The sequence below is a fragment of the Lysobacter helvus genome, assembly GCF_018406645.1.
Lineage (GTDB): Bacteria > Pseudomonadota > Gammaproteobacteria > Xanthomonadales > Xanthomonadaceae > Noviluteimonas > Noviluteimonas caseinilytica.
In genome coordinates this window covers 3,017,863-3,128,271 of record NZ_AP024546.1, presented here as the reverse complement: position 1 = coordinate 3,128,271, position 110,409 = coordinate 3,017,863, and the positions used below count along the sequence as shown (strand labels likewise).

108 protein-coding genes (2 of these 108 cut by a window edge) are annotated in these 110,409 nt (G+C 68.0%); 55 read left to right on the top strand and 53 right to left on the bottom strand.

Going from position 1 to position 110,409, the window contains the following annotated elements:
* From LYSHEL_RS15280 to LYSHEL_RS15265, 4 genes are all read left to right on the top strand, one after another.
* Positions 1 to 1,147 carry the 3' portion of a UDP-glucose dehydrogenase family protein gene (locus tag LYSHEL_RS15280; protein ID WP_213434901.1) on the top strand. 194 nt of this gene lie to the left of the window's left edge, so the window shows 1,147 of its 1,341 coding nt (coding positions 195-1,341); the start codon falls outside the window, past its left edge; it ends in the stop codon at positions 1,145 to 1,147.
* A gap of 20 nt (positions 1,148 to 1,167) precedes the next feature.
* Positions 1,168 to 1,386, top strand: coding sequence for a SlyX family protein (locus tag LYSHEL_RS15275; protein ID WP_213437869.1), 219 nt, complete (start codon positions 1,168 to 1,170; stop codon positions 1,384 to 1,386).
* Positions 1,387 to 1,475: 89 nt separating this feature from the next.
* Positions 1,476 to 2,171 (top strand): DUF2058 domain-containing protein, encoded by a 696-nt coding sequence (locus LYSHEL_RS15270; protein ID WP_213434900.1) that lies wholly within the window; start codon positions 1,476 to 1,478, stop codon positions 2,169 to 2,171.
* Between the two features lie 45 nt (positions 2,172 to 2,216).
* Positions 2,217 to 3,908, top strand: a complete 1,692-nt coding sequence (locus tag LYSHEL_RS15265; protein ID WP_213434899.1) for a hypothetical protein — start codon at positions 2,217 to 2,219, stop codon at positions 3,906 to 3,908.
* A 79-nt stretch (positions 3,909 to 3,987) separates the two neighbouring features.
* Here LYSHEL_RS15265 and metH read toward each other — a convergent pair whose 3' ends face one another.
* The 3 genes from metH to LYSHEL_RS15250 are packed head-to-tail and all read right to left on the bottom strand — an operon-like array spanning position 3,988 to position 8,701.
* Positions 3,988 to 6,669 (bottom strand): methionine synthase, encoded by a 2,682-nt coding sequence (metH, locus tag LYSHEL_RS15260; protein ID WP_213434898.1) that lies wholly within the window; start codon positions 6,667 to 6,669, stop codon positions 3,988 to 3,990.
* Positions 6,666 to 7,775, bottom strand: a complete 1,110-nt coding sequence (locus LYSHEL_RS15255; protein ID WP_244858575.1) for a homocysteine S-methyltransferase family protein — start codon at positions 7,773 to 7,775, stop codon at positions 6,666 to 6,668. The genes metH and LYSHEL_RS15255 overlap by 4 nt, the downstream gene beginning before the upstream one ends.
* Positions 7,772 to 8,701, bottom strand: a complete 930-nt coding sequence (locus tag LYSHEL_RS15250; protein ID WP_213434897.1) for an ArsR/SmtB family transcription factor — start codon at positions 8,699 to 8,701, stop codon at positions 7,772 to 7,774. Before LYSHEL_RS15250 ends, LYSHEL_RS15255 begins: the two co-directional genes overlap by 4 nt.
* Positions 8,702 to 8,838: 137 nt before the next feature.
* On the opposite strand from LYSHEL_RS15250, the gene LYSHEL_RS15245 reads away from it, so the two are divergent.
* The 8 genes from LYSHEL_RS15245 (at position 8,839) to LYSHEL_RS15210 (ending at position 22,194) form a co-directional block, all read left to right on the top strand.
* On the top strand, positions 8,839 to 9,987 hold the full coding sequence (locus tag LYSHEL_RS15245; protein ID WP_213434896.1) for an acyl-CoA dehydrogenase family protein: 1,149 nt from the start codon (positions 8,839 to 8,841) through the stop codon (positions 9,985 to 9,987).
* A 34-nt stretch (positions 9,988 to 10,021) separates the two neighbouring features.
* The gene (locus LYSHEL_RS15240) at positions 10,022 to 15,034 is read left to right on the top strand and encodes an NAD-glutamate dehydrogenase (protein WP_213434895.1); all 5,013 of its coding nucleotides are present in this window, start codon (positions 10,022 to 10,024) and stop codon (positions 15,032 to 15,034) included.
* A 186-nt stretch (positions 15,035 to 15,220) separates the two neighbouring features.
* On the top strand, positions 15,221 to 16,093 hold the full coding sequence (locus tag LYSHEL_RS15235; protein WP_213434894.1) for an EamA family transporter: 873 nt from the start codon (positions 15,221 to 15,223) through the stop codon (positions 16,091 to 16,093).
* A 32-nt stretch (positions 16,094 to 16,125) separates the two neighbouring features.
* The gene (locus LYSHEL_RS15230; RefSeq protein ID WP_213434893.1) at positions 16,126 to 16,908 is read left to right on the top strand and encodes an NAD kinase; all 783 of its coding nucleotides are present in this window, start codon (positions 16,126 to 16,128) and stop codon (positions 16,906 to 16,908) included.
* 1 nt (position 16,909) lies between these two features.
* Positions 16,910 to 17,821, top strand: a complete 912-nt coding sequence (locus LYSHEL_RS15225; protein WP_213434892.1) for a 5'-nucleotidase — start codon at positions 16,910 to 16,912, stop codon at positions 17,819 to 17,821.
* A 123-nt stretch (positions 17,822 to 17,944) separates the two neighbouring features.
* Entirely contained in the window at positions 17,945 to 18,595 is a 651-nt protein-coding gene (locus tag LYSHEL_RS15220) for a carboxypeptidase regulatory-like domain-containing protein (protein WP_213434891.1), read from the top strand.
* Between the two features lie 3 nt (positions 18,596 to 18,598).
* Positions 18,599 to 20,980 (top strand): putative bifunctional diguanylate cyclase/phosphodiesterase, encoded by a 2,382-nt coding sequence (locus tag LYSHEL_RS15215; protein ID WP_213434890.1) that lies wholly within the window; start codon positions 18,599 to 18,601, stop codon positions 20,978 to 20,980.
* A complete protein-coding gene (locus LYSHEL_RS15210; protein ID WP_213434889.1) occupies positions 20,980 to 22,194 on the top strand; it encodes a hypothetical protein in 1,215 nt (404 codons plus the stop codon). Before LYSHEL_RS15215 ends, LYSHEL_RS15210 begins: the two co-directional genes overlap by 1 nt.
* Here LYSHEL_RS15210 and LYSHEL_RS15205 read toward each other — a convergent pair.
* From LYSHEL_RS15205 to LYSHEL_RS15180, 6 genes are read right to left on the bottom strand one after another with little or no spacing between them, the layout of a single operon-like run.
* Positions 22,191 to 22,751 carry a DUF2939 domain-containing protein gene (locus tag LYSHEL_RS15205; RefSeq protein ID WP_213434888.1) on the bottom strand — a complete coding sequence of 187 codons (561 nt, stop codon included), beginning with the start codon at positions 22,749 to 22,751 and terminating at the stop codon, positions 22,191 to 22,193. The two genes, LYSHEL_RS15210 and LYSHEL_RS15205, sit on opposite strands and share 4 nt — an antisense overlap.
* Positions 22,752 to 22,753: 2 nt before the next feature.
* Positions 22,754 to 23,440, bottom strand: coding sequence for a DUF2461 domain-containing protein (locus LYSHEL_RS15200; protein WP_213434887.1), 687 nt, complete (start codon positions 23,438 to 23,440; stop codon positions 22,754 to 22,756).
* Positions 23,437 to 24,879: an exodeoxyribonuclease I gene (gene sbcB, locus LYSHEL_RS15195; RefSeq protein ID WP_213434886.1), complete on the bottom strand. Its 1,443-nt coding sequence runs from the start codon at positions 24,877 to 24,879 to the stop codon at positions 23,437 to 23,439. The genes LYSHEL_RS15200 and sbcB overlap by 4 nt, the downstream gene beginning before the upstream one ends.
* A gap of 14 nt (positions 24,880 to 24,893) precedes the next feature.
* Complete coding sequence (locus LYSHEL_RS15190) at positions 24,894 to 26,252, bottom strand: FAD-dependent oxidoreductase (protein ID WP_213434885.1); 1,359 nt, start codon at positions 26,250 to 26,252, stop codon at positions 24,894 to 24,896.
* A complete protein-coding gene (gene kynU / locus LYSHEL_RS15185; protein WP_213434884.1) occupies positions 26,249 to 27,541 on the bottom strand; it encodes a kynureninase in 1,293 nt (430 codons plus the stop codon). Before kynU ends, LYSHEL_RS15190 begins: the two co-directional genes overlap by 4 nt.
* 8 nt (positions 27,542 to 27,549) lie before the next feature.
* Positions 27,550 to 28,560 (bottom strand): amidohydrolase family protein, encoded by a 1,011-nt coding sequence (locus LYSHEL_RS15180; protein ID WP_213434883.1) that lies wholly within the window; start codon positions 28,558 to 28,560, stop codon positions 27,550 to 27,552.
* 90 nt (positions 28,561 to 28,650) lie between these two features.
* Here LYSHEL_RS15180 and LYSHEL_RS15175 point away from each other — a divergent pair, with 90 nt between their 5' ends.
* Positions 28,651 to 28,899 (top strand): FitA-like ribbon-helix-helix domain-containing protein, encoded by a 249-nt coding sequence (locus tag LYSHEL_RS15175; protein ID WP_244858574.1) that lies wholly within the window; start codon positions 28,651 to 28,653, stop codon positions 28,897 to 28,899.
* Positions 28,896 to 29,306, top strand: a complete 411-nt coding sequence (locus LYSHEL_RS15170) for a type II toxin-antitoxin system VapC family toxin (RefSeq protein ID WP_213434882.1) — start codon at positions 28,896 to 28,898, stop codon at positions 29,304 to 29,306. Before LYSHEL_RS15175 ends, LYSHEL_RS15170 begins: the two co-directional genes overlap by 4 nt.
* A gap of 12 nt (positions 29,307 to 29,318) precedes the next feature.
* Here LYSHEL_RS15170 and LYSHEL_RS15165 read toward each other — a convergent pair whose 3' ends face one another.
* Both LYSHEL_RS15165 and LYSHEL_RS15160 read right to left on the bottom strand, forming a co-directional pair.
* The gene (locus LYSHEL_RS15165; RefSeq protein WP_213434881.1) at positions 29,319 to 29,675 is read right to left on the bottom strand and encodes a hypothetical protein; all 357 of its coding nucleotides are present in this window, start codon (positions 29,673 to 29,675) and stop codon (positions 29,319 to 29,321) included.
* Positions 29,672 to 29,965: a hypothetical protein gene (locus LYSHEL_RS15160; RefSeq protein WP_213434880.1), complete on the bottom strand. Its 294-nt coding sequence runs from the start codon at positions 29,963 to 29,965 to the stop codon at positions 29,672 to 29,674. The genes LYSHEL_RS15165 and LYSHEL_RS15160 overlap by 4 nt, the downstream gene beginning before the upstream one ends.
* An 86-nt stretch (positions 29,966 to 30,051) precedes the next feature.
* Between LYSHEL_RS15160 and LYSHEL_RS15155 the strand changes: the two genes are divergently transcribed.
* Entirely contained in the window at positions 30,052 to 30,567 is a 516-nt protein-coding gene (locus LYSHEL_RS15155) for a DUF4760 domain-containing protein (RefSeq protein ID WP_213434879.1), read from the top strand.
* Between the two features lie 82 nt (positions 30,568 to 30,649).
* On the top strand, positions 30,650 to 31,543 hold the full coding sequence (locus LYSHEL_RS15150; protein WP_213434878.1) for a hypothetical protein: 894 nt from the start codon (positions 30,650 to 30,652) through the stop codon (positions 31,541 to 31,543).
* Between the two features lie 19 nt (positions 31,544 to 31,562).
* Here LYSHEL_RS15150 and LYSHEL_RS15145 read toward each other — a convergent pair whose 3' ends face one another.
* The 9 genes from LYSHEL_RS15145 to asnS are packed head-to-tail and all read right to left on the bottom strand — an operon-like array spanning position 31,563 to position 38,152.
* On the bottom strand, positions 31,563 to 32,108 hold the full coding sequence (locus LYSHEL_RS15145; protein WP_213437863.1) for a 3-hydroxyanthranilate 3,4-dioxygenase: 546 nt from the start codon (positions 32,106 to 32,108) through the stop codon (positions 31,563 to 31,565).
* 2 nt (positions 32,109 to 32,110) lie between these two features.
* Positions 32,111 to 32,545 (bottom strand): RidA family protein, encoded by a 435-nt coding sequence (locus tag LYSHEL_RS15140; RefSeq protein ID WP_213434877.1) that lies wholly within the window; start codon positions 32,543 to 32,545, stop codon positions 32,111 to 32,113.
* 11 nt (positions 32,546 to 32,556) lie between these two features.
* Complete coding sequence (gene can / locus LYSHEL_RS15135) at positions 32,557 to 33,222, bottom strand: carbonate dehydratase (RefSeq protein ID WP_213434876.1); 666 nt, start codon at positions 33,220 to 33,222, stop codon at positions 32,557 to 32,559.
* On the bottom strand, positions 33,219 to 34,670 hold the full coding sequence (locus tag LYSHEL_RS15130) for an aldehyde dehydrogenase (protein WP_213434875.1): 1,452 nt from the start codon (positions 34,668 to 34,670) through the stop codon (positions 33,219 to 33,221). Before LYSHEL_RS15130 ends, can begins: the two co-directional genes overlap by 4 nt.
* Before the next feature lie 10 nt (positions 34,671 to 34,680).
* The gene (locus tag LYSHEL_RS15125; RefSeq protein WP_213434874.1) at positions 34,681 to 35,466 is read right to left on the bottom strand and encodes an SDR family oxidoreductase; all 786 of its coding nucleotides are present in this window, start codon (positions 35,464 to 35,466) and stop codon (positions 34,681 to 34,683) included.
* A gap of 1 nt (position 35,467) precedes the next feature.
* Positions 35,468 to 36,112, bottom strand: a complete 645-nt coding sequence (locus tag LYSHEL_RS15120; protein ID WP_213434873.1) for an FMN-binding negative transcriptional regulator — start codon at positions 36,110 to 36,112, stop codon at positions 35,468 to 35,470.
* A gap of 25 nt (positions 36,113 to 36,137) precedes the next feature.
* Positions 36,138 to 36,437, bottom strand: coding sequence for a hypothetical protein (locus LYSHEL_RS15115; protein ID WP_244858573.1), 300 nt, complete (start codon positions 36,435 to 36,437; stop codon positions 36,138 to 36,140).
* A gap of 4 nt (positions 36,438 to 36,441) precedes the next feature.
* Positions 36,442 to 36,747 carry a hypothetical protein gene (locus LYSHEL_RS15110; RefSeq protein ID WP_213434871.1) on the bottom strand — a complete coding sequence of 102 codons (306 nt, stop codon included), beginning with the start codon at positions 36,745 to 36,747 and terminating at the stop codon, positions 36,442 to 36,444.
* A gap of 4 nt (positions 36,748 to 36,751) precedes the next feature.
* Entirely contained in the window at positions 36,752 to 38,152 is a 1,401-nt protein-coding gene (asnS, locus tag LYSHEL_RS15105; RefSeq protein WP_213434870.1) for an asparagine--tRNA ligase, read from the bottom strand.
* A 109-nt stretch (positions 38,153 to 38,261) separates the two neighbouring features.
* Between asnS and LYSHEL_RS15100 the strand changes: the two genes are divergently transcribed.
* The 10 genes from LYSHEL_RS15100 (at position 38,262) to LYSHEL_RS15055 (ending at position 46,086) form a co-directional block, all read left to right on the top strand.
* A complete protein-coding gene (locus LYSHEL_RS15100) occupies positions 38,262 to 38,600 on the top strand; it encodes a HesB/IscA family protein (RefSeq protein ID WP_213434869.1) in 339 nt (112 codons plus the stop codon).
* Between the two features lie 167 nt (positions 38,601 to 38,767).
* Positions 38,768 to 39,187: a 30S ribosomal protein S6 gene (gene rpsF, locus LYSHEL_RS15095; protein WP_213434868.1), complete on the top strand. Its 420-nt coding sequence runs from the start codon at positions 38,768 to 38,770 to the stop codon at positions 39,185 to 39,187.
* A 12-nt stretch (positions 39,188 to 39,199) separates the two neighbouring features.
* Complete coding sequence (gene rpsR, locus LYSHEL_RS15090) at positions 39,200 to 39,430, top strand: 30S ribosomal protein S18 (protein ID WP_213434867.1); 231 nt, start codon at positions 39,200 to 39,202, stop codon at positions 39,428 to 39,430.
* An 84-nt stretch (positions 39,431 to 39,514) separates the two neighbouring features.
* On the top strand, positions 39,515 to 39,967 hold the full coding sequence (gene rplI, locus LYSHEL_RS15085; RefSeq protein ID WP_213434866.1) for a 50S ribosomal protein L9: 453 nt from the start codon (positions 39,515 to 39,517) through the stop codon (positions 39,965 to 39,967).
* A 250-nt stretch (positions 39,968 to 40,217) separates the two neighbouring features.
* The gene (locus LYSHEL_RS15080; protein WP_213434865.1) at positions 40,218 to 41,630 is read left to right on the top strand and encodes a replicative DNA helicase; all 1,413 of its coding nucleotides are present in this window, start codon (positions 40,218 to 40,220) and stop codon (positions 41,628 to 41,630) included.
* A 31-nt stretch (positions 41,631 to 41,661) separates the two neighbouring features.
* Entirely contained in the window at positions 41,662 to 41,862 is a 201-nt protein-coding gene (locus LYSHEL_RS15075; RefSeq protein ID WP_213434864.1) for a hypothetical protein, read from the top strand.
* Between the two features lie 43 nt (positions 41,863 to 41,905).
* Complete coding sequence (gene alr / locus LYSHEL_RS15070; RefSeq protein WP_213434863.1) at positions 41,906 to 42,997, top strand: alanine racemase; 1,092 nt, start codon at positions 41,906 to 41,908, stop codon at positions 42,995 to 42,997.
* A 63-nt stretch (positions 42,998 to 43,060) separates the two neighbouring features.
* Positions 43,061 to 43,768: a hypothetical protein gene (locus tag LYSHEL_RS15065; RefSeq protein WP_213434862.1), complete on the top strand. Its 708-nt coding sequence runs from the start codon at positions 43,061 to 43,063 to the stop codon at positions 43,766 to 43,768.
* Between the two features lie 49 nt (positions 43,769 to 43,817).
* Positions 43,818 to 45,263: a WS/DGAT/MGAT family O-acyltransferase gene (locus LYSHEL_RS15060; protein WP_213434861.1), complete on the top strand. Its 1,446-nt coding sequence runs from the start codon at positions 43,818 to 43,820 to the stop codon at positions 45,261 to 45,263.
* A 130-nt stretch (positions 45,264 to 45,393) separates the two neighbouring features.
* Positions 45,394 to 46,086, top strand: a complete 693-nt coding sequence (locus tag LYSHEL_RS15055) for a YiaD family glycine zipper/OmpA-like lipoprotein (RefSeq protein ID WP_213434860.1) — start codon at positions 45,394 to 45,396, stop codon at positions 46,084 to 46,086.
* A 63-nt stretch (positions 46,087 to 46,149) separates the two neighbouring features.
* Here LYSHEL_RS15055 and LYSHEL_RS15050 read toward each other — a convergent pair whose 3' ends face one another.
* The 4 genes from LYSHEL_RS15050 to LYSHEL_RS15035 form a co-directional block, all read right to left on the bottom strand.
* Positions 46,150 to 48,747: an EAL domain-containing protein gene (locus LYSHEL_RS15050; protein WP_213434859.1), complete on the bottom strand. Its 2,598-nt coding sequence runs from the start codon at positions 48,745 to 48,747 to the stop codon at positions 46,150 to 46,152.
* Positions 48,747 to 49,184 carry a response regulator gene (locus LYSHEL_RS15045; protein ID WP_213434858.1) on the bottom strand — a complete coding sequence of 146 codons (438 nt, stop codon included), beginning with the start codon at positions 49,182 to 49,184 and terminating at the stop codon, positions 48,747 to 48,749. Before LYSHEL_RS15045 ends, LYSHEL_RS15050 begins: the two co-directional genes overlap by 1 nt.
* Complete coding sequence (locus LYSHEL_RS15040) at positions 49,181 to 51,013, bottom strand: sensor histidine kinase (protein ID WP_213434857.1); 1,833 nt, start codon at positions 51,011 to 51,013, stop codon at positions 49,181 to 49,183. Before LYSHEL_RS15040 ends, LYSHEL_RS15045 begins: the two co-directional genes overlap by 4 nt.
* A gap of 167 nt (positions 51,014 to 51,180) precedes the next feature.
* Positions 51,181 to 53,292: a M13 family metallopeptidase gene (locus tag LYSHEL_RS15035; protein ID WP_213434856.1), complete on the bottom strand. Its 2,112-nt coding sequence runs from the start codon at positions 53,290 to 53,292 to the stop codon at positions 51,181 to 51,183.
* Positions 53,293 to 53,481: 189 nt separating this feature from the next.
* On the opposite strand from LYSHEL_RS15035, the gene LYSHEL_RS15030 reads away from it, so the two are divergent.
* The 5 genes from LYSHEL_RS15030 to LYSHEL_RS15010 all read left to right on the top strand — a co-directional run bounded on the left by LYSHEL_RS15030 (position 53,482) and on the right by LYSHEL_RS15010 (position 58,221).
* Positions 53,482 to 54,525 (top strand): diguanylate cyclase domain-containing protein, encoded by a 1,044-nt coding sequence (locus tag LYSHEL_RS15030; protein WP_213434855.1) that lies wholly within the window; start codon positions 53,482 to 53,484, stop codon positions 54,523 to 54,525.
* Between the two features lie 41 nt (positions 54,526 to 54,566).
* A complete protein-coding gene (locus tag LYSHEL_RS15025) occupies positions 54,567 to 54,965 on the top strand; it encodes a DUF2946 family protein (protein ID WP_213434854.1) in 399 nt (132 codons plus the stop codon).
* Positions 54,966 to 55,033: 68 nt separating this feature from the next.
* Positions 55,034 to 57,145, top strand: a complete 2,112-nt coding sequence (locus tag LYSHEL_RS15020; RefSeq protein WP_213434853.1) for a TonB-dependent receptor family protein — start codon at positions 55,034 to 55,036, stop codon at positions 57,143 to 57,145.
* Between the two features lie 84 nt (positions 57,146 to 57,229).
* On the top strand, positions 57,230 to 57,700 hold the full coding sequence (locus LYSHEL_RS15015) for a 2,4'-dihydroxyacetophenone dioxygenase family protein (RefSeq protein WP_213434852.1): 471 nt from the start codon (positions 57,230 to 57,232) through the stop codon (positions 57,698 to 57,700).
* Between the two features lie 92 nt (positions 57,701 to 57,792).
* Positions 57,793 to 58,221, top strand: a complete 429-nt coding sequence (locus LYSHEL_RS15010) for a hypothetical protein (RefSeq protein WP_213434851.1) — start codon at positions 57,793 to 57,795, stop codon at positions 58,219 to 58,221.
* On the opposite strand, the gene LYSHEL_RS15005 is transcribed toward LYSHEL_RS15010, so the two are convergent.
* Positions 58,178 to 58,714 carry a hypothetical protein gene (locus tag LYSHEL_RS15005; protein ID WP_213434850.1) on the bottom strand — a complete coding sequence of 179 codons (537 nt, stop codon included), beginning with the start codon at positions 58,712 to 58,714 and terminating at the stop codon, positions 58,178 to 58,180. The two genes, LYSHEL_RS15010 and LYSHEL_RS15005, sit on opposite strands and share 44 nt — an antisense overlap.
* A gap of 165 nt (positions 58,715 to 58,879) precedes the next feature.
* On the opposite strand from LYSHEL_RS15005, the gene LYSHEL_RS15000 reads away from it, so the two are divergent.
* Positions 58,880 to 59,455: a hypothetical protein gene (locus LYSHEL_RS15000; RefSeq protein ID WP_213434849.1), complete on the top strand. Its 576-nt coding sequence runs from the start codon at positions 58,880 to 58,882 to the stop codon at positions 59,453 to 59,455.
* A gap of 21 nt (positions 59,456 to 59,476) precedes the next feature.
* Here the strand turns inward: LYSHEL_RS15000 and LYSHEL_RS14995 are convergent, their stop codons facing one another.
* Positions 59,477 to 59,929 (bottom strand): PaaI family thioesterase, encoded by a 453-nt coding sequence (locus LYSHEL_RS14995; protein WP_213434848.1) that lies wholly within the window; start codon positions 59,927 to 59,929, stop codon positions 59,477 to 59,479.
* A gap of 92 nt (positions 59,930 to 60,021) precedes the next feature.
* On the opposite strand from LYSHEL_RS14995, the gene LYSHEL_RS14990 reads away from it, so the two are divergent.
* The 4 genes from LYSHEL_RS14990 (at position 60,022) to LYSHEL_RS14975 (ending at position 62,273) form a co-directional block, all read left to right on the top strand.
* Positions 60,022 to 60,519 (top strand): hypothetical protein, encoded by a 498-nt coding sequence (locus LYSHEL_RS14990; protein WP_213434847.1) that lies wholly within the window; start codon positions 60,022 to 60,024, stop codon positions 60,517 to 60,519.
* A gap of 76 nt (positions 60,520 to 60,595) precedes the next feature.
* On the top strand, positions 60,596 to 60,931 hold the full coding sequence (locus tag LYSHEL_RS14985) for a PadR family transcriptional regulator (protein WP_213434846.1): 336 nt from the start codon (positions 60,596 to 60,598) through the stop codon (positions 60,929 to 60,931).
* Between the two features lie 3 nt (positions 60,932 to 60,934).
* Positions 60,935 to 61,888 (top strand): hypothetical protein, encoded by a 954-nt coding sequence (locus tag LYSHEL_RS14980; RefSeq protein ID WP_213434845.1) that lies wholly within the window; start codon positions 60,935 to 60,937, stop codon positions 61,886 to 61,888.
* Positions 61,875 to 62,273, top strand: a complete 399-nt coding sequence (locus LYSHEL_RS14975) for a hypothetical protein (RefSeq protein WP_213434844.1) — start codon at positions 61,875 to 61,877, stop codon at positions 62,271 to 62,273. Before LYSHEL_RS14980 ends, LYSHEL_RS14975 begins: the two co-directional genes overlap by 14 nt.
* Positions 62,274 to 62,283: 10 nt before the next feature.
* Here the strand turns inward: LYSHEL_RS14975 and LYSHEL_RS14970 are convergent, their stop codons facing one another.
* The 4 genes from LYSHEL_RS14970 to LYSHEL_RS14955 all read right to left on the bottom strand — a co-directional run bounded on the left by LYSHEL_RS14970 (position 62,284) and on the right by LYSHEL_RS14955 (position 65,059).
* Positions 62,284 to 62,721: a hypothetical protein gene (locus tag LYSHEL_RS14970; RefSeq protein ID WP_213434843.1), complete on the bottom strand. Its 438-nt coding sequence runs from the start codon at positions 62,719 to 62,721 to the stop codon at positions 62,284 to 62,286.
* A 19-nt stretch (positions 62,722 to 62,740) separates the two neighbouring features.
* The gene (locus LYSHEL_RS14965; RefSeq protein ID WP_213434842.1) at positions 62,741 to 63,007 is read right to left on the bottom strand and encodes a hypothetical protein; all 267 of its coding nucleotides are present in this window, start codon (positions 63,005 to 63,007) and stop codon (positions 62,741 to 62,743) included.
* A 10-nt stretch (positions 63,008 to 63,017) separates the two neighbouring features.
* A complete protein-coding gene (locus LYSHEL_RS14960; protein WP_213434841.1) occupies positions 63,018 to 63,554 on the bottom strand; it encodes a DUF4136 domain-containing protein in 537 nt (178 codons plus the stop codon).
* Between the two features lie 167 nt (positions 63,555 to 63,721).
* Positions 63,722 to 65,059: an OprD family outer membrane porin gene (locus LYSHEL_RS14955; protein ID WP_213434840.1), complete on the bottom strand. Its 1,338-nt coding sequence runs from the start codon at positions 65,057 to 65,059 to the stop codon at positions 63,722 to 63,724.
* 96 nt (positions 65,060 to 65,155) lie between these two features.
* Between LYSHEL_RS14955 and speC the strand changes: the two genes are divergently transcribed.
* The 4 genes from speC to LYSHEL_RS14935 all read left to right on the top strand — a co-directional run bounded on the left by speC (position 65,156) and on the right by LYSHEL_RS14935 (position 70,497).
* Positions 65,156 to 67,420 (top strand): ornithine decarboxylase, encoded by a 2,265-nt coding sequence (gene speC / locus LYSHEL_RS14950; protein ID WP_213434839.1) that lies wholly within the window; start codon positions 65,156 to 65,158, stop codon positions 67,418 to 67,420.
* A 4-nt stretch (positions 67,421 to 67,424) separates the two neighbouring features.
* Positions 67,425 to 68,087, top strand: coding sequence for a VIT1/CCC1 transporter family protein (locus LYSHEL_RS14945; RefSeq protein WP_213434838.1), 663 nt, complete (start codon positions 67,425 to 67,427; stop codon positions 68,085 to 68,087).
* An 86-nt stretch (positions 68,088 to 68,173) separates the two neighbouring features.
* Complete coding sequence (gene potE / locus LYSHEL_RS14940; protein WP_213434837.1) at positions 68,174 to 69,547, top strand: putrescine-ornithine antiporter; 1,374 nt, start codon at positions 68,174 to 68,176, stop codon at positions 69,545 to 69,547.
* A 35-nt stretch (positions 69,548 to 69,582) separates the two neighbouring features.
* Positions 69,583 to 70,497, top strand: a complete 915-nt coding sequence (locus tag LYSHEL_RS14935; RefSeq protein ID WP_213434836.1) for an amino acid ABC transporter substrate-binding protein — start codon at positions 69,583 to 69,585, stop codon at positions 70,495 to 70,497.
* A 57-nt stretch (positions 70,498 to 70,554) separates the two neighbouring features.
* Here LYSHEL_RS14935 and LYSHEL_RS14930 read toward each other — a convergent pair whose 3' ends face one another.
* The 10 genes from LYSHEL_RS14930 to LYSHEL_RS14885 form a co-directional block, all read right to left on the bottom strand.
* Positions 70,555 to 71,871: an amino acid permease gene (locus LYSHEL_RS14930; RefSeq protein WP_213434835.1), complete on the bottom strand. Its 1,317-nt coding sequence runs from the start codon at positions 71,869 to 71,871 to the stop codon at positions 70,555 to 70,557.
* 4 nt (positions 71,872 to 71,875) lie between these two features.
* On the bottom strand, positions 71,876 to 74,176 hold the full coding sequence (locus LYSHEL_RS14925) for an Orn/Lys/Arg family decarboxylase (protein WP_213434834.1): 2,301 nt from the start codon (positions 74,174 to 74,176) through the stop codon (positions 71,876 to 71,878).
* Positions 74,177 to 74,187: 11 nt separating this feature from the next.
* A complete protein-coding gene (locus LYSHEL_RS14920) occupies positions 74,188 to 76,500 on the bottom strand; it encodes an Orn/Lys/Arg family decarboxylase (RefSeq protein WP_213434833.1) in 2,313 nt (770 codons plus the stop codon).
* A gap of 11 nt (positions 76,501 to 76,511) precedes the next feature.
* Positions 76,512 to 77,963, bottom strand: coding sequence for a DcaP family trimeric outer membrane transporter (locus tag LYSHEL_RS14915; protein ID WP_213434832.1), 1,452 nt, complete (start codon positions 77,961 to 77,963; stop codon positions 76,512 to 76,514).
* Positions 77,964 to 78,068: 105 nt separating this feature from the next.
* On the bottom strand, positions 78,069 to 78,971 hold the full coding sequence (locus tag LYSHEL_RS14910) for a cation diffusion facilitator family transporter (protein ID WP_213434831.1): 903 nt from the start codon (positions 78,969 to 78,971) through the stop codon (positions 78,069 to 78,071).
* Positions 78,972 to 79,156: 185 nt separating this feature from the next.
* Positions 79,157 to 80,062, bottom strand: a complete 906-nt coding sequence (locus LYSHEL_RS14905) for a DUF2950 domain-containing protein (protein ID WP_213434830.1) — start codon at positions 80,060 to 80,062, stop codon at positions 79,157 to 79,159.
* On the bottom strand, positions 80,059 to 81,528 hold the full coding sequence (locus LYSHEL_RS14900; protein ID WP_244858572.1) for a DUF3300 domain-containing protein: 1,470 nt from the start codon (positions 81,526 to 81,528) through the stop codon (positions 80,059 to 80,061). Before LYSHEL_RS14900 ends, LYSHEL_RS14905 begins: the two co-directional genes overlap by 4 nt.
* Positions 81,529 to 81,605: 77 nt before the next feature.
* A complete protein-coding gene (locus LYSHEL_RS14895) occupies positions 81,606 to 81,983 on the bottom strand; it encodes a response regulator transcription factor (RefSeq protein ID WP_213434829.1) in 378 nt (125 codons plus the stop codon).
* A gap of 32 nt (positions 81,984 to 82,015) precedes the next feature.
* Positions 82,016 to 82,657 (bottom strand): response regulator transcription factor, encoded by a 642-nt coding sequence (locus tag LYSHEL_RS14890; protein ID WP_213434828.1) that lies wholly within the window; start codon positions 82,655 to 82,657, stop codon positions 82,016 to 82,018.
* The gene (locus tag LYSHEL_RS14885; RefSeq protein ID WP_213434827.1) at positions 82,654 to 83,751 is read right to left on the bottom strand and encodes a PAS domain-containing sensor histidine kinase; all 1,098 of its coding nucleotides are present in this window, start codon (positions 83,749 to 83,751) and stop codon (positions 82,654 to 82,656) included. Before LYSHEL_RS14885 ends, LYSHEL_RS14890 begins: the two co-directional genes overlap by 4 nt.
* A gap of 305 nt (positions 83,752 to 84,056) precedes the next feature.
* On the opposite strand from LYSHEL_RS14885, the gene LYSHEL_RS14880 reads away from it, so the two are divergent.
* The 3 genes from LYSHEL_RS14880 to LYSHEL_RS14870 are packed head-to-tail and all read left to right on the top strand — an operon-like array spanning position 84,057 to position 85,703.
* The gene (locus tag LYSHEL_RS14880) at positions 84,057 to 84,881 is read left to right on the top strand and encodes a hypothetical protein (protein WP_213434826.1); all 825 of its coding nucleotides are present in this window, start codon (positions 84,057 to 84,059) and stop codon (positions 84,879 to 84,881) included.
* A gap of 21 nt (positions 84,882 to 84,902) precedes the next feature.
* Positions 84,903 to 85,361, top strand: coding sequence for a hypothetical protein (locus LYSHEL_RS14875; RefSeq protein ID WP_213434825.1), 459 nt, complete (start codon positions 84,903 to 84,905; stop codon positions 85,359 to 85,361).
* 48 nt (positions 85,362 to 85,409) lie between these two features.
* Entirely contained in the window at positions 85,410 to 85,703 is a 294-nt protein-coding gene (locus tag LYSHEL_RS14870) for a carboxypeptidase-like regulatory domain-containing protein (RefSeq protein ID WP_213434824.1), read from the top strand.
* A 10-nt stretch (positions 85,704 to 85,713) separates the two neighbouring features.
* Here LYSHEL_RS14870 and LYSHEL_RS14865 read toward each other — a convergent pair whose 3' ends face one another.
* Positions 85,714 to 87,414, bottom strand: a complete 1,701-nt coding sequence (locus LYSHEL_RS14865; protein ID WP_213434823.1) for a SulP family inorganic anion transporter — start codon at positions 87,412 to 87,414, stop codon at positions 85,714 to 85,716.
* 112 nt (positions 87,415 to 87,526) lie between these two features.
* Between LYSHEL_RS14865 and LYSHEL_RS14860 the strand changes: the two genes are divergently transcribed.
* On the top strand, positions 87,527 to 87,802 hold the full coding sequence (locus tag LYSHEL_RS14860) for a hypothetical protein (RefSeq protein ID WP_213434822.1): 276 nt from the start codon (positions 87,527 to 87,529) through the stop codon (positions 87,800 to 87,802).
* A complete protein-coding gene (gene ppk2, locus LYSHEL_RS14855) occupies positions 87,799 to 88,614 on the top strand; it encodes a polyphosphate kinase 2 (protein WP_213434821.1) in 816 nt (271 codons plus the stop codon). The genes LYSHEL_RS14860 and ppk2 overlap by 4 nt, the downstream gene beginning before the upstream one ends.
* Here the strand turns inward: ppk2 and LYSHEL_RS14850 are convergent.
* Together LYSHEL_RS14850 and LYSHEL_RS14845 are read right to left on the bottom strand one after the other, a co-directional pair.
* Positions 88,598 to 89,401 carry a CHAD domain-containing protein gene (locus LYSHEL_RS14850; RefSeq protein ID WP_213434820.1) on the bottom strand — a complete coding sequence of 268 codons (804 nt, stop codon included), beginning with the start codon at positions 89,399 to 89,401 and terminating at the stop codon, positions 88,598 to 88,600. The two genes, ppk2 and LYSHEL_RS14850, sit on opposite strands and share 17 nt — an antisense overlap.
* 8 nt (positions 89,402 to 89,409) lie before the next feature.
* A complete protein-coding gene (locus LYSHEL_RS14845; RefSeq protein ID WP_213434819.1) occupies positions 89,410 to 89,994 on the bottom strand; it encodes an HD-GYP domain-containing protein in 585 nt (194 codons plus the stop codon).
* Between the two features lie 126 nt (positions 89,995 to 90,120).
* On the opposite strand from LYSHEL_RS14845, the gene LYSHEL_RS14840 reads away from it, so the two are divergent.
* Complete coding sequence (locus LYSHEL_RS14840; protein WP_213434818.1) at positions 90,121 to 91,245, top strand: sensor histidine kinase; 1,125 nt, start codon at positions 90,121 to 90,123, stop codon at positions 91,243 to 91,245.
* A 3-nt stretch (positions 91,246 to 91,248) separates the two neighbouring features.
* On the opposite strand, the gene LYSHEL_RS14835 is transcribed toward LYSHEL_RS14840, so the two are convergent.
* The gene (locus tag LYSHEL_RS14835; RefSeq protein ID WP_213434817.1) at positions 91,249 to 92,268 is read right to left on the bottom strand and encodes an NAD(P)H-dependent flavin oxidoreductase; all 1,020 of its coding nucleotides are present in this window, start codon (positions 92,266 to 92,268) and stop codon (positions 91,249 to 91,251) included.
* 164 nt (positions 92,269 to 92,432) lie between these two features.
* Between LYSHEL_RS14835 and LYSHEL_RS14830 the strand changes: the two genes are divergently transcribed.
* The 3 genes from LYSHEL_RS14830 (at position 92,433) to LYSHEL_RS14820 (ending at position 96,947) form a co-directional block, all read left to right on the top strand.
* Positions 92,433 to 93,224 carry an OmpA family protein gene (locus tag LYSHEL_RS14830; protein ID WP_213434816.1) on the top strand — a complete coding sequence of 264 codons (792 nt, stop codon included), beginning with the start codon at positions 92,433 to 92,435 and terminating at the stop codon, positions 93,222 to 93,224.
* Between the two features lie 90 nt (positions 93,225 to 93,314).
* Positions 93,315 to 93,845, top strand: coding sequence for a DUF1453 domain-containing protein (locus LYSHEL_RS14825; protein ID WP_213434815.1), 531 nt, complete (start codon positions 93,315 to 93,317; stop codon positions 93,843 to 93,845).
* Positions 93,846 to 93,932: 87 nt separating this feature from the next.
* Positions 93,933 to 96,947, top strand: a complete 3,015-nt coding sequence (locus LYSHEL_RS14820) for a tyrosinase family protein (RefSeq protein ID WP_213434814.1) — start codon at positions 93,933 to 93,935, stop codon at positions 96,945 to 96,947.
* Between the two features lie 197 nt (positions 96,948 to 97,144).
* On the opposite strand, the gene LYSHEL_RS14815 is transcribed toward LYSHEL_RS14820, so the two are convergent.
* On the bottom strand, positions 97,145 to 98,245 hold the full coding sequence (locus LYSHEL_RS14815) for a hypothetical protein (RefSeq protein WP_213434813.1): 1,101 nt from the start codon (positions 98,243 to 98,245) through the stop codon (positions 97,145 to 97,147).
* A 288-nt stretch (positions 98,246 to 98,533) separates the two neighbouring features.
* Between LYSHEL_RS14815 and LYSHEL_RS14810 the strand changes: the two genes are divergently transcribed.
* The 6 genes from LYSHEL_RS14810 (at position 98,534) to LYSHEL_RS14785 (ending at position 105,690) form a co-directional block, all read left to right on the top strand.
* A complete protein-coding gene (locus LYSHEL_RS14810; RefSeq protein WP_213434812.1) occupies positions 98,534 to 98,863 on the top strand; it encodes a hypothetical protein in 330 nt (109 codons plus the stop codon).
* 96 nt (positions 98,864 to 98,959) lie between these two features.
* The gene (locus LYSHEL_RS14805; protein ID WP_213498461.1) at positions 98,960 to 100,189 is read left to right on the top strand and encodes a TolC family protein; all 1,230 of its coding nucleotides are present in this window, start codon (positions 98,960 to 98,962) and stop codon (positions 100,187 to 100,189) included.
* Between the two features lie 11 nt (positions 100,190 to 100,200).
* Entirely contained in the window at positions 100,201 to 101,313 is a 1,113-nt protein-coding gene (locus LYSHEL_RS14800; RefSeq protein ID WP_213434810.1) for an efflux RND transporter periplasmic adaptor subunit, read from the top strand.
* A 30-nt stretch (positions 101,314 to 101,343) separates the two neighbouring features.
* On the top strand, positions 101,344 to 104,469 hold the full coding sequence (locus LYSHEL_RS14795; RefSeq protein WP_213434809.1) for an efflux RND transporter permease subunit: 3,126 nt from the start codon (positions 101,344 to 101,346) through the stop codon (positions 104,467 to 104,469).
* Positions 104,466 to 104,792 (top strand): P-II family nitrogen regulator, encoded by a 327-nt coding sequence (locus LYSHEL_RS14790; protein WP_213434808.1) that lies wholly within the window; start codon positions 104,466 to 104,468, stop codon positions 104,790 to 104,792. The genes LYSHEL_RS14795 and LYSHEL_RS14790 overlap by 4 nt, the downstream gene beginning before the upstream one ends.
* Before the next feature lies 1 nt (position 104,793).
* Positions 104,794 to 105,690, top strand: a complete 897-nt coding sequence (locus LYSHEL_RS14785; protein WP_213434807.1) for a cation diffusion facilitator family transporter — start codon at positions 104,794 to 104,796, stop codon at positions 105,688 to 105,690.
* Here LYSHEL_RS14785 and LYSHEL_RS14780 read toward each other — a convergent pair.
* The 8 genes from LYSHEL_RS14780 to LYSHEL_RS14745 all read right to left on the bottom strand — a co-directional run.
* On the bottom strand, positions 105,687 to 106,355 hold the full coding sequence (locus tag LYSHEL_RS14780; protein ID WP_213434806.1) for an aquaporin: 669 nt from the start codon (positions 106,353 to 106,355) through the stop codon (positions 105,687 to 105,689). The genes LYSHEL_RS14785 and LYSHEL_RS14780 overlap by 4 nt on opposite strands.
* A complete protein-coding gene (locus LYSHEL_RS14775) occupies positions 106,352 to 106,735 on the bottom strand; it encodes an arsenate reductase ArsC (protein ID WP_213434805.1) in 384 nt (127 codons plus the stop codon). The genes LYSHEL_RS14780 and LYSHEL_RS14775 overlap by 4 nt, the downstream gene beginning before the upstream one ends.
* A complete protein-coding gene (locus LYSHEL_RS14770; RefSeq protein WP_213434804.1) occupies positions 106,732 to 107,220 on the bottom strand; it encodes an arsenate reductase ArsC in 489 nt (162 codons plus the stop codon). The genes LYSHEL_RS14775 and LYSHEL_RS14770 overlap by 4 nt, the downstream gene beginning before the upstream one ends.
* Before the next feature lie 10 nt (positions 107,221 to 107,230).
* Positions 107,231 to 107,719, bottom strand: coding sequence for an ArsI/CadI family heavy metal resistance metalloenzyme (locus LYSHEL_RS14765; RefSeq protein WP_213434803.1), 489 nt, complete (start codon positions 107,717 to 107,719; stop codon positions 107,231 to 107,233).
* The gene (locus LYSHEL_RS14760) at positions 107,716 to 108,054 is read right to left on the bottom strand and encodes an ArsR/SmtB family transcription factor (RefSeq protein ID WP_341868563.1); all 339 of its coding nucleotides are present in this window, start codon (positions 108,052 to 108,054) and stop codon (positions 107,716 to 107,718) included. Before LYSHEL_RS14760 ends, LYSHEL_RS14765 begins: the two co-directional genes overlap by 4 nt.
* 62 nt (positions 108,055 to 108,116) lie before the next feature.
* Positions 108,117 to 108,701, bottom strand: coding sequence for a cation efflux transmembrane domain-containing protein (locus tag LYSHEL_RS14755; RefSeq protein ID WP_244858571.1), 585 nt, complete (start codon positions 108,699 to 108,701; stop codon positions 108,117 to 108,119).
* A gap of 220 nt (positions 108,702 to 108,921) precedes the next feature.
* Positions 108,922 to 109,362 carry a Cu(I)-responsive transcriptional regulator gene (cueR, locus tag LYSHEL_RS14750; RefSeq protein WP_213434800.1) on the bottom strand — a complete coding sequence of 147 codons (441 nt, stop codon included), beginning with the start codon at positions 109,360 to 109,362 and terminating at the stop codon, positions 108,922 to 108,924.
* Positions 109,363 to 109,373: 11 nt separating this feature from the next.
* Positions 109,374 to 110,409, bottom strand: the end of a protein-coding gene (locus LYSHEL_RS14745; RefSeq protein WP_244858570.1) for a heavy metal translocating P-type ATPase. It continues 1,169 nt past the right edge of the window; only the last 1,036 of its 2,205 coding nucleotides appear in the window; its start codon lies beyond the right edge, outside the window; it ends in the stop codon at positions 109,374 to 109,376.

Below are 110,409 nucleotides of genomic sequence, written 5' to 3'. Positions count from 1 at the left end.
CTTCACCACCGACGCCGCCAGCGCGATCGAACACGGCGACGTGGTGTTCATCGCCGTGGGCACGCCGCCCGACGAAGACGGCAGCGCCGACCTCAAGTACGTCCTCGCCGTGGCCCGCACCATCGGCCAGCACCTGCAGCGCGCGGCCGTGGTGGTCAACAAGTCCACCGTGCCCGTCGGCACCGCCGACAAGGTGCGCGCCGCCATCGCCGGCGAACTGCAGAACCGCCGCACGACGCTCGTGTTCGACGTCGTCAGCAACCCCGAATTCCTCAAGGAAGGCGACGCGGTCAACGACTGCATGCGTCCCGACCGCATCGTGATCGGCACCGACAGCCCGGCCGCGCTGGAAAAACTCAAGCGCCTGTACGCGCCGTTCAACCGCAACCACGAACGCATCGTGTCGATGGACGTGCGTTCGGCCGAACTCACCAAGTACGCCGCCAACGCGATGCTCGCGACGAAGATCTCCTTCATGAACGAGATCGCCAACATCGCCGAGCAAGTGGGCGCCGACATCGAAGCCGTGCGCCAGGGCATCGGTTCGGATCCGCGCATCGGCTGGCACTTCATCTATCCCGGCGCCGGCTACGGCGGCTCGTGCTTCCCGAAGGACGTGCAGGCGCTGGCCTGGACCGCGCAGCAGTCCGGCTGCAACCCGCGCCTGCTCGACGCGGTGGAAGCGGTGAACGCGGCGCAGAAGGGCCACCTGTTCGAACTGATGACGCGCCACTACGGCGACGTGCGCGGCAAGACCGTCGCGGTGTGGGGCCTGGCGTTCAAGCCCAACACCGACGACATGCGCGCCGCTTCCAGCCGCACGCTGCTCGCGCAGTTGTGGGAAGCCGGTGCGCGCGTGCAGGCCTACGATCCGGAAGCCACGCACGAAGCGCAGCGCATCTTCGGCGAGCGCGACGATCTCACCCTGTGCGGTTCCGCCGGCGAAGCGCTGCGCGGCGCCGATGCGCTGGTGGTGGTCACCGAGTGGAAGCAGTTCCGCAGCCCGGATTTCGGCAAGCTCGCCGCCACGCTCGCCGACAAGGTGGTCTTCGACGGCCGCAACCTGTACGAGCCGGCCGAAGTCGAAAACGCGGGCCTGGCGTACTACGGCATCGGCCGCGGTCGTTCGGTGCGTTCGTTCGCATGACGCAGGGCAACGCCCAGGGCATGGACACCGCCGCGCTCGAAGCGCGGCTGGTGGAGCTGGAAACGCGGCTGGCGTTCCAGGAAAACGCGATGACCGAACTGAGCGATGCGCTCGCGGCGATCCGCCTGGAAGCCGAGCGCCACGCCGACCTCATGCGCCGCGCGCTGGAGGAGATGAAATCCTCGCGCGGCGCGTTCTTCGCCGATCCGGCCGAAGAACCGCCGCCACCGCATTACTGACCCGCGGCGCAATGGCCGCAAGGCGGGGCTGCATCCTCGCCCCCGATGCGGCATGCTTCGCCCGCCCTTCGCACGACCCGCCGTATCCGATGACCGATTCCCTGCGCGACCAGCTGCTCGGCCTGGGCTTCAAGCCCGCGCCGAAGCCCGAACGTCCTGCGTCCGGCAAACCCGCCCACGCCGGCAAGCCGCAGCAGCAGCACGGCAAGCCCGCGCATGCGCGTGGCCCCAACGCACCGGGGCAGGGCAGGCCGCCGCACGGCAAGCCCGCGCACGGCAAGCCGTCGCAGGGCCGTCCGCCGCAAGGCAGTCCGTCGCATGGCAAGCCGGCACACGCGACGCACAAGCCGCGCACGCGCGAAGACATCGACCTCGCCAAGGCGTACGCCATCCGCGCGCAGCGCGAGAAGGACGAGCGCATCGAAGCCGAGCGCCTGAAGCAGGAAGAAGCGCGCCTGCGCCGCGAAGCGAAGGCCGCCCTCGCCGAATTCCTGAAGGACAAGGCGCGCAACGACGCGGGCGCCGAGATCGCGCGCCACTTCGAATACGGCGGCAAGATCAAGCGCATCTACGTCACCGACGTGCAGCTCAAGGCGCTCAACGCGGGCGAGCTGGGCGTGGTGCAACTCGATGGCCGCTACGTGCTGGTCGATGCCGACACGCTGGCGAAGGCCGAATCGATCTTCGCCCCGTCGGTCGCGCTGAAGGTCGATCCGAACGCCTCCGCGCAGGACGATCCCTACGCCGATCCGCAATACCAGGTGCCCGACGACCTGGTCTGGTAACCGCGCCATGGCCGGTTGCGCACGATCCGGGCGTTCCCCCGGTTCGTGGACACGGCCGCCGCCCCGCGCACCGAGTTGATCGTCGGGGTCACGAGCCACCGCGACCTCGATCCCGCGCAACTGCACGAACTCGAAGCGCGCGTGCGCGACGCGCTGGCGTTCCTGCGCACGCGCTATCCCGAACTCGCCCTCGTCGTGATGTCCGCGCTGGCCGAAGGCGGCGATCGCCTCGTGGCCGAAATCGGCCTGGAAATGGGGGCGCGCCTGGTCGTGCCGCTGCCGTTGCCGCTGGCCTTGTACCGCGACGATTTCGAAAGCGATGACTCGCATCGCGCGTTCGACGCGTTGATGGCGCGCGCGGAAGTCATCCCGCTCGCCTATCCGGTAGATGATTTCGACACCATGCGCGCGCCCGGCCCCGCGCGCGATCGGCAATACCTGCACGCGGGGTTGTTCGTCGCCAACCATTGCCACGTGCTGTTCGCGCTGTGGGACGGGCGCGACCACGCGGGCACGGGCGGCACGGGGCAAGTCGTGCGCTATTACCTCGGCGGCCCGGTGCCCGGTGCGCGGCGCGCCACCGACAACCTGCGGCAGATGCTCGCGGGCGACGACGACAGCCTGGTGCTGCACCTGCCCACGCGTCGCGCGAACGGCGAGGCCGCGCATGGCATCGGTGCGTTCGATGGCACGCCGCGCTGGCTCACCAGCGGCGGGCAACGCCTGTTCGACGAAGGCCCGCCGCCGGAATACCGCTGCATCTTCGAACGCATGCAGGCCTTCGAGCACGATCGGCACAAGCTCGCCGCGCATGCGTTGCCTGCCGCGAGCGAAGACCTGGCCGAACGCACGTGGCGCGAAGCCGATGCCCTGGCGATGCGTTACCAGCGCCGCACCTTGTGGGCGATGCGCGCCATCCACGGGCTCGCCATCGCGATGGGCCTGAGCCTGCTGCTGTATGCCGACCTCGGCGCGCCGGACGCGATGTTGTGGGGCTTCCTCGGGTTGTTCGCGATCGGCCTTGCGATCGCGGTGGCCGCGCAGCGCCACGACTGGCATCGCAAGTACATCGACTACCGCGCGCTCGCCGAAGGCCTGCGCGTGCAGACGTTCTGGCGGCGCGCGGGACTGACGATCACCGGCGACCCGGAATTCGCGCACGACAACTTCATGCAGAAACAGGACGTCGAACTCGGCTGGATCCGCAACGTGATGCGCCAGGTGGGCCTGACGCCGACGCCGGCGCTCGAGGATCCCGATGCGGCCGCGCACGCGGTGGAGGCGGTGATCGACGCGTGGGTCGGGCGCCCGGGGCAATCGGGCCAGCTGGCGTATTACGAACGCAAGGCGACGTTGCGTGCGCGCCACCACGTGCGCACGCAACGGTTGGGCGCGGCGTGCCTGTGGGCGGGCATTGCGATCAGCGCGGTGCTGGCCTTGTTCCATCGCACGTTCGGCCCGCTGACGCAGAGCGTGCTGGTGACGACGATGGGGGCGCTGTCGCTGATCGCCGCGGTGCGCGAGGCGTATGCGTATCGCAAGGCGGACAAGGAACTGGTGAAGCAGTACCGCTTCATGTACCGCATCTACCGCAATGCGCGGCTCGCGCTGGATGCGGCGCGCTCGACGCAGGAGAAGCGGGAGATCCTGCGCGCGCTCGGCGAAGCGGCGCTGGCCGAACACGCCGAGTGGGCGTTGATGCATCGCGACCGCCCGATCGAGCATGGGCGGCCTTGATCGACGACGGGCAGCTTTCGCTGCCCGGCTCGTCGATGCGTGACCTGCCGATAGGGCAGGTCACAAGCGCATCGACTCGCTACTCCGGATCGTAATCCAGGTTCGAAGCCAACCACCGCTCCGCCTGCTGCAACGACACGCCCTTGCGCTTCGCATAGTCGGCCACCTGCTCGCGCGACACGCGCCCCACCACGAAATACTGGCTGCGCGGATGGCTGAAGTAATAGCCCGACACCGCGGCCGCCGGATACATCGCGTAGCTTTCCGTCAGCTGCACGCCGACGTGCTTCTCCGCCTCCAGCAGCTTGAACAGCGTCGCCTTCTCGCTGTGCTCCGGGCACGCCGGATAGCCGGGCGCGGGGCGGATGCCGGCGTACTGTTCGTCGATCAACGCATCGTTGGCGAGCGTTTCGTCCGCCGCGTAGCCCCACAGGTCGCGCCGCACCAGCGCGTGCGTGCGCTCGGCCAGGGCTTCGGCCAGGCGATCGGCGAGCGCCTTCAACAGGATCGCGTTGTAATCGTCTTGGTCGGCCTCGAAGCGCGCGACATGCGCTTCGATCCCGAGCCCCGCGGTCACCGCGAAGCCGCCGATCCAGTCGTGCTTGCCCGACGACACCGGCGCGATGAAATCCGCGAGGCAGAAATCCGGCCGGTCGACCGGCTTGTCCGCCTGCTGGCGCAGGAAATGCAGCGTGGTCCCGTTGCCGACGCGCACGTCGTCGCCCACGGAATGCGCGGGCCACAGGCCGACGACGGCCTTCGCCTGCAGCCACTTCTCGCCGACGATCTTCGTAAGCATCGCCTGCGCATCGGCGAACAGCTCGCGCGCCTGCGTGCCGACGATCGCGTCGTCGAGGATCGCCGGATACTTGCCGCTCAATTCCCAGGTGTTGAAGAACGGCGTCCAGTCGATGTAGTCGACGAGTTCGGCGAGCGGCACGTCGTCGAACACCGTGAGGCCCGGCGTGCGCGGGGCGGGGGGCGTATACGCGTCCCAGCCGCCATCGAACGCCTGCGCGCGCGCCTTCTCCAGCGGCACGAGGCGCTTGGCATCGCCGCGGCTCTTGTGGCGTTCGCGGATCTCCGCGTAGTCCGCGTCGTTGGCCGCGACGAACGCCTGGCGCAATTCGCCGGACACCAGCGACTGCGCGACGCCCACCGCACGCGAGGCATCCTTCACCCACACGGTCGGCGACTTGTAGTGCGGATCGATCTTCAGCGCCGTGTGCGCGCGCGACGTGGTCGCGCCGCCGATCAGCAGCGGCACCTGGAAGCCCTGGCGCTGCATCTCGCGCGCGACGTGGCTCATTTCCTCCAGCGACGGCGTGATCAGCCCGGACAAGCCGATGATGTCGGCGTTCTCGGCCTTCGCGCGATCCAGGATCACCTGCGCCGGCACCATCACGCCGAGGTCGATCACCTCGAAGTTGTTGCACGCCAGCACCACGCCGACGATGTTCTTGCCGATGTCGTGCACGTCGCCCTTGACGGTCGCCATGACGATCTTGCCGTTGTTGCGGCCCACCACGCCGGTGCGCAGCTTCTCCGCTTCGATGTACGGCAGCAGGTAGGCGACGGCCTTCTTCATCACGCGCGCGGACTTCACGACCTGCGGCAGGAACATCTTGCCCGCGCCGAACAGGTCGCCCACCACGTTCATGCCCGCCATCAGCGGACCTTCGATGACATCCAGCGGCACCGTGGACTGCGCGCGCGCTTCCTCGGTGTCGATTTCGATGAAGGCGTCGATGCCGTGCACGAGTGCATGGCTGAGGCGGTCGCGCACGGGGCGGTCGCGCCATGCGAGGTCCTCGACTTTCTTCTCGCCCTTCCTGCCCTTGTAGCGGTCGGCGATCTCGAGCAGGCGCTCGGTGCCGTCGCTGCGCCGGTTGAGCACCACGTCTTCCACGCGCTCGCGCAGGTCCGCATCGAGGTCGTCGTACAGGGGCAGGGCGCCCGCGTTGACGATGCCCATGTCCATGCCCGCGGCGATCGCGTGGTACAGGAACACCACGTGGATCGCCTGCCGCACGGGCTCGTTGCCGCGGAAGGAGAACGACACGTTCGACACGCCGCCGCTGATGTGCGACAGCGGGAAGCGGCGCTTGAGTTCGCGCGCCGCCTCGATGAAGGCGACCGCGTAGCCATCGTGTTCCTCGATGCCGGTGGCGATCGCGAACACGTTGGGGTCGAAGATGATGTCTTCCGGCGGGAAGCCGACCTGCGTCGTCAGCAGGTCGTAGGCGCGCGAACAGATGTCGACCTTGCGTTCGATCGTGTCGGCCTGGCCGACTTCGTCGAACGCCATGACCACCACGGCCGCGCCGTAGCGGCGCACCAGTTGCGCCTGGCGCAGGAACTCGGCTTCGCCTTCCTTCATCGAGATGGAATTGACGATGCCCTTGCCCTGCAGGCACTTCAGGCCGGCCTCGATCACCGTCCACTTCGAACTGTCCACCATCACCGGCACGCGCGCGATGTCGGGCTCGGCGGCGATGAGGTTGAGGAACGTGGTCATCGCGCGCTCGGAATCGAGCATGCCCTCGTCCATGTTGACGTCGAGCACCTGCGCGCCGTTTTCCACCTGCTGGCGCGCGACCACCACGGCTTCGTCGTAGCGTCCTTCGAGGATCAGCTTCTTGAACTGCGCCGAGCCGGTGACGTTGGTGCGTTCCCCGACGTTGACGAAGTTGCTCTGCGGGGTGATCTGCAGCGGCTCCAGGCCACTGAGCCGCGTCTGGCGGGCGAGCAGGGTCGTCATGCGGCATCCGCCAGCTGCGGCACTTCGCGCGGCGCGACGCCGTGCACGGCCTGCGCGATCGCGCGGATGTGGTCGGGCGTGGTGCCGCAGCAACCACCGACGAGGTTCAGCAGGCCGGCGCGCGCGAACTCGCCCAGCGTGCCCGCCATGTCTTCCGGCGTTTCGTCGTAACCGCCGAACGCATTGGGCAGCCCCGCGTTCGGATGCGTGCTCACGTACGTGTCGGCCACCTGGGCCAGCACGTCGACGTGCGCGCGCAGGTCCTTCGCGCCGAGCGCGCAGTTCAGCCCGATCGCCAGAGGCCGCGCATGGCGCAGCGAATACCAGAAGGCTTCGGCGGTCTGGCCCGACAAGGTGCGGCCCGAGGCATCGGTGATCGTCCCGGAAATCATCACCGGCAGGCGCGCACCGAGCTCCTCGAACACGTCTTCGATCGCGAACAACGCCGCTTTCGCATTGAGCGTGTCGAAGATCGTCTCGACCATCAGCACGTCGGCGCCGCCTTCGATGAGGCCGCGGGTGGATTCGCGATAGGCGTGCGCGAGTTCGTCGAAGCTGATCGCGCGGAAGCCGGGGCGGTTCACGTCCGGGCTCAGCGAGGCCGTGCGGCTGGTCGGGCCCAGCACGCCGATCACGAAGCGCGGCTGCGCGGGATCGCGCGCTTCAGCCGCATCGCAGGCTTCGCGCGCCAGGCGCGCGCCTTCGCGGTTGAGTTCGCGGACCAGGTGTTCGAGGTGGTAATCGGCCAGCGAGATCGACGTGGAATTGAACGTGTTGGTCTCGACCAGGTCCGCGCCGGCCGCCAGGTACGCATCGTGGATCTCCCGGATGATCTCCGGGCGCGACAGCGTGAGCAGGTCGTTGTTGCCTTTCTGGTCGTGCCCCTCGCAACCGCAGCCCGGCGCGTGCGCGTGGCCATCGGCGGCGAACAGCGCGTCGTAGCCGTGGGCGAAGCGCTCGCCGCGATAGTCGGCTTCCTGCAGGTCGTGGCGCTGGATCATCGTGCCCATCGCGCCATCGATCACGAGGATGCGCCGTGCGAGCGCGGCTTCCAGTTGCGCCACGCGCGCCGGATGGCGCCAGGGCAGTTGCTTCACATCGTTCACGGCTTCACTCCCAACAACGAAATCACTTCGAAATGCGGCGGACGGCGTTCGCGCGTCACCGTGCCGCTGCTTGCGACGGTGACGCCGGCCTTCTCGGCGAACTTGCGCAGGTCCTTCTCCGAGAACCCGAGGTTGGCGTGGCCGTAGGCCTCCACCACCGCGCGGTGTTCATGGCGCGCCAGGCTCGACAACAACAGGCGCCCGCCGCTGCGCAGCACGCGCGCGGCTTCGGCCACCGCCTGCGCAGGCTTGCTGGCGTAGGTGAGGGCGTGCATCAGCACCACCAGGTCGAAGCTGGCATCGGGGAAGGGCAGCGCGTGCATGTCGCCTTCGCGCACTTCCACGTTGGCGTAGGGCTTCAGGCGTTCGCTGGCGGCGGCGACCACGCGCGCGCTGGCGTCCATGCAGACGTAGCGGTGCGCATGCGGCGCGAGCAGTTCGGCCAGCACGCCATCGCCCGAAGCGATGTCCAGCACGTCGCCCGGACTCAACAGTGGCAGCGCGGTGCGCGCCAGCGCTTCCCAGGTGCGGCCCGGCGAATAGTGGCGTTCCATGTCGCCGGCCACCGAGTCGGCCCAGTTCTGGTCCGCCGCGCGCGTGGCCAGCACGCCGGGCACGCGCTCGGCGTCCTGGCGCAGCAGTGCATCGTCGCTGCCGGCGCGCAGGGTGTTCCAGAGCGCGCGCTGCGCCGGGTCCAGCGCGGTTTCCTCGAAGCGGTAATAGGCCGACACGCCGGCGCGGCGATCACGCACGAGGCCCGCGTCCTTCAGCTTCGCCAGGTGCGTGGACACGCGCGGCTGCGCCAGCTGCGTGATGGCCGACAGCTCGGCGACGGTGAGTTCCTCGCGTTCCAGCAAGGCGAGCAGGCGGACGCGCGTGGCGTCGGCGAACACCTTCAACCGGGTCGACCACCCTTCCAGATCCATGCGCCAGAGGCTCCGAGGCGTTTCATCCGCCTATCGCGATATAGAGATAAGTCTGGTCCCGCGATGCCCCGGGGGTCAAGCGGCACGCGCTCCGGGGCTACAATTCCGCTTCTTCATCCCGGCCGGAGCGCACCAACGTGGATTTCCGTTTCACCGAAGAGCAGTTGATGATCCAGGACGTGGCGCGTCGCATCGCGCGCGAAAAGATCGCCCCCAGCGCCGAACACTTCGACCGGAGCGGCGAATTCCCCCTCGAGAACATCCGCACCCTCGGCGAGAACGGCCTGATGGGGATCGAGGTGCCGGCCGAATACGGCGGCGCGGGCATGGACCCGATCAGCTACGTGCTGGCCATGATCGAGATCGCCGCGGGCGACGCCGCCCACTCCACGATCATGTCGGTCAACAACTCGCTGTTCTGCAACGGCATCCTGACCCACGGCACCGAGGCGCAGAAGCAGACGTACGTGCGCGCGATCGCCGAGGGCGCGCACATCGGCGCCTTCGCGCTCACCGAGCCGCAGTCCGGCTCCGACGCCACCGCCATGCGCTGCCGCGCGACCAAGCAGGCCGATGGCCGCTTCGTCATCAACGGCAAGAAGAGCTGGATCACCTCCGGCCCGGTCGCCAGGTACATCGTGCTGTTCGCGATGACCGATCCGGACAAGAGCGCGCGCGGCATCACCGCCTTCATCATCGACACCGACAAGCCCGGTTTCCACCGCGGCAAGACGGAACCGAAGCTCGGCATCCGCGCCTCGGCCACGTGCGAGATCGAATTCACCGACTACGTCGCCGAAGCCGACGAAGTGCTGGGCCAGGAAGGCCACGGCTTCAAGATCGCGATGGGCGTGCTCGACGCCGGCCGCATCGGCATCGCCTCGCAGGCCATCGGCATCGGCCGGGCCGCGTACGAAGCCACGTTGGCCTACGTGCGCGAGCGCAAGGCCTTCGGCCAGCCCATCGGCACGTTCCAGATGACGCAGGCCAAGATCGCCGACATGAAGTGCAAGCTCGACGCCGCCACGCTGCTCACGCTGCGCGCGGCGTGGGTGAAGGGCCAGGGCGAGCGTTTCACCAACGAAGCGGCCATCGCCAAGCTCACCGCCTCCGAGGCGTGCATGTGGATCGCCCACCAGGCCGTGCAGATCCACGCCGGCATGGGCTATTCGAAGGAAATGCCGATCGAGCGTTACTTCCGCGACGCGAAGATCACCGAGATCTACGAGGGTACGAGCGAGATCCAGCGCCTGGTCATCGCCCGCAACGAAACCGGCCTGCGCTGAGCGCGCGCCCGAACGACAGGATCCCCGCGACCCCATGAGCACCCGTCCCAAGTCCGTCCAGGCCGCCAAGAAAGCGACCTCCGCCAAGACGACGATTGCGAAAACCCAAGTGGCCACCCCGGGCCGCGACGTCGCCGTCGCGCGCTTCGATCTCTCGCCGGTGCTGGAGGCGATCCGCAAGCGCGTGCCGAAGGCACGCGCGGCGGAAGCCGAAGCGTTCGCGCGCAGCTTCTATGCGCGCATGACCCGCGACGAATACGTCGAGCACGGCGCCGAAGGCTGGGCCGCGCTGGCCGCGGGCATCCTCGACTTCGCCGCCACGCGCAAGCCGGGCAAGGCCAACGTCCGCCTGTTCAACACCACGATGAAGGACAACGGTTGGGAATCGCCGCACACCGTGCTGCAGATCCTCAACGACGACATGCCCTTCCTCGTCGACTCGGTGACGATGGCGCTCGCCGAGATGGGCATCGGCGTGCACGTGCTCGGCCATCCGGTGGTGCTGCTGCAGCGCGACCGCGCCGGCAAGCTCACCGGCGTGGGCGAGGGCACCAACGAGTCCTTCATCCACATCGAGATCGACCGCCAGCCGCAGGCGGCGATGGCGAAGATCGAAAAGCGCGTGCAGGCCGTGCTGGCCGACGTGCGCGCGATCGTGTCCGACTGGGAAGAGATGCGTACGCGCATGCTCGAAGTCGCCGAGGAACTGCCGTCGCACCGCATCCCGGTGTCCGACGCCGGCCGCGCCGAGGCGCAGGAATTCCTGCGCTGGGCCGCCGACAACCATTTCACCTTCTTCGGCTACCGCGAATACACGGTGGAGAAGCAGGGCAAGGACCAGGTGCTGGTCGCGCATCCGGAGTCGGGCCTGGGCCTGCTGCGCGGCAAGGACGCCGGCGCGCCGCGCCCGCTCACCTCGCTGGCCGCGCATTACATGCCGCAGTCCGGCGCCGTCGATGCGCTCATCCTCACCAAGACCAACGCGCGTGCCACCGTGCATCGCCCGGGCTACATGGATTACATCGGCGTGCTCGCGTTCGACGCGAAGGGCCAGCCGATCCGCGAACAGCGCTTCCTCGGCCTGTACACCTCCAGCGCGTACAACCGCCGCCCGTGGGACATCCCGCTGGTGCGCGAGCGCTACGAACACGTGATGCGCGAATCGGGCCTGCGCCCGGCCAGCCACAGCGGCAAGGCGCTGCGCCACATCATGGAAACGCTGCCGCGCGACGAGCTGTTCCAGTCCACCGAGAACGAGCTGTACTCCACGGCGATCGGCATCCTGGGCCTGCAGGAGCGCGTGCGCAGCAAGCTGTTCCTGCGCCGCGACCGCTACGGGCGGTTCTATTCGGTGCTGGTGTACGTGCCGCGCGACCGCCACGACACGCAGATGCGCCATCGCATCGAAGCGCTGCTCAAGCGCGAACTCGACGGCGAGCACATCGACAGCACCGTGCACATCGGCGAATCGGCGCTCGCGCAGCTGCACCTCATCGTGCGTCCGCGCCCGGGCTCCAAGCCGGTGATCGACGAGGCGAAGCTGGAAGCCGACCTCGCCCACATCGTGCGCGACTGGCAGGACGAACTCGGCGACACGCTGGCCAGGCGCCACGGCGAGGAAATGGGCCTCAAGCTCGCCACGCGCTACGCCCGCGCGCTGCCCACCGGCTACATCGAAGACGTCAGCCCCGAAGTGGCGGCCGACGACGTCGAGCACCTGGCCGCGCTGGCCGGTGCCGACGACCTGCGCCTGTCGCTGTACCGCTCGCGCAACGGCGGCCTGCGCTTCAAGTTCTACCGCCTCAACGACGACATCCCGCTGTCCGATGCGCTCCCGATGATGGAGAACATGGGCCTGCGCGTGATTTCCGAACACCCGTACCGCATCGAAGCCGACGGCCGCGTCGCCTACATCCAGGACTTCGAGGTCGAAGCCACGCAGGCCGACCTCGACATCGATCGCCTCGACGAGAACTTCGAGGAAGCCTTCGCGCGCATCTGGCGCGGCGAAGCGGAGAACGACGGCTTCAACCGCCTCGTGCTGCTGGCCGGCCTGTCCTGGCGCCAGGTCGCGATGCTGCGCGGCTATTCGAAGTACCTGCTGCAGATCGGCGTGCCGTTCTCGCAGGCGTACGTCGAAGCCACGTTCACGCGTTATCCGCTGCTGGTGCGCCTGCTGGTCGAACTGTTCGAAGCGCGCTTCGATCCGGCGACGGGCAAGGAATCCAAGGCCGCGATCAAGCAGGGCATGGAACGCTTCGGCGCGCAGCTGCAGGCGTTGCTCGCCAACGACGCCGCCGCGCTCAACGCCGTGCAGCCGGTGATCGAAGCCCGCGCCGGCACGCGCGAGCAGCAGGTCGACGCCACGCACGCGGCGCTGATCGGTCTGATGGACCGCGTGTCCAGCCTCGACGACGACCGCATCCTGCGCAGCTTCATCGGCGTCATCGACGCCACGCTGCGCACCAGCTACTACATCCAGTACAAGGACGGCCTGCGCAAGGACGGCGGCCCGGCCGACTACGTCGCCTTCAAGCTCGATTCGGCGCAGGTGCCGGACCTGCCGAAGCCGCGCCCGTACCGCGAGATCTTCGTCTATGGCCCGCGCGTGGAAGGCATCCACCTGCGCTTCGGCCCGGTGGCGCGCGGCGGCCTGCGCTGGTCGGATCGCCGCGAAGACTTCCGCACCGAAGTCCTGGGCCTGGTGAAGGCGCAGATGGTGAAGAACACCGTCATCGTGCCGGTGGGTTCGAAGGGCGGCTTCTACTGCAAGCAACTGCCGGACCCGGCGACCAACCGCGATGCATGGTTCGCCGAAGGACAGGCCTGCTACAAGCGTTTCATCAACGGCCTGCTGGACGTCACCGACAACCTCGCGCCGGACGGCAAGATCCTGCATCCCGACAACGTGGTGCGCCACGATGCGGACGATCCGTACCTGGTCGTCGCGGCGGACAAGGGCACGGCCACGTTCTCCGACATCGCCAACGGGATCGCGCGCGCGCACGGCTTCTGGCTGGACGACGCCTTCGCCTCCGGCGGCTCGGTCGGTTACGACCACAAGGGCATGGGCATCACCGCGCGCGGTGCGTGGGAATCGGTGAAGCGCCACTTCAACGCCATGGGCCGCGACTGCCAGACGCAGGACTTCACGTGCGTGGGCATCGGCGACATGTCGGGCGACGTGTTCGGCAACGGCATGCTGCTGTCGAAGCACATCCGCCTGGTGGCCGCGTTCGACCACCGCCACATTTTCCTGGACCCCAATCCGGATGCGGCGAAGACGTTCAAGGAACGCGAGCGCGTGTTCAAGCTCCCGCGTTCGAGCTGGGACGACTACGACAAGGCGCTGATCAGCAAGGGCGGCGGCGTGTATCCGCGCAGCGCGAAATCGATCCCGGTGTCGCCGGAAATCCGCGCGGCGCTCGGCATCGAAGGCGATGCGACTTCGCTCAGCCCGAATGACCTGATGTCGGCGATCCTCAAGGCGCCGGTCGACCTGCTGTGGAACGGCGGCATCGGCACCTACGTCAAGGCGTCGAGCGAGTCCAATGCCGACGTCGGCGACCGCGCCAACAACCTGCTGCGCGTCAACGGCGAACAGTTGCGCTGCAAGATGGTGGGCGAGGGCGGCAACCTGGGCATGACGCAACTGGGCCGCGTGGAAGCGGCGCAGCACGGCGTGCTGCTCAACACCGACTTCATCGACAACTCGGCGGGCGTGGACACGTCCGACCACGAGGTCAACATCAAGATCCTGCTCAATGCGCAGGTGCAGAAGAAGAAGCTCACGTACGAGGCGCGCAACACGTTGCTGGCGCAGATGACCGACGAAGTCGGCCTGCTGGTGCTCAACGACAACTACCGCCAGAACCAGGCGCTCAGCCTGATGGAGCGCATGAGCCTGACGCGCATGGGCTCCAAGCAGCACTTCATCCGCACGCTGGAATCGCAGGGCCTGCTGGATCGCCAGATCGAGTTCCTGCCGACCGACAAGGAGATCGCCGAGCGCAAGGCGCGCGGCCAGGGCCTGACGCGTCCGGAGCTGGCGGTGCTGCTGTCGTACTCCAAGCTCGTGCTGTATCCGCAGCTGCTCAACTCCGACGTGCCGGAAGACGCGTACCTGTCGAAGGAACTGGTGCGTTACTTCCCGAAGCCCCTGCAGGACAAGTACGCCAAGGGCATGGAAGACCATCGCCTGAAGCGCGAGATCATCGCCACCGCGGTGACCAACTCGATGGTCAACCGCATGGGCGCCACGTTCACCCTGCGCATGCAGGAAGACAGCGGGCGTTCGCCGGCGGAGATCGCCAAGGCCTTCACCATCACGCGCGAAGCGCTGGATGCGCGCGAGATGTGGGCGCAGATCGATGCGCTCGGCGGCAAGGTGCCGGAGTCGGTGCAGGTCGATGCGCTGCAGGTGATCTGGAACCTGCAACGCGCGTTCACGCGCTGGCTGCTCTCGCGCCCCGGTGCGATCCCGGACATCGCGACCGCGGTGGGCCGCTACCACGACGGCGTGCGCGACATCCGCGCGGGCGAGCGCATCCTCCCGGATCCGCAGCGTCCCGCGTACGAGGCGAGCATCCTGGAATGGCAGGCGAAGGGCTTGCCGGCCGCGCTCGCCGACCAGCTGGCCGCGCTGCCGTACCTGGAACCCACGCCCGACATCATCGAACTGGCGCGCGAGCGCAAGCTCAAGCCGGTGGACGTGGCGAAGGTGCACTTCCGCCTCGGCGACGCGCTGCGCCTGCCGTGGCTGTTGCAGCAGATCGATGCGCTCACCGTCGATGGCCGCTGGCATGCGGTGGCGCGCGGCGTGCTGCGCGAGGAACTGGGCCAGCAGCAGCGCATCCTCGTCGGCCAGGTGCTGACGATGCCGGGCGCGACGCCGGATGCGAAGGTGCGCCACTGGCTGGAGCGCGACGACGCCTCGCTGCGCTTCACCCTGTCGATGCTCAACGAGCTCGCGGCGCAGAAGACGCTGGACTATCCGACCGCCTCGGTCGCGGTGCAGCGCCTGCAGCAGCTGGCTTCGCGCGGCTGATGGCAACACGGGGCGACGGGCGCAACGCCCGTCGCTTCCTCCAAGATAAGAATTCGCCAAATGCGCAGTGGATGCGTCGCATTTCTGGATTCGGCCCTGTACGAGCCGCGACGTCGCGGCAGAACATGCACCGCTCCGAGTGTTACGTAAAACGGTGCACGCACCCATGAAAAGTTGCCGCGCGAGATGAAGCCCATCGATCGCGCCCTGGGCATCCTCGTCACGATCCTCTGGGGCAGCAACTTTTCCGTCATCGGCGTGGGCTTGCAGTCCCTCGACCCATTCCTGCTCGCGGCGTTGCGATTCACGTTCACCGCGTTGCCGCTGGTGCTCTTCGTTCGTCGGCCCGCCAACATTGGATTGCCGGTGTTGGCGGCCTACGGCCTGCTGTTCGGCGTCGGCCTGTGGTGGGTGGTCAACGTTGCGATGGCGCAGGGCATGTCGCCGGGGCTGTCGTCCCTCGTCCTGCAATTCAGTGCCTTCTTCACGATCGTGCTGAGTGCATGGGTCTTCCGCGAGCGGCTGGGACGCTGGCAATGGGCAGGGATGGTGGTCGCGACGACGGGGCTGAGCGCGATGATCGCCAGCACGGAGGCGTCCGGGACCCGCGTCGGGATTGCACTCGTGCTGTTCGCCGCGGTGTGCTGGAGCCTGTGCAACCTGCTGGTGAAACGCCATCGGCCCGCCGACATGCTGGCGTTTGTTGCGTGGTCGAGCGTGTTCTCCGCACCCGCCCTGCTGGTACTTGCCTGGTGGTCGCAGGGTTCCGCGCCATTCGTCGCGCTCGGCGATCGCCTGGACGGCCGCGCGATCTTCTCGGTGCTGTTCCAGGCGTGGGTCACGACGTTGTTCGGCTACTGGGTCTGGAACACGCTGATGAAGCGCTATCCGGCGGCCACGGTGGCGCCGTTGTCGTTGCTCGTGCCCGTCTCGGGGCTGGTGACGTCGTGGTGGGTGTTCGACGAGCATCTTTCGCCTGCAACGTGGTGCGCCGTCGGCGTGGTGTTGGTCGGCATCGCGCTGTTCCTGCTGGCGGGACGCCTCCGGCAGCCTGCATGATCGGGCGGGCGGGAAGGGTTATCCTCGCCCGCATGACCGGACCCCGCCTCGCATTCCTCGCCAGTCCCGCCGACGAAGCGCAGCGATCGCTCGATGCGCTCGTCGCGCTGCATGGGCAGCACGCACCGGAAGACGCCGACGTGCTCGTGCCGCTCGGCGGAGACGGATTCATGCTGCAGACGCTGCATCGCCACGGCGGGCTCGGCAAGCCCGTGTTCGGCATGAAGCTGGGCACGCTCGGGTTCCTGATGAACCACCATCGCGAGGACGCCTCGTCCGGCGATGCGTTGCTTGCGCGCATCGCCGCGGCCGAACCTGCCGTGCTGCGCCCGCTGGAAATGCTGGCGCAGACCGAATCCGGCACCAGCGTCGGCTCGCTGGCGTACAACGAAGTCTCGCTGCTGCGCCAGACGCGCCAGGCGGCGCACCTGGCCATCGTGCTCAACGGCAAGCCGCGCCTGGACGAACTGGTGTGCGACGGCGTGCTGGTCGCCACCGCGGCGGGCAGCACCGCCTACAACTATTCCGCGCACGGCCCGATCCTGCCGCTGGGCTCGGGCGTGATCGCGCTGACGCCGATCGCACCGTTCCGCCCGCGGCGCTGGCGCGGTGCACTGCTGAAGGCCGACACCGAAGTGCGCTTCCGCGTGCTCGATCCGTACAAGCGCCCCGTCAGCGTCACCGCCGATTCGCACGAAGTGCGCGACGTCGTCGAAGTGAGCATCCGCGAATCCAGCGAACGCACGGTCACGCTGCTGTTCGACCCGGAGCACAACCTGGAAGAACGGATCCTCAGCGAACAGTTCGTGGTGTGACATGGGGGACGTCGTCCATCCGCCGCTGACCGTCGCGATCACCTCGCGCGCGCTGTTCAACCTCGAGCACAGCCACGACCTGTACGAGCGCGAAGGCGTGGACGCCTACCAGGCGCACCAGCGCGAGAACGAAGACGCACCGCTCGCGCCCGGCATCGCCTTCCCGCTGGTGCGCAAGCTGCTGGCGCTCAACGCAGGCACCCCGGAAGACACGCCGCGCGTCGAGGTGATCCTGCTCTCGCGCAATTCGTCCGATACCGGCCTGCGCATCTTCAATTCGATCCACCACCACAAGCTCGCGATCTCGCGCGCGACCTTCACTTCCGGCGCGCCGACGTGGCCGTACATCCGCCCGTTCGGCGCGCACCTGTTCCTGTCGGCCAATCCCGAATCCGTGCGCCGCGCGCTCGAACACGGCGTGGCCGCCGCGACGATCCTGCCCGCGCACGCACCGGCGCAGCAGCACGACCAGTTGCGCATCGCCTTCGACGGCGACGCGGTGATCTTCGGCGACGAAGGCGAGCGCCTGTCGCAGGAACAAGGCCTGGCGGCCTTCCACGACCACGAAACCGCGAACGCGCGCGAGCCCCTGTCGGGCGGCCCGTTCCGCGGGTTCCTGGATGCGCTGCATCGCTTGCAGGCCGCGTTCCCCGTCGGCGAGGACGCGCCGATCCGCACCGCGCTGGTCACCGCGCGCAGCGCCCCGGCGCACGAACGCGTGATCCGCACGCTGCGCGAGTGGGACGTGCGGCTGGACGAAGCGCTGTTCCTCGGCGGGCGGCCGAAGGGTCCGTTCCTCGAGACCTTCGGCGCCGACATCTTCTTCGACGACTCCTCGCACAACATCGACTCGGCGCGGAAGCACATCGTGGCGGCGGGGCACGTGCCGCACGGCGTGTCGAACGAATCCTGACCGCGCCGCCGGCCTGACCGGTCCAGCCGCCGCCCGTCATCGCGCGGGGCCCCTTGCCATCCCTGCGCAACCCGGTGATACGCTCCGCCCGGGGAACCTGCATCGACGCCACGGGGGAGCGGCATGCGGCGATTGGGAGGACTCGTGCTCGCGGCCGCATGGCTCGCGCTGGCACCGCTCGCGCGGGCCGGCACGTTGTCCGTGGCGGTCACCGACCAGGCCGGCCGACCGGTCGCCGATGCGGTCGTGACCGTGATCGGCCCCGCCGCGCCGGCCGTCCGCACGGCACCCGCCACCCGCACCATCGACCAGAAGTCGCTGACCTTCATGCCCTTCGTCGAAGTGCTGCGGCCGGGCGACAGCGTCGTCTTCCACAACAGCGACGCCACGCAGCACCACGTGTATTCGTTCTCGCCGGTGAAGGCCTTCGAGTTCGTCGTCGTGCCGGGCGCGCGGTCGACGCCGCTGGTGTTCGACAAGACGGGCATCGTCGCGGTGGGCTGCAACATCCACGACGGGATGATCAGTTACCTCTACGTCACCGATGCGCCGTTCGCGGCGCGCACCGATGCGCGCGGGCGCGTGGCGTTCGACGCGCTGCCCGCCGGCACCTACGACGTGCGCGTGTGGCAGCCGCGGCTGCCGCCGGGCCGGCCCGACCTGCGCCAGAAAGCGGTCACGATCGCCGGCGGCGAAGCGCAGTCGCTCGCGTTCCCGCTCACGCTGCGGCCCGATCCGCGCCGCCAGTTCGACCGCGAACACACGCACTACTGACCCATGGGCTTCCGCTTCCGCCTCGCGTCCTTCTTCGTCATCACCCTGGTGGTGGTGCAGGGACTCACGGCGGTGCTGGTGTATCGCGTCACGCGCAGCGAGCTGATCGGCGAAGGGCAGCGGCAGCTCGATGTCGCGGCGGGGGCGTTCGCACGACAGCTCGATGACCTGTCGGGGCGCGTTGCGTCGAGCGTGCAGGTGCTCGCGCTGGACTTCGCGCTGCGTTCGGCGATCGCGCAACGCGACAACGCCACCGTGCTCTCCGCCCTGCGCAACCACGGACGGCGCGTCGGCGCGACGCGCATGCTGCTGCTCGATGTCGACGGGCGCGTGGAAGACGACACCGCCGGGAAGATCGCGGCCGGCGCGCGTTTCCCGTTCACCGATCTCGTCGCGCGCGCGCCGGAGCAGCCCGCGTCCGCCATCGCCGCGTGGGACGGGCGCGCGTACTGGGTGGTCGTGGTGCCGGTGTCGGCGCCGGACCTGATCGGGTTCATCGCGGCGGCGATCCCGGTCGATGATTCGTTGCTCACGCGGTTGCAGCGGCAATCGGCGTTGCCGAAACGCATCGAACTCGCCTCGCCCGCGCCGGGCGGCGGGTGGCGCGTGCTGGCGCGCGGCGCCGCCGATGGCGATGCGAACGCGGGGCAGGGCGTGTTCCTGTCGCCGGTCTTGGGCGGGCAACGCGCGACGTTGCCGACGCGCCCGGAAGTCGTCGACGTCGACGGCCGCGAATACGTGGCGCAGGCCGTGTGGTTGTCGCATTCGAAACAGAGCGCGCCCGTCGCGGCGGTGCTGGGCTATTCCGTCGACGCGGCGCTGCAGCCGTATCGTTCGGTCGGTGCGGCGTGGGCAGGGTTGCTCGGGTTCGGGTTGCTGGTCGGATTGTTTGGCGCGTGGCTGATCGCGCGCGGCGTGTCGCGCCCGGTGGAAGCGCTCGCCGATGCCGCGCGCCGCGTGGCCGCCGGCGACGACACCTTGCCGCCGATGCAGGAACGCCGCGACGAAATCGGCCAGCTCGCCGGTGCGTTCGCCCACATGGTGCACGCGGTGCGCGAACGCGAAGCGCACATCCGCCACCAGGCCGGGCACGACCTGGTCACCGGCTTGCCGAACCGCGTGGCCGCCGAAGCCGCCATCCAGCGCACGCTCGATGCCGGCGCCGGTGCGCGTTCGGCGCTGCTGATGATCGGCCTCGCACGCCTGCCGGAGATCATCAACACGATGGGGCACGTCGTCAGCGACCGCCTGATGCGCGATGCGGCCGCACGGTTGTTGCCGAACGCGGGCGAGGGCCTCGTCGCGCGCGCGACCGACAGCGAGTTCTCGGTGTTCCTGCCCGCGGCCACGCGCGGCGAAGCGGCGCGCATCGCGCTGCGGTTCGTCGAAGTGTTGTCCGAGCCCTATCGCGAAGCGGAATTCACGCTCGACCTCGCGCCCGCGGTCGGCATCGCGCTGTCGCCGATGCATGGCGCCGAAGCGATCACCTTGCTGCGGCGCGCGGAAGTCGCGTTGCTCGCGGCGCTGGGCAGCGAAGAGCCCGTCGCGGTCTACGATCCGGCGACCGACCCGCATCGCCCTGCACGCCTGTCGCTGATGGGCGACCTGCGCCATGCGCTCGAAAAACAGGGCGACGACACGGGCCTGGCACTCGTGTACCAACCGAAACTGCACCTGCCGAGCGGCCGCATCGACGGCGCCGAAGGCCTGTTGCGCTGGCGCCATCCGGTCGCAGGCCCGCTGGCGCCCGAAGCGTTCATCGCGCTCGCCGAGGAAACCGGCAACATCCGCCGCCTCACGCGCTGGGTTCTGGCGGCGGGCATCGAACAGGCGGGACGCTGGCAATCGCAGGGCCGCGACCTGCGCCTGGCGCTGAACGTGTCCGCGCGCGATCTCGACGACGTCGACCTGCCGCGCCGCGTCGCCGGGCTGTTGTCGGCGCATGGCGTGTCGCCGCAGCGCATCGTGCTGGAGATCACCGAGAGCGCGATCATGGGCAAGCCCGACACCGCGATCGCGGTGCTGCGCCGCCTCGCCGACCAGGGCATCGAATTGGCGATCGACGACTTCGGCGTCGGCCAGTCGTCGTTCGCGTACCTGCGCAAGCTGCCGGTGCGCGAACTGAAGATCGACCGCACCTTCATCGCGCACCTGGGCCAGTCGCCGGAAGACCGCGCGATCGTGCGTTCGATCATCGACCTCGGCCATCACCTCGGGTATCGCGTGACAGCCGAGGGCGTGGAGGATCCGCGCGCGCTCGATGCGCTGCGCGACCTCGGCTGCGATCACGCGCAGGGCTACTTCGTCGCGCGGCCGCTGGCGGAGGATGCATTCGATGCGTTCGTCGCGAAGCAACGTGCGGCATTGACGGACGTGGAGGCCTGATGCGGCGGCGCGCCCTGCTGGCGGTGTGCATCGCAGCCGCGATGCCGGCCGCGCGTGCGCAGACCTTCGAAGTGCGCGGCTTCCTCGAAGCGCGCGCGAACGCACCGGCCGACGAACGCAGCTGGCGCGACGGCGGCCTCGGCAAGACGCGCTTCGGCGACGGCAACGATGCGTTCGGCGGCAACGGCGCGCTCGCGGTGAACTGGCAGGCGACGCCCGCATGGCTTGTGTCCGCCTCGGCGCAGGTCGTGCCCGACATGCGCCACGAGGCCGATGTGCTCGATGCCTGGGTGCGCTATCGCCCGGTATCTACGACGCCGTGGCGGTGGTCGTTCACCGCCGGCATGTTCTTCCCGCCGGTTTCGCTGGAGAACGACGGCGTCGGCTGGACGAGTCCGTGGACGATCACGCCGTCGGCGGTGAACAGCTGGGTGGGCGAGGAGTTGCGCGTGTTCGGCGGCGAACTGCGCGTCGAACGCCGCGACGACCAGGGCACGTGGGACCTGCGCGCGGCGGTGTTCGGCCGCAACGATCCCGCCGGCGAACTGCTGGCCTCGCGCGGGTGGGCGATGGGCGATCTCACGTCCGGTTTCGATGCCAGCGTGCGCCAGCCCGACGTGTACGCAGGCATGGTGTATGCACCGACGCCGATGTGGTTCAAGCCGTTCGCGGAGATCGATGATCGCGTGGGCGGTTACATCGTCCTCGGCCGCGAATCCGGAGACGACCGCGCGCGCGTGCTGTATTACGACAACCGCACCGATCCGAGCCAGGAGATCGACTACGCCGGCCGCGATCTGTACGGCTGGCACACGCGCTTCTGGAGCGCGGGCGTGCAACGCCGGGTGGGCGATTGGACGCTGCTCGGCCAGGCGATGACCGGGACGACGCGCATTGCGCCTGCCCCCGACATGGTGCTCGACAGCGATTTCAATGCAGGCTACGTGCTGGCCGCGCGCGAGTACGGCGCGTGGACGCCGGTGCTGCGCGTGGACCTGTTCCAGCTGGCGCAATCGGCGAACGGCGCGCCGGGATTCCTGGGCGAACATGGCAATGCCGTCACGGCCGCCCTCAACTGGCGCCCGAGCGAACGCGTGCGCGTGATCGGCGAAGCGCTGCGCATCGACAGCACGCGCGACCAGCGGACACTGGAAGGCCTCGCGCCGCGGCAGGTGGACGTGCAGGTGCAGGTGGCCGTGCGGGTGTACTTCTAGTCGTCGATCGGCAACCGGATATCCGCCAACCGCCACCGCAAGCCCGTCCGCTTCAGCACGAACACGATCGGCTTGCCCTGGTCGTCATGGATCGTCGCGGTGAAGCGCGAGGTCGATTCGTAACGCATCTTTGCGTCGTGCAGCGGATCCTGCGGCTGCGCCGTCGGCAACGGTTCGCCCTTCGCGTCCAGCGGTGGGCGCGACACGCTGTCCTGCGTGTTCTTCCACAGGCGGCGGCCCTGCATCACCGCGGCGAGGCCGGCGGGATTCACCATGCCGTCCACCGCGCCATTGACGACGCCGTTCACCAGGCCGAGCGTGATCGCGCCGAGCACGTTCGATTGCATCTCCGCGCCGGACTTGCGCACGACGGCGTCGATCAATTGCGCCTTCAGGCTCGCGCGCACCGCGGGGAAGTCGACCTGTTCGGCGAGTTCGCCGGCGTCCTGCGCCTGCACCGCCTGGCGGATCGCGCGGATCGTGATGTACGGGCCGGCGGCCACGTACGCGCCGAGCAGCAGCACGAGGGCGAGGACGAGGGCGATCCACTTCTTCATGCTCAAAACTCCAGGTCGAGCGCGGCGCACAGGTAATCGACGAACGGGCCCAGTGCAGCGAGGTCCGCGGACAAGGTCTGCCGCAAGCGCGGGCCGAGCATGGTCGCATCGTCGAGCGGGCGCAACGCAACGAAGTTGCGGCGGCGCAGGTCGTCGCGGTACGGGAAGTCTTCCGGATAGCCCTTCGGCATCCGCACCAGCATGTCGTCGTCGTCGAGGCTGAAGCGCTTCTCGAACGCGGGCGCATGCGCGGCCTGCTGCCAGCCGCCCGGGTTGTCGACGATGAACTGCCGCACCTGTCGCTGGATGGGCGTGGGCGAATGCCACAGCCCCGCGCCGACGAAGCAGTTGCCCGGCTGCAGGTGCATGTAGAACAACGGCGCTTCCACCTGGCGCCCGCGCGCATGCGTGAGCCGCGCGCCCTGCCAGGTCTTGTACGGCGTCTTGTCGTTGGCGAACCGCGTGTCGCGCTGGATGCGGTACAGCGAACCACCGACGGGGCGCGGGTCCACGCGGTACTGCAGGCTCACTTCGGCCAGCGCCGGTTCGAGGTCCTGCAGCAGCTTCTGGAACGGCGCGCGCACGTGAGTGTCGTACTGCGCCTTGTGCGCGAGGAACCACGGGCGCTCGTTGTTGCGCGCCAGGCCGCGCAGGAACTTGAACGTCGCTTCGGTGAAATACGTGCTCATGCCAGGGCGTGCCCGCGTTCGCGGCCCCAGGCGTCCAGGGCGTCGAGCAGCGCCAGGCGCTCGGGGGCTTCGGTGTTCAGGGTGCGCAACGCGGCGATCTCCGCGAAGAAGGTGTCGAAGGTGTACTCGGAGCGTCCCGTGTCGCGCGTCAAGCGGTCGCGACGATAGTCGTCCCAGCGCGTGCGTTCACCGGCATCGAGCGAGCCGGGCCAGTTGCGCGCGCGGTAGCGGAACAGCAGTTCGGCCATGCGCGGATCGCGGAACGCGAAGTCATGCGTGCCCAGCGAGGCCGGCGACAGCGAGCGCACGGTGGGGAACTTTCGCTTGTCGCCTTCGTCGAGGAAGCCGTCGTAGAGCGAGCCGTCGACGTCGGAGGGCGCGCGCGACCGCGACGCGGCGTACACCTGCCGCACTTTCTCCGCGAGCGCGGGGCCGGCGTCGCGCAGGCGCTGCGCGTTCGCCTCGCTGCGTGCGCGGTCGATGGCCAGGCGCGCGAAGTCGTTCGGACGCAGGTGCTCCCACGACACCAGCACGGGGCACTTGTTGGCGTGCACTTCCTTCAGCGCGACGCGCGTTGCGCCTTCGGGCAAATCGGCGGCGGGCGTGTAGAGGTGGTCGGCGATCGCTTCGGGATCCAGTGTCAGCAGCGCCTCGGGATCCTGGTCCAGGTCGAACACGATCACGCGGCTGTCGATCTGCGGATGGCGCGCGATCGGCAGCACGGGCGCGCTGCACAGGCGACTGGCCGGAAAACGCTGCGACACGTGCAGCACCGGTTGCATGCGCACGGGATCGAGCAACTGCGCGACGTAACGCTTGTCGCGCAGGCGCAGCGCGTAATCCCACAGGCGCGGTTGCGCCGCGCGGAACCGGCGCGCCAGCCCGACGAGCGCGACGACGTCCGACAAGGCTTCATGCGCATCGCCTTCGCGCACGCCGTTGGCGGTGGCGAGGTGTTCGAGGCGGAACGACACGAAGCCATCGTCGCGCAACGGCCATTCGAGGCCCTCGGGCCGCAGCGCATGCGCCAGGCGCATCACGTCGAGCAAATCCCAGCGGCTGTTGCCGTTGCGCCACTCGCGTTCGTAGGGATCGTAGAAGTTGCGGAACAGGCCGGCGCGCACGAACTCATCGTCGAAGCGCAGCGAGTTGTAGCCGAGCGTGCAGGTTTCCGGCCGTGCCATCTCCTCGAAGATGCGCGCGAACGCGGCCGCTTCGTTCACGCCTTCGCGCAACGCATGCTGCGGCGTGATGCCGGTGATCAGCGTGGCGACGGGCGAGGGCAGCAGGTCGTCGGCCGGCTGCACGTAGAAGCTGATGGGTTCGTCGATCGCGTTGAGTTCGGCGTCGGTGCGCAGCGCGGCGAACTGCGCGATCCGCGTGGTGCGCGGATCGGCGCCGAAGGTTTCCAGGTCGTAGAACAGGAAGCTGGCGGCCATGCGGCGGCGCGGGCTCAGGTTTCGGCCGGGAGCGGCGGCAGGCGGCGGAGGACTTCCGCATCCAGCCACGCGCGGTCCACGTCGGCGAGGGACGCGCGGCCTTGCGTCGCTTCGACCAGGAGCGCGCGTTGCACGCGGCCACGTTCCAACGCGGTGGCGTAGGGCAGGCGGCGGAAGGTGACCATCGCGTAGCGCGGGACGAAGCGGTCGGGGTGGCGGTCGGCGAGTTCGCGTTCGAGGTCGCGTTGCAGCAGGAAGTCCGCGTCGTCGACGCGTTCGCGCATCTCCAGGTAGTTCTCCAGCGCCATCGCCTGGATGGCGCGGGCGTTGGGGAGGCGTTCGGCTTCGAAGTCGGCGAAAGCCTGCGTGCGGTCCTCGGTGCGATCGAGGTGATCGGCGAGCGCGACGCAATCCTCGAACGCGCAGTTCATGCCCTGGCCGTGGAAGGGCACCATCGCGTGCGCGGCATCGCCGAGCAGCACGGCGCGATCGTCCAGGCACCAGCGGTCGAGGTACAGCGTGGCGAGGATGCCGATGGGGTTGCGGTCGAAGTCGCGTTCGAGGTTCGGGATGAGCGGGACCGCGTCTGCGAAGTCGCGTTCGAAGAACGCGCGGGCGTCGCTGCCAGTGCGAATGGTTTCGAACGAGGGGTCGCCTGCGCTCGGCAGGAACAGCGTGACGGTGAACGTGCGCTCGTCGTTCGGCAGCGCGATGCACATGTAGCGGCCGCGCGGCCAGATGTGCAACGCGTTCGGTTCGATGCGGAAGCCGCCGTCGGGCGCGGGCGGGATCTCGAGTTCCTTGTAGCCGTGGCCGAGGCCTTCGAAGCGTTCGCCGAGCGATGCGTGCGCGGACATCGCGGTGCGCAGGGCAGAGCCCGCGCCGTCGGCGCCGATGAGCGCGGTGAAGGCGTGGTCGTGCGACGCGCCGTTGGTGTCGTCGACGAACACCGCGTGGCGTGCATCGAAGTCCACGCTCTCGAGCCGGCGATCGAAATGCAGGCGGGCGCCCGCGCGTTCGGCGGCATCGAGCAGCGTGATGTTGAGCTCGCCGCGGCTGACGGACCAGATCACCTCGGAGTCGTCGCGGCCGTAGCGCAGCAACTGCTGGTGTCCGTCGGCCGCGTGCACCATGCGGCCGCGCATCATCACGGCCTTGTCGAGCACCGCACCATCGGCGCCGGCGGCGCGCAAGGCATGCAGCCCGCGTTCGGCAAGCGCGAGGTTGATCGACCGCCCGCCCGCGTAACCATGGACGCGCGGATCGCCGCGCCGCTCGAACACATCCACCGACCACCCGCGCTGCGCGAGCAGGGTGGCGAGCAGGCCGCCGGCCAGGCCGGCGCCGACGATGGTGAGGTGGCGCTGAGTCATGCGGCGCCCCGCCACGCGGCGACTTCGGTCGCGAAGCGCAGGATGTCCGCGCGGTTGTTGTACAACGGCGCCGGCGAGATGCGGATGACATCCGGCTCGCGCCAGTCGCCGATCACGCCGCGCGTGGCGAGGAAGTCGAACAGGTCGCGGCCCGCGGCGCGGCCCGTCAACCCGCGACCCTGCAACACGCGCAACGACAACTGTGCGCCGCGACGTTCGGGTTCGCCCGGCGTCACGATCTGCAGCGTGTCGGCCAGGCGCGCGCGGATCAGCGCTTCGAGATACGCGGTGAGCTCCAGCGAACGCGCACGCAACGCCGGCATCCCGGCCCGCGAGAACACCTCGAGCGACGCACGCAACGGCGCCAGCCCGAGGATCGGCGGATTGCTCAACTGCCAGCCTTCGGCCCCTGGCGTGGCCACGAACTTGCCGTCCATCTTGAAGCGCGACGCCTGGTCATGCCCCCACCAGCCCGCGAAACGCGGACGCGCGGTATGCGCATGCCGCGCATGCACGAAGCATCCTGCGACGGCGCCCGGCCCGGAATTCATGTACTTGTAGTGGCACCACACCGCGAAGTCCGCGTCGCTGTCGTGGAGGTGCACCGGCACGTTGCCGACCGCATGCGCGAGGTCGAAGCCGACGATCGCACCGGCCGCATGGCCGAGCCGCGCGATTTCCTTCAGGTCGAACGCCTGCCCGGTGCGGTACTGCACGCCGGGCCACACGATCGCGGCCAGGCGGTGGCCGTGTTCGGCGATCGCGGCGGCGATGGCATCCATCGAGATCGTGCCGTCGGCTTCGTCCGGCCGCAGTTCGATCAGGTCGGTTTCCGGATCGAAGCCGTGGAAGCGCACCTGCGATTCCAGCGCATGGCGATCGGACGGGAACGCGCCGGCTTCCATCAGGATCGCCGGCCGCTCGTGCGTGGGGCGATAGAAGCTGACGAGCATCAGGTGCAGGTTGGTCGTCAGCGAATTCATCGCGACGACTTCCGACGGTTCGGCACCGACCACGTTCGCGAGCGCATCGCGCACCAGCGCGTGGTACGGCATCCACGGCGCGGGTTCGAGGAAATGGCCTTCCACCGCTTCGTGCGCCCACTTGCCGAGGACTTCCTCGACCATGGCGCGCGCACCCTTCGGCTGCAGGCCGAGCGAGTTGCCGCAGAAGTAGGCCTGGGGCGCGCCGTCGTGCAACGGCAGGTGGAATTCGTCGCGGAAGCCGCGCAGCGGATCGGCGGCGTCGAGCGCAGCGATGCGCGCGGGGTCGAACAGGGAATCGGTCATCGAATCACTCAAGCAAAGCGTGAAGCAGGCAAGCCGAGCCATTCCAGCGCAGTGCCGTGGTAGAGGCGCGCCTGGTCCGTTGCGGAAAGGTCGAGCGCGGCGATGCCGGCGCCCGGTTCCTGCTCGCCGAGCGGGAAGGGATAGTCGGTGCCCAGCATCACGCGCGACGCGCCGCAGGTGTCGATCAGGTATTCCAGCGCGCGCGGATCGGCGACCCACGAATCGAAGTACAGGCGCGAGAGGTATTCGCGCGGGTTGCGGAAGTTGTCGGTGGCCACCAGGTCCGGCCGCATGTTGAAGCCGTGCTCGATGCGGCCGATGGTGTACGGGAAGCTGCCGCCGCCGTGCGCGAGGCAGATCTTCAGGTTGGGCAGGCGCTCCAGCACGCCGCCGAACACCAGGCAGCACGCGGCGCGCGATTGCTCGGCGGGCATGCCGACGAGCCACGGCAGCCAGTACTTCGGCATCGAGTCGGTGCCCATCATGTCCCACGGATGCACGAGCACCGCCGCGCCGAGTTCGCTCGCCGCTTCGAAGAACTCGAACAGTTCCGGCGCGTCGAGGTTCCAGTCGTTGACGTGCGAGCCGATCTGCACGCCCTGCAGGTCCAGTTCGTCCATGCAGCGTTCGAGTTCGCGCACCGCCAGCGACGGCGACTGCAGCGGCACCGTGCCGATGCCGGCGTAGTGGCGCGGGAAGTCGCGGCACGCCTGCGCGGTGTGGTCGTTGAGCGACTGGTGCAGTTCGAGCGCGTGGTGCGGCTTGGCCCAGTAACTGAACATCACCGGCACCGTGCTGATCACCTGCACCTGCACGCCGAAGCGCGCGTAGTCGTCCAGGCGGATCTGCGGGTCCCAGGTCTTCGGCCAGATCTCGCGGAAGAACTTGCCGTCCTTGTAGATGCGATGGCGGCCGTCGTCGCCGTGGTGGATCACGGGGAAGCGCAGGTCGCCGTACTTGGCCGCGAGGTCGGGCCAGTCGCGCGGCAGGAAATGGGCGTGGGTATCGATCTTGAGCATGGTGCATACGATACCCGAGGCGGCCTTGGCGACGCCCCGGTCGCGCTGCTAGCATTGCAGGCATCGACAGCATTGCCAGCGGAGGCCCGCATGAGCACGATCACCGTCCGCAACCTGCCCGACGATCTCAAGGCGCGCCTGCGCATGGAAGCCGCCGCGCACGGCCATTCGATGGAAGAAGAAGTGCGCGCGATCCTGCGGCGCGCGCTCACCGGGACGCCCTCGGCGAAAACCCCGCTCGGCCAGCGCATCCACGCACGATTCGCGGAACTGGGTGGCGCGAATCTCGAACCGCCGGCACGGCGCGAGCGCACGCGCGCTGCCAAGCTGCGGCCATGATCGTGCTCGACACCAACGTCGTCTCCGAGCTCATGCGCGCCAAACCCGAACCGCGCGTGCTGCGCTGGGTGGATGCGCAGCCTGCGGAGACGGTGGTGGTCACCGCGATTACCGTTGCGGAAGTGCTGTGCGGCATCGCGCGATTGCCGAAGGGCGCACGGCGCACGGGCCTGGAAGTCGCCGCGGCGCAGACCTTCGACGAAGACCTGATGGTGCTCCCGTTCGACGATGCCGCCGCGGTGGACTACGCCGCCATCGCCGCGTTGCAGGAATCGCGCGGCCGCAAGCTCGCGATCGCCGACGCGATGATCGCCGCCACGTGCCTGGCCGCCGGCGCCACGCTCGCCACGCGCAACGTCCGCGACTTCGCGGGGCTGGGGCTGGAGGTGGTGGATCCCTGGCGTTGAGCGGCGAGGCGATCAGTCCGGTGCGTGGCGATGGATGCCGTAGGGACTGCGGAGCCAGTAGTGGCATTGCTGGCAGTAGTCGACGCCCTCGGGCGGGCCCCGTTGCAGCACGCCGATCGGCGGGCGATTGCAGTGCGGACACAGCAGGGTCAACCGGTCCACGATCCGCGCGACCAGGAGCGGGATGAAGAGGGTCGCGAAAACCCGGCCCCACGTCCCGCTCTGCAACAAGACCGCCGCCATCGCCGACAGCGCCATGGCCAGCATCAACCCATGCTGGAATCGGCCGATCCCGCGTGCGCGCTGCGCAACGCGCGCGGCCCATGCCGCGATGACCGCGGGATCGTGCGTGGCGCGGTCGAGCTTCATGCCGGTCGCACCAGCAGGAGGCCACCGAAGGCGAGCAGGAAGAACGCCCACGGCGCCAGGTGCACCCATGGGTTCATGCGCCGGGTGCGATGCAGGTGGCGTGCGGCGATCGCGAACAACACCGCCAGGCCTGCGAACAGGCCCGCGGCATACAGGTAGCCGCTCCGGCTGGGGTCAGGATCGTCGGGCGGAGGCACGCGGGCGAAGGCGAAGCCCTTCGCCGCCAGCACCGCGCAAGGGATGCACAACGTCGCTTCCGCGACGGCAAGGCATTTCAGCAGCATGCGCACGATGGGATCCCCGGCGGCCCGGCCGTCGTGGGCGTTTATAGCAAAGCCAGCGTCCGGTCCGCCCGCAATCCGCCGTTGCCTGCGGCATGGACTTGCACGCCGCCGTCGACATCGCCCAGCTGGCCGGCACGGTCACGCTCATCGGCGGCGCCGTGTTCGGCCTGGTGCAGTTCTTTGAATACAAGAAGCAGCGCGCCGACGCGGTGGCGGCCGAGGTCATGCATACCTTCATCGGCGCGGAACTGGCGCGCGCGCTGACGATCCTGCGCGGCCTGCCCGATGCGGTGTCGGCCGAACGCTTGCGCGACGAAGGCTTCGAGGCCGAATACGCCGCCGTGCTGGTGTGCACCACGTTCGAAACGCTCGGCGTGCTGGTGTACAAGCGCATCGCGCCGTTCCCGCTGGTGGTGGAACTGGCGGGCGGGATCATCGTGGTGATGTGGCGCAAGCTCGGGCCGTGGCTGCAGCAGATCCGCGCGGAGCAGTCGCAACCTTCGTGGGCCGAGTGGTTCGAATGGCTCGCGCAGCAATGTGCGAAGCACAAGGACGAAGACGCGCCGGCCTACATCAAGCATGCGGGCTGGTCGCCCTGGAAGCGCTGAAACCGGACCGGCGTCCCGGTGGGCGGGTTGCGCGCCCGCCCCGGGCATGGCCCAATCGCCGCACGATTCCGGGGGAGTTTCGATGATGACGACGCGTACGACGAGGCCGCTCGCCGGCTATGGCTGGCTGGTGGATGGCATGCGCTTGCTGGACCGCAAACCCGCGACCCTGTTCGGGGCCATCGGGTTCTTCCTGGCGCTGTCCCTGCTGCCCACGGCGATCACGTTGCCGTTGCAATTGCAGTTCCAGCAGTCCATCCCGGTGATGATGGGCGTGATGGTGTTTTCCCTGCTGGCAGGCCTGGCGCTCGCCCCGATGCAGGGCGGCATGCTCCAGGTGCTGGATGCGATCGCCAACGATCGCCCGGTGCGGGCGCGCGATGTGTTCACGCCGTACCGGCATGCGGACCAGTTCTGGCCGCTGGTGGGGTTTGCCGTCGCGATCCTGGTGGTCTTCATCGCGCTGGTCCTCGTCGTGGCGCTGGTGCTGGGCGCCAGCGGGTGGTTCGCTGCGTGGCAGCAGATGGTGGCGCAACAGGCGCATCCGGGCGGCCACGCCGCGCTGCCGCCGCACTTCGGTGCGTTCATCGCGCTCTTCGTGCTGTTCTCGCCGATGTTCGTGGCGCTGACCGCGATCGGCTACGCGCAGGTCGCGATCGCCGGCCGCGGCGTGCTTGGCGCGTTGGCCGACGGCTTCGCCGGCGGCCTGAAGAACCTGCACGTGCTGTGGATCCTGATGATCGGCGTGCTGGTGGTGGGGATCGTGCTCGCGCTGATCATCGGCGTCGTGGCCGCGCTGCTCGGCATGGCCTTGAAGGCGCTCGGCACCGTCGCCTTGGTCGTGGTGCTTGGCGCGTTCTATCTCGCGGCGATGGTGGTGATGTACGCGGTGTGGTTCGCCTTCGCCTACCGGATGTGGCGCGACGTCTGCGCGGTGGACGACAGCGGCAACATGCCGCAACCGCTCGCGGCCTGAGGCCCGGCGTGGTGCCGGATCAGGTATCCGGCATCACGTACTTCGACGGGGCGGGGTTCACGTGCCCGCACTGCTTGCACGTGCGGTGTTCGAGCGAGGAATAGAAGCGGTCGAACACCGGCGGGAAGTCCTGCTCGATGTCGTGCAGCTTGAAGAATTCCTCGAACAGCTTGCCGTTGCACTGCTCGCAGAACCACATCAGCCCGTCGAGTTCGTGCGGCAGGCGGCGGCGTTCGATCACCAGGCCCACCGAGTCGGGCATGCGCTGCGGCGAATGCGGCACGCGCGGCGGCAGCAGGAACGTCTGGCCCGCGCGGATCGGGATGTCGCGCACGCGGCCGACGCCGTCATCACCATGCTCCTGGATGCGCAGCACCATCTCGCCTTCGAGCTGGTAGAACCACTCGGCGCCTTCGTCCCAGTGGTAATCGGTGCGCTGGTTCGGGCCGCCGACCACCATCACGATGAAATCGCCGGCGAAGACCACCTTGTTGCCGACCGGCGGCTTCAGCAGGTGCCGGTGTTCTTCGATCCAGGCCTGCAGGTCGATGGGATCGGGCAGCATGCTCACGCGCCTCCGCGCGGCAGGGCGGCCACGCACTTGAGTTCGATCGCGATCGGTGTCGGCAACGCGGTGATGCCGAGCGTGGTGCGGCACGGCGCCGTCGCAGGATCGGGGAAATGTTCGGCCCACACCGCATTGTAGGCCTTGAAGTCGCGCGCCATGTCGGTGAGGTAGACGGTGACGTCGACCAGGTCTTCCCAACGCGCGCCACTGGCTTCCAGCACCGCGCGCACGTTGGCGAACACCGCGCGCGCCTGCGCATCGATGTCGTACTTGCGCACGCGGCCGTCGGCGAAATAATCGTTGCCCGGGATCGCGTTGGTGGCCGCGTCGCGCGGGCCGATGCCGGAGAGGAACAGCAACTCGCCGACGCGCCGCGCGTGCGGATACGCGCCGACGGGGGCGGGGGCGGCGCTGGTCCGGATGGTATTGGACATGTCCACGTCGCTCATTCGCGGGCCTTCGACTTGCGGATGCGCGCCAGCGCGCTGTCGTACGCCGGTTGCAGTTCGTCCGAGGCGGACACGCCGAGTTCGAGGTCGTTGACGCGCCCGTCCAGCAGCGAATAGCACCAGCCATGCACGCTCAGCGTCTGCCCGCGCGCCCAGGCATCCTGCACGATCGTGGTCTGGCAGACGTTGGCGACCTGCTCGATGACGTTGAGTTCGCACAGGCGCGCGTGGCGCATCGACTCGGTGTCCACTTCGTCGAGCAGCGCCGCGTGCTTGTTCGCCACGTCGCCTACGTGCCGCAGCCAGTTGTCCGCCAGGCCCACGCGCTTGCCCGTCATGCTCGCGTGCACGCCGCTGCAGCCGTAGTGGCCGGTGACCAGGATGTGCTCGACCTTCAGCAGGTCCACCGCGAACTGGATGACCGACAGGCAATTGAGGTCCGCGTGCACCACCACGTTGGCGATGTTGCGGTGGACGAACACCTCGCCCGGATCCAGCCGCATGATCTGGTTGGCGGGCACGCGCGAATCCGAACAGCCGATCCACAGGTACTTCGGCGATTGCTGGCTCGACAGACGCTTGAAGAAGCCCGGGTCGTCGCGGCGGACCTGTTCGGCCCATTCGCGGTTGTTCTTCAGCAGGTCTTCGAGGCGACGGGTCATCGCACGGGCTCCGGAAGGGCAGGGCTTCGCAATGCGATGCCGATGTTGCGGGGTTCGGTGAAGAAACGCATGGCTTCCATGCCGCCTTCGCGGCCGAGACCGGACTGGCCGGTGCCGCCGAACGGCGTGCGCAGGTCGCGCATCAGCCAGGTGTTGATCCACACCATGCCGCAGTGCAGCTGCGCGGCGATGTGGTGGGCGCGATCGAGGTCGCGCGTCCACACGGACGCGGACAGGCCGTAGTCGCCGGCGTTGGCGCGTTGCAAGGCGTCGGCGTCGTCTTCGAACGCCTGCAGCGTTGCGACGGGGCCGAAGATTTCTTCGCGATTGGTGGCGCAATCGGGGCCGAGGCCATCGATCACCGTGGGCGCGACGAACCAGCCCGGGCGATCGATCACGCCGCCACCGCAACGCACCTGGCCGCCTTCGTCCTTCGCGCGCGCGATGGCGGCCACGACCTTGTCGAAATGCGCCTGCGAGACGAGCGGGCCGAGTTCGGTGCCGGGCTCGCCGGGATTGCCGACCTTCAGGGCGCGCGCGCGCTCGACGAACGCATCGCGGAATTCCGCGTAGATGGAGCGCTGCACCAACAGGCGCGAACCGCAGAGGCAGATCTGTCCGCTGTTCTGGAACGCCGAGCGCACGATCGTGTCCAGGTTGCGTTCCCAGTCGCTGTCGGCGAAGACGAGCGTGGGATTCTTGCCGCCCAGCTCCAGCGACACTTTCTTCAGCAGCGGCGCGGCCATCGTCGCGATGCGCTTGCCGACCAGCGTGCTGCCGGTGAACGACACCGCTTTGGTGCGCGCGTCCAGCACCATCGGTTCGCCGACGTCCGGGCCGAGGCCATGCACGACGTTGAGCACGCCGGCGGGGAACCCGATCTCCGCGGCGAGTGCGGCGAGCATCGTCGCCGTGTGCGGCGTGATCTCGGAAGGCTTGGCCACCACCGTGTTGCCGGCCGCGAGCGCGGGCGCGATCTTCCAGGTGAACAGGTACAACGGCAGATTCCACGGCGAGATCGTGGCGACCACGCCCAGCGGCATGCGCAAGGTGTAGTTGAGCCCGGCCTGGCCGTGGTGCGATTCGCTGGAGAACTGCGTGGCGGCGTGCGCGAAGAACCGCAGGTTGCTGATCGCGCGCGGGATCTCCACCTCGCGCGCCAGCTTGATGGGCTTGCCGCCATCGCGCGATTCGGCCTGCGCGAAATCCTCCAGCCGCGCTTCCAGCGCATCGGCCAGGCGTTCCATCCAGCGCGCGCGTTCGGCGTTGGGCAGTTGCGACCACATCGGGAAGGCGCGCGCCGCGGCGCTGATCGCGGCGTCGACGTCGCGCGCATCGCCCGCGGCGACCTGCGCGTACGGCTGCGCGGTGGCGGGGTCGAACACGTCCAGCCACCGGCCGTTCGCCGCCGGTCGTGCCTGGCCATCGATCCAGTGCGTGAGTTGCATGCGCGGCAGCTTACAGCGACTTCGTGCGGCCGCCGTCGACCGGCACGTTGATGCCGTTGACGTAGCCCGCCGCGGGCGAACACAGGAAGGCGATCACCGCGGCGAGTTCACTCGCGTCGGCGAAGCGCCCGGCCGGCACCGTCGCGAGCATGCCGTCGGCGATTGCGGACTCGGGCTTGCCGGTGGCTTGCGCGCGGTCGTGCAGGATCTGGTCGAGGCGCTGCGTGCGCGTGTAGCCCGGCAGCACGTTGTTGACGGTGATGCCGAAGCCGCCGAGCTCGGTGGCGAGCGTCTTCGCCCAGCTGGCGACCGCGCCGCGGATGGTGTTGGACACGCCGAGGTTGGCGATGGGTTCCTTCACCGAGGTCGAGATCACGTTGACGATGCGGCCGAAGCCCGCGGCCTGCATGCCGGGCAGCACGGCCTGCACGAGCGCCTGGTTGGCGAGCAGGTGCTGGCGGAACGCGCGTTCGAAGCTCGCCGCGTCCGCCGCATTCGCGGGGCCGCCGGGCGGGCCGCCGGTGTTGTTGACCAGGATGTGCACGCGCTTGCCGTTCGCGAGCGCCTGCGCTTGCGCGTGGAGCCGATCGGTGTCGAGCACGTCGGCGCTGAGGTAGCCGTGCGCCTGCGATCCCGTGCTCGGCAATTCGGCGACCACCGCTTCCAGCGCGTCGGCGCGGCGCGCGAGCACGGTGACGTCGGCGCCGAGCAATGCGAGTTCGTGCGCGGTCGCGCGGCCGATGCCCTCGGAGGCGCCGCAGACGAGGGCGTGCTTGCCGGAAAGGTTCAGGTCCAAATCAGTCTCCTGCGACCGGATCGGTCGTACGGTCGAGCGTGGCGCGCATCAGGCGCGCGACGGCGCGGCTGGCGTCGGAGGTTTGGGCACCCAGTTGCGCGATGACGGCTTCGCGGTTCGCATCGGGGTGGTTCTGGCTGAGCTTGGCTTTCAGTTCGACGCGATCGCACAACATGCGGAAGCCGGTGATGCCGCGCAGGAGCGCACGATGCGAATCGCGTTCGTGTTCGAATTCCCAGGCTTGGCCCACGCTCGCTTCGTGCTTCGCGGTCAGGTCGGACACGATCGCGGCGAGCGAGGCTTCGTCGTCGAGGCGCTCGAGCGTGCCGTGCAGGTGCGCGACGACGTAATTCCACGTCGGCACGCGCGAGGCTTCCTCCTTGTCGGGATACCAGGACGGCGACACGTACGCGTGCGGGCCGTGCACGATCGCGAGCGCGGGGCCGGTATGCGTGGACTGCGGGTTCGGTTTCGCCCAGTGGCCGCGCAGTTCGATGCGCGCGCCATCGCGGCGGTACAGGACGGGCAGGTGGCTCACCGTCGGCACGCCGTCAACGACGGTGACCAGGGTGATGAAGGCGTCCTGCGCGATCAGCGCATCGAGTGCGGCGGGGTCGTGGTCGGCGAAGGCGCGGGGGAGGTACATCGCATTCGTTCCGGGGGCGTGCGCGTCAGTGGCGCGGTGCGAGTTGCTGGACCATCAGCGGGCGCAGGGCCTCGTCCGTCTCCGCGCGGGGCGGGGCGACGGTGTCGAGGTCGATGCCGCGGTCGATCGCATCGTCGCTGTCCAGGCCGTCCCATTCGACGAACTCGGCATCCATCAACGCCGCGCGTGCGGTGTCTTCGCTGTCGTACACCAGCGTGTTGCCGTCGCTGTCGAACACTTCCGCCGTGCCGGCCTCGCGCACGCGCAGGCGCGCCCAGACCACCGTGCGACCGAGCGTCGCCAGCCACCACTGTGCGTGGAGCATCTCTTCAGACATACACCACCGACCAGGCCCACAGCAGCGCCGCGGCGATGAGGCCCGCGAAGATGATGATCAGCGACACGCGCGCCGGCGTGGCCAGCCCGCTGAGGTTGCGGTCGCGCGCCTCGCGATAGCCGCCGCGCAGCAGCCACGCGAGCGCGGCCGGCTTGAGGAACGCACCGGTGCCGAGCTGCGCCGCGATCGGCGGATGCTTGTCGCGCACGTGCACCAGCGCCAGCGGCCAGAAGATCACGAACGCGGTGGCGCCCGCGATGGCGATGGCGACGAAGAGCAGGGCGAAGAAGAGGATCAACGGATCAGTACTCGGCGTGGCCCGGCGTGCGCGGATACGGGATCGCGTCGCGGATGTTGTTCAGGCCGCACACGTAGACGACGAGGCGCTCGAACCCCAGGCCGAAGCCGGCGTGCGGCACGGTGCCGTAGCGGCGGAAATCGCGGTACCAGCCGTAGTGCGCCGGGTCCAGGCCGAACTGCGCCATGCGCGCATCCAGCACGTCCAGGCGTTCCTCGCGCTGCGAGCCGCCGATGATCTCGCCGATGCCCGGCGCCAGCACGTCCATCGCGGCGACGGTCTTGCCGTCGTCGTTCAGGCGCATGTAGAAGGCCTTGAAGTGTTCCGGGTAGTTCATCACCACCACCGGGCGGCCGACGTGCACTTCGGTCAGCCATCGCTCGTGCTCGGTCTGCAGGTCCAGGCCCCATTCGACCGGGAAGTCGAACTTCACCTTCGAGTCCTGCAGCAATTTGATGGCATCGGTGTAGTCGATGCGTTCGAACGGCGCGTTGACGAAGGTCTCCAGGCGCGTGATCGCATCCTTCTGCACGCGCTCGGCGATGAAGGCCATGTCGTCCGAGCGCTCGGTGAGCACCGCGCGGAACAGGTACTTGAGGAAGTCCTCGGCCAGGCGCGCGTCGGTGTCGAGGTCGGCGAAGGCGATCTCCGGCTCGATCATCCAGAACTCGGCCAGATGCCGCGTGGTGTTGCTGTTCTCCGCGCGGAACGTCGGGCCGAAGGTGTAGACCTTGCTCAGCGCCAGGCAGAACGCTTCGACGTTGAGCTGGCCGGACACCGTGAGGAAGGTTTCTTTCCCGAAGAAGTCGCGCGAGAAATCCACCGCGCCCGACGGATCGCGGGGCAGGTTGGCCATGTCGAGCGTGGACACGCGGAACATCTGGCCCGCGCCTTCGGCGTCGGACGTGGTGACGATCGGCGTGTTGACCCAGTAGAAGCCCTGCTCGTGGAAGAAGCGGTGCACCGCCTGGGCCAGGCAATGGCGGATGCGCGTGACCGCGCCGAACAGGTTGGTGCGCGGGCGCAGGTGGGCGACTTCGCGGAGGAATTCGAGCGAATGGGCCTTGGGCTGGATGGGGTAGGTTTCCGGATCCTCGACCCAGCCGACCACTTCCACGTGGTTGGCCTGCAGCTCGTACGACTGACCCTGGCCCTGCGAGGCGACCAGCACGCCGCGCGCGATGACCGCGCAACCGGCCGTCAGGCGGCGCACTTCGTCCTCGTAATTGGGCAGGGTGTCGGGCGCGACCACCTGGATGGGCGCGAAGCACGACCCGTCGCTGACGTTGATGAAGCTCAGCCCGGCCTTGGAGTCGCGCCGGGTGCGCACCCAGCCGCGGACCGTGACTTCGCCGCCGACGGGCATCTTGCCCGCGAGCGCGTGTTCGACGCTGACCACCGTCATGCCTTGATTCCTCTTCGCTCGACCGCCAACTGTGAACGGCGAAGTGTACCGGAGCGGGATTGCGCCCCGCCGCACGCTTACAATCCGACGCACGTTCCCGGAGTCCCGCATGTCCATCCGCCTCGCCCCTGCCGCCCTCGACCGCATCCGCGGGTTCCTCGCCGCCGATCCCGGCGCGCTGGGCCTGCGCTTCGGCGTGCAGAAGACCGGCTGTTCGGGCTGGGGCTACATCGCCGACCTGGCCCGCGAAGAGCGCCCCGGCGACACGGTGTTCGACGATTCGGGCGTGAAGGTGTTCGTGGATGCCGACAGCCTGGGCCTGGTGGACGGCACCCTGATCGACTTCCGGAAGCAGGGCCTGTCGGAGCAGTTCGTCTTCGAGAACCCCAACGTCACCGCCGAATGCGGCTGCGGCGAGAGCTTCACGACCAAGGCCGACGCGGCCTGAAGCCCCGCGGGCTTGCCGTAAGCCCCTGATTCCCCCATAATTTCGCGCCCTCGTTCCGGCCCACCGGCCTGTCGAGGTCCCTTGCTCCACCGGGCGGCGGTATCGCTGCACTCCCCGGGGGGCTGTCAGGTCCGTGCATGACGGGCCACATCCACAAGGAAATACCGATGCGTCATTACGAAATCGTGTTCCTGGTCCATCCGGACCAGAGCGAGCAGGTGCCGGCCATGGTCGAGCGCTACAAGTCGCTCATCGAGAACGGCAACGGCAAGATCCACCGCCTGGAAGACTGGGGCCGCCGCCAGCTGGCGTACCCGATCGAAAACCTGGTGAAGGCGCACTACGTGCTGCTGAACATCGAAGCCGACCAGGCCGTGCTCACCGAGCTCGTCGATACCTTCCGCTTCAACGACGCGGTGCTGCGCCACCTGGTCATGAAGCGCGACGACGCGGTCACCGAGCAGTCGCTGATCATGAAGAACAAGGACGAGAAGGGCGACAAGCCCGAGCGTGGCGAACGTCGCCGCCGCGATGAAGACGGCGCCATTGGCGTTGCCGACACCGACGACTCCGCCGAAGCCGCCTAAGGAATCCTGACCATGTCCAAGTTCTTCCGCCGCCGCAAGTTCTGCAAGTTCACCGCCGAGGGTGTCAAGGAGATCGATTACAAGGATCTCAACACGCTCCGCCAGTACCTGACCGAGACCGGCAAGATCGTGCCGAGCCGCATCACGGGTACCAAGTCGAAGTACCAGCGCCAGCTGCAGACCGCCGTCAAGCGTTCGCGCTTCCTCGCGCTGATTCCCTACACGGACAACCACAACGCGTAAGCGTTGGTTCGTTCGCCGTCCATTCGGACAGCAACCCAGTTGCGGCGCGCCGGTGCGCGCCGCTAACGAATACGGAGCACCACCATGGATCTGATCCTCCTGCAGAAAGTCACCAACCTCGGCAACCTCGGCGACAAGGTCAAAGTGAAGCCGGGTTACGGCCGCAACTTCCTCGTGCCGCAGGGCAAGGCCGTGCCGGCCACCGCCGCCAACGTCGCCGAGTTCGAAGCCAAGCGCGCCGAGTACGAAGCCAAGGCCAAGGCCTCGCTGGACGGCGCCGAAGGCCGCAAGGCGAAGCTGGAAGGCACCTCGGTCACCATCGCCGCCAATGCGTCGACGGAAGGCAAGCTGTACGGCTCGGTCGGCCCGCGCGACATCGCAGAAGCCCTGACCGCCGCCGGCACGCCGGTGGAGAAGTCGGAAGTCGTGATGGGCGAAGGCCCGCTGCGCAACATCGGCGAATACGACGTCCTCGTGCACCTGCACGCCGACATCGAGACGACCGTCAAGGTCATCGTCGTCGCCGAAGCCGCGTAAGCGATCGCGACAACGCGTTGAACGGACGGGCGCCTGCGAAGGCGCCCGTTTCCGTTTGCGCGACCAAAAAAACCGACCGTCCGTCCCTATTGCTCTCGCAATCGCAGCCCGTGAGATTTGCACCGGTTATCCACAGGGTTATCTGCAACACATTGGCCAGCGGACGACTAGGATTGCCGCCTGTCGCCGCCGAGGCGATCACGAAAACAACGTGACGCCATGACGTCGCGGCAGGGGAGCGAATCAACAGATGAGCGTGCGCCAGGGTTTGCGTTCCGATGCCGCGTTCTCCACGCGGAACGATGACCGCGTCGAGCGGTTGCGCATTCCCCCGCAGTCGGTGGAGGCCGAGCAGGCCGTCCTCGGCGGGCTCATGCTTTCCCCGGAAGCCTACGACCGCGTCGCCGACGCCCTGGTCGAAACCGACTTCTACCGCCGCGACCACCAGCTGATCTTCCGCGCGATCCGCGAGCTGGCCGAACGCAACAAGCCCTACGACGCGGTGACGCTGGGCGAATGGTTCGAGTCGATGGGCCTGTCGGAGCAGGTGGCCGGCGGCGCGTACCTGATCGAACTCGCCAGCACCACGCCGTCGGCGGCCAACATCAAGGCCTACGCCGACATCGTGCGCGACAAGGCCGTGCTGCGGCAGCTGATCGACGTCGGCACCGGCATCGTCAACGATGGCTTCCTGCCCGACGGCCGCGACAGCACCGAGATCCTCGCCAAGGCCGAGCAGGACGTGTTCGCGATCGCCGAAGCCGGCGCGCGCGGCCGCACCGACTTCACCCCGGTGACCAAGGCGCTGTCGGAAGCCTTCGACGTGCTGCAGAAGCGCTACGAGAGCGGCGGCAGCGTCACCGGCCTGCCGACGGGCTACACCGAATTCGACGAAATGACGGCGGGCCTGCAGCCCACCGACCTGCTGATCCTCGCCGCGCGCCCCGCGATGGGCAAGACCACGCTCGCGCTGAACATGGCCGAGTACGCGGCGATGAAGACCAAGAAGGCCGTCGCGGTCTTCTCGATGGAAATGTCGGCCTCGCAGCTTGCACTGCGCCTGATTTCCTCCACCGGCCGCGTCAACGCCACGCGCCTGCGCACCGGCCAGCTCGAGGACGAGGACTGGAGCCGCGTGACCAGTGCGATCCGCCTGCTGCGCGACGCGAAGATCTTCATCGACGACACGCCGGCGCTGTCGCCCGACATGCTGCGCGCCAAGTCGCGTCGCCTCAAGCGCGAGCACGACCTGGGCCTGATCGTCATCGACTACCTGCAGCTGATGGCGGTGCCGGGCAACAGCGAGAACCGCGCGACCGAGATCTCCGAGATCTCGCGCTCGCTCAAGGGCCTGGCGAAGGAACTCAACGTGCCGGTGATCGCGCTCTCGCAGCTCAACCGCTCGCTGGAAACGCGCACCGACAAGCGCCCCGTGATGGCCGACCTGCGCGAATCCGGCGCCATCGAGCAGGACGCGGACGTGATCGTCTTCATCTACCGCGACGAGTACTACAACAAGGAAAACTCGCCGGACAAGGGCCTGGCCGAAGTGATCATCGGCAAGCAGCGTAACGGCCCGACCGGTTCGATCAAGCTGAAGTTCTTCGGCGAATACACGCGGTTCGACAACCTGGCCCACGATTCGGTGGGCAGCTTCGAGTAGTTCCCCCAACCTGCGAAGGAGGCGGCCGGCGATGGCGCACGTGTACCTGGTGGAGTTCCTGTTCGACGCGATGTCGGTGCAGGATCCGGTCCGAAAACACGTCCTCGCGGAGGATCGCTACGAGGCGCTGCAGCTGGCCCGCCAGTTGCTGGCGCTCCAGGATCCGACCGTCGATGCGAACAGCATCGACATGTTCAAGGTCTTTCGACAGGACATCCCGCAGGCCATCTGAGCGGGCGCTTTCGCGCGCGGGCCGCTTCACGGACAATCCCCGCATGGCCCGCCCGACCTCCGCGACGATCCACACCGATGCCCTGCGGCACAACCTGTCGCGCGTACGCGCGCTGGCGCCGCGCAGCCGCGTCATGGCGGTGGTCAAGGCCGATGGCTACGGGCACGGGCTCGAACGCGTCGCGCGTGCGTTGCAGGGCGCCGATGCGTTCGGCGTCGCGGCGCTGAGCGATGCCGAACGCCTGCGCGCGGCGGGCCTGTCGCAACCGATCGTGCTGCTGTCGGGCTTCAACGAAGCCGACGACATCCCGCAACTGCGCCGCCTCAATGTCGAAACCGTCGTGCACCACGCCACGCAGCTGGCAATGCTGGAACAGGCGGTCGACGGCGACCCGATCCGCTGCTGGCTGAAAGTGGACAGCGGCATGCATCGCCTCGGCTTCGCGCCGGAGGCCGTGCGCGAGGCGCATGCGCGCCTGCGCGCGATGCCGGCGGTCGCCGACGACATCGTGCTGATGAATCATTTCGCGAGCTCCGACGAATTCGAAGGCAAGGCCGGCGGCGGCGCGCAGACGCGCGCGCAGATGCAGGTGTTCGCCGATGCGACGGCGGGCCTGGCGGGCGCGCGTTCGCTCGCCAATTCCGCCGCGGTGCTCGGCTGGGCCGATGCGCACGCCGACTGGGTGCGGCCGGGCGGGGCGCTGTACGGCATCTCGGTCGTCGACGGCACCACCGGCGCGGACTTCGGCCTGCGCCCCGCGATGACGCTGGGCACGCGCCTGATCGCGGTCAACCGCGTGCGCAAGGGCGAACGCATCGGCTATTCGGCGACGTGGACGTGCCCGGAAGACATGCCGGTCGGCGTCGCGGCCATCGGGTACGGCGACGGCTATCCGCGCCACGTGCCCACCGGCACGCCGGTGCTGCTCAACGGCAAGCCGACCGCGATCGTCGGCCGCGTCTCGATGGACCTGATGACCCTCGACCTGCGCGGCCAGCCCGACGCGCAACCCGGCGATCCCGTGCAGCTGTGGGGCGAAGGCCTCCCCGTGGAAACCATCGCGGCCGCGGCCGGGACCATCGGCTACGAGCTCGTCTGCTCGATCACGCGCCGCGTGCGGTTCGTCGAAGCCTGAGGCCGGTAAACCGCCGCCGCCCCCGGCGTATCCCCCGAAGGTCTCCATCCTGCGGGCGGCACCATGGGCACCTATCGATTCCCCTTCGACCTGCGGCACCTGCTCGCACTGGTCGCGTTCGCGTGGCTGGCCTCGTTCGCGCATGAATTCACGCACCACGCGAGCGGTGCGCTGATCTGCAACGGCGTGGGGCGCATGAGCCTGAGCCTGTTCGCGAACGATGCGGAGTGCGGCACGCGCTGGCCGTGGACCATCGCGGCGGGCCCGGCATTGAGCTACCTGCTGATGTGGATCGGCCTGGCGTGGATCGTCGTGGCGGCGCGCCGCGGCGGCGATCCGTGGTGGGGCTTCGCGCTGGTGATCGCGAACAAACCCTTCCTGCGCCTGCTCACCGCGGGCATGGGCGGCGGCGATGAAGGCGTGTTGTGGGACCTGGCATTTCCCGTCGCGGGGCGCTGGCTGGCCACGGCCACCGTGCTCGCCTTGTCGCTGCCGCCGCTGTGGACCTGCTGGCGCGCGTTGAAGCCGCAGCATCGCGGGCGCGTGTTCGCCGCCGCGTTCGTGTTGCCGATGTTGCCGCTGCTGCCGGTGCCCTTCATCGACCGCGCGGTGTACGGCGCATGGATCGATGGGAAGCAATGCCTCGCGGCGGCGTTCGGCGTGCCGTGGTCGGTCTGGTGCATCGAAGGGCTGGTGCTGGTGGCGTTGCTGGCCCTGCGCCTGCTCGTCGCGCCGCGGCCCGCGTCCCCGGTGGCCGCCGCCTTGCGTTGACCCCTTTGCGCCGCGCGTGATCCACTTGCGGCCTCAGGGAGAGGCATCGATGGCGAAGAAGGCACGCAGGCGCGCCACGCGCGAACCGATGTCGCGGGTCGATACCGCCTGGCTGCGCATGGAGCGCGGCACCAACCCGATGATGATCACCGGCGTGCTGATGTTCGAATCGGCGATGTCGCTCAAGGCGCTGAAGCAGGTCGTCAAGCAACGGTTCCTGGATTACGCGCGCTTCCGCCAGAAGCCCGTCGACACGCCCGCGGGCGCGTACTGGCAGGACGACGAACACTTCGACCTCGATTGGCACGTGCAACTCGCCGCGCTGCCCGGCAAGGGCGACAAGCGCGCGCTCGAACGCTACGTGAGCCAGCTTGCCTCCAGCCCGCTGGATCCGGGCAAGCCGTTGTGGCAATTCCACCTCGTCGAAAAATACGAAGGCGGGTCGGCGCTCATCGCGCGCATCCACCACAGCTACGCCGACGGCATCGCGCTCGTGCAGGTGCTGCTGTCGCTCACCGATACCTCGCCCACGCCGGTGAAGGGCAGCGACCTCGACAAGGCGTGGCTGAAGGAACAGGCCGCGCCCGTCGCGCAACGCGTCGGCGCCGCGCAACGCGCGATGAAACTCGGCGGCAAGGTGCTCGAGCAGGGCATGGCGATGTACCGCGATCCCACGCTCGCCGGCATGCTGGCGAAGGAAGGCGGCGAGATCGCGCGCGAGCTGCTGCAGGCGCTCGCGTTGCCCGATGATCCGCCGTCGCTGCTGCGCGGCGACCTCGGCGTCAGCAAGCGCGTGGCGTGGGCCGAGCCGCTGGACCTCGAAGAAGTGAAAGCCGTCGGCCGCGCATGCGGCTGCACGGTCAACGACGTGCTGATGGCCGCGGCCGCCGGCGCGCTGCGCGGGTACATGCTCGAACGCGGCGCGGACCTCGACGGCGTGACGCTGCGCGCGACCGTGCCCGTCAACCTGCGACCGCTCGAACACGCGAAGAAACTCGGCAACCATTTCGGCCTGGTGTTCCTCGACCTGCCGGTGGGCGAATCCAATCCGATCCGGCGCCTGGAGTTCGTCGGCGAATGCATGCACCAGTTGAAGCATTCGCGGCAGGCGATCGTCGCCTTCGGTTTGCTGGCCGCGCTGGGCATCGCGCCGCCGGCGGTGCAATCGATCGCGCTGGAGTTGCTGAGCCGCAAGGCCACGGCGGTCGCGACAAACGTGCCGGGCCCGCAGCAACCGCTGTACATGGCGGGCTGCATGGTGCGCGAAATGATGTTCTGGGTGCCGCAGACCGGCTCGATCGGCGTGGGCATCTCGATCCTCAGCTACAACGGCCGCGTGCATTTCGGCCTGATCGGCGACGCGAAGCTGGTGCCGGATCCGGACGCGGTGATCCGCCGCTTCGGGCCGGAGTTCGAAAAGCTGCTGTACCTCGCGCTGATGGGCGACTGGGACCACGACCTGGACAGCGTCGCCGCGGACGCGTTGATGCCGTAAGAGCGCGTTTCCTGCATGACTCGATCTTGAACGCTGAATACGCCAATCACCCAACGGCGACACACAACTGCTTAGCTTGGCCCCCGCATTCAGATGTGTCTTGCGGATCCCCCAACAAGGAGTTGTATCCATGAAGTATTCGATGATCGCCGGCGTCGTTGCAGCGGGCCTCGCGCTCACCGTCTCCGGTTGCGCCACCTACACCGGCCAGACCAACGCCCCCGACGACCCGAACCGCACCCAGCGTGGCGCGTTGATCGGTGCCGCCATCGGCGCCGCGGCCGGCCTGCTCAGCGGCGGCGACGCCGTCGAACGCCGCCAGCGCGCGCTCGTGGGCGTGGGCGTCGGTGCGCTCGCCGGTGGTTCGATCGGCGCCTACCAGGATCGCCAGGAAGCCGAGCTGCGCCGCAAGATGCAGGGCACGGGCGTGGAAGTCGTGCGCCAGGGCGACAACATCACGCTGAACATGCCGAGCGGCATCACCTTCGGTTTCGACAGCGCGAGCGTGCAGCCGCAGTTCCAGCCGGTGCTCGACAACGTCGCGCAGACGCTGGTGCAGTACAACCAGACCGTCGTGGAGATCGCCGGCCACACCGACAGCGTCGGCACCGATGCCTACAACCAGGGCCTGTCGCAGCGTCGCGCCAATTCCGTCGCCGCGTACCTGGGCGGCCACGGCGTGATGCAGCAGCGCATGATCACCGTCGGCGCCGGCGAGTCGCGTCCGATCGCCAGCAACGACACCGAGTCGGGCCGTGCGCAGAACCGCCGCGTGGAAATCACGCTGGTCCCGGTCGAAGCGCAGCAGGTCCAGGGCGGCTGATCGATCGCAGTCCAACGCGAGCACGAACGGGGTCGCTTCGGCGGCCCCGTTTTTTTTGGCGCGCTAATTGAAGAACCGCGCCCCGAAGTCCTTGGCCGACATCGGCTTCCCGAACAGGAATCCCTGCACCGCGTCGCAGCGCAGCAGGCGCAGCAGCTTCGCCTGTTCTTCCTCTTCCACGCCTTCGGCGACCACCTGCAGCGACAGCGAGTGGGCGAGGGTGATGATGTTGGTGACCAGGCCCATCGTCTCGGGCGAATGCGCGAGCAGCGCGATGAAGGACTGGTCGATCTTGATCTCGTCGGCCGGCAGGCGCGCCAGGTAGTTGAGCGAGGAATAGCCGGTGCCGAAGTCGTCGATGGCCACGCGGCAGCCGAGTTCGCGCAGGCTGTCGAGCAGGTGCGTGCTGTGGTCGACGTCGTCCATCAGCAAACTCTCGGTCACCTCGATGTCGATCGGTTGGTCGCCGGCATGCGGGCCGAGGATCGCGGTATAGGCCTCGACGAAATCCGCGCTGCGCAACTCGCGTGCGGACAGATTCACCGCGATGCGGATGCTCGGATGGTGGAGCGCGCGCCAGCGCAGCGCGGTTTCCAGCGCGTGGTGCGCCACCCAGCGGCCGACCGGCACGATGAGGCCGGTTTCCTCCAGCACGGGGATGAACTCCGACGGCGGCACGAGCGTGTCGCCGTGCTGCCAGCGCAGCAACGCTTCGGCGCCGAGCAGGCGTTGCGTGCCGGCGTGGAATTTCGGCTGGTAATGCAGGACGAACTCGCCGGCTTCGATCGCGTGGCGCAGGTCGCGTTCCAGCGTGAGGCGCCGCGTCGCGCGCCCGCGCATCGCATCGGTGAAGGCGAGCACGCGCTGGCGCCGCTTCTTGCCGTCGGCCAGCGCGGCGAGGGCGTTGCGTTCGAGGTGTTCGCCGTCGTCGCCATGCGCTGGCGCGAGCGCCAGGCCCGACCACAGGCCGACGAACACGGTTTCATCGTCGACCACGAACGGTTGCTGCCCGAACGCTTGCAGGAACAGGTCGAGCTGCGCGGCCACGACATCCGGATCCTGCGTGTCCACGGGCCAGGCCACGACGAAATCATCCGACTCCGGGTGCGCGACAACCGCGTTCGGCGCCACGCCCGCCAGCGCTTCGCCCACCTGTCGCAGCAATTGATCGCCGTACTGGCGCCCGCGCGAATCGTTGACGCGGCCGAAGCCTTCGACGTCGAGCACCGCGACCGCCACGTGGGCGTGCGCGCGCAGCATCGCGGGCAGCAGGCGCGCGCGGAACTCGGCGCGATTCGGCAGGCCGGTGACGGGGTTGTGGTAGGCGAGGAATTCCAGGCGCTCGCTCTGCTCGAGGAAATCGCAGGCATGCGCGATGTCGCCGGCCAGGCGTTGCAGCAATTCGATTTCTTCCGCGTCATTGCGATGCACGGTCTCGGAGATCAGCACCAGGAAGCCCCACGGGTCCGTGCCGAGCGGCAAGGCGATCTCCGAGCGCGCACCGGTCGGCCCCATCATCGCGCGCAGTGCGGGGTTCACCTCGTCCGCCTGGAAATCGGGCACCACCACCATGCGGCGCTCGCGCATCGCAACGGCCCCCGGGAAGGCGTGGTAACGGCTGCTGGCATCGATCGCGACGAGATCCCCGCGCACGATCGGCGCGAGTACCGCCGGGTCGCCGCACTTGGCGACGAAGGACACCACGTCCTTCGCCACCAGCTTGCCGACCACCGCGGCCTGGAACCCGCCCTGGCCGACGGTGATCGCGCACGCGCAGTCGAGCACTTCCTGCCGGTGCGACGCGCGCAGCACCTGCGTGCCGAATGCGCTGAGCACGGTATGGATGCGCACGAGCTGGCGGATCCGGGCGTCCTGCGCGCGGCGCTCGGTGTCGTCGTGGTGCGCGCCGCGGAAACCGGTGACGTGGCCCTGTGCATCGTGGATGGAACGCGCGTTGCTGATGATCGTGCGCACGCCGCCGTCCTTGTGGCAGAACTTCAGCGTGCGACGGCGCCAGCGATTGGCGCCGGTACGGTAATGCGGGATCAGGGCTTCCACCGCGGCGCGGGTGTCGCGGGCCAGCAGGTCCAGCATGCTGCGTCCGATGAGGTCCTGCGGCGCGTAGCCGAGCATGTCGCGCACGGCGTCGTTGGTGTAGACGATGCGCCCGTTGGCGTCGATCTCCCAGATCCAGTCGAGGCTCGATTCCACGATGCTGCGGAAGCGCTCTTCGCTTTCCTGCAACGCGACCGCCATGCCTTCGCGGTCGCTGCGTTGCCGCGCGGCGCGCAGGGCGCGTTCCATCGCCGAGGGCAGGCGGCGCAGGTTGTCCTTCAGTACGTAGTCGTCGGCGCCGCGTTGCAGCGCTTCGATCGCCAGTTCTTCGCCGATGGTGCCGGACACGAACAGGAACGGGATGTCGGGCGCCAGTTCCTGCGCGATGCGCAACGCGTCCTGGCCGCCGAAGCCGGGCATCGCGAAGTCGCTGAGGATGATGTCCGGCAGGCGCGCGTGCAGCGCCGCGCGCAACGACGCTTCGCTGCTCACGCGCTGGTGTTCGACCGGCGCGCCCAGCTCGCGCATGGCGCGCAGGATCAGCTCGGCGTCGGCCGGCGAGTCCTCCACCATCAGCACGTACAGGGGCGTGGTCCGGTAATCCATCAGTCCGGCACCTCGTTGGCGAGCATCCAGTACATGCCCACCTGCGCCACGACCGTGGCGAACGCATCGAAGTCCACCGGCTTGACCACGTAGCTGTTCACGCCGAGCGTGTAGCTGGCCAGCAGGTCGAACTCCTCGCGCGAGGACGTCATCATCACCACCGGGATGCGCTGCGTGCGCGTGTCCTTCTTGAGTTTCTCCAGCACCTGCAGGCCGTCCATGCGCGGCATCTTGATGTCCAGCAGCACCAGCTTCGGATCGCCGGTGTCGCGGCCGGCGTGCTCGCCTTCGCGGAACAGGTACTCCAGCGCTTCCACGCCGTCGCGCACCCACACCACGTGGTTGGCGATGCCGCGCCGCTTGAGCGTGCGCATCGTCATCTCCGCATCGGCGGTGGAGTCTTCGACCAGCAGGATCTCGACCTGGCGCAGGGTCATGCGGGTTCCTCTTCGGCGGGCAGTTCGATGGTGAATGCCGCGCCGTGGCCCGGGCTCGCGTCGGCGGAGACGTGGCCGCCGTGGCGCGCGAGGATGCGCTCCACGATCGCCAGGCCCACGCCGGTGCCTTCGAATTCGTCCTGCGGATGCAGGCGCTGGAACACGCCGAACAACTTGTCGGCATAGCGCATGTCGAAGCCCACGCCGTTGTCGCGCACGGTGTAGCGCACGCGGTCGCCGATGCGTTCGCCGGCCACGGCCACGCGCGCATCATGGCCGCGCGGGCCGCTGTACTTCAGCGCGTTCGACAGCAGGTTCACCCACACCTGGCGCAGCAGCACCGGATCGGCGTAGGCGTCGGGCAGGGGGCCGATGTCGACCTCGGCCGGCGAATGCAGGCCGCCGGCTTCGACGAGCGCATGGCGCGCGAGGTCGCGCATGTCGACGTGCGTGCATTCCAGCGGCTTGCGGCCCAGGCGCGAGAACGCGAGCAGGTCGTCGATCAGCGAGCCCATGTGGCGTGCGCCGTCGCTGATCGCATCGAGGTAGCGCCGCATTTCCGGATCCAGCACTGCCTCGGCATCCTCGCGCAGCATCCGCGCGTAGCCATCGATGTGGCGGAGCGGGGCGCGCAGGTCGTGCGAGACCGTGTAGCTGAAGGCTTCCAGTTCGCGGTTTGTGCGCGCCAGCGTGTCGGCGTTCTGCGTGAGCTGCTGGTTGAGTTCGAGGATGGCCTGTTCCGCCGCGCGGCGTTGCGTGATGTCGCGGGCCATGCCGACGAAGCCGACCCGCGTGCCGTCGGCATCGCGCAGTTCGTTGACGGTGAGCAGCACCGGGAAGCGCTGGCCGTCGCGCGCGATGTAGGTCCACGCGGCTTCCTCGCCGTGGTTGTGCACCAGGGCGACGGTGGTGTCGAACGAGAGCGGGCCGTCCGCGGGCACGTCCATCCCGAGGGCGCCCGCGCGTACGCGCAGTTCGTCCGGATCGTGGATCGCCGGCACCGGCTGGCCGATGACGGCGTCGGGCGCGTAGCCCAGCGCATCGGCCGCCGCGCGGTTGAACAACAGCGTGCGGCCGGTTTCGTCGGCGGCGATGATCATGTAGCCCGCGACGTCGAGGATCGCGTTCTGCAGCACGAGGGCGCGTTCGTGCTGCGCGCGGATGCGCATGTTGCGTTGCAACTGCCGCCACAGCAGCCATGAGGTGATGACCAGCAGCGAGAGCGCGGCCAGCGTGCCGAGCAGGAGCGTGCGTTCGAAGCGGCGCGCGCTGGTCGCGGCGTGCCGCGTGCGTTCGAGCAGCCGGGTTTCGGCATCCGCGCGCAGCGCGCCGAGTTCGCCGAGCATCCAGTCGTACGACCCGACACCGAGCCCGCTGAAACGCGCCCGCGCCGCGGCGAGCCCTTCGTTCTCGACGTGCGCGGCCGCCTGCAGCATGAAGGCGTGGCGTTGCATCAGGGCCAGCCGCGCGTCGCGTGCGCGGCGATGCTGGACCGGATCGCCTTCCACGGCGCGCAGCAGCGTGGCGGCCACGTGCATGCCATCGGCGAAGGCGCGCTCGCGGCGGTCGACGAAGCGTTGCTGTCCGGTGATGAGATAGCCGCGGTGGTGCGCTTCCATCGCGCCGCTGGCGGCTTCGAGCGAGAGCGCGCCCTGCAGGAGCGTCGCGGTGCGATCGGCGAAGGCTTGCGTGCCTTGCGCGCGCAGGTTCTGTTGCCAGGCCAGGAGCGCGAGGCCCGCGACCAGCGCGACCCCGAGCACGAGGCCCGCGAGCAGCACGCCGCGCTGGCGTTGTCGGTCTTTCGCGTTCTGCGCGACCTGTCGATCCATGAGCCCCCTGATACCCCTGTTCAGCGCATCCCACCTGTACGCCACGGGATGTTGTTGCCGAGTCAACGCGGCATGTCAGGGAGAACGACGCTCACCAGCGACCAACATTCAACACAAAGGAAACGGGCCGCTTGCGCGGCCCGTCGCTTGTCACGCTTGCGCAGTACTCAGTAGACCTGCACGCGATCCTCGGGCTTGAGGTACAGCGCTTCGCCGGCCTTCGCACCGAACGCGTCGTACCACGCATCGATGTTGCGCACCGTCTGCGCGCGATAGCGGCCCGGCGCATGGCCGTCGCCGATGATCTGCGCACGCAGCGCCGCATCGCGCGTCTTGCCGCGCCATGCCTGCGCGAACGCCAGGAAGAAGCGCTGGTCGCCCGTGAGGCCATCGATCACCGGCGCCGGCTTGCCACCGAGCGACTTCACGTACGCCATGTGCGCCGCGTTGAGGCCGGCCACGTCCGCGATGTTCTCGCCCAGCACCTGCGCGCCCTTCAGGTGCAGGCCCGGCAGCGGTTCGTACGCGTCGTACTGCTTCACGAGGCGATCGGCGGCGGCCTTGAAGTGCGCCATGTCTTCCTTCGTCCACCAGTTGCGCAACGCACCGTCGGCGTCGAACTCGGCGCCGGTGTTGTCGAAGCTGTGGCTGATTTCGTGGCCGATCACCGCACCGATCGAGCCGTAGTTGGCGGCGGCGTCGGCGTTGGGATCGAAGAACGGCGCTTCGAGGATCGCGGCGGGGAAGTTCAGCGCGTTCTGCAGCGGCAGGTTCACCGCGTTGACCGTCTGCGGCGTCATCCACCACTCGCCGCGGTCGATCGGTGCGCCGAGCTTGGCGAGCTGGTGCTGGTATTCGAACTTCTCGGCGCGCATGCGGTTGCCCAGCGCGTCGTCGGGGCGGATCTCCAGCGAACCGTAATCGCGCCACGTGTCCGGATAGCCCACCGACACGCGCATGGCCTTCACCTTCGCGCGCGCCTTGTCCTTCGTCGCCGGCGTCATCCAGTCGAGCTTCGCGAGGCGTTCGTCGAACGAGGCCACGATGTTCGACACCATTTCCTCGACCTTCGCCTTCGACGAGGCCGGGAAGAAGCGATCGACGTACAGCTTGCCCACCGCGTCGCCGAGGTCGTTGTTGGTCGCGCCGATCGCGCGCTTCCAGCGGTCCTGCTGCTTCGGCGTGCCGCTGAGCGTGGTGCCGTAGAAGTCGAACGCCGCATCGGCGTAGGCCTTCGGCAACAGGCCGGCGCCGTGGTTGATCTCATGGAAGCGCAGCCACGCCTTCCATGTGTCGAGCGGTTCGGACGCGACGAGCGCGGACAGCTTCTTGATCGCCGCCGCCTGCCACGCCACGGCCGAGGACTGGCCGGAGAGGCTCGCGCCTTCGAAGAACGCCGGCCAGTCGATGCCCGGGGCCTGCTTGGTCCAGTCGGCCACCGGCCACGCATCGGGGATGGCGTGGATGTCGTTGCTTTCGATCACGCTGGCGTGCGCCTTGGCGATCTTCATCTCCAGGTCGTACACGGCCTTCGCCTTGGCGGCGGCGTCCGGCGTGCCCGAGAGTTCGAGCAGCTTGGTCACGTAGGCCTGGTACTTGGTGCGCGCATCGGCCATTTCCTTGCCGGCGCCGATGTAATAGTCGCGGTTCGGCATGCCCAGGCCGCCCTGCAGCAGGGTGGCGACGTTGTGCGCGGGATCCTTCAGGCCTTGCGAGACGAACACGCCGAACAGGTGTTCGGTGTCGAAGTTGGTGGAGTTGAGCGGATCGACGTCCGCGCGCACCTGTTCGCCGAGCGCCTTCGACAGCGCCGTCTTGTCGGCGATGGCGTCGATGGCCTTCAGGTCCGCATCGATGGCGGCGAGGCCGCGCTTCTCGATGGCGCCTTCGTCCATGTAGGCGGCGTAGTAGTCGGCGATCTTGCGCGCCGGCGTGCCGGCGGCGGGATTGTCCTTGCCGGCGTTCTGGATGATTTCGGCGTTACGCTTTTCGGCCTTCTCGAACACGACGAGGAACGTGCCGGTGCTCGCGCGATCGGCCGGGATCTCGGCGGTCTTGCGCCATGCGCCGTTGGCGTATTCGTCGAAGTCGTCGCCGGGCTTGACGCCCTTGTCGATGCCGGCCAGGTCGATGCCGATGGTGGGCGCGGCGGTGGACGCGGTCGCCGGGGGCGTCTTCGCTTCGGGCGTGGTGGTGGCGGCGGGCTGCGGCTTGCAGGCCGCAAGGGTGCACGCCGAAACCAGCGCGGTGGTGAGGATCCAGCCAGTGCGTTGCTGCATGGGTCGGGACTCGTCCGGGTCGGAAGGAGCGCCACCATACCCCGCGGGCCGCGGGGGAACGCATGGACCAATCGTCATGCCGCGCCATTCAGCCAACGCGATCGCCGCCCGGCCCGGGGGAACGTCACCCCCTGTATGCAAAGCCAAATTTAGGCTGTGCAACCCGTAAGGTTCTTTCCCCCGAGATCCGTGGACGAGCAGCAGGAGACACCGCCCCCCGCGGCGGACGAGGCGCTGGCACAGGCCCGGCGCGAACTGAACGCATGTCGGCAGCAGAGCCGGTTCGGCGACGCGGCACTGCGCGCGATTTCGGACGCGGTGGTGATCGTGGACCTGGAGGGGCAGGTGTCGCTGCTCAATCCCGTCGCCGCGCACCTCACCGGATGGACCGAACAGGAATCGATCGGCCGGCCGCTCGGCGACGTGGTGCGCTTCGTCGATGAAGCGGGCAACGGCATCGATCCGCTGTCGCCGGATTCGACCTGGCATTTCACGTCGCTGCGTCGCCGCGATGGCCACGTGGTGCTGGTGGACGGCACGGTGGCGAGCATCGTCGACGACATGCGTCATTCGCTCGGTTCGGTGATCACCTTCCGCAACGTCACCGCGGCCAAGCGCCTCACCGACGAGCTGAAGCACCAGGCGCACCACGATCCGCTGACGGGCCTGCCGAACCGGCGCGCGTTCGAATCGCGCCTGCGCCGCGCGGTGCAGACGGCGAAGGAACTCCAGTCGCGCCACGCGTTGCTGTACTTCGACCTCGACAACTTCAAGCCGGTGAACGACACGGCCGGCCACGCCGCGGGCGATGAACTGCTGCGGCAGCTGGCGAAGCTGCTGCGCACGCAGTTGCGCGAAGGCGATGCGCTGGCACGCCTGGGCGGCGACGAGTTCGCGGTGCTGCTGGAAGACGTGACGGCGGAGCAGGCGACGTTCGTGGCGGAGAAGGTGCGTCGCGCGATCGCGGCCTACCAGTTCGACTGGCAGGGCGACATCTTCCGCATCGGCGCCAGCATCGGACAGCTCGAATTCGCGGACGGCAAGCTCACGGCGTACGAGTTGCTCTATCGCGCGGACGAGATGTGCTACCTCGCCAAGTCGCGCGGGCGCGATCGCGTGGTGGCGTTCTCGCGCGAACGCGACCGCAGCGGCGACGTGCCGAAGTCGGTGAAGGCGCTGCGCAGCAACCGGTCGCGCTTGCGCCGGCCCGGCGGTTCGCCCGCGCGTCCCTGACGTGTCGCGCCTGCAAGCACTCCATTAGAATGCGCGGCTTAATGCGCACCGCTGCCCTCCAACGCTGGTTCCTGCGGCTGTCGCTGACGGCGACGCTGGCGCTTGCGCTGGTGCCGACGCTGGGGCGCATCGCGCAGGCCACCGAGGCCACGCCGTCGCAGGCCTGGACCGCGATGTGCACGGTGGCGGGGCTGGTGCAGGTCGCCGTCGACCCGGCCCACGATCCCGCACGCCATCCGGGACATCCGGCCGACCACGCGGGGCAGGGCGATTGCGCGTACTGCCCGCTGCTGCAATCGCTGCAGGTGCCGCAGGCCGTGCTCGCCGTGGTGCCGGCCTCGCTCGGGCCCGTCGGTCCGCCGGTCCAATCCCGGTCCGTCGCGCTCCCGTTCCGCCATCCGGCTGGCCTCGGTTCCCGCGGTCCGCCCGTTCTCTCCTGAGTCGCAACGCCCTTCACACGCGCCCCGCATTCAGGGTGCGATGGTTTTTCGCGTTCGGGAGCCAATCCATGCCATCCGCTGTTGCCGCGCCCCGCGGCGCGTCGCGTTCGCGCGCCGTGTCGCTCGCGCCGCTGTCCCTGCTCATCCTCCACGCGCTGCTGATGCCGCGCGCCTATGCCGTCACGCCCGCGCCCGTCGCGGACGACGGCCCGCAACACCGCCAGCCCGTCGACCTGGATCCGGTCCGCGTCGAGGGCGTGCGCCCCGTCAACACCACCGAAGACATCGAGACCGCGCGCAAGCGCCTCGACGAGAAGGCCGGCGGCACGGCGCTCGTCGATGGCGAGAGTTACCGCGATCGTCGCGCCAGCACCTTGTCCGACGCGCTGGGCTATGCGCCCGGCGTGTTCGTGCAATCGCGCTTCGGCGCGGAGGAAGCGCGCATCTCGATCCGCGGCTCGGGGCTGCAGCGCACCTTCCACGGACGCGGCCTGGTGCTGCTGCAGGACGGCACGCCGCTCAACCTCGCCGATGGCGCGGTGGATTTCCAGGCGATCGAACCGTTGTCCGCGCGTTACATCAGCATCCATCGCGGGGCGAACGCGCTCGAATACGGCGCGGCGACGCTGGGCGGCGCGGTGGACTTCGTGTCGCCGACCGGCTTCGATGCGCCCGCGCTGACGCTGCGTGGCGAAGCCGGTGCGTTCGATTACCGGCGCGGGCAGGTCGCGGTCGCCGGCACGCACGATCGCGCCGATGGCTACGCCAGCCTCACCGGCATGTCGCAGGAAGGGTTCCGCGAACACGCGGTGCAGGAGACCTATCGCTTCTTCGGCAACGCCGGCCTGCGCTTCAGCGACACGCTCGACGGGCGCCTGTATGCGACGAAGGTGGACTCGCGATCGCAATTGCCGGGCAATCTCACGTTCGCCGAATGGCGCAACGATCCGACGCAGGCCGCACCCGCCAACGTCGCGATGGACCAGCGTCGCGACTTCGTCCTCCAACGCTTCGCGGGCAAGCTCGCGTGGACGCCGGATGCGCACCGGCAGCTCGTGTTGTCGGTGTTCGTGTCCGACAAAGACCTGCACCATCCGATCTTCCAGGTGCTGGAACAGGACTCGCGCGACGTCGGCGCCGACCTGCGCTGGCGCGGCGAATCGACCTGGAACGGCCACGCGAACGTGCTGGTCGCGGGCCTGCGCGTCGCCAACGGCACGCTGCACGACGATCGCTTCGTCAACGTCGGCGGCCAGCATGGCGCGCGCACCAACACGTTCGACCAGCATGCGCGCGACAGCGTGGCGTACATCGAGGACCAGTTCGCGTTCGATGCGCGCTGGACGCTCGCGCTGGGCGCGCAGGGGCTGCATTCGGTGCGGCGTTCGCGGGACCTGTTCATCACCGGCGGGCGCGACGAGAGTTTCGACGTGACGTATTCGGGCGTGAGCCCGAAGGTTGGCCTGCGCTATCGCATCGACGACGGCGCGCAGGTGTTCGCCAACATCAGCCGCAGCCTGGAGCCGCCGAGCTTCGGCGAACTCACCGGCGGGCCGGGCGTGACCCAGGTGGACAAGCAACGCGGCGTCACCGCCGAACTCGGCACGCGCGTGCAGCGCGCGACGTGGTGGCTGGATGCGGCCGTGTACCGCGCGCGCCTGGACGGCGAACTGCTCGCGCTCAACGATGCGCTGGGCAATCCGCGCGGCACCGTCAACGCCGACCGCACGGTGCACCAGGGCGTCGAACTGGGCGGGTCGCGCGACTGGTCCGATCACTGGCGCCTGAGCGTGAATTACCTGTTCAACGATTTCCGTTTCGACGGCGACCCGGTGTTCGGCGACAACGCGCTCGCGGGCGTGCCGCGCCAGCAGGTGCGCTCGGAAGTGCGCTTCTCGCCGGTCGCGACGTTCTACGTGGCCGCGAACGTGGATGCGTTCGATCGCACCTGGATCGACCACGCCAACACGCTGCAGGCGCCGGGCGCGGCGGTGTGGGGCCTGCGCGTCGGTGGCGAAGCGGGCGCGCGCTGGCACTGGTTCGCCGAAGTGCGCAACGTCTTCGACCGGCGCTGGGTGGCGGGCACCAACGTGGTCGCCAATGCGTTCGGCGTCGACGGGCGCCACGTGTTGCCCGGCGATGGCCGCGGTGTGTACGCGGGATTCGAGATGCGGCGCTGACGGGATCGGGCGTTTTCGCATGTTGGCGTAGGGGCGCGGTGCCTAGAGTGGCCGCGCTTCCCTTCCGCCATCGAGGAAACCCCCATGCTTCCAGCCCGCATCGAAACCGCGGTCATCGACGACGCCTCGCTTCCGTGGATCCCGTTCGCGCCCTACAGCGATACGGTGATGGTCAAGTACTTCAAGCTCGACCCGGTCCGCGGTGAAGTCATCGCCATGCTCAAGGCGCCGGCCAGCACCGTGATGCCGCGCCATTACCACTCCGGCACCGTCATCGTGTACACCATCGCCGGCGAGTGGAAGTACCAGGAACACGACTGGACCGCCACGCCCGGCAGCATCGTGTACGAAACCGCAGCCTCCTCGCACACGCCGCAGGCGTCCGATGCCGCGGGCGAAGTGATCGCGCTCAACATCGTGTCCGGCGACCTGGTGTACCTGGACGAGCAGGACAACGTGGTCGCGATCGAGAACTGGAAGACCGCGCTGGAGCGTTACACCGCGTACTGCACGCAGCACGGCATCGTGCCGCGCGACCTCACCGCCTTCCACTGATGCACGCGCGGGCAGGCTGCCCGCAGGAACAGTCGCGCGCGACGCGGGCCTGCGCCTAACGTGCGCAGCCCGCGGAGGAGTCATCCAGCCACGTGTCATCCGAGGAACATTGCAGCGACGTGCCGCGCGAGTTCGCCGAACTCGCGCGTGCCCTGGGGCACCATCGCGAAAGCCTGCGGCGCGTCATCGCCGCGTTCTACCGCAGCACGATGACGGACCTGGTGGCGATGGAACACGCCGCGGCGCACGGCCACTGGGGCGAAGTGCGCCGCCTGTCGTATCGCATCGCGCTGGGCTGCATGCAGGTGGAGGCCCATGCGGCCACGCAGGGATTGCTGCCCTTGCGTGAAGTGCATGGCGACGTGGCCGCGCGCGCCATCTTCTTCGGCGTGTACGGCCAGCACCGATGGCGCCTGCTGGAGACGCTGGAGCGCGCCGCGGATTTCGTGCTGGGGGAAGGCGAGGGCGACGCGGGGTTCAGTGGAACTCCGCCCGGACCGCCGGCGAACGCAACCGCTTGATGAGCCAGCCGAACACGACGGCGACCGCCAGCGCCAGCACGGCGGTGAAGGCAGAGATCACCCGGAACATCGACCGCATGTCGGGCCCGCCTTCCGCCGACATGTCCTGGAAGGGCATGTGCGAATACATCAGCACCTGCAGGCCCAGCCCCAGCACCTGCCAGGCGATGCCCAGCGCGAGGAAGACGATGAAGGCCACGCGCGCGATGTTGTTCCGGCGCAGCAGTCCGATCGACGCCGCCAGCGTGCCCACCGCCATCAGCAGCACGAACAGGAAGATGTAGCGCGTCCCGCCTAGCAGGAGTCCCGCGTATGGCGGTGCACCCGGCGCGGTATCCGCCTGCGACATCGCGCCCTGGATCTCCGGCGTGGCGAACATCACCTGCATCATCACGTTCTGCCCGATCGCGATGAGCGTGCCGAAGCCCGACAGCACGATGAACACCCACGCCACCGCGGTGACGAACTGCGAACGGACGACGGCCTGCTGCATGGCGATTCCCTCCCCGGAATGCGTGGCCGCACTGTACTCCCGGCCACGCGCGCGGGTTAACCCATCGTCGGTGCGCACGTTGCGGCCGGCGGACGCGCCCGCGGACGTTCGATGCATCGCCCGGGCTGCATGCCCGCGCGTTCCCCCGACACGCCGAGGTGCGCCATGACCCGCCAGTCCCGCTTCGCGCCGCTCGCCGCGGCGCTCGCCTTGTTCGTGCTGCAGGCGCCCGCCGCCGAAAAGATGAAACCCGCCGCGGCGCCGGCGTCCGATGCCAAGCGCATCGAAAGCGCCATGACCGCCGCGCCCGCGAAGGTCGCCCACGACGCGACGATCGTCGCGATCGACGACAAGGGCGCCATGCGCACGTTGCGCGAAGGCCACAACGGATTCACGTGCATGCCCGACAACCCGACCACGCCCGGCCCCGATCCGATGTGCCTGGACAGCGCCGCGATGGACTGGGCGAAAGCCTGGATGGGCAAGCAGGCGCCGCCGACGGGCAAGATCGGCTTGATGTACATGCTCTCGGGCGGGACCGACGCCAGCAACACCGATCCGTACGCGACCGCGCCCACGCAGGCGAACCACTGGGTCGAAACGGGACCGCACGTGATGATCGTCGGCGCCGACCAGTCGTTCTATGCGATGTATCCGCACGAGGCGTCGCCCGACACCGCGATGCCGTACGTCATGTGGGCCGGCACGCCGTACCAGCACCTGATGGTGCCGGTGAAATAACCCTGGCAGCCGCCGCGCGGTTCAGTCCAGGAACTTCGGCACGCCGACCTGCAGCCCCTTGCCCGGCAGCGCCATCAGCGTCGACGTGCCGTGCGCGACGAGTTCGTTGGCTTCGTCGTACACGGCGGCTTCCGTGTAACTGATCTGCCGTCCCGCGCGCAGGCAGCGGCCTTCCGCGCGCAAGTGTCCGCGCGTCACCGCTTTCAGGTAATTGAGCTTGAGGTCCACGTTCACCAGGCCCGCGTCTTCGGGCAGGCGCATGAAGGCCGCCCAGAACGTCGCGGTGTCGATCAGCGTCGCGAGCACGCCGCCATGCACGATGCCGAACGGTTGCATGTGGCGCAGCGCGAGTTCGAGGTCGATGCGGCAGCGATCGAGTTCGAGCTCGGCGATCTGCAAGCCGATCAATTCCGGATAGGGCGCGGCATGCACGCTGGCCTGGATGGCGGCGACGTAGGCGGGATTGGGGGTCATGGGCTTAGAGTACGTGGCGCGCAGGGGTGCGCGGACAGGGGTGACCGGGGATGCGGGATTTTGCACAAGCCTTCCGGACGGCGTGGCTTGCCATGCTGGTGTTCGTTGCCACGTCGGGGTGCGAGCGCGCCCCGCAGAGCGCACCGGCCTCCGGGGACGTCGCCAGCCTCCGTGGCACCTGGGTGTCGGACCGGCAGCGTTCGATGGACTTCAATCGCGCGAACGCGAAGCTCAAGCCCGAGACGATCGAATTCCTGGACCAGTTGCTCGGGCGCCAAACCCTTGCCTTCGACGACCGCACGATGCGCGCCGTGATGCCCGCGTTCCAGGTGTCGGTGAAAGGCAAGCAGTACGCCATGGCCGCCATGGACGAGCCGCAGCCCTACGAGGTGCTGCACGCAGGCGCGCACGTGGTGGTCGTGCGAAGCGAGTCGCGGTTCATCGGCACGCAGGTCACGACGTTCAATTTCATCGACGCAAACACGTTCTGGATCTACACGGGCGGGCCAGCCGGATCGGAGACGCCCGACCTGCACACGCGCGAGTATTTCACGCGTATCCGCGTGGAGCGCTCGCCCCAGCGGCCATAGCCACTCGTCGGCTCCCCCGACCGGGGGATGCCGAATCCGTTGACGTACTGTGCGACGTACAGTACTGTGCCGCGCCATGGGCACCCCCGACACCTTCGGAAAACTGGAACTCGAGCTGCGGCGCGGCGTGGTGGTGCTTGCCACGCTCTCGCAGCTGCGGGCCCCGCGCTATGGCTACGAGCTGCGCCAGGCGCTCTCGGAAAGCGGCATGCCGATCGAGGAGGGCACGCTGTATCCGCTGTTGCGCCGCCTCGAGACGCAGGGCCTGCTGAAGAGCGAATGGAAGATCGAGGACGGACCGCCGCGGCGCTACTACGCGCTCAATGCCGACGGCCGCAAGTTGCTGAAGAAGCTCACCGAATCCTGGCAGGGCATGAACTCCGCCATGGACCGACTCCTGGAAGAGGGCTGATCGATGAATGCGAACGACGTGATCGAGTCCTACGTCACCGACGTAGCCGTGCAGTTGCCGCGCAAGCAGCGCAACGATGTGGCGTTCGAATTGCGCGCGCTGCTCAACGAGGAACTGCAGGAACGCGCAGGCGATGCCGGGCGCGAGCCGGATGCCGAGATGGCGATCCGCATGCTGCGCGAACATGGCCGCCCCGCGGATGTCGCCGCGCGTTACCAGCCCACGCTGACGATCATCGATCCGGCCGACGGGCACGCGTTCGCGCGCGCCACGCTCCTCGGCCTGGCGGTGATCTGGGGCGTGGGCCTGTTCCTGCGCCTGCAGCAGCCGATCGGCACCGCCGGCGAATTCTGGACCGCACTCGGCCAGTGGTGGGGCGCGACCGTCGTGTTCTCGCTGTGGTGGCCGGGCATGTTGCTGCTGGGCTTCGCGTCGTCGGCGTGGCTGCGTCGCCGCTGGCCGCAGACGGGCGAGTGGAAACCGCGCGCGGGCGATCGCATCGCCGGCAGCCGCGCCTCGCTGGTGCTCGCGATCGTCGGCATCCTGTGCGGCCTGTACATCCTGGTGCAGCCGACGTGGTTGCTCGACGTGGTCTGGCGGGGCCACGCCGCGCCGGTGGCGTACCAGGCGCTGACGTACACCGACACCTTCCTCCATCGCCAGGCGCCGTGGCTGCTGCTGTTGCTGCTGCTCAACGTGCCGATGTTCCTGGTGGTGATCGTGCAGGGCCGCTGGACGCCGCGCATGCGCCGCATCGAAACCGTCGGCACGTTGCTGCTCTGCGCGGTGATGACGTGGGCGGTGCTGGATGGCCCGATCTTCATGACGAAGCCGAGCGACGAGATGACGAAGTTCTTCCTCGTGCTCATCACGGGCGTATCGCTGGCGACCGTGGCGATCCGCGAATACCGCGCGGTGCGCCCGAATCCGAAGGGCGAGGTCCATGCGGGACGTTGAGCGCATGGCCTCGATGGCGCGACGGCTGCTGCCCGTCGCGCTGTCAGTGTGTTGCACGGTGGCGATCGCGGCGAAGCCGGTGGCGCCGAAGCCCTTGGCGGATGGTGATTACACGTTCGCGCACCGGTTCGCCGAGCAGCCCAGCATGCCGAGCGTTTCGATGCACGTGCGCATCCGCAAGGGCCACATCGTGGTGACCAACGAATCGGTGTCGAGCGCCTTCGAAAAAGGCGTCGTCGACGAAGGCCTGCTGCTGTGGCATCCGGCAACGCAGCAATGGATCATCGGCGACACGCCGGCCGACGCGAAGGCCCCCGAAGTCGGCGGCTGTTCGGGCGGGCCCGAAGTGATCGACCTGGCGAAGCGGATCTACTGGACCTGTTGAATCGCCGGCGCTAGCGCGGCGGCGGCAACGACGCCATCACCTGCGTGATCCGCGCGCGGTCCGCATCGGTCAGCGGGCACCGCCGGCCTTCCGGCACCTGGTCGATGTTGTTCCGCGAGGCGCGCCGCACGCCGACCATGCGCTTGCCTTCGTACGCGCGCACCAGCAGGTACAGGTCCATCGGGTCGTCGCCCTTGCTGGCGCCCGCCGCGCATTGCAGTGTCACCGCCGCCATCACGCGCGCGATGCTCGGTGCATCGGTGAGGTCGGCCTTGGTCGTCGCGGCGCGCGGCAGGGAGTCGGCCGTGTGCGTTTCCTGGCTCGGCGCGTCGAAGTCGCGGAAGTAGACCTCCACGCGCGTCAGGTACTTCGCGTCCGGCATCGGTTTCGCGCAGCCCTGCAGCGCCAGCAACGCGGCGACGCAGCACGCGATGCGCCGAACCGACATGCACCTCCGCGGCGACACCTCACCCATTGCGCGGCGGCTGGAATCCGCCCTGCAACGCAATCTCCAGCGCATTGAGCAGCTTGCCGGTGCGCGGCACCGTGCCTTGCTTCGCAAGATCGGTCGCATCGTTGGCGTGCAGCGCCAGCCAGTGATGGAACACCTCGCCGAGCCGCGCCTTGTCCGGGTGCGTGGCGAACAGCGCAATCAGCGCCACGGTCGTGACGTCCAGCCCGACGTTCTGGTCGCGCAGGATCGCGTTGAGGTGTTCGAACTGTTCCGGGGTCATGGCGTTGCGATCACCGCGACGGAAACTTCTCGAACATCTTCGGCACGTACTGGCCGATCGCCGCGTCCATCGCTTCCGGGGTCTGCGGCACGTCGCCGTTGGCGGTGGCGCGCCAGAGCGCCCGCTTGGTCTTCGCGTCGTACATGTCCAGGACCAGCGTGCCGACGAGGTTGGTCTTCGGTACCGAGGTGCCGGTGCTGGTGCCGACGCCCGCGCCGCCGTTGTTGCCCCAGCCGCCGAGGCCGAAGCCCAGCGAGAAGTGGTTGTAGCTGACGTCCTCGCGCGTTTCGAGGTGGCCGACGAGCGCGATCTCGCCATCGGCGACGCGCTGCATGCCCTTGGCGGCCAGTTGCGCGTCGATGGCGCGCACGAGCTTGTCGCGCACGATCGGCGACTGCGTCTGCGGTTCTTCGACCCAGGTGTAGGTGCGGTAGTGCGTGAGGTCGACGCCGGCGGCCTGGTCGGTCTGCACGACCGGCTTGCCGCTCGCGCAGGCCGCGAGCATCGCCACCAGCACGATCGCCAACGTGTTCGGAATGCGTTTCATGGTGCGTCCCTCCCGGGATGGGTCTCCCGCTGTGCGACCGATCGTGCGCCAGGTCGGGGAAACCCGATGCGACGATGCCGCGGGCCGGGGCAGCGTATGACACCACCCAGGCCCGAGGCCTTTCCATTGGCTCTTGGGCTAACGCCGCCGGGAACGCCCGTGAACGTTCACAACGGCAGGTCGTAGAAGACCATCACGCGCAGGTCCTGCAGGTCCGTGTCGCCCCGGTCGTCGCGCGCCACGCGCGCGTAGCGCAGCCGGACGAGCAAGCCCTGCAGCGGGCCGTCCGGCGGCGACCACTGCACGTTGAAGTCCGTCTCGCCCTGCGCATGGGCCGACGGCGCATCCGGATCGGAGCCGGCGACGTGCAACGCGTACGCGCTGAAGCCGGTGTGCCCGGGGAAGGTGTATTGCGCGCGCAGCAGCCAGGCGTCTTCGCCGGCGCGGTTGAAATCCTCGACCTGCACGCTCGTGTAGCCGGGATAGCCGCTCCACGGCGCCGTCATGTCGTGGTCGCCGCGCGCATCGGTGTAGCCGGCCGTGAGCAAGGCGCCGGCGACCGCGAGGTCCGCCTTCAGCCCCCACTGGTGCGCATCGAACGCGCTGCCGGTGAGACGGTGGTTGCCGACGCTGCGCTGGTCGGAATACTGCGCGGCCACCTCCAGCGTGGCGTGTTCGCCCAGCGGAAACCCGTACTTGGCTTCGGTGTAGAAGATATTGATGACATTGCTGCTCCAGTAATCCACCGCGCCCAGCGACACGTCCCCGAGGCTGTAGTTGAGGCCGGCCGCGTACACGCCGCGCTTGATGTCGGCGCCTGCGTCGGTGGACATCGACACGAATTCGTCGCTGTTGCGTTCCTTGATCTTGTCGAAGTAGCCCGCGCCCCAGCGCCATTGCGCGGTCCGTTCGCCATCGCCGTGCAGGCCCTGCACCACGGCGGCCAGGAACGTGTTGGGCGCCATGCGCGAGTCGTTCCTGTTGAGGTAGGGCGTGTCGAAGCCGCGCGCGCCGACCGTCATCTGCACGTCGTCGGCCAGCAGCACTTCGGCATAGGCCTCGCCGAGCACGGCGAAGCCCTGCTGGCCGGGCTTGAGCAACGTGGTGCCGTCCTTGTCGTCCGGCGCGTACAGCGGCGCGGAGCCGTACACGGTCGCGCCGAAGGCGACGCGATCCCGGAAATACCCCGTCTTCAATCCCGCCGAACCGCCGAGCGCCCACGCTTCGCTTTCGCTGTCGTCGTACTTGTCGCGGTCGAGGTAGTAACTGCGGAGCTGGACGGTCCAGTCGGTGTCTTCCCACGCCTTGCGGCGCGTGTCGCGCACCCAGTCGTCGTGCGACTTCGGGCCGAAGCTCTGGTCCAGGTGCGTCTGGCCCTGTTCGGTGGAGTCCTGCGGCTGGTCGATGTCGCCGGGCGGCGTGGCCTGTTGCGCGAACGCGCACGTCGCCGTGCACAGGCCGGCGGCCGCCGCGAGGACGACGCGCCATCGACGGCCGGGGTTCATCGCGTTCCGCAACGCCCGCTCGTGTCCCGAACGGGCAATTGCCCGCCGCCTGCCCCTGCGGGAGGCTCGTGCGGACCGCGGCGGCGGAGCATTGCCATGTCCATTCCCGTAGCTGAGCTTTTCAGGATCCTCGTTGTCGGCGAACAGAACGCGCCCGTCAAGGAGATCATCGAAGACGAACTGCGTTTCACCGTCACGCTGGTGCCCGCGGCCCGCGCCGCGGAAGCCATCCGCGGCGGCGCGGACCTCGGGGCGATCGTCGTGTCGGAAGGCGACGCCGGCGACGTGGTGGCCGCGCGCAACGACCGCGGCATGCGCATGCCGATCTTCCTGCTCGGCGCGCGCGATGCGGGCACGTTGTCGGCGCCGTACCTCGGCGCGCTCGACGGCATCCTGGTGGAAGGCCTGGAAAGCCGGAACTTCTACGAGAAGCGCCTCGTCTCGGAAGTCGAACGCTACGCGCAGTCGCTGATGACGCCGTTCTTCGGCGCGCTGATGCAGTACGACTACGACGCCAACCGCACCTGGGCGTGCCCCGGCCACCAGGGCGGCCAGATGTTCCGCCACCACCCGGCGGGGCGCCTGTTCTACCAGCACATGGGCGAGAACGTGTTCCGCGACGACATCTGCAACGCGATGGTGTCGCTCGGCGACCTGCTGATCCACGAGGGGCCGGCCCTCGAGGCCCAACGCGCCGCCGCACGCGTCTTCGGCGCCGAGCGCACGTACTTCGTGCTCAACGGCACGTCCACGTCGAACAAGGTGGTCAACACCGCGCTGCTGCGCGCAGGCGACATCGTGTTGTTCGACCGCAACAACCACAAGTCCAACCACCACGGCGCGCTGGTGATGGCCGAGGCGATCCCCGTGTTCCTGGAAGCGGACCGCAACGGCTTCGGCCTGGTGGGGCCCGTCGACTGGAGCGCACTGGACGAAGACACCATCCGCGCGCGCATCCGCGCCCATCCCCGGCTGCGCGACACCGACCGCTGGAAGCAGCCGCGCCCGATCCGCGTGGCGATCATCGAGCAGTGCACCTACGACGGCACCGTGTACAACGCGCGCAAGGTGCTCGAGAAGATCGGCCACCTGTGCGAATACATCCACTTCGACGAAGCGTGGGCGGGGTTCGGCGCGTTCCATCCGTTGATGGAGGATCACTTCGCGATGGGGCTGGCGCTCAAGCCCGGCGATCCCGGCGTGATCGCGACCCAGTCCACGCACAAGCAACTGGCGGGGTTCTCGCAGGCTTCGCAGATCCACGTGCGCGATGCGCACATCGCCGACGAACCGTTCCGCGTCGGGCATCGGCGCTTCAACGAAGCGTTCCTGATGCATGCGTCCACGTCGCCGTTCTATCCGCTCTTCTCCAGCCTCGACATCAACGCGCAGATGCACGGCGACAAGGCCGGCCGCGTGTTGTGGGACGACGCGGTGCGCCTCGGCATCGAAGCGCGCAAAGCCGTGCGCCGGCGCTTCAGCGGATTCGTCGACGCGTTCGTGCCCGACGTGGTCGACTACCAGGGCGCGCGCGTGCCGTGGGAAGACGTGCCCACCGACGTGTTGGCCCGGGAACAGCGCTACTGGCAACTGGAACCGGGGCAGACCTGGCATGGCTATCGGCATCTCGGCCAGGACGCCGCGATGCAGGACCCGACGAAGCTGCTGCTGACCACGCCGGGCATCGACGTGCGCACGGGCGACTACGCCGGCACCGGCATCCCCGCCACGATCCTGGCCAACTACCTGCGCGAGAACCAGGTCATCCCGGAGAAGAACGACCTCAACAGCATCCTGTTCCTGCTCACGCCCGCGGTGGGCGAGGGGAAGATGGCGATGTTGCTCGCCGCGCTGGAGAACTTCCGCGAACACGTGGCGCTCGACAGCCCGCTGCAGGCGGTGCTGCCGATGCTGTGCCGGCGCTTCCCGCAACGCTATGCGGGCTACACGATCGGCCGGCTCGCGCAGGAGATGCACGAGTTCTACGTCTCGCGCGGGATCAAGGACCTGCAGCGCGAAAGCTTCCGCTACGAATCCTTCCCCGAGCAGGCGATGTCCGCGCGCGCGGCGAACGCGGCGCTGGTCGGCGGCGACGTCGACATGGTGCCCATCGCGGAGGTGTCCGGCCGCGTCGCCGCCACGCTGGCGCTGATCTATCCGCCGGGCATCGGCATCATCGTGCCGGGCGAGCGCTGGGACGAACGCGCGAAACCGATGGTCGATTACTTCCTCGCCTTCGAGGAAAGCGCCAACCGCTTCCCGGGCTTCGCCAACGAAGTGCAGGGTGTGTACGCGATCGAAGACGGCGGGCGCGTGCGGTTCCACACGTACGTGGTCTCGCGCAAGCTCGACGGTGGCTGAGGCGATGGCCTGGCGCACGCGCAGGTTCCAGCAGATCCTCGAGCCGGCCGACCGGATCGCCGAGGTGATGTTCGGGCTGATCATGGCGCTCACGTTCACCGGCTCGCTCAGCATTTCGGACGCGGGCCGCAACGATGTGCGCGCGATGCTGATCGGCGCGCTGGGCTGCAACATCGCGTGGGGCCTGATCGACGGGATCTTCTACGTGATGATCGGGTTCGCCGATCGCCGCGGCGATTCGCTGGCGGTGCAGGCGGTGCGCGAGGCCACCGATCCGGCGCAGGCCCGGCAGCTGCTGTCGAAGGCGCTGCCCGACGAAGTCGTCGCGGTGTTGACCGACGAGCAACTCGAACGCGTGCGCGTCCGCCTGTCGGACGTGCCCGCTGCCGCCATGCCGCCGCCTCGCATGGGCGTGCGCGACCTGCTGGCGGGGCTCGGCGTGGCGTGCCTGGTGTTCGGCAGCACGCTGCCGATCGCGCTGCCGTTCCTGGTGTTCCACGAGGTGCCGCTGGCCATGCGCGTGTCCAACGGCATCGCGATCGCGATGCTGTTCGTCGCCGGCGCCCTGTACGCGCGCGCCGTGGGCGGCCGGGGGTGGCTCATCGGATCGATCATGGTGGTGCTGGGCTGCGTGCTCGTGGCCATGACGATCGCGCTCGGCGGCTGAGCCGCCGCATTGGGCAAACGGCCAATTGCTGGGGCCATGCGGCAGGTCTAGGGTCCGTCCGAGTCTGGACGCGTCCGGGAAGCGACATGAACACGACGGCCACCGCAACGAGCTCCGCCACTTCCACGCCCGCCACCAAGAAGATGAGCCTCGTGCAGCTCACGCTGCTGGTGGCCGTCAACATGATGGGCTCGGGCATCATCATGCTCCCCGCGAACATGGCGCAGGTGGGCGCGATCTCGCTGCTGTCGTGGGGCGTGACCGCGCTGGGCTCGATGGCGATCGCCTACGGGTTCGCGCAGGCGGGCGTCTTCAATTCCAAGGCCGGCGGCATGGCGGCGTACGCGGAGGACGCGTACGGACGCGATGGCTACTTCCTGACGTTCTTCCTGTACTTCCTGTCGCTGGCGATCGGCAACGTCGCCATCGCGATCTCCGCCGTGGGGTACCTGGCGGCCTTCATCCCGTGGCTGTCCTCGGCCCCGATCGCCACGTGCATCGGCGTGATCGTGCTGGTGTGGCTCACCACCGTCGCCAATTTCGGCGGCCCGAACATCACCGGCAAGATCGGCAGCATCACGGTGTGGGGCGTCATCATCCCGGTGGCGGGCATCTGCGTGATCGGCTGGTTCTTCTTCAGCGGCACGACGTTCAAGCAAGCGTGGAATCCGCAGGGCCTGAGCCTCGGCGCCGGCATGGGATCGAGCATCGCGCTGACGCTGTGGGCGTTCCTGGGCATGGAGTCGGCGGCGCAGAACTCCGATGCGGTGGAGAACCCGAAGCGCAACGTGCCGCTGGCGTGCATGTTCGGCACGCTCGGCGCGGCGGTCGTCTACATCCTGTCGACCACCGTCATCCAGGGCATCGTGCCCAACAAGCTTCTCGCCGCCTCGACGGGTCCGTTCGCCGACGCGTATGCGCAGATGTTCGGCGGCACCGTGGGCACCATCATCCGCGCGCTGGCGATCCTCGCGTGCCTGGGCTCGCTGCTGGGCTGGCAGTTCACGATCGCGCAGACCGCCAAGACGGCGGCGGGCGAAGGCCTGTTCCCTGCGTTCTTCGCCAAGACCAACCGCATGCTCGCGCCGGTCACCGGCATGATCGTGATGGGCGTGGTGCAGACCATCCTCGCGCTGTCGACCATTTCGCCGTCGCTGAGCGAGCAGTTCTCCGCGCTGGTGGGCCTGGCCGTGGTCACCAACGTCATTCCCTACATCATCGCGCTGTCGGCCCTCGGGGTGATCATGCGCAAGGCCGGCGGCGTCCCGCAGGGCACGTACCGCAAGAACATGTTCGTCGCCGTCGTGGGCATGCTGTACAGCACGTACGCGATCTACGCGTCGGGCGGAGACGCCGTGATGGGCGGCACCATCGTGATGGCGCTGACCTTCATCATCTACGGCTTCATGGCAACCAAGTCCCCGCCGCCGGCGAGCACCGGCCCCGCGCGCACGGCATGACCAAGGCGCAAGCGCCCGCGATCTGGAGGTATTCCATGCACACCGCCCGCACTCTCGCGTTCGCATCCACGGCCCTGGCGCTCGCGATGCTCGCCCCCATGCCGGCGCAGGCCCAGGCCACCTTCGCGCATGCGCGGGACGCCGGCACGCTGTCGTTCGGTTACCTGCCGGGCGCACGCCCGCTGACGTGGCGCAACGACTCGGGTGCCGCGGAAGGCTATGCCATCTCGCTGTGCCGCCTCGTCGCCGAAGCGGTGCGCCTGCAGCTCAAGCAGCCCGGCCTGAAAGTGGAGTTCGTGCCGCTTGACGAAGATCCGGCGGCGGCGCTCGCCGCGGGCCGCATCGACATGTCGTGCACGCCGATGCAGGCGACGCTGACGCGCCGCGCGTCGGTGGACTTCTCCATCCCGGTCATGCCGGGCGGCACCGGCATCCTGGTGCGCAAGAACGTCTCGCCCGCGCTGCGCAACCTGCTGGAAGGCCGCAAGCCGGGCGCGCAACCGATCTGGCGCGGCTCGCCGCAACTGGCGGCGCTGCAGCAGCGGGACTTCGCGGTGGTGCCGGGCACGGCGTCGGCGAAGTTGCTGGAGGCGCGCCGGCAGGAGATCGGTGTCAACTTCAAGATCACGCCCGTGACCAGCATGGCCGAAGGCCTGGCGCGCGTGGTGTCCGGCAAGTCCGATGCGCTGGTGTCGGACCGCAACGTGCTGATGGACCTGGCGCGCAACGGGCAGGGCGCGGGCGACGTGATGGTCATCGATCGCGAGTTCGACCCGACGTCCTACGCGTTCGCGCTGCGGCGCGGCGACGAGGACTTCCGGTTGCTGGTCGACCGCGTGCTGAGCCGCACGTATCGCACGGGCAAGTTCGAGCAGCTGTACGCGACGCACTTCGGCCCCGCCGGCGAATCCACGCGGATGTTCTTCCGCCGCCTCGCCGAACCCGACTGAGCCGATCCGTTGCAACCACCGACAGCGGCGCCGCTTGCGGCGCCGTTTGCGTTGCACCTACCCGACGCGGGGTTGTCCGTCCTGCAGGCGCACCAGCGCGAACAGCGGCGTGGTCAGCAGCAACGCGATCATCGCCTTGAACACCAGGTCGTGCGATTGCCCGATCGCGACGCCGACGCAGTACAGGCACGCCGCGACGCCGACGACGATCGAGGCCGCGAGGTGGTCGGTCCGGTGCGCGGCGCGATCCATCCGCCACATCGCCATGACCGAATAGATGTACGGCAGCGCCATCAGGATGACCGTGGCGTTGGTGATGCGCGAGAACTGCTCGGACAGGGTCGGCGACGCGGTCAGGATCACCAGCGCCGTCATCAGCACGCCGGTGACCACCAGGTTGCGCGCCGGCATGCCGTTCGCGTTGAGGCGCGAGAACGACTGCGGGAACATGCCGTCGGTGGCCGCCGCCTGCGACGACTGCGCGGCGATCAGGATCCAGCCCACCAGCGAGCCCGATGCCTTGAGGATCGCGGCGATGGCGATCACGCTGCCGGCCCACGGGCCGAGCATCACGCTGGCCACTTCGGCGAAGGGCGCATGCGAGGACTGCAACTGGGCGTTGGGCAGGATGCCCATGATCACCGTGCAGCACGAGACGTAGATCACCGCGGAGATAGCCAGTCCCATGATCGTGGCCAGCGGCACGTTGCGCTTCGGATTCTCGATCACGCCCGCCGACACCGCCGCGCTCTCCACCCCGAGGAACGCCCACAACGCGATCGACGCGCTCGTCATCACGGCCGATGCGGCGGGCATGTTCGACGGATTCCATCCCGCATCGAACACGCCGCGGTCGAACCAGAACCAGCCGAGCAATCCCACGACCGCGACCGGCAGGATGCCGGCGACCGTGGTGATCGTGGTGAAGTGCCCGACCGACGACGCGCCGCGCGTGTTGAGCCACACGAACAGCCAGATCACGAGGATGGTGCAGATGCACGCCGGCACCGGCGATTCCAGGACGTGTGCGAACACGGCGAGATAGCCCGTCACCGACACCGCGATCGCCACGTTGCCCAGCACGCTGGCGCCCCAGTAGAGCGTGTTCGTCTGGAACGCCGCGAAGGGACCGACGGCATCGCGCGCATACGCGTACGGTCCGCCGGCTTTGGGTGCAGAAGAACTCAGGCGCACGAACACCAGGCCGAGCGCCGTGGCGCCCAGCGTCGACACCAGCCACCCGAACACCGAAATGCTGCCGACGGCGGCCAGGCTGGACGGCAGCAGGAACAAGCCCGTGCCGACCATGTTGGCGACGACCAGCGACGTCGCCGCCACCAGCCCCATCTTCTTGTCGCCGGTGCCGCCGTGCATGCCGCTAGTCCTTCACGCACTGCACGTAGTACTCGCCGTCGTGCACTTCCACGCCGTGCGTGTCGTGGCCGAAGCCGGGGAAGGTCTTGTCCCAGCTCTTGAGCGCTTTCAGGTATCCGATGTACGGCCCGTCCGCCGCGCCCGCGGTTTCGCCGGGCATCATCATCGGAATGCCGGGCGGGTAGGGCACGACGCTCGTGGCGATCGTGCGGTCGGCCAGCTGCGACAACGGCACGCGCTCGATGCGGTTGCGGATGAGCGCCTGGTACGCATCGGCCGGCGACATGCGCGCTTCGGGGATCGACTGGAACGCCTTCTGCAGGTTCTGCATCTGCGAGGTGCGGCGCAGCTCTTCGAACATGCGATCGCCCAACCCGCGCAGCCCGAGGCCGGTGTAGGTGTCCGGATAGTCGGCGACGAGGTGCGGCATGATCCGCGACAACGGCGTGTCTTGGTCGTAGTCGTGCTTGAAGTCGAGCATCGCCGCGAGCAGCGTGCTCCACTTGGCCTTGGTGATGCCCAGCGAGAACAGGAACAACACGCCGAAGTCGCTGGTCTTCTCCACTTCGATGCCGCGCGCGTGGAGGTAGGCGGTGAGCAGCGAGGCGGGGAAGCCCTTCGGCCCGAGCGACCCATCGTCCTGCACGCCCGGCATCAGCACGGTGACCTTGATCGGATCGAGCATGCAGTAGTCGTCTTCGAGGTCGTCGAAGCCATGCCACGCATCGCCCGGATGCAGCACCCAGCACTGCTGGTCGGTGCCCAGCAGTTCCGGAGATGCGTCTTCGAAATTCACGCGCTTGCCGCTGGACGGGTCGTGCACCGTGTCGGCATTCCAGGTGCGGAAGAACCAATCCTTCTTCGCCTCCGCCTGGCGGCGCAGCCGGCCGACCAGCTGGCGGAAATGGATCGCCTCGTCGATGGACTCGCGCGTCAGCGCCGCGCCGCTCGCGCCGTCCATCATCGTGGCGGCCATTTCGTTGGACGCGATGATCGGATAGAACGGCGACGTGGAGCCGTGCAGCATGAAGGTTTCATTGAAGCGCGGATGCGGGATCGCGTTGCGGCCATCGCGCACGTGGATGTACGAGGCCTGCGAGAACGCGGCCAGCAGCTTGTGCGTGGAATGCGTGCAGAACACCGTGGGGCCGTTCGGATCGTGCGCCGACGGATCCCCGCGCATCGCCATGCGCCCGGCATACAACGGATTGAACCGCGCATAGCCGAACCACGCTTCGTCGAAATGCACCCGGTCCACCCACGGTCCGAGCTGCGAGAGCACGCGGTCCACCTTGTAGCAAAGCCCGTCGTACGTGGAATTGGTGACCACGGCGAACGCGGGCTGCTGGTCCTCCAGGCCTTTCGACAACGGCGTGTCCGCGATCGCCTTGCGCACCGTCTTCTCGTCGAAGCGCCCGGGATAGATCGGCCCCATCAGGCCGTACCGGTTGCGCGAGGGGATCATGTACTGCGGGATGCCGCCGCTCATGATCAGCCCGTGCTCGAGCGACTTGTGGCAGTTGCGGTCGCACAGCACCACCTGGTCGCGGCCGATGCACGCCATGAAGATGATGCGGTTGGACGTGGACGAGCCGTTGGTGACGGTGTAGCTGCGGTGCGATCCGAAGATGCGGGAGATGTACTTCTCGCTCTCGCCGATCGGACCGGTGTGGTCCAGCAGCGAGCCCAGGCTGCCCACGCTGATGGACAGGTCGGTGCGGAACACGTTCTCGCCGTAGAAATCGAAGAACGCGCGCCCGGCCGGGTGCTTGAGGAACGCGGTGCCGCCGGTGTGCCCCGGCGTGTGCCACGAGTACGCGTGCACGCGATGGAACCGCGAGAGCGCGGTGACCATCGGGCCGAACAGGCCCTCGGCGTAGATGCGCATGGCGGATTCGACGCGGCCGCACATGAAAGGCGCCGTGTCCTCCAGCAGCCACACCAGTTCGTCGATTTGCCGCAGCTTCTCGGCGTTGAGCGTCTTCGCCTTTTCCGGTTCGGTCAGCAGGAAGATGGGCACGCGCTCGTTGCGCGCGCGGATCGCATCGACCAGCGCGGCCGCATCGCCCGACGCGTCGTCGCCCACGGGCATCGACCAGTCGACGAGCATGGCGTGCAGCCCGGTGTCGGAAGTGGCAATCCCTTGCGCGTCGCTGCCTTCGGCGGCGGTCACCGTCTCGACGTTGCGGCGCGCGAATTCCTCGGCCAGCGCCGCGCACGCGCGTCCGCTCGCGGTGTCGGTCCCGACCTGCCGATGGGCAATGAGGACGCGGAAACGTTGGGGCTGGTCGGTGCTGGCGCGCATTGCGTTCTCCTTCAGCGCCCCGAGGCGAGGGCGTCGTTGGCGACGACCGTCGCCCACATGTCGCCGTTGGCGTCGGGATGGATGTTCTGGACTTCGCGGCTGAAGCCCGGGAAGCGCTTGCCGAATGCTTCGACGGCTTCGAGGAACTTCAGGATGGTGCCGCCCTTGGGGTCGACGCGTTCGCCCGGCATCAGCACCGGGATGCCCGGCGGATACGGGACGATCATCAGCGCCGCCACGCGGCCGGGCAGGTCGCGGATGCGCACCTCTTCGGTGCGGCCGTGGATCAGGTGCTGGTAGGCATCCGAAGGCGTGAGCACCTGTTCGGAAATGACTTCGCCCGCGTGGTTGGCCATCGCCTGCAGGTCGAGCTCGGTCATCGCCTGGTGCATTTCTTCGCACAGCCCGCGCAACGTCATCGTGCCGTAGCGGTCGGGGTAGGCGCGCGCGAGTTCCGGCAGGGCTTCCTCGATCGATGCGTCGCGGTCGTACAGGCGCTTGAACGCGAGCAGCGTTTCGAGCAGCGTGCCGGACTTGCCTTGCGTGGTGCCGACGGAGAACAGGATCAGCACCGTGTAGTCGCCCGTGCGCGCGATTTCCTGGCGCCGCGCATCGAGGAACTTGCTGAGGATGGTGCCGGGGATGCCGAGCTTGGCGATCTTGCCCTGCGCGTCGGTGCCGGGGCACAGGATGGTGACCTTGGTGGGGTCGAGCATCGCGAAGTCGTCGGCGACCACTTCATCCGGCAAGCCGTGCCAGTCCTCGCCCACGCGCATCGTCCAGCACTGCGCGTCGTTGCACAGCGTGTCGGTCGGTGCCTCCTGGAAGGGGACCTGCTTGCCGTCGATGCGCACGCTGTCGGGCTGGTAGAGCCTGAAGCTCCATTCGCCTGCCTTCGCGTAGCGCGCGGCCGCGGCGGCGACGCGCTTGCGGAAGTCGATCGCATAACCGACGGTCTCTTCCAGCAACGCCGGCCCGGTGGGTGCATCCATCATCGCGCTGGCGATGTCGAGCGAGGCGATCAGCGGGTAGAACGGCGAGGTGGTGCCGTGCATCATGAAGGCCTCCTTCAACGGAGACCATGCGACCTTGCCGCGCTCGCTGTTGCTGACGTGGATGTACGAGGCCATCGAGAAGGCCGGCAGCATCTTGTGCGTCGACTGCACGCTGAAGACCGTCGGGCGCTTCGGCATGTCGCGCGGTACGCCCATGGCGTAGCGGTGGCGGTACAGCGGATGGAACTTGCCGTACGCATACCAGGCTTCGTCGAAGTGCACGCGCGGCACGCTGTCGGACAGCAGCTTGGCGACGCGATCCACGTTGTAGAGGATGCCGTCGTAGGTCGGGTTGGTGACCACGGCATGCACCGCTTCGGTGGAACGCGCGCCCTTCGACAACGGCGAATCCTTCACCAGCCCCGCGATGTGCGCGGCGGTGAAGCGGCTTGGCGGAATCAATCCGATCATGCCGTAGCCGTTGCGGCTCGGCTGGAAGTACACCGGCCGCGACCGCGCGAGCGTCATCGCGTGGTTCAGCGATTTGTGGCAGTTGCGATCCACCACCACCATCTCGTCCTGGCCCACGCAGGCCTGGATCACGATGCGGTTGGAGGCGGACGAGCCGGCGAGCACGTAGAACGTCCAGTCGGCGCCGAACACGCGCGCGGCCATGCGCTGCGATTCCGCCGGCGGGCCTTCGATGTCGAGCCACGAGCCCAGCTCGACGTTGGAGATGCCGATGTCGGCGCGCATCAGGTTCTCGCCGAAGAAGCGATGGAACTCCGCGCCGGCCGGATGCTTGAGGTAGGCCGCGCCGCCCATGTGTCCGGGCGCATCCCACTGGTAGGTGCCTTCCTCGGTGAGTTTCTTCAGCGCCTTGAAGTAGGGCGGCAGCAACGCTTCGTGGTATTCGTCGATGGCGAACTGCGCGCGGCGCGCGAAGAACTCGGGCGTCTCGCCGGCGAGGTTCACGTACTCGCGCACTTCCGAGACGATGCTCCAGGGGATGGAACCCTCGGTGAGGTCGCGCGTCAGCAGGAAGATCGGGATGCGCAGCGACTTGCGGCGCACCGCGTGGATGATCGCGAGCACTTCGTCTTCGCGCGGCTTCGCGGTCTCGCCGAGGTTCCAGTCGATCGCCACGCCCGAGTAGGTCGCCGAACCGCGCGCCACGCCCAGGCCGTCCTCCCACGAATGCGTGGGCACCACCTCGATGCCTTGCTGCTTCATCGCCTCGCCGAGGCGTTGCAGCGCGAAGCGGAACACCGATCCGCTGTCCGGCGGGTCGCTGGTGACCACGAGGATCCATGGGGCGTTCATCGACATTGCGGCAGCCCTCAGGGGTTGAGGTCGTAGCGGAAGGTCATCTGCAGGCGTTGCGCATCGCCGGTATCACCGGCCAGGGTCTTGTTGTGTCCCCACAGCCATTCGGCGCCGACCATCGCGCGCTCGCTGAACTGCCAGGCGACGTTGAGCGAGGCGTACTGCGTGGTGTCGGGCAACGACTGGTCGATGAAGACGTTGAAGTCCGGGTTGATGTTCAGGTAGCCGTACGACGCGCTCGAGCTGACCGCGTCGCTCCAGGCGTGCGTGTAGCCCATGCCCCAGGCGTAGGCGTCGGTCGCCTCCAGGTCCAGCGATGGGTTGAACGCCGCATCCAGGCCGAAGCCGGTGATGTCCTGCAGGAAGTTCGCATAGCCCTTGCCCGTGCTCACCCAGCCCTGGACGCTGTCGTCGCCGAACACGCCGGCGGCGAAGGTCAGTTGCGTGGCGTAGGCTTCGGTGGAACGCGTGCGGTCGCTCGAGGCGCTCTGCACTGCCAGGTTGCGGAACAGGTTGGACCACTGGATGTGCCAGTCGGGGGCTTCGTAACGCAGGCCCAGGGTCACGTCCGGGTATTTCGAATACGTCTGGTTGTCGCTGATGAGCGCGATGTCGGCGTTGGGTTTTTCCAGCGTCATCGGCAGCGTCAGGCGGCCTTCGCCGTGGCGCCAGATGACCGGCGTGTAGCGGAACTGCGGCGCGTACTTGAAGGTGAAGGAATTCGGGCCCTCGTAATCGAGCGTGTTGGGGAACACGCTGATGTCGGTGAAGCCGGACAGGTAGTAGCCGGCGAGGATCGAGTAGTCCTTCGCTTCCAGTTCGCCGTACAGGTACTGCAGGTTGTAGTCCATGTCCGGACCGCCGAACCCGAAGAAGTTGTTCTTGTAGACGACCTTCAACAGGCCATAGGGCGTGTCGCGGCGGAAGTCCATGCGCACCACGCTCTGCTTGGCGCTGAGGTTGCTCTGCATGTGCGAGTCGTGGAAGGGCTGGCCTTCCACCGGGATGCCCGCCGGGATGAACAGGTCCTTGTAGGGCATCAGCTTGTTGTCGAACATCATGTCGGTCTGCGCGACGACATCCAGCTTCACCATGTTCCCCGAATCGCCCAGGCGCACGTAGCCCGAGGGTGGCGGCTCTTCGACGCCGGCCAGCGCCGAGGGCGGCTTGTGGATGCGCGAGGCCGGTTCCTGCTGCGGGATGTCGGCGTCGGTGACCGGCTGCGCCGCGGCGGCGACCGCGGGCGCGACGGTGGGCGCGGCGGCGGCCTGCGCCTGCTGCGTCGTCTCCAGTTCCGACAGGCGCTGCTGCATCTGCTGCATCGCCTGCTGCTGCTGTTGCAGCTGCGCCTGCATCTTCGCGATCTGTTCCTTCAGTTCGGCCGTGGTGGCGTCCTTCGATTGCGCGGCGGCGACGCCGGGTGCGATCGCGGCGGCCAGGGCAACGCCGAGCAGATGCAACTTCATCGATGCGATTCGATCCTGCGGGGAGCGCATGGCAGTCTCCTTCCGGTGGCAGTCGGGCACGCGTCCGCTACGCGCGGACGGCGGTTGGGACGAGGGACGGGCGGCTTACAACCACGCGCGATCCCCGGTGAAATCGATGGTGAGCCACGTCGTGGCGGTGTCCTCGCCCAGGCGCGCGGCGATCTCGTCGCGCAGCGCATCGGCCATGGAAATCGGTGAGAACACGTGCGTGTCCGGCAGCAGCACGTGGATCTCGATGAACTGCCCGCGCCCGACTTTCTGCACGTGGCTGGCGTAATCCAGGAAGCCGCGCTCGGCCATCACCGCATCCATCACCGCGCGCACCTTGCGGTCCAGTTCGGTGGGCGCGACCTGCAGGATTTCGCGGAACGCGCGCACCGTGCCGAGCAGCGGCACCGGCAGCGTGACCATCGAGACCGCCAGCAGCACCGCCGGATCCACGAGCGGGATCCAGCGCGCGAAGCGCGTGCCTGCCATCGCGATCGCCAGCCCGAAGCCGGCGAGCAACGCGAAGCTGAGCATCGCGCTGACCATCCACGTGCGCGAATCCATCGCCAGCAACGGCGAGCCCAACCTGCGCGATTGCCTGCGCATGAACGTGGACATGCCGATGCCGACCACGCCCAGCGTCGCCGCCCAAGCGATCGCGGTGCCGAATTCGATGACATGCCCGCCGCGCAGCAGACCCTCGACCGCATCGATGCCCGCGTACACGCAGGCCGTGGCGAGGATCGCGCCGCCGACGGTTTCCACCAGCGGTTCCAGGTGCCAGAAGCCGTACTGGAAACGCCGGCTCGCCGGGTTGGACAGCAGGCGCGAGACGGTGAGCGAGCCCGTCGTCACCAGCACGTCGATCAGGCTGTAGATGCCATCGAACATGATGGCCGAGGCGTTGAGGATCCAGCCCGCGATGAGTGCGCCGGCGCCCACGAGCGTCGTGACGAAGATGGACGCCCGGAGCAGTCGTTGTTCGGCGCGCGTATCCATGGCTATCCCGCGCCGGAGCGGTCGGCGAACCGCTCAGGCATTCCATCGCGATGGCGTTTTCGAGGCTCATGGCTGCAACCTCGACGCTATACCCGCGGCATACCTCGCTCAATTGGACGTTTGCCCAACGCGCGCGCATGGATTGCGCGCGCTGCTGCCGGTGGCGACGACGTTGCGCCGCGGCGTCAGGGCTTGGCGGCCACCGCGTCGTCCGGCACTTCCTTCCACGCACTGTCGGGGTCGTAGGTCTTCATCGCCTTGACGGTGCTGTCGGTCTGCTGGCCGAGGTCGCGTTCGAACACCTGGCCGTCGTAGCCGATCATGAAGGTCATCACGCCGGTTTCGCCGTACTCGGCGGGCCACGCGACCAGCGCGTAGCCGCGGCTCATGTTGTCGCCGAACTTGTAGTCGAACGCGCCACCCGGCGCGGACGGCCCTTGTGCGGTGAGGATGCGGAAGCGATAGCCGTGGAAGATGCCCTTCGGCGTGTCGTCGCCGAACAGCGGGCCGAGCGGGCTGATTTCGCCGCTGTCGTCCTCGGCCCAGTACAGGCCGTCGTGCTTGCCGTCGGTGCTGGTGAACTTCTGCGCGTACTCGAGCACGCCGTCGCCGTCGCGGTCCTTTTCGGCGTAGTCGTCCTGCGCGTCCTTGTAGGCGCGCACCGCCTGTTCGACGTCGAGTTCGTTGCGGCCGATGCGGCGCGTGCGGATTTCATCCTGGCCGGCGGCCAGGTCGAAGTGCCACCCGCTGCCGTCCTTCGTCAGCGGGACCGGGAGCGAGTAGGGATCGTTGCCGACGACGAGGGTTTTGCGTCCGTCCTTGCGCGCTTCATACGCGTGCTTCTCGCGGTACTTCACCAGGAACGCATCGACGTCCTTGCGATCGATGCCGCCGACGGGCACGTAATCCTTCCAGCCCGCGCCGAGCACGGTGGCGAGCTTCGCCTGGTCGGCGTGGTCCTGGCCGAGCGCCGCGACGAGTGCGTCGCCGGCGGCGTCGGGCGAGGGGTAGGCCTGCTGTGCGAACGCGGTCGACGCGCACGCGAGCGATGCAGCAAGCAACGACATCCGGATTGTCTGGATCGTGTTCATCGACGACGCCCTCCGCCACCACCGCCACGCGCTGGTCGGCTCATCGAGCGACCCGCTCCGGAACTCCTGCCCGCACCCGACCGGCTGGAACTGCCGCGGTTGGACGCCGCGCGCGATGCGCCGGAATTGCCCGCACCGGAGAACGCGTTGTTGCGCGACCCCCCGTAGCTGCCGCCGCCGCCGTACTGCGAACGCGCTGCATCCCGCGAGCCCATGTTGGTCGCGCCGTTCTGCCGGTACGACGACGACGCGGAACCACCGGGTCCGCGATCCACGCGCCCGCCACCGGCCTGCGACGAACGCGGATCGCGCGACGCGGTGTTGGAGAAGTCGCGTGCCTGCTGGTTGTTGCGCGCCGGCTGCATGCCCTGGCGTTCCATCGATTGCCGCGCCTGCGAGCGGCGCGCATCGTCGCCGCGGAAGCCGGCGCGATTCTCCGCACCCGCCTGGCGGTTGCCGAATTTCTCGCGGCTGGCCTGGTCGCGGTAGGGCACGCCGTCGCGACGCGAACTGTCGTGCTGGAACCTGCCGTTGTTGTTTTCCCGGTTGGCGACGCGGTCGCTGCGGTTGCCGCGATCCCCGCGCTCGCCGCGTTCACGGTCGATGTTGCGTTCGAAGTTGTTGTAGCGGTTCGAATTGATGTTGATGTCGCCGTTGCCCCAGTTGCAATCGCCCCACAGGCCGCCGGCGATGCCGATGCCGATGCCCCACATGATGCCGCCCACGAGCGCGGCGCCGGGATACCAGTACGCGCCCGGCGGGTAGTAGTAGGGCGGGTAGGCGGGATAGCCCCACGCGCCGTACATGTACGAGGGGTCGTACGTGGGCACGTAGACCTTCTCCGGCTCCGAGGACTCGATGATGATCGTCTGCGGGTACGCAGCGGCAGCGGTACCGGTCGCGGCTTCCTGCGACACCTTCTGGTGCTCGTCCGACTTGAGGTTGCCCGCGGCCTGCGCCTTGCGGCGCAATTCCTGCACGGTGTTCATGACGTCATCGGGCTGGGCCAGGAACGCATCGCCGAGCTTCTGCGTCCACGCGATGTCGTGCCCGAGCATCAGCACCACCTGCGGAAATGCGACCAGCGCCTGCACGCTCGGATCCCAGTCTTCCGTCGCGACGCCCTTGACCGCGGCGTCGCCTTTCACGTCGGGATGTGCCTTCGACCACTTGGCCGCATCGGCGACATCGCCCGGATACGTCGAGGCCATCAGCACCTGCGCGAGCAGGGCGTCGGGATACAACGCGACGGGCGCGAGCGCCTGGGCGAGTTCTTCTTTCGAGAACACGTCCTGCTGCGTCAGCGTCGACGGCGTTGCGGTCGACTGGCCGGCGGGTGGCGCGGCCTGCGCGCGTGCATCGACCGCGATGCCCATGGCCAGCACGCATGCGGCGAGTGCCGTGATGCGCAACGCCAGCAAGGGCGCGTCGCGCCGCGTTGCGGTGTGCGTCCGTGGGGTGTCCATGCGGTCCTCCTTATGTGGAATCAGCAGCTGTAGGGAATGACGACGGGAAGAATGTGATGTGGCGGCCAACGGTCGGGTCATCTACGTGAAGCCGCGGGGGCGAGCATGCGCAACGCCTGCAAGAGTTCTTCGTCGTCGACGGGTTTGGTCAGGTACGCGCGCGCACCTTCGGCGAGGCTGCGCGCGCGGTTGGCGGGCGTGTCGTTGCCGGTGAGCACCACGACGGGGATCGGCGCTTCGCGCACCGCGAGCGCCTTCTGCACGTCGAAGCCCGACATGCCCGGCAGGTGCAGGTCGAGGATCACGCCGTCGATGCCCTCGAGGTGTTCCATGAAATCACTGCCACTCGCGAAGAGGCGGGATTCGAATCCCGACAGGCCGAGCAGCCGCTCCAACGCTCGGCGAACGCCGGGTTCGTCGTCGACGATCGCGATGACGGGCGCGCGCGACTGCATGGCGCGGACGCTAGGCCCGCGCAGCGCCGCGTTCAATTGGGCGTTGGCCCAACGGGCGCTGGCGCGATGCGCTGGCGTTCGACGAGGCGCACCAGGTCGGCCAGGCTGTGCAGGCCCAGCTTTTCCATCACGTGCATGCGATGCACCTTCACGGTCTTCTCGACCACGCCCAGCTCCGCGGCGATCTGCTTGTTGAGCTTGCCCGACACCAGCCACGGCAGGATCTCGTGCTCGCGCGGCGTCAGCCGGTCCAGCGCGGCACGCACGCGGGCGTCGTCGGCGGCACGCGCGCGTTGCGCGAGGTCCTGCTCGATCGCGCGTTGCACGGCGCCGAGCAGGGCATCGGCATCGACGGGCTTGGTCAGGAAGTCCACCGCGCCGTGTTTCATCGCATTCACGCTCGAGGGCACGTCGCCGCAGCCGGAGAGGAACACCACCGGCACCGGCACGGCGCTGCGATGCAGGGCCTCCTGCAATTCCAGGCCGCTTTCGCCCGGCATCGCCAGGTCCAGCACGAGGCAGCCCGGCACGTCGGCGTCGTAATGCGCCAGGAATTCCTTCGCCGAGGTACTCGAAGTGGTGGCGATGCCCTCGATCTCGAACAGGCGCGCCAGCGATCGCAGGATGCGCGGGTCGTTGTCGACCAGGTGCACGACGGGCGTCATCGCGCTCATTGCACGCGCGCCGGCAGTTCGAAGCCGACGCACGCGCCGCCTTCGGGCACCACGCGCGCGGACACGCGCCCGCCGTGGGATTCGATGATGTTGCGGCAGACCGCCAGGCCCATGCCCATGCCGCCTGGCTTGGTGGTCTCGAACGGTTCGAACATCACCGGCAGGATCGCCGGGTCGATGCCGTGGCCGTGGTCGATCACGTCCACGCGCACGCTGCCATCCTCGCTGGCACGCGATCGCACGCGCAGCAGGTGCGGGCCTTCGGTGTCTTCCATGGCGTCGCACCCGTTGATGACGAAGTTGAGGAGGACCTGCTGCAGCAGGATGCGGTCGCCATCGATCGCCGGCAGGTGGCCGGCGAGTTCGAGCTGCACGTCCACGCCGCGGTGCAGCAGGTCGTTGCGCACCAGGTGCAGCGCATCGATCACGACCTCGTTGACGACCAGCGGCACGTGGTCGGCGTGTTCCTTGCGCAGCCACTGGCGCAACCGGTGGATCACTTCGCCCGCGCGCCGGCCTTCGGCCACGATGTCGGCCAGGATTTCGTCGAGCACCCGTTGCGAGGCCTCCGCGCCACGCGCCCGCAACAGGCGCTGCGCGGCCTGCGCGTTGGTCAGGATGGTCGCGAGCGGCTGGTTGAGTTCGTGGGCGAGGGCGCCGGAGAGTTCGCCCAGCATCGCCACGCGCGAGAGGTGTGCGATCTCGTCGCGCTGGCGCGCCGCTTCGTGTTCCCGGCGCCGCCATTCAGCGACGTCGGCCAGCACCAGCAGCAGGACATCGCGACCCGCCAGTCGCACGGAGCGGGCTTCGACGCCGATGGGCGTGAGCCGGCCGTCGGGTTGCACCGCGGTCTGCTCGCCATCGTGCCCGCAACCCGGCAATGCGTCGTGCACGTGGATCCCGTGCAGGCCTTGCGGCGGGTCGCCCAGCATGTGCGCTGCGGTCGCGTTCGCCACGGCGATGTAGCCGTTCGCGTCGATCAGCAGCATGCCCGTCGGCGCGGCATCGAGCAGGGCGCGGACGTCGTCGGGCGTGGCATGCGCGAGCAGCGAGGCATCGCTGCTGAATGCGCGACGCCGGGGCGATTGGCCCATGCGGTGCAGCAATCCCCAGACGTGCGAAATCCCGGCGCGCAACCCGGGGCCGGGCGGATCGGTGACGCGACCGGGTAACTGGTTTTGACCCATAACCGCGCGTTCCTGACCGCGAATTACGGTGGTCGGTGATGTCCCTATGCAAGATGCACAACGCCAGCATCTTCGGTGGGAGGACATCCATCCAGCGGGTGACCGACGAACGGTCATGTGTCCCGAAGGTCACCTATCGCAGCCCTTGCAGCGGGCATACCATCGGCCCACGCAGGACTGAGCAGTACCAACCTAAGGGGAAGGGAACCGCCATGAAGATCGCAGGTCTTTCGGTGTTGACGCTCGGGTTGCTCGCCATCGCACCATTGCATGCGCAGCAGATCACGCCGCTGGATACGGTGAGTTTCCGCATCGGCGGTTACATCACCTCATGGGATACGAAGGTGCGCGCCGACGGCACGACCTCGCGCGGCACCGACGTGGATTTCAAGCGCGACTTCGGCCTCGACGACAGCGCCGCCATCGGCTACGTCGGCGTCACCTGGCGGCCGTGGGAGAAGCATGAATTCGGCCTCACGTACTACCAGAACGATGCCGACGCCACGCGCACCGTCACGCGCGACATCACTTTCAAGAACACCACGTACCGCACCAACAGCATCGTCAGCGCCGACGTCGGCATCGATGCGTACGAGGCGTACTACGTGTGGTGGGCCGCATCGAAGGAAAACTGGGCGCTCGGCCCGCGCGTGGGCATGATCTGGTATCGCATGGATGCCGCGCTCGCGTTGCAGGTGGATGCCTCGGGCACGACCGTCGGCGGCGCGGTGCGCGAAGACGCCTCGGCCGACCTGCCCTCGATCACGATCGGCGGTGCATGGCGCTGGACGCCGGGCGGCCACGGCCAGTGGCGCATCGGCGCCGACGCCGGTTACTTCCAGGCCAACGTCGACAACGTGGATGCCAACGTGACGTTCGGACGCATCGGCGTGGAGTGGTTCCCGTGGGAGCGCTCGGGCTTCTCGTTGGATTACACCGTCAGCAAGATCAACGCCGACGCGAAGAAATCCGATTTCCTCGGCAACGTGGATTTCGTCGACAGCGGCCTGAAGCTGGGTTACGTCTATCGCTGGTAAGCGGTCCAACCGGAGCACTGCATGTCTGCCAGCGACCAATTGATGCCGGCCTCGGCCGAGGCCCCGTCGACTGCACAACGTTTGTTCCTGCGGTATTTCACCGGGACGCTGGTGGACCTGGTGGTGTTGAACCTGTTCGTCGAATTCACGGACAAAGTCTTCGTCGATTCGTTCTCCATCTCGCTGCTGGCCGCCGTGCTGCTGCAGGTGCTGCTGAAGGCGACGATCTGGGTGGAGCACAAGGTCGGCGCGTACTTCAAGAAGAAACCCGGCAAGTTCAACACCTTCCTGCGTTTCTTCTTCGCGTGGCTGGTGTTGTTCGGGTCGAAGTTCGTGATCCTCGAGGCGTTGTCGCAGGCGTTCGGCGAGACGGTGCGCTTCACCGGCGCCTGGCACGGCATCATCTGGCTGATCGTGGTGGTGGTCGTGATGCTGCTGGTCGAGGAACTGATCGTGCGGTTCTATCGGAAGCTTGCGTAACCGGCGCGGGCGTAGGATCGCGGTGTTCCAGCAAGACGGAGGTGTCCCATGAACAGGCACCGTTTCACCATCGCGCTGCTGGTCGCGGCGCTGGCTTCGCCGGCTGCGGCGCAACAGTCCTCCGGCAACCTCATGGGCGACGGCAAGGCCGGCGACGTCGTGCGCGTCGAACGGCAGGCCACCGGCTACCACCGCGAGATCAAGGTGGAAGCCGACGGCAAGTACCGCATCCCGCGCATCCCCACCGGCATCTACATCGTCACCGTGACGCATGCCGACGGCACGGTCGACAAGCCGAAGGAAGTGCGCGTGCAGATCGGGACGACGTCGCGGGTGAAGTGACCGGCCCGGTTCAGGGCTTCCAGTCCACCGCGTACGCATCCACGTAATCATCCACCGCCGCGCCGACGGTGGGATGGAAGTTGGCTGCGCCGAAGCGGTCGAACAGTTCGAAGCGGCGCAGCTTGTCCTTGACCGGGTCCTTCATTTCCGCGAAGCGCAGTTCGATATTGGATTCGCGCAGGGCCTGCACGAGTTCGACCAGCATGTCCGCCGACGTCACGTCGATGCTGGTGACCGGCTCGGCGGTCACGACGACGCGCTTCACCGGCGTCGGCGATGCGGCCACGGCGTCGAGCACGCGCTGGCGAAAGAGTTCGGCGTTGGCGAAGAACAGCGGCGCATCCCAGCGGAACAGCACCAGGCCCGGCACGCGCCGCGCGTCGGGATAGCGCGCGGTGTCGTGGAAGCCGCGGATGCCGTCCACGCGCCCCAGCACCGCGTAGTGCGGGCGCCAGCCGTCCCACAGGAATTCGATCACGGCGATGGCGATCGCCAGGCCGATGCCGGGGATCGCACCGAACAGCGCCACGCCCGCGAAGCACACGATGGACAGCCAGAACTCCCAGCGCTGGATGCGGTAGATGCGGCGCAGGTCCGCGAACTCGAACAAGCCGATCGCCGCGGCGATCACGACCGCGGCCAGCGCGCTGTTCGGCAAATCCTTCAGCAGGTTCGGCGCCAGCAGGAGCAGCAGCGCAACGCTCACCGCACCGACGATGCCGGTGAGCTGCGTCTTCGCCCCCGCGGCTTCCGCCACCGGGGTGCGCGACGCGCTGCTGCTGATCGCGAAGCCCTGGAACAAGCCCGCGGCGAGGTTGGCCGCGCCCAGCCCGATCATTTCCTGGTTCGGATCCACGGCTGTGCGCGTCTTCGCGGCATACGTGCGCGACAGCACGCTCGTATCGGCGAAGGCCACCATCGCGACGGCGCAACCGCCGATCGCGACCTGCGCCAGGTCCGCGAATGCGATGTGCGGCAGCGCGAACGACGGCAAGCCCTGCGGCAACGGGCCCAGCACTTTCACGCCGAAGCGTTCGCCCAGCGCGAGCAGCCCGGCCACGACGGTGGCGGCGACGACGGCGATCAGCAACCCGGGCACGCGCTTGAACGGCTTGAGCACCAGGATCGTCGCCAGCGTGCCGGCGCCGACGGCGGCGGCGACCCAGTTCGCCTTGCCGTCGAGCAACGCGTGCACGACCTGCACGATGTCGCGCAGCGGGCCTGCGCCTTCGATCGAGAAGCCGAAGAACTTCGGCAATTGGCTGATCAGCACCGTGAGCGCGATGCCGTTCATGTAGCCGTAGCGGATGGGCTTGGAGAGCAGGTCGGTCACGAAGCCCAGCCGCAGCAGGCCGATGACGATGCACACCAGGCCGGACACGACGGCCATCATCGCGGCGAGCGCGACCGCGCGTTCGGGACTGCCCGCCGAGAGCGGAAGCACGACGGACAGGATCACCGCGGCCAGCGCGGAATCGGGCCCGAGCACCAGGATGCGGCTGGGCCCGAACACGGCGTACGCCAGCAACGGCACGATGGTCGCGTACAACCCGTTGATCCCCGGCAAGCCCGACGCGACGGCGTACGCAATGCCCACCGGCACCAGCATCGTGGTGAGCACCAGGCCGGCGACGATGTCGTTCGGCAACCACGCGGCCTCGTAGCGGCGCAGCGTGTCGATCCCGGGCACCCAGCGTTGCCAGCGTTGCATGGCTCATCCTTTCGGGACGCGCAGCGGGGACGCGGCATTGGACGAACGGTCCGTCGCGGGCGCGCGTGGCGCGGAGCAGAATAGCGCCTCGTCCTGCGCCCCGGGGACCGCGATGTCCGACCAGACCGACGACCCCACCATCCAGGTGTTGCTCGAACGCCTCGTGAAGTTCCGCCTGCCGCGCACGCTGGATATCAAAAAGCGCGTGGATGCCGGCGAACGCCTGACCGATTCGGAAATCGGCTTCCTGTCGCAGGCGCTGGAGGATGCGCAGGCCGCGGTGAAGTACGTTGCGCGCAGTCCGGAAGTCCACGCGCTGGGCGCGCAGATCGCGCAACTGTACGAAGCGATCGTGCACAAGGCGCTGGAGAACGAGAAGCGCGCATGAAACGCGAGGACAAGAAGACCGCGTCCGACGCCCCGCCGGACAAGATGAAGCGCAAGGACTACGAGGCGGCGCTGGAGAAGCTGCACGCCGAGTTGGTGAAGCTGCAGCTGTGGGTGGTCGCCAAGCAGCTGAAAGTCTGCATCGTGTTCGAAGGCCGCGACACGGCGGGGAAGGGCGGTACGATCAAGGCCATCACCGACCGCGTGAGCCCGCGCGTGTTCCGCGTCGTCGCCCTGCCGGCGCCGACCGAGCGCGAGCTGAGCCAGATGTACATGCAGCGCTACATGAAGCACCTGCCCGCTGCCGGCGAAATCGTGATCTTCGATCGCAGCTGGTACAACCGCGCGGGCGTGGAGCGGGTGATGGGCTTCACGCCGGAAGCGAAGGTGCAGCGCTTCCTGCGCATCACGCCGCTGGTGGAGCGCGCGATCGTCGAGTCGGACATCATCCTGCTCAAGTACTGGCTGGAAGTGGGCGAAGCCGAGCAGACGCGGCGCCTGGAAGCGCGCGCCAGCGACGGGCGCAAGCTGTGGAAGCTCACGCCGATGGACCTGAAGTCCTACGGGCGCTGGTACGACTACTCGCGGGCGCGCGACGACATGTTCGCCGCCACCGACACGCCGCACGCGCCGTGGTTCGTCGCACGCACGGACGACAAGCGCCGCGCGCGCCTCAACATCATCCGGCACCTGCTCGACCAGATACCGTACGAGGAACTGCCCCGCGACAAAGTGGTGTTGCCGAAACGGCAGAAGCGCGGCGATTACGTCGAGCCGGACTATCCGTATCGCTACGTCAAGGAACGCTACTGACGGGGGCGACCACCGAGCGGATGCGCTTGCGCTGCCGCGCGAGGGCCCGTTCGGCAAAGCGTCGCAGCGCGGCGCGGGATTCGCCGAACGGCGAGTCCTTGCCGCAATGCGCGACGAGCAGGCTCAGGTCCTGCAACACGCCGAGTTGCTCGGTGACGTGTTTGTCGAAGCCTGCGTCGGAAAGGGGCAAGGCCGCCGCGAGGGCGACGCGATGCTGCTGCGAAAGCCGTCGCATGCGCCGGCGCCAGCGATGCCAGTCCTGGTCGTCGTCGTGCGCACAGGCGCGGTCGCGTGCCGCGTCGGCCTTGCGTGCCGACGCCGCCAGCGCATCGACCACGGTCGACGTTGCGACGTTGTCCCACGCCAGGCCGGACAGCCCCGCGCGCAGCGTCACCAGGATCGCGCGTTCGTGCTGCAGGGCCTGCGCGAACCCGGGTCCATGCGCCATGGCCGCCCGCCGTCGCAGCGCGATGCCGCGCGCGTGCGCGAGCGCCGTGCGCGTCGGTTCGTCGCGCGCCTTCGTGCGCAAGCGATCGAGCGTCTCGACGAGTGCATGCGCATCCCGCAACGGCGACAGGCGCCGGTTCGCGCGCCGCAATTCACGATCGATCAGCTTCGCGCCCGGGCCGACGTCCGCGGCCACGAGTGCGAGCAGGGCGCGCGTGCGGCGGATCGCCTTGCGTGCCTGGTGGATGCCGGTGTGCACGTGGCTGCCGTGTCGACCGAGGTGGTCGATGGCCGCCGCCAGTTCGGCCAGGCCGTGGTCGCGCAGCGCCTCCGTGGTCATCGCGGGGCCTAGCCGACGGCCTTGTATGCACTCGATGCGACGGTCTTGTCGAAGCGCCCCAGCAAATGCGGATCGAACTTGCGTCCCTGCTCGACGTTGAGCATGCGCATCACCTCGTCGTGCCGCTTGGGCGCGTGATACGGCCGCACGGTGGCGATGGCGTCGTAGGCATCGACGATGCAGAGGATGCGCGCGAGCACCGGGATGTCGTCGCCGCGCAAGCCATCCGGATAGCCGCTGCCATCGATGGCTTCGTGGTGGTGCAGCACGACGGTGGCGATGGCGGCCACGCGCGGATCCGGGATCGCCGACAGGATGTCGTGGCCGCGGCGCGGATGCGTGCGCATCACCGCGATGTCGTCGGCGTCGTAGCGCGCCGGCTTGAACAGCACGCGATCGGGAATGCCGAGCTTGCCGATGTCGTGGAGCTGCCCGGCCCAGTGCAGGACGCCCAGTTCCTCGGCGGACAGCCCGAGCGCGCGCCCCGTTTCCACGGACAGCGCGCAGGTGCGGTCGCAGTGCGCGGACGTGTTGTCGTCGCGCTCGTGCAGGGCGCGCAGGACGGCGGCGGTTTCGCGGGCGAGGTCGGCCATGGTTCCGAAGCTAACGCGTTGGCCGGGGCGTTCCGGACGTGGCCGCCCGTCGGCGGACGCCCGGTCGGGCGGCCACGCGGGTTTGGCCCTACGATGCGCGTCCAACCTCCTGGATCGGCAAAGCGCATGGGCACCGGTCTGGCGGATTTCATCGAGCACCACAGCGAGACGATCATTTCCCACGCGATGGTGTTCGCGAAGACGGTGGACGTGGGCGCGCCGCTCGATGACGCCGCCTTGCGCGACCACCTCCCGGACATCGTCGCGGCCATCGTCGCGGACCTGCGCCGCCCGCAAACGCGCGAGGAAGAAATCGAGAAATCCGAGGGCCGCGCGCTCGCCCCCGTCGGGACGCCGCGCACCGCCGCCGGCACCCACGCGTTGTTCCGCGCGCACAGCGGCTTCAGCGTGTCGCACCTGGTGTCCGAATACCGCGCATTGCGCGCGTCCGTGCTACGCCTGTGGGCCGACGCCCCCGAGGCCGCGGCCGTCAGCGCGGACGAGGTGACGCGTTTCAACGAAGCGATCGACGAAGCCATCGCCGAATCGGTGAGCCACTACGCGGACGAAGTGGAACGCTGGCGCAACATCTTCCTCGGCGTGCTGGGCCACGACCTGCGCAGCCCGTTGAGCGCCATCGTGATGACCTCCGAACTGATCGCGCGCACCGCGGTGGATGCACCGATGGCCGAGGCCGCGCAGCGTTTGATCCGCAGCGGCGAGCGCATGCGCGCGTTGCTGGACAAGCTGCTGGTCTACAACCGCGCGAAGCTGGGCGTCGGGTTCGAGATCGACAAGGCACAGGTCGACCTGGTGCAGGTGTGCCGGGACGAAGTGGACCTGCTGCAGGGCACGATGCCGCAGGTGCGCATCGAATTCCGCGCGGAAGGGCCGGTGTCCGGGATGTTCGATGCCACGCGCGTGCGCGAAGCGCTCGCCAACCTGGTGGTGAATGCCTTGAAGTACGGCAACCGCGGCGGCGACATCCAGGTCACGTTGCGCCAGGCCGACGCGGGCGTCGAACTGAAGGTCGGCAACGCAGGCGAGCCGATCTCGCGCGAGATGCTGGACCTGATGTTCGAACCGCTGCGCCGCGGCGGCGTGCTGGGCGGCGAACAGGAACACGAGCGCGCCAGCCTCGGCCTCGGTCTGTTCATCGTCAACCAGATCGCGCTGGCGCACGCGGGCACCATCCGCGCCGACTCGTCGGACGGGAAGACGACGTTCACGCTGAACCTGCCGAACGGCTGAGCTTCAAGCGCCGGCGAGCGTGCGCGTGATCTCCGCGGCGCCTTGCGTGCTGCACCCCGCGGTGTTGGTGCCCGACCAGAGCGGCGAGAAATCGTCGCGGCCGATACGTTCGGCGTGCGACCGCAGCGGTGCGATCGCCTCGGCGGCGAGCGGGAACGCGGGCGGCAAATCGGAGAGCGGTCCGAGGTCGCGCATCAGGCGATTGGAGATCCCGCGCGCCGGCCGGCCACTGAAGAGATTGGTGAGCGCGGTGTCCGGCACGGACGCGCGCGCGATGGCGGTGCGATGCACCGGCGAGGTCGTGGCTTCCGGACATAGCAAGTAGGACGTCCCGACCTGCACGGCGCTCGCGCCGGCCCGTAACGCCGCACGCACGTCGGCGTGGCTGCCGATGCCACCCGCGGCAATCAATGGCACGTCGATCGCGTGCGCCAGGCCGGCCAGCAAGTCGCGCAAGGGCAACTGCAACGACAGATCGTCCGACAGGAAATGCCCGCGATGCCCGCCGGCTTCCAGCCCTTGCGCGATCACCGCATCGGCGCCGTGCGCCGCGAGCCATCGGCCTTCCTCGATGGTCGTCGCGGAGCCGAGCACGAACGCGCCCCAGCCCTTGATCCGTTGCAGCAAATCCGGCGCGGGCAGCCCGAAGTGGAAGCTGACGACCTTCGGCCGGAATCCGGCGATCACATCGACGACCGCGGCATCGATCGGTCGTCGCGCACCCGCGTCGTTCGCATCGGGGAACGCCAGGCCGAGTTCGTCGTAATACGGCTGCAAGGCTTCACGCCAGCGCGCTTCACGCGACGCATCGGGCGTCGGCATCGCGTGGCAGAAGAAGTTGAGGTTCACCGGTCGCGGCGTGGCCGCGGCGATGCGTTCCAGCGCGGCGCGCAACTGCGCGGCATCGAGCATCGCGCAGGGCAGGGAGCCCAGCCCGCCGGCACCGGAGACGGCGATGGCCAGGTCGGCGCCCTGCACGCCGGCCATCGGGGCCTGGATCACGGGGAGGTCGATGTCGAGCATCGGACGGAGTATGCCCCGCGGCGAAAAAGTACTGGTCCGCCACGCGTAGAAATACGGGCGCGGTGGCGCCGGCAACGCTTCAGGATGTTGACCCACCCCGTGGCCGCCTTCGCATGCAATGGGCGTTCCCACTCGCGGGGATCATCTGCAGTCAGGAGACGTCCATGATTTCCATGAAAGGTCTGAAACAGCTCGCCCTGTCGTCCGCACTGATGGGTCTCCTCGTTGCGCTGCCCGCCCTCGCGGCCGACGGCGATCCGAGCACGATCAAGGGCCTGATCACCGCGGTCAACGGCGACATGATCACGGTCAAGGACAGCAACAACGTCGAGCGCAAGATCCACGTCTCGCCCGACACGAAGATCAAGAAGAAGAAGGGCCTGGCGGCCGTGCGTTACGAAACGGTCGAGAAAGGCGCCCTGATGGCGGGCCTGCCGATCGTGGCCGACGTGGTCGCGCAGGGCGACGGCTTCAACGCCACGGCGATTTCGTTCGGCTCGGAAGACTTCCGCACCGCGCAGCAGGTGCAGGCCGGCGTGGCGCCGACCCATGCAGGCATGGAAGCGAACGCCGCGCGCATGAACGACTTCGGCACGTATGAAGCGCTCGCCACGGCAGAGGTGCATTTCGCCTCGGGCAGCACCGCGATTTCCTCGCAGGGCAAGTCCGACCTGATGGCGCTCGCCGCGAAGACCAAGGAGCTGAAGGATTACCGGATGGTGGTGCAGGGCTTCACCGATTCCACCGGCGACGCCGCCGCCAACCAGGTCCTCAGCACCAAGCGCGCCGCGGCCGTCACCAATTTCCTGCAGCAGAAGGCCGGCGTTTCGCCCGGTCGCGTGCAGGCCGGCGACGGCATGGGCGTGGCGTCCGACGCCGGCACGGGCAGCAATGCCAGTGCGCGCAAGGTGGTCGTGAAGCTGGTGGTCGACAAGGGTGTGAACGCCGGGAAGTAAACGTGCTTCGCGGGTGACGAACCAAGGCCGGGAGCGTGCGCTTCCGGCCTTTCGCATTGCGTGGCGCGGGAGTTCGGTAGGGTCGGTCGCATGCCCTTGTTGCTGCTCCCGTTGATCGTGCTCGTCCTGTTCGCGGCCTGGCTCGTGCTGCTGCCGGTGTCGCTGTGGGCGCGGTATTCGTCCGGGCGCGCGCGGCGGCGTGCGCAGGGGTGGTTCCTGCGCGGCAATGCGTGGTTGCTTGCGGTGTCGTTGCCGATCTTCGTGGTGTCGTCGTGGGCTGCGACGCACTGGATGGCGGACGCGCTGCGAGATGCGGGCTGGGGTTTGCTGTTCGGCGCGGGGGTCGGCGTGCTCGGCGTGTCGCTGACGCGCTTCGAGCGCGATGCAAAAGGCTGGACCTACACGCCCAATCGCTGGGTCGTGCTGGGGCTCACGGCGATCGTGGCGGCGCGCGTGTTCGCCGGGTTGTGGATGGCGTGGCGGCATTTGTCGGGCGACGCGTCTGGCGCTTTTGCCGGATGGCTCGACGCGGGCGCGTGGACCGGGATCGCCGGCGTGTTCCTCGGCTACGCGCTGGCCTACACCTGGGGCGTGCTGGCGCGGCTGTCGCGCATTGCGTGAATCCCGGTCACCCGGTGACCGGCCGGCATGACCCATTCGGTGGATGCCTTGCGTCCTACCTGATGGCAGGGGCGCAAGGAGGGTGTCATGCGCAAGCGCTTGAAGGTGCGGCAACTCGTCGTGGTCGCGTTCGCGTGGTGCATCGCGAACACGGCCTTCGCCCAGGCAGACCTGTACATCCGCGACACGCCGGCGGACACCGGTGTGCAGCCCAATCCCGATGCGGGGCCGATGTGGGTGTCGGAAGACATATGGGTGCGCAACAGCCCGGATCCCAACTGGCGCCCGACGGCGTTCAATCCCGCGTCGCCGCCCTGGACGCCCGCGGCGCACCAGAATCCCGAATACCGCAATCCGCGCTACGGCCTGCCGAATTACGTGTACGTGCGCGTGCGCAATCGCGGATCGTCGGCGTCGGCCGGCACCGAACATCTGCACGTGTACTGGTCGAAAGGCGCGGCCGGCCCGACGTGGTCGTCCGGCTGGATGGATGCGTTTCCGACCGTGTGCGGCGCCAGTCGCCTCACGGGCGCGGAGATCACCAAGCCGCGCGTCAACGCAGCGACGGCCACCGCGACGCAACGCCAGCGCCTGCGCGATGCGTACATCACGATGGCCACGACGCCGGAATTCGCATTGCTCACCGGCTACGACTACTGGACGAAGCAACAACAGATCCACGTGCGCGCGCCGGAACACCACAACCCCGCGTTCCTGCCGTGGCACCGCGAATTCCTCAACCGCCTCGAACTGTTGCTGCAGCAGGCCGACCCGCGCGTCAAGCTGATGTACTGGCAATGGACGACGGATCCGACCAACAGCACCAACGGCACGAATCTCTACACGTCGGGGTTCATGGGCAACTCCGGCCGCGGCACGGGCGGGACGAGCATGGGCGCACCGTTGTCGCCCGCGCTGGAACCCATCGCGTCGGAAGGCGCGAGCGTCGTGCGCAACCTGCGCACCGGCGTGCCCGGCTCGGCGTCGGATACCACGCACATGGGGTGGGCCAACTACCGCGGCAGCGACGCCGCGGAAAACTTCAGCGTGCAGATCGAGACCACGCCCAACCACGATGCGAACCACGGGTACATCGGTGGCACCGGCGGTTCGATGTCGGTCGTTGCCTCCGCCACGCGCGATCCGTTCTTCTTCCTGCTGCACGGCAAGGTCGACCAGTTGTGGTCGCGCTGGCAGCGCGCGAACACCGCGCGCATCGAAGCCGGCACGGCGTACGGCACCTCGTCGACCAGCGCGGTCATCGTCAACGGCCTGCGTCCGTGGAATGGCGCGGTGCCGACCGGCTCGCCGATCGATCCGTGGACGACGGGCGGCGGCTTCATCGTGACGAAGACCAGCTTCGATCGCTCGGTGCTGTCGCCGCCGATCTACGACAGCGCGCCGCTCACGATTCCCGTCGTGCCGGCGGGGCAGGCGGTCATCCTCGAAATCCCGTGGTATCCGCCGAATCCCGCCGACTACGCGTGCCTCGGCGACACGCAGTTCGGCCTGCTGGCGCGCGTGACGCCGGTGACGACCACCGAAGGCACCAACATCACCACCAACGTGCGCAACGGCAACAACCTGGCGTGGCGCAACCTCCAGGTCGTCGACGACTTCAGCGGCACGATGGCGGCGATGGCGATGATGGTGGAGAACGACACGCAGGCGCCGATGACGGCGTCGCTGCAGTTCCGCGAAGGGGCGCAGCGGTTCGCGCAACTCGGGCAGTCTGTCGAAACGATCGACGTGGGGATGCCGTCGGCGTTGTACCGCCGGATCGCGGGGCAGGGCCGCGAACAGGTGAAGCCGGCGCAGGCGATGCAGGGCGTGCCGGCGGACACGGTGTTCGTGCGGTTGAAGGGATTCGAGGATGCGTTGGACGGGATCGCGTTGAAGCCCGGTGAGCGATTCCCGTTGCGCCTCGTGTTGCAGTTGCGGCGCGATGCGAAGCCGATGCGCGAGCCCTTGGTGTTCGACGTCGTGCAACGCAGCGGCAAGGGCGAGGATGTCGGGGGTGTGCGCTTCCAGCTCGACGTCGCGCAGGTGAATCTCGTGAAGCCGCGCAGTGAATGGCGCGTTTCACCCTCCGATCAGGCGCCGCCGGGCTGGACCTCGACCAACTTCGACGATGCCGCCTGGCCCGAAGCCCCGGCGCCGCTGGGCTTCGCGCCGAAACTCGAAGCCATGGCCGGCGTGGCGCCGGGCACGAAGGTGGCGTATTTCCGCAAGCGCTTCGACGTGCAGGATCCGCAGCTGGTGCGCGACCTCACCTTGCGCCTGCGCGTCGATGACGGCGCGGTCGTGTACCTCAACGGACGCGAAGTGCATCGCACGAACTTCGACAAGCAAGTGCTGAAGCCGGTGTCGGGGGCGGCGGAACTCGCGTATTTCCCGGTGCGGCTATCGCCGGAGTTGCTGCGCGCCGGGACGAACGTGCTCGCGGTGGAAGTGCATCAATACGAGGACAACGCGCAGGACGACCTGGTGTTCGATGCCGCGCTGGTCGGCAATCGCGTGGACGCGACCGAACCGCCGAGCGTGCGCATCGCGCTCGATGACGCGCTCGTGCGCGCGGGGCAATCGATTCAACTGCATGTCGATGCCATCGATCCGAACGGCGAACTCCGCAAGGTCACGTTGTTCGCCGACGACAAGCCCGTGCAACCGACGACGGCCCCCACGACTTTCGCCTGGACGCCGACCAGGGGCCCGCAACGCCTGCGCGCCGTCGCCGAAGACAGCGAAGGCCGCACGACCGCGGAAGACCGCCTGGTCGTCGGCGTCGACGACCTGCCGCCGGTCGTGACGCTGCAGGCCCGCGCCGGCGACGCGCCGGGCACGGTGATCCTGACGGCCGATGCCACGGATGCGGACGGCAGGATCCGCAACGTCGAATTCTTCATGGCCGACAGCGATCTGTTCGAAGCGAAGTTCGTGCCGGTGGGATCGCGCCAGGCGCCGCCGTTCGAAGTGACCGTGCAGGTGCCGGAAACGGAACACCGCATCGTGACCGTGCGCGTGACCGACGATGGTGGCGAAACCAGCGATGCGAGCACGCATGTGCACGTGGGGCCGCACCGGGAGGGGAGCGCGAAGTGACCCAAAAAAGAAAAGGCCCGCTTTCGCGGGCCTTTTCCTTCAATGGTGGAGGTGGGGGGAATTGAATTGCTCCGAAACTGCGCAAGATTCGGGCCGCCACTGCGGGCGGGCGAATTTCGATATGCGCGACGGTATACACAAACCACAAAAAGTTGGGGGTGTGTGCAGCGGGTTCCCGGCCGGATAAGGGTGGATGGCTAGAACGGGAGGTCTGGCCGGATTTGAAATGACCCGGTAAACCTCGCCTCTTGCTTCAGAGCAGCTTCCACCAACAGCCTGGTGCGGCTGTCGCTGTTCAAGAAATCCGCGGTGTCATCGTCGACGTCGACTTCGAGGATGATTCCACCCGACTCATCTGGCATTACGAAAAGTTCACTGACCCCTTCCTTCAAGCCCTCCGACGAAAGGCGATAGTTGAATGCATGTATGAGTCTTTTCCTCAGGACCGTTGCGAAGTAATTTTGAACGGCACGATTGCTCGCGATGGATGTGTACGACTCATTCAGAAGCAAATGCAAATGCTCGCTGTTGTACGTGGCAAGAGACTCCATCTCACCGATGAACCAATCAACCTTGTCGGCGCCAACGAAATGTACCTGCGCGTCCAAATGACGCTTGCGGACCATGTAGCGCGTGAGCAGCAGCAATTGGTCAATCTCCACAACATTCGGTGTCTTTTCAGAATGCTGCACGTCAACCATTGGCGCATCAACAATGACAGCGAGTCGGAACAGGTAGATTCGTTTCCCTGCGAAGGCACGCTGAGCAGCTCGATCAGGGATCGCTTCAATTTCGTAATCGAGCGCCTTCATTAGGCCAGATATTGAATTAAAGATCGGAGAGTCGTTTCGGCTGGCAGCCTCTTTCCTCGTACCTTCGGGGCTTCCGCCCTGACGGGGACCAGGCGGCGCAATCACCTGAAACGCAAAAACGTCCCGCGTGATGTTGAACGTCACGGCCTTCGCTTGGCGATTTGACTCAAGGTAATTGCTTCGCCAGTCGCTGGAGCTCAGGAACGTTCGAAGGGGCTCGATGTCAGTCCAGTAGTGAACCGGCTGCCACTCGATGTTCGGGTCCTGTCCCCGCTTGTCGCGCGACAGGAAGGCCCAGGTTGTCGTGCGCTCCTTCTTGCAGCTCGCCAGAACGGTGGTTACAAATTCGTAACCTTGAACTTCGAACACTCTGTAAGCGATGAGGTCGAGTTCGCGAGCTTTGCCGTCGGTGTCGTCGACGTAGTATCGGTTGCTAATTACGCTCCAACCGTTTGCGCGAAAGCGCTCGGTGACCATGTGCTCCAAGGGGTATCCGGTCGCCTCGATCGCCTTCTTGACATCCTCCGGATCTACGGGTTTTCGCACTGGTCCCCTCCAACTGACAGCGAAATGCGTCCAATGCGCGCAACCTTAACCGAAGCGACGACCCAGGCTCGGAGCTGCGGGCGGGCCACCAAGCGTCAACTGGCGAACGGACCAGTGTTCCACGTGTACCCATCTCACGGACCCGTTGAAATTACATAACGTTGGTCCCGGCCTGTATCGTTCACGGCCATGCCCGCACCCTCAGCTACCGCCAGCCTGATCACTAGCATGCGGCACTCCCGCGCGCTGGCGATCCTCGTGCTGCTGTTGCTCCTGCTGCGCATCGGTTCGGCCTCGGCGTGCGTGCAGCACGAGCTGGCCGATCTCGGCATGGGGACGCCCGGCAAGGCGTTGGTGGATAAGCCTGCTGACGCTGCGGGCGCCGACGGCGTAGCCATGCACGCGAGCTGCACGCACTGCAACTGCCACCACGCGGCGGCGGTGCTCATGGCGATCGCGACGCCAGCCGCCATCGCCAACACCAGCGTGCTCGGCGATCGCTTCGACGAACATGCTTCGGCCCCGTTGCCCTTGACCCTCCGGCCACCCATCGCCTGATCGACGACGTCTCCGGTCCCTCGGCCCTGCCGAGGTCCTGTCGATCCTGAGGGTTTCCCAATGCACTTTGTTCGCATGCCGCGACGACGGTCTGTCGTGCGGTTGCTCGTTGCCGTCATGGCATCGGGCCTGCTGTTCGCCGCGTACGCGCAGGAGCCTGCTCCGCGGGCCCCGGCGCCGATCCGCGACGCGATCCAATCCGCGTGGCGACAACATCCGACCTACCAGTCCACCGAATCGCAACTTGCTGGCGCGCGCGCGCGTCGGGACGCGGCTGGTCGTCCGCTTTACAACCCCGAGCTCACCTTCGACTACGACGACGAAGGCACGGACAAGACCGCCACCGCCGGCATCAACCTGACACTCGACCTGGCTGGCAAGCGGCGCGCTCGGGAGTCTTCCGCTACAGCGCGCGTCGATGAAACGATCGCGCGTGTCCACCTGCAACGGCGCGATTTCGTTCGGAGCTGGTTCGCAGCCATGAGCGATTGGCGCATGGCCACGGAGCGTACTAAGACCGGCGAACGCCGCGTGGCGCTCCTCGCGCGCTTCGCGGACCTCGCCCGGAAGCAGTTCGCGGCAGACGACATATCCGGGCTTGAACGCGATCTCGCGCTCCTTGCACGCGACGAAGCCGAGGCCGAACAGGCCACGCTGCTTGCCGAGCAGGCGCAGGCCGAGGCACGGTTCCGAAGCGTCGGTGGCGATACCGCATTGGCGAACCTGCCGGACGTGGTCCTTCCCTTGCCGGCCCGCGGTGAAGGCGCCGACGACGCGCCCGAAGTCGAAATCGCGCGGGCAGCCGCAGCCGGGGCCGAGCGCGACATCGCTGTCGCTCGCAAGGCACGCATTGCCGATCCCACCGTTGGCGTTCGGGGTGGTCGCGTCGAGTACGACGACCTGGCCCGCGACAACGTCGTTGGCGTGACGTTGACCGTGCCGCTGAACATCCGCAACACCTATCGCGCCGAAGTCGTCGCCGCGGAGGCTGACGCCGCCGTGGCGCGCGCGGAAGTCGATCGCATCGCACTCGAAGTCGCCGCCGAGCGCAGGCGCGCGATCGACAGCTACGGCACGACGCGCGCGGCGTGGTCGCGTTGGAAGGAGAGCCGCGGCACCGATGTCACGCGTCGGGAAAATCTCCTGGAACGCCTGTGGCGCGAAGGTGAGCTCTCCACCGCCGACTACCTGTTGCAGCTCAAGCAGACCCTCGACACCGAACTGGCGCGCGCGGAGCTGCAAGCCCGAGTCTGGCGCGCCTATGCCGATTACCTCGCCGCCACCGGCCAGCTCGAACGCTGGGCCGGACTGGAAGGCACCCCATGAGAACGCATTCGATGGAATCGATCCGACCCCTGAGCCTGCTGGTCGCCGCTGCCTTGGCGATCGCGACGTCCGCCTGCACGCAAAAAGAAGCAACGGACGCACACGAAGAAGAAGCCGAAGGACAAGAGGCCAATGTGCTTCGCATGGACGCCGCCGCGCTGCGCGCCGCGGGTATTCGCCTTCAACACCTGGTGCCCGCGAGCGGTGGCGAACAGCTCCGCGCTCCCGGAGAGGTCCTCGACGACGCTTACGGCACGACCCTGATCACGCCCCAGGTGCAATCGCTCGTCGTGCGGCGCCACGCCAAGCTGGGCGACGAAGTGCGTGCCGGCACGCCGCTCGTGACGCTGACGAGCATCGAGGTCTCCGACGCGCAGGCGGAACTGCGTATCGCCGAGCAGGAGTGGCGGCGCGTGGAGGCGCTTGGCCGCGAGGCGGTCGCCGGTCGCCGGATCACTGAAGCGAAGGTTGCGGTCGACCGTGCGCGCGCGAAGGCACAGGCATACGGCCTGCCCGGCACCGCGCCGGGCGGCGTCAATGGGCGATTTACCTTGACCGCACCGCACGCCGGTCGCATCACCGAGGACGACTTCGTGGTCGGTGAGCGGATCGAGCCCGGTCGCACCCTGTATCGCCTCGTCGATGAATCCATCGTCTGGGTCGACGCCAAGTTGCCGTCCGGCACTGTGGCGCGCGTTGCCAGCGGCAGCCCCGTGATCGTCGTGGTCGACGGTAAACGCATCGAAGGCAAGGTTCTGCGGGCCGCGCATCGCACCTCCGAAGCCACGCGCAACGCGGTGATTCGCATCGAAGTGCCCAACCGCGACGACCTCCTGCATGGCGGCGACTTCGTCGACGTCTACCTCCAATCCGCCGAAGTCGGGCGCCAAACGCTGTCCTTGCCGACCGACGCGCTCGTGCAGATGGGTGGTGACACGGTCGCCTTCCGCCGCAACGCGGCCGGCGCGATCGAACCCGTGCCCGTTCGTGTCGGTGAAGTCGTAGGGGATCACACCGTGATCGAAGAGGGTCTGAAAGCGGGCGACCAGGTCGTCGTCGCCGGTGCCTTCGAGGTCAAGTCGCAGCTCCTCAAGTCGCAACTGGGAGAAGGTCATGGTGACTGACCAGTCTTCTTCCTTGGTGGGAGGCGCGCCATGTTGAATCGCCTCGTTGAGATCTCGCTTCGCTACAAATTGCTGGTGGTGATCGCCTTCCTGGTCGTCGCCGCCCTGGGCGTCGCCGCGGTGCGCAGCGTGCCCATCGACGCCTTCCCCGACGTAACGCCAGCGCAGGTCAATGTCTACACCGAGTCGCCCGGCCTCGCCGCCGAAGACGTCGAGCAGCTCCTGACGACGCCGGTCGAATCGGCGCTGGCGGGGTTGCCGAAGGTGCAGGAAATCCGCTCGGTCAGCTTGTTCGGCCTGTCCTACGTCGCCGTCTACTTCGACGACGACATGGACACCTACTTCGCCCGTCAGTTGGTCAACGAGCGCCTGCAGGAAATCGGCGACCGGCTTCCCGAGGGCTACGGCAAGCCGTCGATGGGGCCCAACGCCTCGGGGCTTGGCCAGGTCTACTGGTATACGGTCGAACGCGCGCCGGGTGTCACCAAAGACCAGGTCAGCGACATGGACCTCCGGACGTGGCAGGAGTGGACGGTGCGGCTGATCCTGCGCACGGCCCCTGGCGTCGACGACGTCACCTCGTGGGGCGGCGGCGAGCGCGAGTTCCAGATCCGCATCGACCCGCAAAGGCTCTACGCCCGCGGGCTCGGTTTCGGCGACGTGCTGTCCGCGATCCCGGCCAACAACGGCCAGGTTGGCGGCAACGTGATGGACGTCGGGCGCGAGCAGTTCCTGGTGCGTGGACTCGGCCTGCTCAAGACCGCCGATGACATCGGCGCCATCGTCCTGAAGTCGGAGGATGGCGTGCCCGTTTATGTGCGCGATGTTGCGCAGGTGATCGAAGCGCCCGCGCCACGGTTCGGTGCGGTCACGCGCGACGGCGAGGAGGTCGTGCTCGGCATGGCGCTCGCGCGCATCGGCGAGAACGCGAAGGAGGTGGTCGAAGGCGTCAAGGGCAAGCTTGACGTGGTCCGCGCGGCATTGCCGAAGACCATGGTGCTCAAGCCCATCTACGAGCGCACGGACCTCGTCGACAAGGCAGTGGGCACGGCAGTTCGCGCGCTCGTCGAAGGATCGCTGCTGGTAGCCGTGATCCTCTTCCTGTTCCTCGGGGATTTACGCTCGGCACTCGTCGTGATCGTGACGCTACCCCTCGCCATGCTCATCGCCTTCATCGGCATGGGCCAGTTCGGGTTGTCGGCGAACCTGATGTCGCTCGCGGGTCTGGCAATCGGCATCGGCATGATGGTCGACGGCGCGGTGGTGATGGTGGAGAACGCCTACCGCATCATGGCCGAGCGCCAAGCGCACGGAGAAAGGGTCGACCGAACGTCCGCGGTGCTGGCGGCCGCGAAGGAAGTCGCCAACCCGATTGCCTTCGCGATCCTGATCATCATCGTGGTCTTCTTGCCCCTGTTCTCGCTCGAAGGGCTGGAAGGGAAGATGTTCAAGCCCATGGCGTTCAACATCGCCTTCGCCATGGCTGGCTCAATGGTGTTGAGCCTGACGCTGATCCCGGTGCTGGCGTCGTTGATCCTGAAGCCGAAGGAAGAACGCGATACCTGGTTGGTCGCAAGAATCAAGCGCGTCTACAACCCGCTGCTCGACAAGGCGCTGTCGAAGAAGCGCACGGTCGTTGTCGGCGCGGTGGTCTCACTCGTCGCCAGCCTCGCGTTGTTCCCGTTCCTGGGCAAGGAGTTCATGCCGCAGTTGCAGGAGGGATCGATCATGTGGCGCATCACGGGCATCCCGTCGACGTCTCTAGACGAATCGATCCGCACGAGCAAAACGATTTCGGATGCGTTCAAGCAGTTTCCCGAGGTCGACACGACCGTCGCTATGATCGGCCGCGCGGAGAAAGGCGAAACCGCCGACGTCAACTACATGGAGATTTACACGGCGCTCAAGCCGGAGGATGAGTGGACGGCGGGCCGCGACATCAAGGAACTCGAATCGGCCATGCAGGAAACACTGGAAAAGGTGGTGCCGAACGTCGTGCCCGGCTACACGCAGCCGATCCAGATGCGTGTCGAGGAACTGATCTCGGGCGTGCGCGCCACGTTGGCCCTCAAGTTATACGGCGAAGACCTCGGGGAACTCGACCGCTTGAGCGGGCGCATCAAGTCGGTGCTCGCCAAGGTACCGGGCGTTGCCGACCTCTCGTTGGAAGCGAACATCGGTAAGCCGCAGATTCGCATCGCGGTCGATCGCGACGAACTCGCGCGCCATGGCATGAATGCCGAGGAGGTGCTGACCATCGTCCGCAACGGCGTGGGCGGTGAGCCCGTCAGCGTGTTGCTCGACGGCGTGAAGCGCTTCGACATCGCCGTGCGCCTCGGGGATGACGCGCGCGCATCGGTCGAAGCACTGCGCCGCATTCCCATGCGGACGTCGAGCGGTGCGATCGTGCCGTTGTCGGAGGTCGCCGACGTGAGTGTCGGCGAGGGCTATTCCTTCGTGCGGCGGGAGCAACTGCAACGGTACGCCGTGATCCAGATGGATGTGCGTGGCCGCGACGTGGATGGCTTCGTAAAAGAGGCCAACCAGGCGATCCAGTCCAAGATGCAGATGCCGCCCGGCTACTGGGTCGAATGGGGCGGTGCGTTCGAGAATCAGCAGCGCGCATTGGCAAAGCTCGCCCTGATCGTGCCGGTGACGATCTTCTTCATCTTCATCCTGCTCTACACGGCGTTCAACTCGATCAAGTACGCCGCGCTCATCCTGGCGAACGTGCCTTTCGCGACCATCGGTGGGCTCATCGCCTTGTTCGTCACGGGCCAGTACCTGTCGGTCCCTTCCGCTATCGGGTTCATTGCCGTGTTCGGCGTGGCCATGCTCAACGGCATCGTGCTTGTCAGCTTCCTCAATGAGCTGCGGGACAAGGGGCTTTCAGTGCGCGACGCCGTGTTGCAGGGCACCGCGCTGCGGCTGCGGCCGGTGCTCATGACGGCCAGCGTGGCGATCCTGGGGCTCGTGCCGATGCTGCTGTCGACGGGGGTGGGCGCTGAAACGCAGAGACCCCTCGCAACGGTCGTGGTCGGCGGGCTCCTCAGCTCGACGTTCTTGACGCTGGTCCTGCTTCCCGTGCTGTACGAATGGCTCGAAACGCGAGCCGCCCGCCGTACCGCGCGCACATCAACCGGAGCATCACGATGAAATTGATCAAGGCGTTCGTGCACCGCTCGCGGGTGTCGGACCTGATCCACGCCCTCGGCGCCGCCGGCTTCCAGCGCTTGAGCCTCTTCGACGTGAAGGGGCTCCTTCGTGCGCTGGATGCGCGCGAGCAGGAGTACTCGGTGCAATTAGGTGACCTCGTGGTCAGCGAGGTGCAGATGGAGCTGTTCTGCGAAGCGGAGCGGGTCGAGCAGGCGGTGGAGCTGTTCCGGCGCGTTGGATGGACGGGGCGCGGCGACGCGGGGTGGGTGTACGTCATCCCGGTCGATCAAAGCGTCGCCATTGCACCGGCGGAGGGCACCTGACATGGGCGCTGGACACGATCACGGTACGGGTGAAATCCAGCATGAGCGACCGCTGTGGTGGGCCTTCGGGCTCACCACCGCGTTCCTGATCGCGGAGGTCGCCGGCGGTCTCATCACCAACAGCCTGGCGTTGCTGTCGGATGCGGCGCACATGGCGACGGATGTCATCGCGCTCGCAGTGTCGCTCTTCGCCGTCCGCCTCAGCCGGAAGCCTGCGGATGAGCGCCGTACGTACGGCTACGCGCGGATGGAAGCCATCGGCGCGATGATCAACGGCGGGCTGCTGTTCGTCGTCGCGGCCTACATCCTCTGGGAAGCTATCGGAAGATTTCGGAACCCACCGGACGTCGCATCGGGCGGCATGCTGGTGATCGCTGCGTTCGGCCTCGTGGTGAACCTGATCTCGATGCGCTTGCTGAAGGCCGGCAGCGGCACGAGCCTCAACGTGAAGGGCGCCTACCTGGAAGTGTGGAGCGACATGCTCGGGTCGATCGGCGTCTTGATCGGCGCGCTGATCATCCGCGCCACGGGCTGGACCATCGTCGATCCGATCATCGCGGTGCTGATCGGGCTGTGGGTCCTCCCGCGCACCTGGACGTTGCTGCGCGCCGCCGGCCACATGCTGATGCAGGGCACGCCGAGCGACATCGACATCGACGAGGTGCGAACGATGATGCAAGCGCACCCGTCGGTGACGCTGGTGCACGATCTGCATGTTTGGTCGATGGGTTCGCGCGAGGTGATTCTCACCGGCCACGTCGTCGTCACCGACGTCGCCGTAGACCTCGATGACGTGCGGCGCAGGCTGGCCGCAGCACTGGACGAGCGCTTCGGCATCGAGCACTCGACGCTACAGATGGAGCGGAGCAGGGAAGAGGGTGACCACTTGCATTCCTAGTGGTTGTTCTGTGGTCGGATGAGCGCCGACGCCAAACCTATCGCGGCCAATGCGCCCGCGAGTTGAGCGCCTACGAACGCTGGCACGTCCACGAGGCGAATGCCGGCGAACGTCTGCGTCAACGCGCGCGCGAACGTGACGGCGGGGTTTGCGAAGGACGTGCTGGCGGTGAACCAGTACGCTGCGAAAATCCATGCGGCGACGAGCGCCGGTAGCGCGGCAGGCCGATGGCGCGCGCCGAGGAGGATGGTCAGCAAGAGCCCGAAGGTCGCGACCCCTTCGCTCAACCACTGCGACGCCCCGGTGCGCGCATGCGTGCCGGGTTGCAACAGCGCCTGGTCGAACATCGCGTGCGCGACCGCCACGCCGACAACCGCAGCGATGACCTGCACCGCGACGTAGGCCACGGCCGTGCGCGTGTCGACTTCGCCTCGGACGCGCATCGCCAGGGTCACGGCCGGGTTGAAGTGCGCGCCCGAGATGGGGCCGAACAACACGATCAGGACGTACAGCGCGCCGGCCGTGGCCCCTGCGTTCGCGAGCAGCGCGACGCCGTCGTTTCCGCGCGACAGCGCGACGCCCATGATCCCGGAACCGACGACGGTGGCGAGGAGGAGCGTGGTGCCCAGGAACTCGGCGAGCAGCCGACGACCGAGTGCGTTCACAGCGACGCCAACAACGCGCGGACGCGCTCGCGGATGTCGTCGCGGACGGCGCGGTACTCATCGCCTTCGAGGTGCTTGGGGTCAGGCAGGGCCCAGTCCTCGCGTCGCTTCGCCGGCACCCACGGGCAGGAATCGCCGCAGCCCATCGTCACCACCGCGTCGAACTCGCCCGAAATCTCGTCGAGCGACTTCGAGCCGTGCGTGGTGAGGTCGTACCCCAGTTCCGACATTGCGCGGATCGCCTTCGGATTGATGACGCCGGATGGGGCCGACCCCGCGCTCAAGGCGTCGACGTCGGCGCCGCCGATCATGCGTGCGAAGGCTTCCGCCATCTGGCTGCGGTTGGAGTTTTCGATGCACACGAACAGGACGCGCTTCACGAGGTCGACCCTTCGTCGGCGATGGCATTAAGGCGCTGCTCGCGGGCCATCTTGTCCAGCGTGTGCAGGGGGAGGGCGAGCATGAGTTCGATGCGACGTCGCAGCGTCAGCCACGCATCGCGGAACGCATGCGGATCGCCCGACGCGGCGGGGTCGGGCACACCCCAGTGCGCCATCGCCGGATGGCCTGGCCACACCGGGCAGGATTCGCCGGCGGCCTTGTCGCAGACGGTGATGACGAAATCCATTGTCGGCGCGGCTGGGCCGGCGAACTCGTTCCAGCTCTTGCTGCGTAGTGTCTCGGCGCCGAGGCCGAAGTCGCGGATGGTTTGCAGCGCGAGCGGATGTACTTCGCCCGACGGATGGCTTCCCGCGCTGTAGGCGCGGAAGTGCCCTTGGCCCATCGCGTTCAACAGCACTTCGGCCATCTGGCTGCGCGCGGAGTTGCCCGTGCACAGGAACAGGGCGTTGTAGGTGGTGTCCATGTCTGCGCCCTCAGCAGCACGCGGCGGCGGGCGAGCAGCAGGACGTGCCCTTGTCGACCTTAGGCTTGATCTCAGCGACGTTCGGCGTGCATGCCGCGCCGTCGGTCGCGCAGGCGGCATCGCCCGCGTGGTACGTCGTCGCCTCGCCGAACGTGTGGAACGTTTCCCAGCGAGTGCCCTGCGGGTCTTCGGTCCAGTTCTTGTCGGAGCGCGCGTAGCAGCAGATCGTCGCCTCCTCTGGAACCACGGTGCCGCCCGCGGCGTCCAGGCGTTTGCCGAGCGCGACGAGCTCGTCGCCGTTGTCGACTTGCAGGCCCAGGTGATCAATGCCCGTTGCGCGCCCGGTATTGGATATCGCGAAGTTCACGCGCGGGTCTTCGAGCATCCACTTCGCGTAGTCGTCCTTCACGACGGTGGGCTGTGTGGCGAAAAGCTGCGAATAGAAGCGGATGCTGGCGGCGAGGTCGGCGACGTTGAGGTGTACGTGGAAGCGGTTCACTTCGGGGCTCCTTTCTTGCGTGGCTTGCAGGCGATGGGTGTGGGGCCGCAGTCCGCGGTCCCGGCGCAGCAGTTCTCGGTGAGGTAGGCGATCAGCGCGTTCATCTGGTCGTAGTTCGCGCGCACGCGGATCACCCGGCCCTCGCGCTGGTCGACCACGAGCCCGGACCCACGCAGCACGTTGAGGTGCGCGGTCAACGTCGCGGCGGGGAGGTCCAGGTGTTCGCGCAGTTCGCCTACCGGCATGCCGTCGGTGCCGGCCTCGACGAGGCGGCGGAACGCGCGGAGGCGGGACTCGTGACCGAGGGCGGAGAGGCTGGCGAGGGCGGATGGCATTTCCATGGTTCCGAGAATATCGAAATATGGAGCGAGGTCAACCCCTGGCGAGCGTCGCGGGTTCAGGTGTTGGACGGCGAGGCGCGGTAGGCCAATGTCGCCGATCGCAGGACGCGAAATGCGGACCGCAGGAACAGCAACAGGAGCGCAATCGCCACGACGATGTCGGGCCATCCCGCATCGAACACCCACACGGCGACCGTCGCGACGATGACGGCAATCCCCTCGAAGACGTCGTTGCGCGAGCACTCCCACGCGGAAGCCATGTTGACGTCGCCGGCACGGTACGGATTCAGGAGGCGCAGGCAATACAGATTTGCTGCGAGGTTGAGGATCGCGGCGACACCCATGCCTTCAAAGATTGGCACCGTCGGGTGCGCCAGTCGCCATCCGATCTGAATCGCAACGCCGAGTGCGGCGCACGAAATGAGCGCCCCTTTGAATACGGCTACACGAGCCTTGGCGCGCGCTCCGGCCGCGACAACAGACAGGCTGAGTGCGTACGTTACAGCGTCGCCGAGGTTGTCCAGCGTGCCTGACAGGAGCGCCGATGATCGGCTGTACCAAGCCGCGCCGACCATCATCCCGAAGGTCGCGATGTTGATCAGCATGACCGTGCGGAGGACGCGCTTCTGCGCTTCCTGCATGGCCTTGATATCGAGGTCGCAACCGCAGCAATCGCCCACTCCGGGTCTCCTCAACTCGTTGATTACCAATGTGGCCGTCGGCAGACGCGCCCAGTCAGTATCCGGCACAGAATCCACATCCCGCCGCGGAAGCATACTCGCGCTCGCCGGGCGCGGAGATGGCGGGCTTTTGCCGCGCGCTCCTGTCGTCGAGAGTCTCACTTCTTGGCGGTGCGGCCCACTACGAAGCGAGGTCGTCGAGGATCGGACACTCCGGTCGCGCATCGCCGTGGCAACGGCGCGCGAGGTCTTCGAGCGTCCGCTGCATCGACTGCATTTCCGCGATCTTTTCCGCCAGCGCTTGCGCATGCTGGTGCGCGAGCTTCTTCACGTCTGCGCTGGCGCGCCCGCGGTCGTCCCACAGGCCGAGCAGGTTCGCGATTTCCTTCATGGAGAAGCCCAGCGTGCGTGCGCGCTTGATGAAGCGGATGCGGTGCAGGTCGTTGTCGGTGTAGATGCGGTAGCCGGCGAAGGTGCGGCCCGCCTCCGGGATCAGGTCGATGCTCTCGTAGTGCCGGATCATCTTCGCACTGATTCCGGTGAGCGCGGCGGCCTCGCCGATGTTGTGGAAGCCTTGCGACTTGGCGTCGGCAAGTTCGGGGCGTGGGGCTTTACGGGGCATGGAAGAGGTCCTCACGGCGACGGCGACCAGCGGCGCAGCAACAGGGTATTCGACACGACGCTGACCGACGAGAAGGCCATCGCGGCGCTGGCAATAACCGGGTCGAGGAGTCCCATCGCGGCGAGCGGCAGGCCGACGACGTTATAGCCGAACGCCCAGAACAGGTTCTGGTGAATCTTGCGCGTGGTGCGGCGGGAGATGTCGATGGCGTCGGCGACCAGGGATGGCTCGGAGCGCATGAGCGTGATGCCGGCTGCGTGCATCGCGACGTCGGTGCCGCTGCCCATCGCGATGCCGACGTCGGCGGCGGCGAGGGCGGGCGCGTCGTTGATGCCGTCGCCGACCATGGCAACGCGACCGTCGCGCTGCAACTCGCGCACGACGTCGGCCTTGCCACCCGGGAGGACTTCGGCACGGACTTCGTCAATGCCTAGCGCGCGTGCGACGGTCTCGGCCGCGCTGCGATTGTCGCCGGAGATCATGATCGTGCGCAGGCCCATGCCATGGAGGCGCGCGATCGCTTCTCGTGCCCCGGGGCGCGGCTGGTCACGGAAGGACAGCAAGCCGAGAAGTCGAACACCAGCGTGCGTACGCTCGGCAAGCCAGGACACCGAATGGCCCGACGAGGTGAGCACAGCTTGACGCTCCGCCAGCGGTGACAGGTCGACACCTTCCTCGCGCATCCACAGGGTGCTCCCCAGGAAGAGTTCGCGGCCTTCAACCGAACCACGCAAACCGCGACCCGGGACAGCCTGAACATCGTCGGCCGTCGCCACGACCTCGTCGTATGCGGCGACCACGGCCTTCGCAAGCGGATGCTCGGACCCCGACTGCATCGACGCGGCGAGGCGCAGAAGTTCACGCGCATCGCCGTCGACGGCCGCGCGCTGGGCGAGGACAGGTTTGCCTTCGGTCAGTGTGCCGGTCTTGTCGAACGCGACGATCGCTACGTGCTTGGCGATTTCCAGCGCCTCGGCATCCTTGAACAGCACGCCGGCGCGCGCCGCGACGCCTGTGCCTGCCATCACCGCCGTCGGCGTCGCCAGG

Excerpts from the sequence above, each read along its gene's own strand:
- LYSHEL_RS15060 (WP_213434861.1), top strand. The coding sequence starts at position 43,818 with ATGGCGAAGAAGGCACGCAGGCGCGCCACGCGCGAACCGATGTCGCGG.
- rplI (WP_213434866.1), top strand. The coding sequence starts at position 39,515 with ATGGATCTGATCCTCCTGCAGAAAGTCACCAACCTCGGCAACCTCGGC.
- LYSHEL_RS15015 (WP_213434852.1), top strand. The coding sequence starts at position 57,230 with ATGCTTCCAGCCCGCATCGAAACCGCGGTCATCGACGACGCCTCGCTT.
- LYSHEL_RS15150 (WP_213434878.1), top strand. The coding sequence starts at position 30,650 with ATGATGACGACGCGTACGACGAGGCCGCTCGCCGGCTATGGCTGGCTG.
- rpsR (WP_213434867.1), top strand. The coding sequence starts at position 39,200 with ATGTCCAAGTTCTTCCGCCGCCGCAAGTTCTGCAAGTTCACCGCCGAG.
- LYSHEL_RS14990 (WP_213434847.1), top strand. The coding sequence starts at position 60,022 with ATGCTGGTGTTCGTTGCCACGTCGGGGTGCGAGCGCGCCCCGCAGAGC.
- LYSHEL_RS14795 (WP_213434809.1), top strand. The coding sequence starts at position 101,344 with ATGTTGAATCGCCTCGTTGAGATCTCGCTTCGCTACAAATTGCTGGTG.
- LYSHEL_RS15045 (WP_213434858.1), bottom strand. The coding sequence starts at position 49,184 with ATGACCCTGCGCCAGGTCGAGATCCTGCTGGTCGAAGACTCCACCGCC.
- LYSHEL_RS15100 (WP_213434869.1), top strand. The coding sequence starts at position 38,262 with ATGTCCATCCGCCTCGCCCCTGCCGCCCTCGACCGCATCCGCGGGTTC.
- LYSHEL_RS14895 (WP_213434829.1), bottom strand. The coding sequence starts at position 81,983 with ATGCAGTCGCGCGCGCCCGTCATCGCGATCGTCGACGACGAACCCGGC.
- LYSHEL_RS14870 (WP_213434824.1), top strand. The coding sequence starts at position 85,410 with ATGAACAGGCACCGTTTCACCATCGCGCTGCTGGTCGCGGCGCTGGCT.
- rpsF (WP_213434868.1), top strand. The coding sequence starts at position 38,768 with ATGCGTCATTACGAAATCGTGTTCCTGGTCCATCCGGACCAGAGCGAG.
- LYSHEL_RS15050 (WP_213434859.1), bottom strand. The coding sequence starts at position 48,747 with ATGGATTACCGGACCACGCCCCTGTACGTGCTGATGGTGGAGGACTCG.
- LYSHEL_RS15205 (WP_213434888.1), bottom strand. The coding sequence starts at position 22,751 with ATGAAGAAGTGGATCGCCCTCGTCCTCGCCCTCGTGCTGCTGCTCGGC.
- LYSHEL_RS15140 (WP_213434877.1), bottom strand. The coding sequence starts at position 32,545 with ATGTCCAATACCATCCGGACCAGCGCCGCCCCCGCCCCCGTCGGCGCG.
- LYSHEL_RS14850 (WP_213434820.1), bottom strand. The coding sequence starts at position 89,401 with ATGACCACGGAGGCGCTGCGCGACCACGGCCTGGCCGAACTGGCGGCG.
- LYSHEL_RS14835 (WP_213434817.1), bottom strand. The coding sequence starts at position 92,268 with ATGCTCGACATCGACCTCCCCGTGATCCAGGCCCCGATGGCCGGCGTG.
- LYSHEL_RS15275 (WP_213437869.1), top strand. The coding sequence starts at position 1,168 with ATGGACACCGCCGCGCTCGAAGCGCGGCTGGTGGAGCTGGAAACGCGG.
- LYSHEL_RS15220 (WP_213434891.1), top strand. The coding sequence starts at position 17,945 with ATGCGGCGATTGGGAGGACTCGTGCTCGCGGCCGCATGGCTCGCGCTG.
- LYSHEL_RS15035 (WP_213434856.1), bottom strand. The coding sequence starts at position 53,292 with ATGCAGCAACGCACTGGCTGGATCCTCACCACCGCGCTGGTTTCGGCG.
- LYSHEL_RS14860 (WP_213434822.1), top strand. The coding sequence starts at position 87,527 with ATGTCCGACCAGACCGACGACCCCACCATCCAGGTGTTGCTCGAACGC.
- LYSHEL_RS14810 (WP_213434812.1), top strand. The coding sequence starts at position 98,534 with ATGCGGCACTCCCGCGCGCTGGCGATCCTCGTGCTGCTGTTGCTCCTG.
- LYSHEL_RS14955 (WP_213434840.1), bottom strand. The coding sequence starts at position 65,059 with ATGAACCCCGGCCGTCGATGGCGCGTCGTCCTCGCGGCGGCCGCCGGC.
- LYSHEL_RS15025 (WP_213434854.1), top strand. The coding sequence starts at position 54,567 with ATGCGCACCGCTGCCCTCCAACGCTGGTTCCTGCGGCTGTCGCTGACG.
- LYSHEL_RS14910 (WP_213434831.1), bottom strand. The coding sequence starts at position 78,971 with ATGGATACGCGCGCCGAACAACGACTGCTCCGGGCGTCCATCTTCGTC.
- LYSHEL_RS15055 (WP_213434860.1), top strand. The coding sequence starts at position 45,394 with ATGAAGTATTCGATGATCGCCGGCGTCGTTGCAGCGGGCCTCGCGCTC.
- LYSHEL_RS14900 (WP_244858572.1), bottom strand. The coding sequence starts at position 81,528 with ATGGACACCCCACGGACGCACACCGCAACGCGGCGCGACGCGCCCTTG.
- LYSHEL_RS14935 (WP_213434836.1), top strand. The coding sequence starts at position 69,583 with ATGCACACCGCCCGCACTCTCGCGTTCGCATCCACGGCCCTGGCGCTC.
- LYSHEL_RS14980 (WP_213434845.1), top strand. The coding sequence starts at position 60,935 with ATGAATGCGAACGACGTGATCGAGTCCTACGTCACCGACGTAGCCGTG.
- LYSHEL_RS15170 (WP_213434882.1), top strand. The coding sequence starts at position 28,896 with ATGATCGTGCTCGACACCAACGTCGTCTCCGAGCTCATGCGCGCCAAA.
- LYSHEL_RS14970 (WP_213434843.1), bottom strand. The coding sequence starts at position 62,721 with ATGTCGGTTCGGCGCATCGCGTGCTGCGTCGCCGCGTTGCTGGCGCTG.
- alr (WP_213434863.1), top strand. The coding sequence starts at position 41,906 with ATGGCCCGCCCGACCTCCGCGACGATCCACACCGATGCCCTGCGGCAC.
- LYSHEL_RS15080 (WP_213434865.1), top strand. The coding sequence starts at position 40,218 with ATGAGCGTGCGCCAGGGTTTGCGTTCCGATGCCGCGTTCTCCACGCGG.
- LYSHEL_RS14825 (WP_213434815.1), top strand. The coding sequence starts at position 93,315 with ATGCCCTTGTTGCTGCTCCCGTTGATCGTGCTCGTCCTGTTCGCGGCC.
- LYSHEL_RS14890 (WP_213434828.1), bottom strand. The coding sequence starts at position 82,657 with ATGAGCGCGATGACGCCCGTCGTGCACCTGGTCGACAACGACCCGCGC.
- LYSHEL_RS15235 (WP_213434894.1), top strand. The coding sequence starts at position 15,221 with ATGAAGCCCATCGATCGCGCCCTGGGCATCCTCGTCACGATCCTCTGG.
- LYSHEL_RS15230 (WP_213434893.1), top strand. The coding sequence starts at position 16,126 with ATGACCGGACCCCGCCTCGCATTCCTCGCCAGTCCCGCCGACGAAGCG.
- LYSHEL_RS15180 (WP_213434883.1), bottom strand. The coding sequence starts at position 28,560 with ATGCTCAAGATCGATACCCACGCCCATTTCCTGCCGCGCGACTGGCCC.
- LYSHEL_RS15200 (WP_213434887.1), bottom strand. The coding sequence starts at position 23,440 with ATGAGCACGTATTTCACCGAAGCGACGTTCAAGTTCCTGCGCGGCCTG.
- LYSHEL_RS14975 (WP_213434844.1), top strand. The coding sequence starts at position 61,875 with ATGCGGGACGTTGAGCGCATGGCCTCGATGGCGCGACGGCTGCTGCCC.
- sbcB (WP_213434886.1), bottom strand. The coding sequence starts at position 24,879 with ATGGCCGCCAGCTTCCTGTTCTACGACCTGGAAACCTTCGGCGCCGAT.
- LYSHEL_RS15210 (WP_213434889.1), top strand. The coding sequence starts at position 20,980 with ATGCGGCGGCGCGCCCTGCTGGCGGTGTGCATCGCAGCCGCGATGCCG.
- cueR (WP_213434800.1), bottom strand. The coding sequence starts at position 109,362 with ATGCCCCGTAAAGCCCCACGCCCCGAACTTGCCGACGCCAAGTCGCAA.
- LYSHEL_RS14875 (WP_213434825.1), top strand. The coding sequence starts at position 84,903 with ATGTCTGCCAGCGACCAATTGATGCCGGCCTCGGCCGAGGCCCCGTCG.
- LYSHEL_RS15000 (WP_213434849.1), top strand. The coding sequence starts at position 58,880 with ATGACCCGCCAGTCCCGCTTCGCGCCGCTCGCCGCGGCGCTCGCCTTG.
- LYSHEL_RS14790 (WP_213434808.1), top strand. The coding sequence starts at position 104,466 with ATGAAATTGATCAAGGCGTTCGTGCACCGCTCGCGGGTGTCGGACCTG.
- LYSHEL_RS15155 (WP_213434879.1), top strand. The coding sequence starts at position 30,052 with ATGGACTTGCACGCCGCCGTCGACATCGCCCAGCTGGCCGGCACGGTC.
- LYSHEL_RS15250 (WP_213434897.1), bottom strand. The coding sequence starts at position 8,701 with ATGGATCTGGAAGGGTGGTCGACCCGGTTGAAGGTGTTCGCCGACGCC.
- potE (WP_213434837.1), top strand. The coding sequence starts at position 68,174 with ATGAACACGACGGCCACCGCAACGAGCTCCGCCACTTCCACGCCCGCC.
- LYSHEL_RS14845 (WP_213434819.1), bottom strand. The coding sequence starts at position 89,994 with ATGGCCGACCTCGCCCGCGAAACCGCCGCCGTCCTGCGCGCCCTGCAC.
- LYSHEL_RS15075 (WP_213434864.1), top strand. The coding sequence starts at position 41,662 with ATGGCGCACGTGTACCTGGTGGAGTTCCTGTTCGACGCGATGTCGGTG.
- LYSHEL_RS14930 (WP_213434835.1), bottom strand. The coding sequence starts at position 71,871 with ATGCACGGCGGCACCGGCGACAAGAAGATGGGGCTGGTGGCGGCGACG.
- LYSHEL_RS14800 (WP_213434810.1), top strand. The coding sequence starts at position 100,201 with ATGGAATCGATCCGACCCCTGAGCCTGCTGGTCGCCGCTGCCTTGGCG.
- LYSHEL_RS15115 (WP_244858573.1), bottom strand. The coding sequence starts at position 36,437 with ATGCTCCACGCACAGTGGTGGCTGGCGACGCTCGGTCGCACGGTGGTC.
- LYSHEL_RS14960 (WP_213434841.1), bottom strand. The coding sequence starts at position 63,554 with ATGAAACGCATTCCGAACACGTTGGCGATCGTGCTGGTGGCGATGCTC.
- LYSHEL_RS15020 (WP_213434853.1), top strand. The coding sequence starts at position 55,034 with ATGCCATCCGCTGTTGCCGCGCCCCGCGGCGCGTCGCGTTCGCGCGCC.
- metH (WP_213434898.1), bottom strand. The coding sequence starts at position 6,669 with ATGACGACCCTGCTCGCCCGCCAGACGCGGCTCAGTGGCCTGGAGCCG.
- speC (WP_213434839.1), top strand. The coding sequence starts at position 65,156 with ATGTCCATTCCCGTAGCTGAGCTTTTCAGGATCCTCGTTGTCGGCGAA.
- LYSHEL_RS15040 (WP_213434857.1), bottom strand. The coding sequence starts at position 51,013 with ATGGATCGACAGGTCGCGCAGAACGCGAAAGACCGACAACGCCAGCGC.
- asnS (WP_213434870.1), bottom strand. The coding sequence starts at position 38,152 with ATGACGGTGGTCAGCGTCGAACACGCGCTCGCGGGCAAGATGCCCGTC.
- LYSHEL_RS15190 (WP_213434885.1), bottom strand. The coding sequence starts at position 26,252 with ATGACTCAGCGCCACCTCACCATCGTCGGCGCCGGCCTGGCCGGCGGC.
- LYSHEL_RS14905 (WP_213434830.1), bottom strand. The coding sequence starts at position 80,062 with ATGAACACGATCCAGACAATCCGGATGTCGTTGCTTGCTGCATCGCTC.
- LYSHEL_RS15065 (WP_213434862.1), top strand. The coding sequence starts at position 43,061 with ATGGGCACCTATCGATTCCCCTTCGACCTGCGGCACCTGCTCGCACTG.
- LYSHEL_RS15005 (WP_213434850.1), bottom strand. The coding sequence starts at position 58,714 with ATGCAGCAGGCCGTCGTCCGTTCGCAGTTCGTCACCGCGGTGGCGTGG.
- ppk2 (WP_213434821.1), top strand. The coding sequence starts at position 87,799 with ATGAAACGCGAGGACAAGAAGACCGCGTCCGACGCCCCGCCGGACAAG.
- LYSHEL_RS15175 (WP_244858574.1), top strand. The coding sequence starts at position 28,651 with ATGAGCACGATCACCGTCCGCAACCTGCCCGACGATCTCAAGGCGCGC.
- LYSHEL_RS14830 (WP_213434816.1), top strand. The coding sequence starts at position 92,433 with ATGATTTCCATGAAAGGTCTGAAACAGCTCGCCCTGTCGTCCGCACTG.
- LYSHEL_RS15165 (WP_213434881.1), bottom strand. The coding sequence starts at position 29,675 with ATGAAGCTCGACCGCGCCACGCACGATCCCGCGGTCATCGCGGCATGG.
- LYSHEL_RS14770 (WP_213434804.1), bottom strand. The coding sequence starts at position 107,220 with ATGGACACCACCTACAACGCCCTGTTCCTGTGCACGGGCAACTCCGCG.
- LYSHEL_RS14865 (WP_213434823.1), bottom strand. The coding sequence starts at position 87,414 with ATGCAACGCTGGCAACGCTGGGTGCCCGGGATCGACACGCTGCGCCGC.
- LYSHEL_RS14920 (WP_213434833.1), bottom strand. The coding sequence starts at position 76,500 with ATGTCGATGAACGCCCCATGGATCCTCGTGGTCACCAGCGACCCGCCG.
- can (WP_213434876.1), bottom strand. The coding sequence starts at position 33,222 with ATGACCCGTCGCCTCGAAGACCTGCTGAAGAACAACCGCGAATGGGCC.
- LYSHEL_RS14760 (WP_341868563.1), bottom strand. The coding sequence starts at position 108,054 with ATGCCATCCGCCCTCGCCAGCCTCTCCGCCCTCGGTCACGAGTCCCGC.
- LYSHEL_RS14820 (WP_213434814.1), top strand. The coding sequence starts at position 93,933 with ATGCGCAAGCGCTTGAAGGTGCGGCAACTCGTCGTGGTCGCGTTCGCG.
- LYSHEL_RS15120 (WP_213434873.1), bottom strand. The coding sequence starts at position 36,112 with ATGTACCTCCCCCGCGCCTTCGCCGACCACGACCCCGCCGCACTCGAT.
- LYSHEL_RS14995 (WP_213434848.1), bottom strand. The coding sequence starts at position 59,929 with ATGACCCCCAATCCCGCCTACGTCGCCGCCATCCAGGCCAGCGTGCAT.
- LYSHEL_RS14985 (WP_213434846.1), top strand. The coding sequence starts at position 60,596 with ATGGGCACCCCCGACACCTTCGGAAAACTGGAACTCGAGCTGCGGCGC.
- LYSHEL_RS14840 (WP_213434818.1), top strand. The coding sequence starts at position 90,121 with ATGGGCACCGGTCTGGCGGATTTCATCGAGCACCACAGCGAGACGATC.
- LYSHEL_RS15240 (WP_213434895.1), top strand. The coding sequence starts at position 10,022 with ATGAGCACCCGTCCCAAGTCCGTCCAGGCCGCCAAGAAAGCGACCTCC.
- LYSHEL_RS15215 (WP_213434890.1), top strand. The coding sequence starts at position 18,599 with ATGGGCTTCCGCTTCCGCCTCGCGTCCTTCTTCGTCATCACCCTGGTG.
- LYSHEL_RS14880 (WP_213434826.1), top strand. The coding sequence starts at position 84,057 with ATGAAGATCGCAGGTCTTTCGGTGTTGACGCTCGGGTTGCTCGCCATC.
- LYSHEL_RS14885 (WP_213434827.1), bottom strand. The coding sequence starts at position 83,751 with ATGGGCCAATCGCCCCGGCGTCGCGCATTCAGCAGCGATGCCTCGCTG.
- LYSHEL_RS14755 (WP_244858571.1), bottom strand. The coding sequence starts at position 108,701 with ATGCAGGAAGCGCAGAAGCGCGTCCTCCGCACGGTCATGCTGATCAAC.
- LYSHEL_RS15145 (WP_213437863.1), bottom strand. The coding sequence starts at position 32,108 with ATGCTGCCCGATCCCATCGACCTGCAGGCCTGGATCGAAGAACACCGG.
- LYSHEL_RS14785 (WP_213434807.1), top strand. The coding sequence starts at position 104,794 with ATGGGCGCTGGACACGATCACGGTACGGGTGAAATCCAGCATGAGCGA.
- LYSHEL_RS14965 (WP_213434842.1), bottom strand. The coding sequence starts at position 63,007 with ATGACCCCGGAACAGTTCGAACACCTCAACGCGATCCTGCGCGACCAG.
- LYSHEL_RS15225 (WP_213434892.1), top strand. The coding sequence starts at position 16,910 with ATGGGGGACGTCGTCCATCCGCCGCTGACCGTCGCGATCACCTCGCGC.
- LYSHEL_RS15270 (WP_213434900.1), top strand. The coding sequence starts at position 1,476 with ATGACCGATTCCCTGCGCGACCAGCTGCTCGGCCTGGGCTTCAAGCCC.
- LYSHEL_RS14945 (WP_213434838.1), top strand. The coding sequence starts at position 67,425 with ATGGCCTGGCGCACGCGCAGGTTCCAGCAGATCCTCGAGCCGGCCGAC.
- LYSHEL_RS15130 (WP_213434875.1), bottom strand. The coding sequence starts at position 34,670 with ATGCAACTCACGCACTGGATCGATGGCCAGGCACGACCGGCGGCGAAC.
- LYSHEL_RS14925 (WP_213434834.1), bottom strand. The coding sequence starts at position 74,176 with ATGCGCGCCAGCACCGACCAGCCCCAACGTTTCCGCGTCCTCATTGCC.
- LYSHEL_RS14915 (WP_213434832.1), bottom strand. The coding sequence starts at position 77,963 with ATGAAGTTGCATCTGCTCGGCGTTGCCCTGGCCGCCGCGATCGCACCC.
- kynU (WP_213434884.1), bottom strand. The coding sequence starts at position 27,541 with ATGACCGATTCCCTGTTCGACCCCGCGCGCATCGCTGCGCTCGACGCC.